This is a genomic window from Brucella pecoris (genome assembly GCF_006376675.1).
Lineage (GTDB): Bacteria > Pseudomonadota > Alphaproteobacteria > Rhizobiales > Rhizobiaceae > Brucella > Brucella pecoris.
Window position 1 is genome coordinate 397,421 of record NZ_VEWK01000002.1, and the last position, 113,561, is coordinate 510,981.

Below are 113,561 nucleotides of genomic sequence, written 5' to 3' on the forward strand. Positions count from 1 at the left end.
CATTCTCGATCCCGAGACAATCATTCTGGGCGGCATGGTGCCCGATGCGATCATCGACGACCTGATCTGGCATATGGGCGGCCTGCCGATTTCGGTTGCGAGCCGCCGCGCCCGCGCATTGCCGCGCGTCATTCGTGGGCAGACGGGGCAGTTCACCGCTGCTCTGGGTGCTGCCTCCCTGCCGATGTTCGAGGCCATGACGCCGAAACTCGATACAAATTCGGAAATCTGACCATGCTCACCGCCCACCAGCGCATCGAGCGCCAGAAGTCGTCCCCTGCCCTTGTCCGGCTGCACCAGGCACTGAGCAGGCTGCGTTCGACAGTCACGCTGATGCATACGGGTGCGCATCCTGACGACGAGCAAAGCGGCCTCCTGGCCTATATGCGCTTCGGACTTGGCATGCAGGTGGTGATTGCCTGTTCGACACGCGGCGAAGGCGGGCAAAATGCGCTTGGACCCGAACGTGGCGGCGCGCTTGGCGTGATCCGCAGCCGCGAGATGGAGGAAGCAGCCCGCATTCTCGATTGCGACGTGCATTGGCTGGGCCATGGTCCTGACGATTCCGTCCACGATTTCGGCTTCTCCAAGGATGGTGACGGTACTTTTGCCCATTGGGGCGAGGAGAAGACCGTCGAGCGGCTGGTCCGCGCCTATCGCACCGAGCGCCCGGATATCGTGCTGCCAACCTTTCTCGATGTTCCGGGCCAGCACGGCCACCATCGCGCCATGACGCAGGCGGCGGAAACGGCGATACGGCTGGCTGCCGACCCCACCGCCTTTCCAGAACATTTTTCCGAAGGGCTAATGCCGTGGCAGGTGGCGAAATTCTATCTCCCTGCCTGGTCGGGCGGCGGCGACACCTATGATGACGAGCTTCCGCCGCCCGATACGACATTGACGGTTCATGCGGCAGGACGCGATGCGGCAATCGGCGCCGACTACGATCGTATCGGTGAGTGGTCGCGCGCCTGCCATGCCACACAGGGCATGGGTCGCTGGCCGGAAGCGCCGAAGGTTGAGTGGCCATTGCATCTGAAACTGCCAGAAAGTCATTCGGAAACGACAATCCTTGACGGGCTTCCCGAAACTCTGGCCACACTTGCAGAAATCAACGGACTGACGCTTGAAAGCCGAAAGCAGCTTCTTGATGCCCATTTGTCTGTTGAGGGCGCAATCGCAGCTTTTCCCAACAGAGAAGCCATTATCAAAAATCTTGTCGAGGCCGCAAAACGCCTGAAAGCTGTGCTAGCCAGCGCACCGGAAGATTTCCTTTTGCAACACCGGCACAGGCTGGAACGCAAGCTGCGGGAAATCGACGCCGCGCTGATCGAAGCCGCCTCGCTGTTCGAGCGCGCTTATCTGGACGAACCTGTGTTGGCGGCGGGCAGCGAAACGCGCCTTGTCGTCGAATACGGCCCCGGAACGACGGCAATCGCAGTATCGGCGGAACCCGTATTGCCGGAAACCTGTTCGATTTTCTGTGAAGAAGAGGCGCCAGAGCGAGAAATCCTGACCATTTCCCTGGCGAAAGATACAGCACCTTCCCCGCTTTTCGAACCTGTATGGCGGTCGATTGCCGGCAATGGGCAAGCCTGTATCCGGCTGAAAGCGCAGTTTGAAGGGCATCTTGCAGAACGCAGCTTCGATCTTGAGGAACCGCTCGCCATTGTGCCGCCTGTCTCGCTGAAGATCGCCCCGCCAGCCGTCATCCTGTCGGGCGAACACGACCCATTGCCGATCCAGCTTATGGTCAACGGCCCGGCAAAACGGATCACCTTCGCATCGCAGAAAGGCTGGGAAGTCGGTGTAAACGGGCTGAGCACCGTCTTGTATCCGCCTTCCGATCCGACACCCGGACTGACCTGCCTGCAGGCATTGGTTGATGGAACTCCGGCCTGGCAAACACACGCCGCCAACTATCCGCATATCGGCAAAACCGTCTGGCGCGAGCCTGCCATGCTGCCTGTGCTAACCCTCGACGTGAAGCTGCCCGACGCACGCATCGGCTATATCGGTGGCGGTGCGGACAATGTTGGCCTGTGGCTGAAACGCATGGGGCTTGATGTCACCGACATCGAACCGCATCATCTTGCCGGTGATCTGTCAGGGTTCACGACCATCGTGGTCGGCATATTTGCCTTTGGCCTGCGCAATGACCTGGCAGCAGCGACGACCAAACTGCACCGCTTTGTCGAAGATGGCGGGCATCTGGTGACACTCTATCACCGACCGTCAGATGGCTGGCATCCAGACAGGACACCACCGCGAAAACTAACCATCGGCTCTCCGTCATTGCGCTGGCGCGTTACGAACCCGCATGCGGCAGTTACGGTTCTTGAGCCTGAGCATCCCCTCCTTGTCAGTCCCAATATGATCAGCGAGCGCGATTGGAACGACTGGCACAAGGAACGCGGGCTTTATTTCGCCTCCGCATGGGATGATGCCTATCAGCCGCTTCTTTCCATGCATGATGATGGAGAACAGCCACTTTATGGCTCTCTTGTTTCCGGCAGGATAGGCAAGGGTCGTCATACGCATACGAGCCTTGCCCTGCATCATCAGCTCGATAAGCTCGTTCCCGGTGCATTCCGCCTGATGGCCAATCTGGTGCAAGCAGCTTGAGAGAAGAGACCGGTTGAAGAAGTCGCTCTTTATGTAAGCTAAAGCTAATACAATAAGGAATCTCTATCTGCTATTTTTATTTTAAATTCAGTAATTTATTAATCATATGAAATACTCATTTTCCGTTTACCATGCAACTTAAGAGGGTACACATAATTGGCGGGTAGTTTGCTCCCAGGTCACAGCGACCACTAAACAAGCAAGAATGATCTCAGGAGCAACACATGACCAAGTTTTTCGCACGTTTCCGTAAGGATGAATCCGGCGCAACCGCTATCGAATACGCGCTGATCGCCGGCCTCGTCGCTGTCGTCATCATCACTGGGGCAACGACGCTGGGAACGAAGATCAGCGAAAAGTTTGACTCGATCGCGACCACGGTAGAAGAAGCTGGCAAGTAATCAGCATTCGCCTTCAGCAACAATACAACCGCCCTTCGGGGCGGTTTTGCTTTTGCGGGTCCTGTTGTCACCTTCATTGGCAACTTTTGAAACCCCAAGGCGTTTAGGGGATGTGTGAGGAGCGTATTCCATGGGCTGACGCAGAGGTTTGATCACAGCTAACCAAGCTAACGCTCTGCAATCTTTATTGATTATGGGCTTCATAAAGAAACGCGCATAATCCCTCTAAATAGTGGTTCGCCGCGTGGTTGTTGCGTATTCCAGCGCCGACCCCGGCCTTTCGGGAGTAGCGAACATGTCATTGAAATCCATTTTACTGGCGCTCGGCATCGGCGCTGCCGGTTTGACGCTCAGCGGTTGTGTTTCCGAGGGATATTATGGCTCGGGCTATTACGATCCATATTATGTTCGTGGCGGCTATGTCGGTACCGGCGTCGTCTATAATAGCGGCGGTTACTATCGGAACTATCCGCGCTACCCGCGTTATTACAGAGATTCGCGCTATTATCGTGACCGGGATCACTATCGTTATCGCGACCGGGATCGCCCGCGCCGTCCCGACACCAACAGGCCGGATCGCCCACGTCCGCCTCGGCCGGACCGCCCGCCATCAGGCAATGCAGGCCGTCCAAATCCGGGCAATCTGCCGGTTATCCAGCCGATCAAGCGCGGTCCGCATAACTAAAGCAAAACACCCGCCGAAATCCGGCGGGTGTTTTGCATAGAAGGAACTGATGTCAGAGCTTGATGACATATTCCTTGCGGGTGGTCTCGATGACGTCCCAGCTTCCCTTGAAGCCCGGACGGATGACGAAACTGTCACCGGCAACCACTTCGCGGGCTTCGCCGCCTTCTTCGCTGACGACGGACCGACCGGACAGGATGTGGCAGAATTCCCATTCGTCATATTCGATGCGCCATTTTCCGGGCGTGCTCTCCCAAATGCCTGCAAAAAGCGTGCCTTCGGGATTTTCTTCCAGATTCCACGTGCGGAATTTTGGAGCACCTGAAAGAAGGCGCTCCGGTGACGGTGCGCCTTCCTCCGGTTCGATGCCGGTCAGGTCGAAATCGAGAAACCGGCTCATAAATCAGACCTTTGCCAGCGCCTGCTCGATGTCGGCGATGATATCATCTGCATCCTCGATGCCGATAGACAGCCGCACGACATCCGGACCGGCACCCGCCGCCACCTTCTGCTCGTCGCTGAGCTGGCGATGCGTCGTCGATGCCGGATGGATCACCAGCGAACGGGTGTCGCCGATATTGGCCAGCAGCGAAAACAGTTCGAGGCTATCCACAAACTTGACGCCAGCTTCATAACCACTCTTGAGACCGAAGGTGAAAACAGAGCCCGCACCCTTTGGCGCATATTTTTGCTGGAGAGCGTGAAATTTATCATGCGGCAACCCCGCATAATTCACCCATGACACTTTTTCATGGCCGTGCAGCCAGGATGCGACCTTCAGCGCATTGTCGCTGTGGCGCTGCATGCGCAGCGGCAAGGTTTCCGCCCCGGTCAATATCTGGAAGGCATTGAACGGTGAAATGGCCGGGCCGAAGTCACGAAGCCCCAGCACACGGGCAGCGATGGCAAAGGAAATATTGCCAAAGGTCTTGTGCAGCTCCAGACCCGCATAATCGGGGCGCGGTTCGGTCAAAAGCGGATAATTTCCGGATTTTGCCCAGTCAAAAGTACCGCCATCGACCAGAATACCGCCCATGGAATTGCCGTGACCGCCGATAAACTTGGTCAGTGAATGCACGACGATATCTGCACCATGTTCGATCGGACGCACCAGATAAGGTGATGCCAGCGTATTGTCGACGATCAGCGGCAGGCCGTTTCTGTGCGCGATTTCGGCAATGGCTTCGATATCTACCACGATACCGCCCGGATTGGCGAAGCTTTCGATGAAGATGGCGCGCGTCTTGCTGTCGATCTGCTTTGCGAAATCGGTCGGGTTGGTGGCGTCGGCCCAGCGCACCTGCCAGCCGAAGGATTTGAAAGACTGACCAAACTGGTTGATCGATCCGCCATAAAGCTGGCGTGCGGCAACGAAATTATCGCCCGGTTGAAGCAGCGTATGGAAAACAAGAAGCTGCGCGGCATGGCCGGATGCAGTCGCGACCGCCGCCGTACCACCTTCGAGTGCGGCAATGCGCTCTTCCAGAACAGCGGTCGTCGGATTTGTGATGCGCGTATAGATATTGCCGAACGCCTGCAGGCCGAACAGGGATGCCGCGTGGTCGGCATCATCGAACACAAACGAAGTCGTCTGATAGATCGGTGTTGCACGCGCACCTGTCGTCGGATCGGGCTTTGCCCCAGCGTGAACAGCGAGCGTTTCAATCCCGGGAGAGCGTTTTGACATCATTTCCTCCTGTGTCCTAAACCCCAATCAGGTCCGGACGTTAGGCGTTGCCGTCAGGAAAGCAAAGGAGGATTTTCCGCCAAATGTAGGAATCGCAGAAATTAAATCCGAAAGCTCTTATTCAGAGACCAGACGTGGATATTCGATAGCCGGGCAGCGGTCCATGACGACGGTGACGCCTGCTTCTCCGGCCCTGTTTCCAGCCTCTTCGTGCACGACACCAAGCTGCGTCCACAAGACCTTCGGGCGATGCTTCATTGCGAGAACCTCGTCCACGATCCCCGGTAGCGAATAAGGTTCGCGAAAGACATCCACCATATCCACCGGTTCTTCGATATCTGCCAGATGCGCCACGACACGCTGACCGTGGATCTCCTTTCCCGCCTGCCCCGGATTGACAGGAATCACGCGATATCCCTTGGAAAGCAGGAACTCCATCACGCCATTGCTCGGGCGTTCCGGCTTTGGTGACGCACCGAGAAGCGCAATTGTTTTGACAGAAAGAAGAATCTCACGAATCTGCTCGTCGATAGGGTTTTTCATCTTTGTTCTCCTCAATCGCTTGAGCCAACGCTTGCATGAAAGCAGGCGCTCTAAGTTCTTTTAGGTGAAGCATAATCTTATCGATCCTCGTTTCACTCCGGTCGGATTATGCTTTATTGATGAATAAACTTGGGAGGAACGCATGAATATCAATACAGCACAGGACCGGAATGTCGATCCGATGACAAACCATTCGTCGAGCCCTGTCATGAATATCGAAGACCTGCGTGCCTTCATGAAGCACGAGTTTCCGCAACTCGGAAACGCTTTCGAGATCACGGCAATCGACGATGGTTCGGCATCCATGCGGCTTCACGCCGATGAACAACATCTGCGTCCTGGCGGCACCGTTTCCGGCCCCTCGCTTTTCGCGCTTGCCGATGTGACGGCCTATGCAGCCATATTGGCCCATATCGGTCCGGTGGCGCTGGCGGTGACAACGAATCTCAATATCAACTTTCTGCGCAAACCCTCTCCCGGTACAGTCGAGGCTGTTGCGCGCCTCCTGAAACTCGGCAAGCGCCTTGCCGTACTCGATATCAGTCTGACTGACGGTGCGAGCGGCGAACTGGTTGCCCATGCAACGGCAACCTATTCGATTCCACCGAGATAAAAGCGTTAAAATATACGGTACTATAATACCAATGCAATAACCTTTTGATTTTACTTGCCTTTTAAAACAAAGCTCTGAATATAGGACTTGACGGCCACGCCGCCATTGTGTATCGACCCGCCAGACGCGAGCAGAAGTGATCTTTTGCCCGCTCGTTCGGGTTGGACACGATCCAACACAAGCAACAAAAAAAGCCCTGATTTCAAGATCGGGGATTAAGTCAAGGAAGACTTCAATGGCAACTTTTTCTCAGAAGCCGGCTGAAGTGGTGAAGAAGTGGGTGCTGATCGACGCCGAAGGTCTCGTCGTCGGCCGTCTTGCATCGCTCGTCGCCAACCGCCTGCGTGGCAAGCACAAAGCAACCTTCACCCCGCACGTTGACGATGGCGACAATGTCATCATCATCAATGCCGACAAGGTTGTTCTGACCGGCAAGAAATACACCGACAAGGTTTATTACTGGCACACCGGCCATCCGGGCGGCATCAAGGAGCGCACTGCTCGCCAGATTCTCGAAGGCCGTTTCCCGGAACGCGTTCTCGAGAAGGCTATTGAGCGTATGATCCCGCGTGGCCCGCTCGGCCGTCGCCAGATGAAGAACCTGCGCGTTTATGCAGGCTCGAACCATCAGCATGAAGCTCAGCAGCCGGAAGTCCTCGACGTCGCAGCGCTGAACCGCAAGAACAAAGGGAATGCATAATCATGGCTGAGCAGCTCAACTCGCTCGAAGAACTCGGCACCGTTGCCAAGACCGAAGCTGCCGCTCCGGTTCACGTCCAGAAGCTGGACGCACAGGGCCGCGCTTATGCCACCGGCAAGCGTAAGGACGCCGTTGCACGCGTTTGGGTCAAGCCGGGTTCCGGCAAGATCATCGTCAACGACAAGGAATTCGCACAGTATTTCGCGCGTCCGGTTCTGCAGATGATCCTGCAGCAGCCGATCATCGCTTCGAATCGCGCCGGCCAGTTCGATATCGTTGCCACCGTTGCCGGTGGCGGTCTCTCCGGTCAGGCCGGTGCTGTTCGTCACGGCATCTCCAAGGCCCTCACCTACTACGAACCGGGCCTGCGCACGGTTCTCAAGAAGGGTGGCTTCCTGACCCGCGACAGCCGCGTCGTCGAACGTAAGAAGTACGGTAAGGCCAAGGCTCGCCGTTCGTTCCAGTTCTCCAAGCGCTAAAGCGCTTAGGGCCAGTTCTCCAAGCGCTAATATCTGTCGCTTCAGAGCTTACAGAAAAGCGGGCCTTCGGGTCCGCTTTTTTGTTATGTAAAAGGAGACTCAAGCCAGCACGGAACCAGTCGAATGTCGTCCAGTCGTTTTGCCGCCACACCGGAGCCTCCCTATCTGATCGTCACCTTCGCTTCGCAGCGTATTGCGGGCGAGGATGATGGCTACGGCGACATGGCGGTTCTAATGGGAGAACTCGCGGCCAAACAGCCGGGCTATCTCGGCATTGAAAGTGCCCGCGACGCGGAAGGCTTCGGCATCACCAATTCCTTTTGGGCCGATGAGGAAAGCATTCGTGCATGGAAGCGCGACGTGGATCATCTGGTTGCGCAGAAGCTTGGTCGCCAGAAATGGTACGAAGCCTATCGCGTGCGCATTGCCCGTGTGGAACGCGCTTACGGATTTGATGCCAAGAGCGCGTGAAAGCGCTATAGAAGCCAGATTATCATCGGGGAAGCGGCCATGCCCTCAAAGACCATCGACCACGCGATCACCGCCCGCAGCCTGACCGGTGCAGCAACCGATCCCACCCATGCGGGTGTGTTGTCATTCATGCGGCGCATGTACACGAAGTCGCTGAAGGGCGCGGAAGCTGTCGTCTGGGATATTCCCTTCGATGCCGCCGTATCCAACCGGCCCGGTGCGCGCTTCGGCCCGCAGGCGATCCGGCGGGCGTCGGCGATCTTCGACAATGATCCGCAATATCCCTTTCAGCGCGATCTTTTCGAGAACCTCGCCGTCATCGACTATGGCGACTGCCTGCTCGACTACGGCAATCACTATAAGACCCCAGCCACTATCGAGCGCGAAGCGGCGAAAATCCTGAAATCCGATGCATTCCTGCTGACGCTCGGCGGCGATCATTTCATCACGTGGCCACTGCTCAAGGCCCACGCTGCAAAATATGGGCCGCTGGCGCTGGTGCAGTTCGATGCACATCAGGATACGTGGTTCGACGACGGCAAGCGGATTGATCACGGCTCTTTCGTGGCCCGTGCAGTGCGCGACGGCATTATCGATCCCGCTCACTCGATCCAGATCGGCATCCGCACGCACGCGCCGGAAGATTGCGGCATCAGGATCATTTATGGCCATGAGGTCGAGGATATGTCAGCGGCGGCGATTGCCGATGAAATCCTGAAGCGCACCAATGGCCGGAAGACCTATCTGACCTTCGATATCGACTGTCTCGATCCGGCCTTTGCGCCGGGAACCGGCACGCCGGTCGCGGGAGGCCCGTCTTCGGCAAAGATGCTGTCTGTCCTGCGCAAGCTGACGGCTCTTGACTTTGTGGGCGCCGATGTGGTCGAGGTTGCACCGGCCTATGACCATGCCGATATAACAGCAATCGCGGGAGCGACGATCGCAATGTACTATTTGGGCCTTTTGGCCGAACGGAAAGAACGACGATGAAGCGCAGCGCTTGTTCATAGATTGATTCAAGCGCCTCGAGAACTGATTCCGAATATTGTCGTAACTTTCTGAATTCAAAGGCAAAACGCATGAAACCGAAAATCTTCATTGATGGCGAACACGGCACCACCGGCTTGCAGATCCGCACCCGTTTGGCCGAACGCGACGATCTTGAAGTGATCTCCATTCCGGAAGCCGAGCGGCGCAACAAGGATTTGCGCGCCGACTGTCTGCGCTCTGCCGATATTGCGATCCTGTGCCTGCCGGATGATGCGTCCAAAGAAGCGGTTTCCCTTCTCGAAGGCCATAACTCGACCCGCATCATCGATACCTCGACCGCCCATCGTGTGCACCCGGACTGGGCCTATGGTTTTGCGGAGCTGGCCAAGGGCCAGCGTGAACGCATTGCCGAAGCGCGCCTCGTTGCCAATCCGGGCTGCTATCCGACCGGCGCGATTGCGCTTGTCCGTCCGCTCCGCGATGCGGGCCTACTGCCTGCCGATTATCCGGTGAGCGTCAATGCCGTCTCCGGCTATACGGGGGGCGGCAAGCAGATGATTGCGCAGATGGAAGACAAGAACCATCCGGAGCACCTTGCTGCGAATAATTTCCTCTACGGCCTGCCGCTCAAGCATAAGCACGTGCCGGAACTGCAATTGCATGGCCGTCTGGATCGCCGCCCGATCTTTTCACCCAGTGTCGGACGCTTCCCGCAGGGCATGATCGTGCAGGTTCCCCTGTTCCTGAGCGAACTCAAGGGAACGCCATCACTTGCCGCGATTCATGCCGCACTGACAGAGCATTACGCTGGTCAGGACATCGTCGAGGTCGTACCGCTTGAAGAAAGCACCAAACTGGCGCGTGTCGATGCGGAAGAGCTTGCTGGCAAGGACGGCATGAAGCTTTTTGTCTTCGGCACCGAAGGCGACGGAGAGGTCAATCTGGTGGCGCTACTCGACAATCTTGGCAAGGGTGCATCGGGCGCGGCAGTCCAGAACATGAACCTCATGCTCGGCAAAGCCTGATGACGACGAAGCCGATGTTTCCCATAGAATGGAATATCGGTTCATCGGAGCCTCTGGCAGATACACATTCAAGCCTCGTCTGGAAGGTCGAACGCAGCGACCATCCGGGCGAGATTTTTGTCGTCAAGCAGTTGAAACCAGCCGGAATGGACGAACTGCGCGGCGCGCATTATCTGGACTGGCAGGATGGCCATGGTGCGGCACGATTATACGGCCTCAAGGGCACATCGATGCTGCTCGAATATGCGGGCGACTATCACCTCGATGCGCACCTGAAACGCGGCAAGGACGCCGAATGTCTACAGATATTCGGCGAGGTTCTGAACGCGCTGCATACGCCCTCTCCTGCCCCGATACCGGCTGACCTGCAACCTCTGGAGAAGCACTTTTCCGGTCTCTTCGCGGTGGCGCATGAAAGCCCTATCTATGCGGAAGGCGCGTCTGTTGCAAAGCGTCTGCTGGCGACGCCGCACAAGGCCATTCCGCTGCATGGTGACATTCACCATGAGAACATCATCAAGGGACCACGAGGCTGGCTCGCCATCGACCCGCACGGGCTGGTCGGCGACGCAGCCTTCGATGCAGCCAATATCTTCTACAATCCGCTCGACCGGGACGATCTATGTCTCGACCTTGAACGTGCCCGGCACATGGCCGAGCATTTCGCACCGGTCATCGGGTGCGAACCGGCCTATATTCTGGATTATGCCTTCGCCTATGGCTGCCTGTCAGCCGCATGGCATCGTGAAGATGGCAACGATACGGACGAAGCGCGGGAACTGAAGATCGCGTCCGCGCTCAGACACTTGCGCCAAATGGCTTATACCGCGTAAGCGCCCTTTGTTGCGCGCCAGTGCGCGACCGCGAAGGCCAGAACGATCAGCGCAAAGAACTGATGCGTCAGGCCCAGATGCAGCGGAACGCTCATCAAAAGCGTCGCAATGCCGATAACGGCCTGCACCAGAACAAGGCCAACCAGAACAACGGTGCGGCGCGCATGGGTGGTGCCGGGCGCCTGTTTCCACACCTGCAGCGAATGCAGGACCGCCAGAACCAGAACCGTATAGGCGAACATGCGGTGCACGAACTGCACAGTTTTCGGGTTTTCAAACAGGTTGCGCCACCATGGCGACTGGATGAACAGATCTGACGGGATGATAGCACCATCCATCAGCGGCCATGTATTATAGGTCAGACCGGCGTGAAGCCCGGCCACCAGACCGCCCAGATAAATCTGCACCAGAACTGCGAACACGACCCATCCGGCAAAGCGCTGGATCGGCCTTTCCGCCGGTCGTTCGCTATAGGTGACAAGCCCGCGCGCAATATAGAACACTGCCGTTATGATGATACAGGCTGTCGTCAGATGGATCGCCAGACGGTACTGGCTGACACTTGTCAGCTCACTCAGGCCGGAAGCGACCATCCACCAGCCGATGGCGCCCTGCAAGCCGCCGAGCGCGAGCAAGCCCAGCATACGGTACTTAAGACCGCCCCCGAGACGCCCGGTCACCCAGAAGAAGGCGAGCGGGACAGCAACCAGAAATCCGACAAAGCGCGCCAGCAGGCGATGCGCCCACTCCCACCAGAAAATATACTGGAATTCTTCAAGAGACATGCCCTTGTTGATCTGCTGGTATTGTGGAATCTGGCGATACTTGTCGAACTCTTCCACCCATTCGGCATGGTTGAGCGGCGGAATGACGCCGTGAATGGGCTTCCATTCGGTGATGGAGAGGCCCGATCCGGTCATACGGGTGGCCCCGCCAACCATGACGATAGCAATCAGCACGACGAACACCGCATAAAGCCAGTATCGCACAAGGCGACGGTCACGATCCTCTTTCGATGATCTGGAACCCTGCCCTACACGCTGCGCCGTTGCTGCCGTCATGCCATTCACCCTTCGATAATGAGCCGAAGGATACATGCAGCATCGACCTGTGAGTTACAAGTTCATGTCACGCGACATGCCGCCGCGTTTTTGCCCTTTCACTGTCCCTTCTCACGCGCTAGTGATGTGCCGGGAAAAGGAGAGATGCATTATGCCCGTTCGGCTGAAGAAACTGATCGGCACTTTTTTGCTGGTTTCACTGGTCATCATCTATGCGGTGTTCGCGACCATCATCGCCGTGGCGCATCTTGCTGAATCGAGTGCCTGGGTGCATCTCCTTTATTTCTTCGTGACCGGCATTCTCTGGGTTCTGCCAGCCATGGGCATCATCTGGTGGATGGCACAGCCACCACGCAAGAAACAACACTAATCTCATTTGAGGATGTTGCAGGTGATGGCGGGCGAAGTTACAGCGCGCATCCTGACGGATTTCAGCGAGATCGGTCAGCTATGGACCTATGACTCGGCCATACATGGTGCGCCGCAATCGCTCGCATGGATCGATAATTGGCGCGCAATTGTCAATGCTGACAGTTTCGTGGTTGGGCTGTTTGACGGCGATGATCCAATCTTGGCTGTGCCGCTGGAAGTCGTCAGCCAGAACGGCGCGAAAATTGCGCGCTATCCCGGCGGGAGCCACGCCAATTGCAATTTCCCGTGGCTGTTGAAAGACCGTGGTGCAGACATCGAACGAAGCGCGACCCGGCAGATGATCGATGCAATCCGAAGAACACGACCCGATATCGATGCGCTCTCGCTGACACGTCAGCTTTCCGAACTGCAAGGCGCAGTCAATCCGCTGCTTGCTCTCGCAAAAGCGCCTAATCCAAATCCGGTTCTCGCTGCTTCGCTCGATGGCGGCTTCGATGCCGTGCTTGGTCGCGGCAATCGCAAGCGCAAACTGAAAAAGCATCGCCAGCATAGTCGCCGATACGAAGAATGCGGTGGCTGGAGAATTGCTAGCCCTCAGAACCATGCGGAATCGGACACGGTTCTCGATCTGTATTTTGCGATGAAGGCACAGCGCTTCCAGCAGATGGGCATCCGTGACCCTTTCGCCGACGAGAATGTGCGCAATTTCTTCAAGGCATTCTTCGGCCAAGGCCTCGCGAAAAGTCAGGACGTGAGCGAACTCCGCTTTCTTGAAGTTGGCGGAACCATACGTTCGATCATCGGAAAGCTGCTCTGCGATTCAGGGCCGACCGTCGAATTTGGCGCAATCGCAGAAGACGAACTGATGACGGCAAGTCCGGGGGAGTTTCTCTTCTTCGAGGACATCAACCGCAGTTGTGACAACGGTCGTTCGATCTACAGTTTCGGTATTGGTGATGAGCCGTATAAGCGCGAATGGTGCGATATCGAGCGCACGATCTATGACACGCTGGTGCCGCTTTCCGCCAAGGGGAGGCTTTTCACGGCGCTTCAATCAACCCGCAATGCGGTTGCCGGAAGTCTCAAGCGCAATCCGCGTCTTTGGGACATGGCCAAGGCTCTGCGCAGCAAGCTTGCAAAACGCTAGAAGCCGTTAGCAATCTGATTCAGAAACGCAGACTAAGGCACTGTTCTTGAATCACAATTGACAATCAGGCCGTTTCGTCCATCAGAATAATGACGTCTTCATAACCACCTTGATCAAGGTCCAGAGCGGCCAGCGCAACGCCTTTGTCATCCGGATCAACGATACTCATCACGACGGAAGCAGGCCCATCGGCAATGCGTCGAATCTGCTCCGAAGATGACGGACCGCACTCCACCACAACGAAATCATAAACCGTTTCCAGTGCGTCGAGGATGAGCGGCAACCGGTCGGCGGAGCGCATGGCGACTTCAGGATCGGCCTCGCCCAGCGGTACGACATGAGCCTGCGAGAACCGGTCACTGTGGATGACCTCGTTGAAGCGGCGCTCGCTGGTCAAAAGCTCAGTAATGCCAGGCAGATGCGTGCCGTCCAGCATGGCAAGGCCAACAGTTCCCTGCGCGGTCATGTCCACGAGAATTGCGCGTTTGCCACGGTCGGCGAACTCTCGCAGCAGACGCACCGTTCCCGCCGATGCTTTATCGCCTTCGGGAGAGACGACCACGATGCGCTTCAACTTTCCACCGGCGAGCAGATCGGCAACAGCCTCCACACCATTGGGATTGCGCTGTCTCGTCTCGCGCTGCTTGATCATTGGAAACTCCTCCACGGATTTCCTTATCTCGGAAACCGACGGCTTCGCTGCAAACGGCATAGTCCATGAACGACGTGGTGCCGCAATCGTTTCCTCGGAAACAGCATCAATACGTTCGGACATGGATGGCGGTATGGCAGCGGCTTCAACGGCGGCAGCAATAACCGGCATTTCGATTTCTTCGACTGCCGCAACCCTTTGGCCATCCGCCGCCACAAATGCACGCCCGCTGAACAATTCACGCAGGAGAACGAAAATCGACAGCAACAGCAGGCCAGCCGCAAAGGTCGAACCGACAATCGGCAATATCATCGGATAATAAGGTACTGCGGGTGCTTCGGGGGATGAAAAAACCCGGGCATCGACCGGCACATAATTACGGTCGGTGCGCGATGCGGCTTCGCGATAGCGTGTCAGATAGGTTTCCAGAAGCTGGCGCTGCGCCGTCGCCTCCCGCTCCAGTGCACGCAACTCCACTTCCTGATCGCCCGCCTGCGCCGCCTGGGCCTTCACGCGGTTGAGCTCGCGATTGAGTTCGTCCTCGCGAAGCTTTGCCGCGGAGACTTCATTGTCCAGGCTTGCAACGAGCTTGCGGCCTTCCAACCTGATCTGCTGGTCGAGATCGGCAAGCTGCGAGCGTAACGCCTTTATGCGCGGATGACCGTCCAGAAGCGTCGTCGAAAGGTCCGCAATCTGGGCGTTGAGCTGGATGCGTCTTTCGGCAAGACGCTGCATCATGCCGGACGCAATGACATCCGGCAGCGTGTCGATGGAAGCACCCGAGGCGAGCGCTTTACGAATGCTTTCCGCTTTGGCTTCCGCCGAAGCACGGCTGGTGCGAACCCGCGTAAGTTCGGTGGAAACTTCCGAGAGCTGCTGTGTCGCAATCGTGCTATTGCTCTGTCCGGTCAGAAGCCCGCGCGAAGCACGGTAATCGGCAACCTTCTTTTCCGCATCGCGAACACGGTTGCGCAGGTCGTCAATTTCGGGAGCAAGCCAACCGGTGGCATCGTCGTTCGACTCCAGTTTCGCGGCCTGTTGAGACAGGATGTACTGACTGGCAAGCGCATTGGCGACGTTTTTAGCTGTCTCGGGATTTGCCGACGTGTACTGCACCACGATGACGCGCGAAGCGGTCACAGCGAAAACCTGCATGTTCTTGCGCAGCTTCTGCAAAACGCGCTCTTCCGGGGTCAGTCGGGCGGGATCGGTTCGCATGCCGAGCATGATGAGAAGGCGGGTCCACGGCTTCACTTCCGTCGTCGTGAAGGCTTCATTGCCGGTCAGCTTGAGTTCGTCGGAAACTTTCTTGAGAAGATCGCCGGAGGAGAACACCTCGACCTGGCTCTTCACGCCTTCGGCGTCGAAGACAGGTCGCTCGGCTGCTGTCTCGCCATTGGGACGGGTATAGATGGATTCGCGAGCCTCGATCATGATGCGGGCTTCGGCGCGATAATCCGGCGTCAGAAGAAGACAGATGGCCCATGCGAGTGCCGCCATGAGGAGCGCGCCGACGACAATGAACAGCCAATGACGGCGCAGGCTTGCAAACAGCGCACCGATATCAATATCTGCGTCCCTTGATAACGGATCGACTTCTGCCATTCCCCATTCTCCATGGACTTCGCGAGTGCGCTTGCGCGCGTGATCGCTCTCGCCCGCGTGGGGTAATGCACCCCCGAATCTGGCCGGAAGGTAAAGGAACAAGGTAACCAGAGGGTTAAGCAGGATAAGTTCCCAATTGTCAGCGAGGCATAAAGATTTTGCGCCGAACCCTGTCTTCTTTACCAGCCATTAACCCTAATCAATCGATAACGCTTGCAACCGATATTCGTAATCGCGCTGTCAGTACCGCGTCGATTGCGTTCGTAAGAAATATTGCTTTTCGGAAGAACCGAGGCGGATGATGACGGCGAAGACAATTCACAACAAGCGCAAAGGCCACGCTCTGCTCGTGGCACTCGGCCTTGCCGCCATGACGCTTTCCGCCTGTTCCAGCTATCGCCCTGCCCCGCCTGCTTTCCACGAGGCGCTGAACCAGCCTTACATGCTGGATGCTGGCGATCGCGTGCGCATTACCGTTTTCGAACAGCCGAGCCTCACCAACACCTATAGTGTCGATCAGGCCGGCTACATTGCCTTCCCGCTCGTCGGCAGTATTCCGGCGCGTGGCAAGACATCCAAGCAGCTCGAGGGCATCATCGCGTCCAAACTGCGCGGCGGTTATCTGCGCGATCCTGACGTCAGCGCGGAAATCGACCGCTACCGCCCGATCTTCGTAATGGGTGAAGTTGGCGCCGCTGGCCAGTATTCCTATGTTCCGGGCATGACCGCACAGAAAGCAATCGCCGCCGCTGGCGGCTTCAGCCCGCGCGCCAACCAGGAGAATGTCGATATCACGCGCCAGTTCAACGGCAAGGTTCTGACCGGCCGCGTGCTGATTTCGGATCCTATCCTGCCGGGCGACACGATCTATGTGCGCGAACGTCTGTTTTGATGGCGATTGATGGCCGATGACACCAATGTCCCCCCACTGCGCATCGTCCACTGTTTTCGCGAACCGACCGGTGGGCTCTTCCGCCATGTTCGCGATCTCGTGGGCCTGCAAGCAGAAAAAGGCCATGCAGTCGGCATCGTCTGCGATGCAACAACCGGCGGCCCGCGTGAAGACGCACTTCTGGAAGAATTACGGCCAAAGCTCGCGCTCGGCCTCCATCGCATTGCCATGCAGCGCCACATCGGACTGGGCGATGCAGCAGCCGCACTCAAAGCATACCGCATCATCAAGAAATTGCGGCCGGACATATTGCACGGACATGGCGCCAAAGGTGGTGTCTATGCGCGATTATTCGGCTCAGTCTTACGGGTATTTAGGTCTCGCGTAGCCCGTATCTATTCACCGCATGGCGGTAGCCTGCATTTCGACCGGAAGACGCGCCGTGGTGGCGCCGTCTTTCTGCTCGAGAGAATGCTGGCTCCGATGACCGACGCGGTGATGTTCGTTTCCAACTTCGAAAAGCGTATCTATGAAGAAAAGGTAGGGCGGCCCTATGGCCTCCATGCCGTCGTATATAACGGTCTGGCGGAAGAAGAATTTATATCGGTCGCAGACGCGCCCGGTGCCAGTGACTTTCTCTTTGTCGGCACGATGCGTGAGTTAAAAGGACCGGACCTCCTGATCCGCGCCCTTGCCCGCTTGCGCGAACAGCATCAGCGCAATTTCACCGCAGCCATGGTGGGAGACGGTGCGGAAAAGCCCGATTTCATTGCTCTCGCTGACGAACTTGGCGTTTCCGGGCAAGTCCGCTTTTTGCCCGGAATGGCGGCGCGAGAAGCTTTCGGTTTGGGACGGATAATGGTGGTTCCGTCGCGCGCCGAAGCATTTCCCTATATCGTGCTGGAAGCGCTCGCAGCCGGAAAGCCGGTCATCGCCAGCAATGTCGGCGGCATTCCTGAAGTGTTCGGACCTCGTTCCCCGGCATTGGTGGAACCCGAGGTCGAGGCACTGGCAAACAAGATGCTGGGCGCTGCGGATGATCTCCTAACATTTCACGCCGCAATGCCCGATGTAATCCGGCTGCATGAGCGTTTCAGCCTTCCATCCATGGCGCACTCGATCGAAACCATTTATTTCGAGGCGCATCCGGATCGGGCAGTACCGGAAGACTGACCGCTACCGCCCTTCCCATCAACCCGCCATTGCAGCAAAGGGTTCGGATGCGGATATAGCCCTGTCGAACTGTGACCGAAATCCGCCTCGCGCCGCAAAATAGATATAGTGGAACGCATCGGCACGCCCGCCGATGAGCGAAATATCCTCGCGCTGCCATTGCCAGGGCAGCATATCGAGCTTGTCTTCAAACGGGTCCGATATGGTGGCCGACCAGAAAGCAGCAATGCCATTCGGCTTGAGCGCCCTTTTCACAAGCCTCAGACCGCCATCTTCATAGATGGCTCCATTGGCCGCGCGGACGGTAAAATCCGGCCCGTTATCCGTATCCATCAATATGGTATCGTATCGGCCCGGCTCTGCGCGAAGAACATCCATAACGTCTGCAACCCGAACATCGACACGCGGATCATTCAACGGATGGTCGGCAAGATGACCGATATGGGTCCGGTTCCAGTCCACGATTTCCGGGACAAGCTCGCAAACCGTCACCCTGGCATCAGATCCGAGCAAATCGAGTGCTGCCCGAAGCGTGAAGCCCATGCCAAGCCCGCCGATAAGCATATGAGACACCTGCCGACCGTGAAGACGCAGCGATCTTTCGGCCAGTACCGTCTCGGACTGGAAATTGACGTTGGACATCAATTCCAGGCCGTTGTAGCGAATTTCGTAGATATGGTCGCGTTTTCGCAACAGAATTTCATCGCCGGCAAGATTGCCCGCTCTAGCCAGTTCGGCCCAAATAGTCATGATCAACCCTAAAGCACCCTCCAAAGCGGCTGAAACCAGTTCGGATAAAGTGCATTAAAACAAACAGTTAATGCGACCTTGCAGGGTCGCAGCTTGAATTGCTCTCATCAGGATTTTTTGGGTCGCTGTGCGGTCAGGCGCGCAGCAACCCCATGACATCGTCCGATCTGGTGCCGATCAGAAGTGGAAAGAGAGCCGGTCTGTTGGCGGCAATATGTGCCGAACAGTCCAACGGCGAAATGCCGCTTGCAGCTTTATCTTCCAACGGTTTCATATTGTCGTCCTAGGCAATATAGTCAGACAAGGCAAGCCTCGTGTCGGTTTGCCTTGCGACAACTGGCGCATATTGGTTCCCGCCGCCAATGCTGTAACAGTATGGGCAGGAACCATATTATTTTAGCTGTCACTAACAATAACGACTTTCAGCCGGGTGTTTACTAGTGGATTGAATTTGACGTTTGAATCCCGACCAACTGAAACGCTGTTTCAAACGCCAAATTCGAAAAATCCACTAGATTCATAAATCTTGCTAGTGGTCTTTTTGATTCCGACATTTGTCCGACGCCAGTAACCGAGGGATGCAAATGTCGGAATCAGACCACTAGGTATTCGCCAGATGTTTAATTGAGTGTTTACCTAAGTCAAAAGCTTGTCATGCTGCGTTTATATTCTGCTTAGGACTCTCGGTCTAATTACTACGCTGTCATTTTACGATCAGGGGCAATGTTGTGCGAGATAACAATGGGCTTTCTCCATTTGGCCGCAAAGCCATGGAAGCCAACGGCAAACAGGATTCCGGACAAGACTCCAAGCCACGAGGCCCGGTGAAACTCAGTCCGCTGGCCCGCCAGATGGCCGAGCAATATCAGCGCGACACGTTTTCGCCGCTGATGTTGAGCGGCGTCATGCGCATGGTAGAGTTCGGCCTCGTCTTCTTCTCCGGCATTCTGAGCTTCCTGCTTTACGTCGGCATTCGCACGCACCTTATCTTCTATTATCCGCTTATCATGGTCGTCGGCGGCGCGCTTTTCGTCCTGCTGATGGAAATCAATGACGGCTATCAAATCAACGTTTTGCGCAGTCCCGGGCGCTATCTGCGGCGGCTTTTCATCAGTTGGGCTGCTGTGCTCGGCACCCTTGCCATTGCCGGCTTCCTGATGAAGGCGTCTTCCGATTTCTCACGCGGCTGGTTCCTTTATTGGGCGCTCAGCGCCTGCGTGATGCTTTTGCTCTCACGCATTTTCATCGCCTGGAAAATCAAGCGCTGGGCACGCAACGGTACCATGGAACGTCGCGCCGTCATCGTCGGCGGCGGCCCCAATGCAGAAACGCTGATCCGTTCGCTGGAACAGCAGCCCGACAATGATATTCGCATCTGCGGAATCTTTGACGACCGCGACGACAAGCGTTCGCCGCCCATTGTCGCGGGTTACCCGAAACTCGGCAACATCAACGAATTGATTGAGTTCGCGCGCATCGCTCACATCGATATGCTGATCGTGTCTCTGCCGATCAGCGCCGAGGCGCGTGTGCTGGCTCTGCTGAAGAAGCTATGGGTTCTTCCGGTGGACATTCGCCTGTCAGCGCTCAACAATCACCTGCGCTTCCGCCCACGTTCCTACTCCTATGTCGGCGCGGTGCCGATGCTGGATATTTTCGACAAGCCGATCAACGACTGGGATTCCGTCGTCAAACGTGTCTTCGACGTCGTCTTCAGCGTTCTGGGCATCGTTCTTCTGTCGCCGATCATGCTGGGCACAGCGATCGCCATCAAGCTGGATAGCAAGGGCCCGGTGATCTTCAAGCAGAAGCGACATGGCTTCAACAATGAAGTCATCAATGTCTGGAAGTTCCGGTCGATGTATACTGAAATGTGCGATCCGACGGCCAAACAGGCTGTCACCAAGGACGATCCTCGCGTAACGCGTGTCGGGCGTTTCATTCGCAAAGCTTCCATCGATGAGCTGCCACAGTTCTTCAACGTCCTCGCAGGCTCCCTGTCGCTCGTCGGCCCGCGTCCGCATGCAGTCGCAGCCCATTCGCATAACGTACTCTACAATGAGGTGGTCGACGGCTATTTCGCACGTCACCGCGTAAAGCCCGGCGTCACCGGCTGGGCACAGATCAATGGCTGGCGCGGCGAAATAGACAATGAAAACAAAATCCGTATGCGCACGGAGTTCGATCTCTACTATATCGAAAACTGGTCGCTCTGGCTTGATCTCAAGATCCTGTTCCTGACACCGATACGGCTTCTCAACACGGAAAACGCCTATTGATCAGCGTGGCGGAAAGGTTTGACGGCAGTCCGCGTCCAGCCATGATGCCGCCGGTGGATGTGGCGCGCAAACGCGCGCTCAACCGTCTCATTGCCAATACCGCAATTGGCATCGGCGTATTTCTGCTCGGCTTTGTGATGAGCGAGCCTGCGCCCTATGAACTTTATATGGTCGGCCTGATCGCGCTGGCACTGCTGTTCGGACTGCGATTGACCCGCACGAGCCTTGTGCTGCTGGCCCTCTTCGCCGCATTCAATTTCGGCGGCATGATTTCGGTCATGCAGATGGCGGACGTCAAAAAGGCCCCGCTCTATATCGCCGTTTCACTCTTTCTGGCTTTCACATCGGTGTTCTTCGCCGCTGCCATAGAAGGTGATTACAGGCGTCTCAGAACCATCTTCAACGCCTATCTTCTTGTCGGCGTGCTTTCTTCCGTGCTCGGCATTGCAGGCTATCTCGGCCTCTTTCCCGGTGCCGAAATCTTCACACGCTATGGGCGGGCGCAAGGCGCATTTCAGGACCCCAATGTCTACGGACCCTTCCTGATACTACCCTTGACCTGGACGCTTTATCGCGTCATGCGCGGCGGTGTGCGCGATGCACTTGTCTATCTGCCTTTCTGCTGCCTGCTCATGCTTGGGGTTCTGGTGTCATTCTCGCGCGCTGCGTGGGCGATGGTTCCCCTCTCCTTCGCCATTCTGTTCGGCGTGCTCTTTCTGCAAAGCAACAACAATCGTTTTCGCCTTCGACTGATCGCAATCGGCCTGCTCGCCGTTGTAACGATTATTCTCGCGATCCTGATTATTCTGCAAATTCCCGGCGTCGGCGATTTCTTCCGGGAGCGCGCACGCCTCGAACAAAGTTATGACAGTGCAAGGCTTGGACGTTTCGCGCGGCATTGGCTTGGAATGATCCTCGCCACCCAGCATCCACTCGGCATCGGTCCACTCGAATTTGGGCCTATGTTCGGCGAGGATACGCACAATATCTGGCTCAAAGCCGTTCTCGACTATGGCTGGATCGGTTTCATAGCCTTCCTGACGCTGACATTTCTGACGCTCGGGATCGGTTTCAAGCTTCTGTTTCGCAATCGCCCGTGGCAGCCATATCTCCTGGTCGCTTACGCGACTTATCTCGGTCATGTCCTGATCGGCAACGTCATCGACACCGATCACTGGCGTCACTTTTATCTTCTTTTCGGGATCATCTGGGGTTGTGCAGGGCTGGAATACAGGTATCAGCTTTCACCCAAACTCAGAGACCAGCCAGGAGGGCAGCGTCTTGCAATTCGTGATATACGCCGCAGCAGCCCTCTTTGAAATTGCCGGATGCTTCGCCTTCTGGGCATGGTTGAAGCTCGACAAATCAGCGCTCTGGTTGGCACCGGGCATGGTGTGCCTTGCATTGTTCGCCTATCTGCTGACCCTCATTGAAAGCAATGTGGCCGGTCGTGCCTATGCTGCCTATGGCGGCATCTACATCATCGCGTCGATCCTGTGGATCTGGTTTGCCGAAGGCGCCCGCCCGGACCGTTGGGATGTGGTCGGCGCATGCATGGCTTTCGCCGGCACTTGCATCATCCTCTTCGCACCGCGATCCTGAGCTTTCAGCAATGCCGGAATGTCATGTGCAATTTGTCAGTTTCCGGAAATTAGGCCTTGCGTGCCAAGACGTTATATTCTACGGCTTTTCCCGGCTCGGAGCGTAGCGCAGCCCGGTAGCGCACTTGACTGGGGGTCAAGGGGTCGTGGGTTCGAATCCCGCCGCTCCGACCAATTTCTTCCCCAAACCTTTATTTTCATACGATCTTTCCTTTGCACCGTGCGTGCAAATCGGATTAGCTCCGACATGAACTGCATGGAGGAGAGGCATGAAGAACGTTCTGATCACCGGTGGTAGCCGCGGCATCGGTCGCGCTACAGTTTTGCGCAGTGCGGCGCAAAACTGGTCTGTGGCCCTGAACTATGCGGGGAACGAACAGGCTGCACAGCAGACGGTGGCCGAGGCTACGAAGCTCGGCGCGAAAGCGCTGGCGGTCCGGGGCGACATATCCAGCGAACAAGACGTCATCGCCATGTTCGACAGGGCAGAAGCCGAACTCGGCCCACTGAAAGGCGTCGTCCTGAATGCTGGGATCGTGGCGCAAACCATGCCTCTTGCGGACATGAGTGCTGAACGTCTGAAAAACATGTTCAATATAAATGTTTACGGCACCTATCTATGCGCGCGCGAGGCTGCACGCCGGTTGCAGCCGGATAGTGCAATCGTCATCGTTTCGTCCATGGCCTCGCGGCTTGGATCACCGTTTGAATATGTGGATTATGCCGGGGCGAAAGGTGCCCTCGATACGCTGACCACCGGTCTCTCGAAGGAGCTTGCGCCGAAAGGCATTCGCGTCAATGCGGTGCGTCCCGGCCTGATCGATACCGACATTCACGCCAGCGGCGGCAATCCGGATCGAGCGGCCAAACTGGGCGCTGGCACACCTGTTGGACGGGCCGGTAAGGCGGAGGAAGTCGCGGAAGCCATCTTCTGGCTGCTGAACGACGCCCCCGCTTATGTAACCGGAACATTCATCGACGTTGCCGGTGGGCGTTAAACAAACGGTAAGAGCGCCCAGACCTATTTCTCACGCAACTGATAGGTCTCGGCGATGTAACGATAACCCTCGCCTTCCCGCTTGAGATAGGCTAGTGCCGGAAACGGCATATGGTAGCCGATGAACGGAAGCCTTTCGGTCGCGATCATGTCGAACATGCGCTTGCGCGTCTGCACGGCGGCTTCCTTGTCGATATCGAAGGAAACGTGCCATTCGGGTCGTTGCAACGTAATCACGAAATGGTTTGCCGTATCTGAGATCAGCATGAGCGACTTCCCGCCCGTTTCAACGCGGAACGCCAGATGGCCCGGCGTGTGACCGTAGGCCGCCACAGAATGAATGCCGGAAACGACCTCGCTGTCCTCGCCCAGAAACGTCATCTTCTCAGCCAGTGGCTTGACGTTTTTGGCCACCATTTCGGCAACCGTCTTTGCCGGACTGTCGAGCCGGGCTGGATCAGTCCAGAAGTCGAATTCCTTCTGTCCGGCGGCGTAGCGCGCATTGGCGAAGGCCGGCTTGCCACCCTCCATCAACCCACCGATATGATCGGGGTGGAAATGGCTCAGCACCACCAGAGACACATCATCCGCCTTGTAGCCCGAAGCCTCAAGCGCACTGGTCAACTTGCCCAATCCCGCTTCGCGGGCTCCTGCTCCCATACCGGTGTCAAACAGGACAAGCCCCTTGCCCGTATTGATGAGCACCGGCGTGAAGCTGTTGACGAAACGGTCGGGGGGCAGAAGGTTTTCCTCGAGAAGTGCAGCGACCGCTTTCGGGTCCTGATCGACCGCATATGTCTTTTCGGGCGCTTCACCTGCCCTCCGTCCATCGGAAAGCGTGGTGATCTCGAACTCACCGAATTGAAAGCGATGAAAGCCCGGATTGTCTGTCTGTGACGGGATTTGCACTTTGGAACTGCCTGTTTCGGCTGCTGCCCTGGCGAGATCAAGAGGGGACAAGGCCAATCCGGCCCCGGCAGCAGATGCTGTAACAATGAAATTACGTCTTGAGATGGTCATCGATCGATCTCCCGGCATAATCTATGGGTAAGAACGACAGGATACTCGAAAACGCTCCCCGATACATGGGATGCGTGATCAAGTTTCTGTTGGGCCATAACAATGATGGCCCTCTTGCCTCGCCGTTCAAGAATCACTATTTACAGGGCCGCGCGGGACGACCCGTGCCTGTGTTCGCGTCGGGGACGGCCCCATAGGAGGGTGTCCTATGGCAGGGCCGATCGAACAATTCGCAATCAAGCCCATCGTCAAACTTGGCGAAATCGGCGGTCAGCCGGTTGCTTTCACCAATTCTGCACTCTTCATGGTGCTGACGGTGCTGGGTGCGGGTGCGTTCATGTTCCTCTCATCCCGTAGAGGCAGTGTTGTTCCGGGGCGCTGGCAATCCTCGACCGAAATCCTCTATGAATTCGTGTCGAAAACATTGCGCGAGAATGCCGGTGAAAAAGGCATTATCTTTTTTCCCCTCGTCTTCTCGCTGTTTCTGTTCATCCTGTTTGCCAATCTGATCGGCATGTTCCCCTACGCCTTCACTGTGACGAGCCACATCATCGTAACGTTTGCGCTGGCCATGCTCGTCTTCCTGACGGTCACGATCTACGGTCTCGTGCGGCATGGTTTCAAGTTCTTCCGGCTGTTCATGCCTGCGGGCGTGCCGGTCATGCTGGCGCCGATCATCGTGCCGATCGAAATCATGTCCTATATCTCGCGTCCGGTCAGCCATTCGGTTCGTCTGTTTGCCGTCATGCTTGCCGGGCACATTACGCTGAAGGTCTTTGCCGGTTTTGTCATCGGGCTGGGCAGTCTCGGAACACTCGGCGTGCTCACTGCCGTGCTGCCGCTGGCAATGACCGTGGCACTGACCGCACTCGAATTGCTGATGGCGATCATTCAGGCTTACGTATTTACTATGCTGATCTGCATGTATCTCAACGATGCACTGCATCCGTCGCACTAAACCAACGACTTTGCGGGAAGGACGACCTTCCCGCCTTCTCAACGAACGGGACGGCCCGTTCAGAACCCTTGTGAGGGAGCATTTAAATGGCATGGATTTATCTGGGACTGGCCGGAATTCTTGAAGTCGTCTGGGCCTATTTCATGAAGAAGTCGGAAGGGTTTTCACTTCTGACACCAAGCGCCATCACCATCGTGACGATGATCGGCAGTTTCATTCTGCTGTCCATCGCCATGCGCAGCCTGCCGCTTGGCACGGCCTATGCAATCTGGACCGGTATCGGTGCGGTGGGTGCATTTCTGGTGGGCATCTTCATTCTCGGCGAGGCTGCGACCTTCTTCCGCGTCGCAAGCGTGTCACTGATTCTTGCCGGCATCATCGGATTGAAGCTCTCATCCACCTGATCCAGCCCGCTTACAAAAGAAAAGGGAGGCTAGCGCCTCCCTTTTTTCGTTTACCCTAAGACAGGTCAACGCACCTGATCGAGAAGCCGCTTGCATTCGAGAAGATCGAACAATGCCTCTTGCAGGAGCGAGCGATTATCCTTCGAAGGCCGTTTTCCGTCGGCCCCGATGGGACCATCTTCCTCGCCCTTCAACAGACCGAAAAGCTTGCGAGCTGGTTGCGGTGCCTTGATACCGCTCGGCAGAGCCATTTCATTGTCTGCCGCCTCTTCAGCAGCACGCTTATCGGCAGCAGCCTGCTTCTGACGCGTGATCGCCTCAATTGCCTGAACGTCGCCATTGCCAAGCGCGATAATGAACTGGGCATTGTTTTCGCGAAGCAGACGCTGCACGCCCTTGATCGTGTAGCCCTGATCGTAGAGCAGATGGCGAATGCCCTTGAGCAATTCCACATCGAGCGGCCGGTAGTATCGGCGACCGCCGCCGCGCTTCATGGGCTTGATCTGGGTAAAACGCGTTTCCCAAAAACGCAGCACATGCTGCGGAAGATCAAGATCATCCGCTACTTCGCTGATCGTCCTGAATGCATCAGGGCTCTTGTCCATTCCACTTGCCCTTTCCAGTGGTTCGGGTTTCGCCATCACGGCGCAACCTTGCCGATCCAGATAGTTCAAACTCGTTGCCAACGCGAACGCGTCTGCTACACGAAAGGCGCTTGTCACCATCGGATTTTAAGAGACGGGAGTTAATAATCTCCAGCGTGCAAAAAGGCACTGCTTAAACGTCATTCAAAACCAGACGGCGTTCAACACAAGACCATTTCTGAGAAACGTATCGCCTCTCAGATTTCAATATCAGCGAAGCGATTCGCTCCGCCAATTCCATTATATAATATCAGAGCTTTATAAGCATCCCTTCACGCAGAGCGGAAGGCGACAAGGCCGTTTCCTGGTCACTCCGGAGCCTGTTCGGGGGCTATCCTCGACAAACCGCGATCATCACGCCCTCAAGAACCTGACGGCTGAAACAAAACAGCGCTCTCCGCGCGTGGCCATAGGCCAGGCACGGAAACGATATCAACTTTGCAATGATGATGCCAAAAAACAAAATGCCGCCCGACAGGCAGCATTTCAGTTATTATTTCTGGCTTTTGGTTTCGCGCTTCTGGTGTTCCTGCAGAATACGCTGCTTGAGAACATTGGAAGCTTTGAAAGTCATCACACGACGGGGAAGGATTGGAACCTCCTCGCCTGTCTTCGGATTACGGCCAATGCGCTCGTTCTTGTCGCGAACCTGAAACGTCGCGAAAGACGACAGTTTCACGGTTTCACCGTTGACGATAGCGTCACAGACTTCATCGAGGATCATCTCGACAAGAGCCGCCGACTCCGTTCTGGAAAGGCCTACCTTCCGGTAAACAGCCTCTGCCAGATCAGCTCGCGTGACCGTTTTACCTCCCATGACCGAACCTGCCTGGTTAGCGTTTGAACAGATAATATCCTTACGTGACAGGACGTTACACAAATAAAAGCGTAACGGTCAAGCCGGGAGTTCCATCAACGCAAATCAAATTTGCTACCTACCAGCGCAACAGAACCGCGCCCCACGTGAATCCGCCGCCCATAGCCTCCAGAAGAACGAGGTCGCCCTTCTTGATACGGCCATCCGCAACAGCGGTCGCCAGCGCCAGCGGAACCGATGCCGCAGAGGTGTTGCCATGGCGATCCACGGTGATAACCACCTTGCTTTCAGCGATATTCAGCTTCTTGGCGGAAGCGTCGATAATACGCTTGTTGGCCTGATGTGGAACGAACCAGTCGATATCCTCGGCAGTGAGCCCGGTTTCCTCGAAAGAAGCCTCAATAACGTCCGTAATCATGCCGACAGCATGCTTGAAGACTTCACGGCCTTCCATGCGCAGGTGGCCGACGGTCTGGGTTGTCGATGGGCCGCCATCGACATAAAGCTTTTCCCGGTGATTGCCGTCCGAGCGCAGATTGGCAGCGAGAACGCCACGATCCGAGGTCAGCCCGTTGCCTTCAGCAGCTTCCAGAACCAGCGCGCCGGCACCGTCGCCGAACAGAACGCAGGTCGTGCGGTCGCTCCAGTCGAGAATACGCGAGAAGGTTTCTGCCCCAATCACCAGAACCCGCTTCGCCATACCGCCGCGGATATAGAGGTCTGCGGTCGTGATGGCATAGATGAAGCCGCTGCAAACGGCTTGCATATCGAACGCAAAACCACTGGTGATTCCAAGCTCACGCTGGATTTCCACTGCACTTGCCGGAAAGGTGTGGTTGGGTGTCGAGGTGGCCAGAAGAACGAGATCAATGTCAGTCGGCTGCAAACCGGCATTCTCGATTGCTGCGCGCGCCGCCGCAGTGCCGAGCGAAACCGTGGTTTCGTCGTCGCCTGCGATATGGCGCTCACGGATACCCGTGCGCTGCACGATCCATTCGTCCGAGGTTTCGATAATACCTTCGAAATCGGTATTCTTCATGACCCGCTTCGGCAATGCCGAACCGATACCCCGCACGACAGATCTTATCATCCCTTATTTCCTGTCCTTAAGCGACCGGCGCGGCGAACATGCACGCGCGCAGTCGAGAATTCTGGCCCTACACATAATCGGTAAAAGTTACTTCACCGCTTCGGTACCGAAAAAATAATCGGCAACCCCAAATCTTTTCCAAATGCATCTTCCGGATGGCGTTACCGGAACTAGAGCGGTTTCAGTTAAAACGGAGTCGCTGGAACCGCTCTATATATTTGTTTCGTCGCATTATCCTACGCAAAACCGCTTCGCACTTTTGCTGGAAATGCTCTAAGCCTTCGCAGCCTCGCCACCATCGTTCGAAACATGCGGATGACTGTGGTGGAAATGTGCCAGATCAGCCTCGATCTTTTCCAGAAGGCGATTTCTCACCATGTCATAGCCGACTTCCACTGCCGAGCTGAAGCCTTCAGCATTTGCGCTGCCATGGCTTTTGATGACGATTCCGCTAAGCCCGAGAAAGACACCGCCATTGACCTTGTTCGGGTCCATCTTTTCGCGAACGCGATCGAATGCGCCCTTTGCAAAAATATACCCGATCTTCGCAAGCCATGTGCGAGTCATTGCCTGCCGAAGCAGTGTGGCCATCTGGCGGGCCGTACCTTCGGCAGTTTTCAGTGCGACATTACCCGTAAAGCCTTCCGTCACGACGACATCGACAGTGCCCTTGCCGATATCGTTGCCTTCAACAAAACCGGTATAGTGCAATCCCTCAAGCGGCATATCGCGCAGAATTTGTGCAGCTTCCTTGATCTCGTCGAGGCCCTTGACCTCTTCCGTACCGACATTGAGGAGACCAACAGTCGGCTTGCGTATCTCGAAGAGCGCGCGCGCCATTCCGGCGCCCATCACAGCATAATCCACGAGCTGACGCGCATCGGCGCCGATTGTGGCGCCCACGTCCAGGACAACACTTTCCCCACGCAAAGTCGGCCATATAGCGGCTATTGCCGGACGCTCAACATCAGACAGCATGCGCAGGCAGAATTTTGACATGGCCATCAGTGCGCCGGTATTTCCGGCTGAAACACAGACATCAGCATCGCCCGTCTTTACTGCTTCAATCGCTTGCCACATGGACGATTTGCCGCGACCGGAGCGAAGCGCCTGACTTGGTTTGTCATCCATTTTAACCGCAACCTGACTAGCGCGGAATTCGGATGCAGCTTGCAGTTTCGGGTAACGTGCCAATACAGGCTCGACCTGACCGGCCAGCCCGAAAAAAATGAACCGGATGTCAGGATGGCGTTCAAGTGCCTTCGCCGCGCCGGGGATGACCACTTCTGGGCCAAAATCACCGCCCATGGCGTCAATCGAAATTTTAATCACTCTAGATTATTCCTGTACGATCCCTGCCCCTGCGCTGCATTTGCAGCAGACAGGTTTTCGGCGAAAATAGTGTTTTTGCGTTTCCGCACAACCAAATTCTATCAAACTCACTGTGAACTACGGCTTCTTTTGCCATTCTGAAAGTTTCGCAAACGGCGAAACGGGCTCCTCGTCACCGTCGTCGTCGCCGAAAACTTTCGATTCGCTTTCGTCAGGCAGGCCCGGCTTGCGAGGATAAGGATCAATGGCGAGATCGAAGAATTCCTCCGCAATCGCACCAACGTCGATCTTGTCGCCGACAAAAACTTCCGGAATGTCCGCACCTTCCGCATCGAGCAGCATTTCACCGCTTTCATCAAGCTGAATCCGAGCGAGCCGCGAATTTTCCGGCACGAAGATCGTGTCGACTTCTTCGCCGACATGATTGGTCAGCGGCTCCAGCGTCACAATGCAGGACTGCACGATTTCCGCATCGATGCGACCGCGCACCCGAATACCGTCTTTTTTCCAGGGCGTGATCAGAAATTCCGCACTGAACGCGTTTACGGCCATTAGCCCATGCTCTGTCGCGAGCGCTGCGCGCTCTTTCTCATCCGTACCTATTTTCACCGTTACGCCCTTTTGCGGCAGGTGAAGAACCGGAACAGGATAGGTGAGCGCCGGTTTATCAGTCATTCTCATTGGCCTTTTCAGCAGTGTTTTGTGGCGCAAAGTCCATCTTTAACGCGCATCTTGTCCGAAAACCGCTTCACACTTTTCAGGATGCGCTCTTATCTGCATCCATATAGGAAATGTCGCCTGCCGCCAAAGCATCGTCTGCAATTTTTTGCAGGCGATCACGGCACCCCATAACATATTCGCTTAGATGGTGCGCATGCGGCCAGAATTCGAGATCCGGACGGATATTGCGCGTCAGCGCGGCCGCGAGCCTATCCGCATCATTTGCGTCCAGCGCCTCACCATAAGCCGCGACGCGCCCATAAAACATGCGCGCAAGCTTCTTCATGCGTTTAGGTACACCCTGGTCGCCGATGCCGAGTTCACGTAGCGAATGGTCGACATCCTTGAAAAACTCGTCGGCAATTTCCTGTGCCAGATTGGCCAGCGCCACGTTTTCTCCCCTCATGCGATGAAGAGCGAGAAAAATATGCACGGAAAGCATTTCATAGCGACCGAGCGGCGTATCGGGCACCTGAAATTGTGCATAAAATCGTTTTTGCCGCGCCGCCGCCACGATCACCTCGTAAACGCGAAGCATGATTGCCTCGTTTGCTTTCGATTTGCGGCGGAATAGTTGGAGAATCATGTCCGTACGACCGTTCCAGTTGCATAAATAAGCAAGGTGGTTTACCGAAGTTCTCCCGACGGCGAAAGTGCCGCGCTGATTTAGAATGTATGGAGAGGTCTTTGTTGCAGCGAATTTTTCCAAGTGCATCCTCTGGCGTACGCAAGCAGCGTGCCCTTCTTGCAGGCACGGCAGTTCTCGTCGCAGTGACTCTTGCAGGGTGCAACACTGCATCCACGCTCAATCCGTCCGAAACGCTGACAGAGGGTTACGTACTCGACCAGCAGGCACTCGATTCGGTGCCGGTAGGTTCCAGCCGCGAGCAGGTGCTTCTGGCGCTCGGTACGCCGTCTACCACCGCGACCTTCGATAATGAAGTCTTCTATTACATTTCGCAGAAGCGTTATCGCGCAGCGCAATTCATGAAGCCGAAGATCATCGAGCGGCAGATTCTCGCCATCTATTTCGACAAGGACGGCAAGGTCGAGCATATCGCCAATTACGGCCTGAAGGATGGCAAGCTGTTCGACTTCGTGTCGCGCACCACGCCGACAGGCGGCAAGGACCAGACCTTCCTCGGCCAGATCATTCAGGGCGTTTCCAAGGCTCCGACCTCGTTGCCGGGCGCTGCAGGCGGCGCCAACAACTGATCCGGTCGGATACCTGCAAACAGAAAACCCGCCTTCACGGCGGGTTTTCTTTTTGGAGCCATTGATTCCGTCAGGACATATGCGCCAGCACAGCCAACAGCAGAAGAGCCACGATATTGGTGATCTTGATGGCCGGATTGACCGCAGGACCGGCTGTATCCTTGTAGGGATCGCCAACCGTATCGCCGGTCACCGACGCTTTGTGCGCTTCCGATCCTTTCAGGTGTTTCACACCATCGGCATCGGTAAACCCGTCTTCGAAGCTCTTCTTGGCATTATCCCACGCACCGCCGCCTGACGTCATGGAAATCGCCACGAACAGGCCATTGATGATAACGCCGAGAAGCGATGCACCGAGCGCCGCAAAGGCCGCGGCCTTCGAGCCTGAGATGAGCAACACGCCGAAATAAACGACAATTGGCGCCAGCACAGGCAGGAGCGACGGGATGATCATTTCCCGGATCGCGGCCTTGGTCAGAAGATCGACAGCACGGGCATAATCGGGACGTTCCTTGCCCGTCATGATTCCCGGCTTTTCGCGGAACTGGCGGCGCACTTCCTGCACGACCGCGCTCCCGGCCCTACCCACGGCCGTCATTGCCATGCCGCTGAACAGATAAGGGATCAGACCACCGAAGATCAGGCCAGCAACCACGTAAGGGTTTGAGAGATCGAAAGAGACTGGCCCCATATCCGCGAAATACGGATAAGTCTGTCCGTTGGCAGCGAAATAGGCCAGATCGTTGGAATAAGCCGCGAACAGCACAAGCGCGCCGAGGCCCGCCGAACCGATGGCATAGCCCTTCGTGACGGCCTTGGTCGTATTGCCGACAGCATCGAGCGCATCGGTGGCTTTGCGGACCTCCGGGTCGAGACCAGCCATTTCCGCGATGCCACCTGCATTGTCCGTGACCGGACCGAAGGCATCGAGCGCCACGATCATCCCTGCAATACCGAGCATGGCAGTAACGGCGATTGCCGTACCGAACAGGCCCGCAAGCTGATAGGTCGAGATGATGCCACCAACAATCACGATTGCTGGAAGCGCGGTTGATTCAAGCGAAACCGCCAACCCCTGAATGACATTCGTGCCATGGCCTGTGACGGAAGCCTGCGCGATGGAATTCACCGGACGCTTGTTGGTGCCGGTATAATATTCCGTAATCACGACGATCAGACCGGTCACGATCAGGCCTATCAGCCCGCACATGAAGAGATTGGTGCCGGTAATGCTTTTGCCGGCCACAGTTCCGATTTCGCCCCAACCGATGGTCAGCGTATTGGCGACAGCAAGACCTACGATGGAGAGCAGTCCTGTCGCGATTAGTCCCTTGTAAAGGGCGCCCATGATGGAACCGTCGACGCTGAGCTTGACGAAGAAAGTGCCCATGATCGACGTGATGACACACGCACCGCAGATCATCAGCGGATAGAGCATAACATTCGACAGAACGTCCGATCCGTTGAAAAAGATCGCACCAAGAACCATCGTCGCAACCACGGTAACGGCATAGGTTTCGAACAGGTCGGCGGCCATGCCTGCGCAATCGCCGACGTTGTCGCCGACATTATCTGCAATGGTAGCGGGATTACGCGGATCATCCTCGGGAATACCGGCTTCCACCTTGCCGACAAGATCGCCGCCGACATCAGCACCCTTGGTAAAGATGCCGCCCCCCAGACGCGCGAAGATCGAGATCAGTGAGGCACCGAAGCCGAGCGACACAAGCGCATCGATAACCGTGCGGTCCGAAGGCGAGTAACCAAGCCAGACAGTGAGAATAAAATAGTAGACGGATACGCCGAGCAGCGCGAGTCCTGCCACCAGAAGGCCGGTAATAGCTCCTGACTTGAACGCCAGCTCAAGCCCTCCGGCGAGGCTGAGCGAAGCTGCCTGCGCAGTGCGCACATTGGCGCGAACCGAAACGTGCATTCCGATAAAGCCGGTGACACCCGACAAAACCGCCCCGATCAGGAAGCCGATTGCGGCACTGATCGACAGCAGATACCAGGCTGCCAGAAAAACCACGACGCCGACGATTGCAATCGTCGAATATTGTCTTGTGAGATAGGCTGAGGCACCCTCGCGGATGGCTTCAGCAATTTCCTGCATGCGCTGCGTCCCCTGATCGGCTGCAAGAACCGAGCGGATCGCCCATATGGCGAAGAGAACGGAAAGCACACCGCAGGCAATGACGAGAACTAAGACTGCCACTCCCATTTGCATAAAGGCCAACTCCCATTGAGTTTGCGCTGGCTACCGTCAGATCGCAGGCCGCGATTGTCGGCAGGCACATGCGCAGGATAGGCCCGAAAACCCCTCCCCGGACCCGATTGAGCGGCATGGAAGTGCCTGAAGCCAATACAAGATACCGGGCTTCATCGGTATATTCACGTCTGGAACTTACGCCTTGGAATCAATCAATTGGCGCGATTCCTTGCATTTCAGCATTCTCAATGCCGCATACCCAACATGCGAAACGGTTTAACAAACGTCAAGTCGTTCTTTACCAGCTTACAATGAAAGAAGGGCTGCGATTTCTCACAGCCCTTCTTTCATGATTATTGCCAGAGATACCGGATCAGCGCGGCTTCACACCACGGCTCTCGCCACGAATGACAAATGCCAGTCGGTCAAGCACGGCATTGACCAGTTTCGGTTCGTCTTCCGTGTAGAAAGCCTTGGCGATATCGACATATTCCGACACGATGACGGCCGTCGGCACGTCCTTACGTGTCTGCAATTCCCAGGCGCCAGCACGCAGGATGGCGCGCAGCGTCGAATCGAGACGCGACAGCGGCCAGTCTTCCGTCAGCGCCTGATGGATCATCGGATCGAGTTTCAACTGTTCATCGACGACACCGGCCACGATTGCACGGAACCATTGCGGATCGGCATCGAGATATTGCGTGCCGTCCACTTCCTTGCCGAGACGGAAAGCTTCGTACTCAGCCACCACTTCCAGAACGCCCGTCCCGGCAACATCCATCTGATAGAGCGCCTGGACTGCAGCAAGACGGGCAACGCCACGCTTGTTCGCCGTGCGCGGAAGATTTGGCGTTGGGCGGCCCTCGGTAGAAGAATTCATAATGATCAGACTCCGAACTTCTTGCGCAGATCGATCATGGTCAGCGCAGCACGGGCAGCAAAACCGCCCTTGTCCTTGTCTTCGCGGCGGGCGCGAACCCATGCCTGCTCTTCGTTCTCGACCGTCAGAATGCCGTTGCCGATTGCGATGCTTTCCTCGACCGAGAGATCGGTGAGAGCGCGGCAGGATTCATTGGATACTATATCGAAGTGATAGGTTTCACCACGGATAACCGTGCCGAGCGCGACAAATCCGTCATATTCTTTGCCGCCATTCTCTTCGCCATCGAGAGCAAACGAGATAACCGCCGGAACTTCCAGCGCACCGGGAACCGTCACGACATCATAGGTTGCCCCTGCCTCATCCAAGGCTGCCTTTGCGCCATCCAGAAGCGCGTCAGCGAGATCATCGTAGAAACGCGCTTCAACAATAAGCAAATGCGGCGCATGCGCCTCGTGCTTGGACATGAGAAACTCCATGACAAATTTTGCGGACCGCAACGATTGCGGTCAACGCTTAAAATCGGGATATGCTTTTACAGCCTGGGAATTTAGGCTGTAAGCCTATTTCTGATATTGCGCAAGCCTTGCTGCGTAACGTGCCAACTGGTCGATCTCGATATTCACCTTGTCACCTGCTTTCCGCTCGCCCCAAGTCGTGACTTCCAGCGAATGGCGGATCAAAAGCACATCGAACTCGCTTCCATTCACGCCATTGACCGTCAGCGAGGTTCCGTCGAGCGCAACCGAACCCTTCTGGGCGATGAATGGTGCCAGTTCTTCCGGCGCGCGCAGGGTGAACCGCACTGCATCGCCCTCATCCTTGCGCTCGATGATTTCAGCCTGTCCGTCGACATGGCCCAAAACAAGATGACCGCCCATTTCGTCGCCAAGCTTCAGCGAGCGTTCCAGATTGATATTCCGTCCGCTCTGCCAACTGGAGATCGTGGTCAGGCGTAGCGCCTCTTCCCATGCCTCGACTTCGAACCAGCGGGCATTCGTGCCCTTTTCCGGAAGCGCCACCACCGTGAGGCAGACACCGGAACAGGCGATTGATGCGCCAAGCTCGATCGTTTCGGGATCATAGGCGGTTTCGATACGCAGAAGAACGCCCTCATTCAGCGGCTTGATCCGGTCAACCTTGCCGATATCGGTTATAATGCCTGTAAACATCAAGTCTTCCTTACATATTCCGCATAGGCATCGTCGCCGTAGCGAGCCTGCCGCAGAATTTTGAACTTGTCTGCGATATGGGTTGCAAGCCCGTCGACGGCAACCCCATGCTCCGAGCCGATTTCAACCGGCGAGCTGATGATAGCAAGCCGGTCTACCAGCCCCTCTTCCAGAAAGCTTTTCGCAACACCTGCTCCGCCTTCAACGAGAACTGAGGAAATGCCCTGTGCGGCAAGATCGTCCATGAGTTCGGGCAAGGCGATGCGGCAGTCATGAGCTTCGGTTGCGAGAATGCGGCAACCGGCGGCCTGCAGCTCATAGCGCCGTTCCGGCGATGCTTCTTCGCCACAGGCAATCCACAAGGGCTGGGCATCAGCGGTCCGTACGAGCATCGAGGAAAGCGGCAGGCGCAATCCGCTGTCGAGCACCACACGAACAGGCGAACGCTGTTCCAAACCCGGCAAGCGACAGTTCAACACCGGATCGTCGGCCAGCGCTGTTTCAATACCAATCAGGATCACATCGCTTTGCGCTCGCAGAATATGCGACTGCGCACGTGCAATCGGCCCCGTTATCGCAACCTGCCCCTCACCCCGGCGACCGATCATGCCATCAGAGGAAAGCGCAAGTTTCAGAATCACTTCCGGGCGTTTCTTTGCAGAACGATTCAGATAACCGGCAAGATCGTCAGCAGCCTGTTCGGCGAGAATGCCGGGCACGACTTCGATCCCTGCCTCGCGCAAAATGGCGAAACCCTTTCCGCTGACACGCTCATCTGGATCGGTCGCAGCAACCACGACACGCGCTACCCCTGCCCGCACCAGCGCTTCAGCACAGGGCGGCGTGCGTCCGTGATGTGCGCATGGCTCCAGCGTCACATAAGCCGTCGCGCCGCGAGCGGCCTCTCCCGCATCAGCCAGTGCCTGCGGCTCGGCATGGGGTCTGCCGCCAATTGCGGTTACACCGCGTCCGACGATGATACCGTCCTTGACGAGAATCGTTCCGACTGACGGATTGGTGCCTGTCAGCCCTTTATGACGCCGCGCATGACGGATCGTCGCGTCCATGAAGCGAACATCATCCGGAGTTGCGTTCGAATGCGGAAACTTGCTGCCACTCATTCTTAAGCGTCCAGATCGTCCTCGGTTTCAGCAACGGTCAGTTCATCGATGACGTTATGGAAATCGACGGCCTTGCTGAAATTGCGATAGACCGATGCGAAGCGGATATAGGCAATATCGTCGATGCCTTTCAGCGCATCCATTGCCAACCGCCCGATTTCATCGGATGTCACCTCCGCCTCGCCCGAACTTTCAAGCTGACGGACAATGCCGGAAATGGCGCGTTCGACCCGGTCGCTATCGACTTCGCGTTTGCGCAGCGCCACCTCGATGGACCGCGTGAGCTTGTCACGATCGAAGGGGACCCGACGCCCGCTTTTTTTCACGACCATCAGGTCGCGCAACTGCACGCGCTCAAAGGTCGTGAAACGACCGCCGCACACCGAACAGACACGGCGTCTGCGAATGACAGCGCCGTCTTCCGCAGGGCGGGAATCCTTCACTTGCGTATCTTCAGACTGGCAATAGGGACAACGCATGGAACTCTTTCAATCTCAATATCGGCAGCTTCAATACTGGTAACTTTGCACTGGCGACGAACAGCTCATATGTGGGGTTATCCCCGCCAAAAACTCAAGAGCTGTACCACCGGCAACCGATTCCCGGCAATCATAGCCCATAAGCGGCAACCTACCTACCAGATGCGACAATGAAAAAGCCCCGCTCAACAGAGTTGAAACGGGGCTTCATCTTGATCATGGAAACGGGTTTAGCCCTGATAGTCGTACATTGGGAAACGGGCGGTCAAGTTCATGACCTTTTCCTTCACGGCTTGTTCGACGGCAGCATTGCCTTCGTCGGAATTGGCAACCTTGAGGCCGTCGAGAACTTCGGCGATCAGCGAACCGATTTCCTTGAATTCAGCAGCGCCGAAACCGCGGGTCGTGCCTGCAGGCGTGCCGAGGCGGACGCCGGAGGTGACGAACGGCTTTTCAGGGTCGAACGGAATACCATTCTTGTTGCAGGTGATGTTGGCGCGGCCGAGAGCGGCTTCCGCACGCTTGCCCGTTGCGTTCTTCGGACGCAGATCGACCAGCATCAGATGGTTGTCAGTGCCGCCGGAAACGATATCGAGGCCATTCGACTTCAGTTCTTCGGCAAGCGCGCGCGCATTGTCTACGACGTTCTTGGCATAGAGCTTGAATTCAGGCTTCAGCGCTTCACCGAAGGCAACCGCCTTGGCGGCGATGACGTGCATCAGCGGGCCGCCCTGAAGACCTGGGAAAACAGCCGAATTGAACTTCTTCGCCAGATCGGCATCATTGGTGAGGATCATGCCGCCGCGTGGACCGCGAAGCGACTTGTGTGTCGTGGTCGTGCAGACATGTGCATGCGGAACCGGCGAAGGATGAACGCCACCGGCAACCAGACCGGCGATATGCGCCATATCGACCATGAGATAGGCACCGACTTCATCGGCGATCTCGCGGAAGCGCTTCCAATCCCAGACGCGCGAATAGGCCGTGCCGCCTGCGAGGATGAGCTTCGGCTTGTTCTCACGTGCAAGGCGGGCAACTTCGTCCATGTCGAGCAGATGGTCGTCCTTGCGAACGCCATAGGACACGACATTGAACCACTTGCCAGACATGTTGACTGGCGACCCGTGTGTCAGGTGACCACCCGAATTGAGGTCGAGGCCCATAAACGTATCGCCCGGCTGAAGCAGAGCGAGGAACACGGCCTGGTTCATCTGGCTGCCGGAGTTCGGCTGAACATTTGCGAATTCGCAGCCGAAGAGCTTCTTGGCGCGTTCGATGGCCAGTTCTTCCACGACGTCCACATACTGGCAGCCGCCGTAATAGCGCTTACCCGGATAGCCTTCGGCATATTTGTTGGTGAGGATGGAACCCTGTGCTTCCAAAACAGCGCGCGAAACGATGTTTTCCGAGGCGATCAGCTCGATTTCATGGCGCTGACGACCGAGTTCGTTGCGGATTGCACCGAAAATCTCGGAATCGATGTCCTCGAGGCTTGCATTGAAGAAAACGTCGGAAGACGCATTCTTGGCGGCGGCGTTGGCTTGAGACATGTTTCACACCCTCCGGGTTAGCCGGTAAAAGCTATATGGATGAGGCGCATTATCACACTTGAACGCACAAGGCCAATGGTCGCAAAGCGAAAAGCTTATTCCAAAATGCGGCAAACCGATTTGATAATTTAACGGAGACGAAAAAGCCGCCCGAAAAGCTTTCGGACGGCTTGGAAAACTCAAACTCAGGATGAGAATCAGGTGTCGGTGCCGAGTGCGAGTTCGGTCGCACCGTCCATCTTGTAGATGTCATCGCGGAACTGCACCACGCCATCGCCAGTGGACCATGCGGAAATGTAGACAAAGTGCAACGGAACCGGATCAGCAAGCTGAATCGGGGTATTCGTGCCGGACTTGATCGTGCCTTCGATGTTCTGACGATCCCAGCCAGCGGTGTTCTTCAACAGCCATACATCAAGATCGCGTACGTTCTGGACGCGGACGCAGCCCGACGAGTCGAAGCGCATGAGCTTGTTGAAATAGCTCTTCTGCGGCGTATCGTGCATGTAGACTGCATACTGGTTGTGGAAGTTGATCTTGGTCGAGGACATGGCGTTGATCTTGCCTGGGTCCTGACGGAACATCAGCTTCACCGCATCGTCCGTGTTCCAGTCGATGGTTTCCGGTGCAACTTCTTGACCGGACTGGTCGTAGAGGCGGATCTTGTTCTTCGCCAGATATTGCGGGTCTTTCCGCATCAGCGGAATGATGTCCTTCTGGATGATCGACTTCGGCGCGGTCCAGTAAGGATTGAGAATGACTTCGTGAATCTTCGAATTAAGGATCGGCGTCTGGCGGTCGATCTTGCCGACAACCGCCGTATGGCGCTGCACGACGCTGCCGCCTTCAACGGCCTCGATGCGCGCGGCCGGGATGTTGACCATCACGAAACGCTGCTCCTGCATCCCCTGATTTGCTAGAGGCGAAAGGCGCTGCAAATTGGTCTGGAGCTGTCCGAGGCGGGTATTGGCGTCCACATTCATGGCCGCATAGGTAAACTGCCCCATGACGCCGTCGGCGGGCAGGCCATGACGGGACTGGAAGCGCTTCACAGCAGCATCGACATAGGTGTCGAAGGAGCTGGAAAGTCCCGCTTCCTGCGGCAGATCGCCGGAGATTATGAGACGCTTGCGCAGCGCCTGTACGGACGGATCGGTGACGCCGATCTGGAGCTTTGCATTACCCGGAACGCTCGGCCAGCCGCCCCGACCGGCGATATCGGTATATTGCGCGATAGCGGTCTGGAGATTGCCAACCGTCTGCGGGCTTAAGACCGGCTGGTTGGTTGCGACCCGCTGGCCACCTGTCGCACGGGCGTCGAACTGGTCAGCCCAGTTGCCGCGCCGCGACGATCCAATAACGTCGGTCAGAGCTTGCTGAGCATAAGCCGAGGAAACCACGGCTGAGGCTGCCACGGAAAGGCCGGCGGTTGCCGCGCCGCGCAGGAAGCGGCGGCGATCGGCCCTGAAAGCATCGGCTGGTCTGTCGGTCTTGGTCATTTTGCTTAGTCCCAAAAGGCTAGCCGCTCGCGCGGGATCTTCAAGAGAATATCAGCAATAGGTCAACAAGGCGATATCCGGACTGCAAGCAATGCAGATGCTCGCTCTCCGAAATTCGATTTCGAGCCCATTCCTGACTGAAGTTGGCACAATCTTGCCCGTGCCCATTCTAAAACGCTTATGTCGTTTTTTATGGCTTAATCATGTCGCAGGGCCTGAATTTCAAGCCATGCGCCTTACGATTGGGAGCTTCACAGCGCCTTATTCTTCTCAATGGCAGCCTGTTGTGACAGTTCTGCAACAAAGCTTTCAGTCAATTAACGGCGACCCTCGTGTTCGAAGCTGGTCACACTAAACCTCGATTTTCACGCATGTCTTTATCCCAAAACCGGTTCCCACTCTTGGGAGACATGCTTTAGAGCCGATAAGCGATGCTGTCGTTCCAGAAGCGGTCAAGACGCTGCAGCGACTTGTTCATTGCCGTGAATTCGTCAACCTGGATGCCACCGACCTGCTCGATTGAGGAGATATGACGCTCGTAGAGCGAGGCCACCTGATCGGCGATCTCATTGCCCTTGTCCGTCAGGCTGACGCGCACCGAACGACGGTCAACACGTGAGCGCTGATGGTGAATGAAGCCCATCTCGACAAGTTTCTTCAGATTGTACGAAACGTTGGAGCCGAGATAGTAGCCGCGCGAGCGCAGTTCACCGGCAGTCAGTTCCGAATTGCCGATATTGAACAGCAGAAGAGCCTGCGTCGCATTGATGTCGCTCTGGCCGTTACGGTCGAACTCGTCCTTGACGACGTCGAGCAGGCGGCGATGCAGGCGCTCGACGAGCTGGAGGGCTTCCAGATAAAGCGAGCGAAGTGCAGTTTCCGGTGTCGTGAGCGGAGCGGATACGTCCGTCTTGCGCTGTGCGTTGATCATTTCTTTTGCCTCTCTGCCGGAGCCGCATTTCATGAAACCATGATGCAGCTCTCTTCCTGTTTTATGCGGTGTATTGTTTCTCACCGTGTCTTGAGAGGAATTTAGGGGAGATGCATAAAATTCGACTTAAAAGTCAGCCTTAACAGTAACTTACCGGCGAGATTGGCTATTCAGGCTTAATGTTTGCTTACTCCGTGCCATTTTCAGGGCCTGATCAGGAAGCCCTATTCCAGCGCAAAAATGCCTGTTTTCCGGGTGTTCCCAAGCTCGCCACATTAAACTTTCGTCATTTGAGAAGTGCCTCGATAGCAGCTAGATATTGGCCACCAACAATCCATTGGAGGGACCATGGCGCTTCGTCTTGCACAGTATTTTGTGGTCGGCGGGCTGTTAAGCTTTACCGGCTTTACGAGTTTCGCTTACGCTGAACCGGTTACCGCAGCTCCGCAACTGACCATGTATAAGGATCCCTATTGCGGCTGCTGCGAAGGCTGGGCTGACCATATGAAGGCCGCTGGCTTCGATGTGACGGTAAAAGTCGAGGAAGCGATGGACACTGTAAAGGCAAAGCATGGCGTGGGTGCCAATCTTGCCTCATGCCACACGGCCGTCGTCGATGGTTATGTCATCGAGGGACATGTTCCAGCCGGTGCAGTCAAGCGATTGCTGGCAGAGCGGCCGCAGGCGACGGGGCTGACCGCACCCGGCATGCCGATGGGATCGCCAGGCATGGAAATGCCGGGCAGCAAAGCCGATACCTATGATGTCCTGCTCTTCAAAGGCCAGATGACGAAGCCCTTCGCCCGTTATGAAGGCACTCAGGCGCTTTAACTGTTTGTTTTGAAAAGCATCCCGAAAACCGTTTCACACTTTTCGGGATGCGTCCGAAAGCTAAACCGACAGGCTCGCGCGGGCCTGCCGTCTCTTCTCGAAAAAGAGCAGGATGCGAAAGACGATATAGATGCCAATACAAGCCGCGTTGAACCCGACCGTCAGCGGCTTGTATTCGAAATGCCGGGAAAAAACGGAATAGATGGCGATTTCGCCGAGTGCTGCCACGAACCAGAGCACCGGCCCCCAGGGGGCGCGCATCCACAGCCCGGTCGCAGCGACAGGCATCAGAACGGCCAGAGCAACAACGGCTGTCTGCCAGGGCCACGGCATCAGATCGAAACGCCACAGAAGTCCGGGGTGAATACCGATCAGCCTGATCCAGTAGAAAACACCGCTCGCCAGAGCCACAAGGGCCAGTAACCGAACGAACCATGTGAAGGCCCATTCGGTTCCGCTTGGCTGGGTATGCTGGCGCAGCTCGTTCATATGCATCAAAAGGTCAATTCCTTGTCGCCCAGATTTGCGAAATATGCATTGACCTGTTCGGGCTTCACTTCATCGAGCGTTGCCGGTTTCCACGCTGGTGCACCGTCCTTGTCTATAAGCAATGCGCGAACGCCTTCATAGAAATCGTGCCCTTCCAGCATGCGGTTGGCAATGCGGTATTCCATGCGCATGCAATCATCGAGATCGAGCGGTCGACCATCGGCAATCTGGCGGAAAGTCACCGCGACGCTGGTTGGCGAACGGGTGGCGATCACCTTCACAATATCCATTGCAGCCTTGCTGCCCGCTTCGGCTTCTTTTTCCAGTGCAGCCATGCAATCGGCAAGCGTTGCGCCGGAAAAGCATTCCGCAATGATCTGGCGGGTTTCGACTGAGGTTTCAAAATCTGGATACTGACTGCGCGTCAGCGCCGCATCGAGATCAGCGGTCGCAATGATGTCGTCCCGGAAATCGTGCAGATCGCCTGCAGCTACAGCATGTGTCGCGATCCCGCTCTGCAGACAGTCGCCCCAGCGGATGCGATTGCCGGTCAGGGCAAGGTAATAGCCGAAATTGTCGTGCAGATGCGGCAGGAACGCACTGCCGCCGACATCCGGGAAAAAGCCGATGCCGGTTTCCGGCATGGCGAACATGGTGTTTTCCGTCACGATGCGGTGCGAACCGTGAACGGAAATGCCCGCGCCGCCGCCCATGACAATTCCATTGATCAGGGAGATATACGGCTTCGGATAACGGCCAATGCGCGCATTGAGCCTGTATTCGTCACGGAAAAACTCATAGGCAGGCTCTCCGGCCTGACCGGCCTTGAAAGCGGCAACCACATCGCCGCCCGCGCAGAATGCGCGCCCTTCGCCTTCGAGAATCACGCAAGCCACCTCAGGATCGTCTTCCCAGGCCTGCAAAGCGCGATCCAGCGCCAGAATCATCTTATGCGTGAGCGCATTAAGGGCGTCAGTCCGCGTAAGCTTTACAAGCCCCGCTTTTCCCTTGCGTTCAAAGCTGATTTCGCTGCCACCGCCGAAGTCAATCTGCATGTCATGTCTCCCGTTCCATCAAATGGGTAGAAAGTGAGACGCCCCGCGTCAATCCTGCACAGGTCAATGTTCTTGGTTTAACCACTTTTCCCATGATAAACGGTGCGCATCCGATGCCAGCCTTGAGGCTTCTTGTCCCAAGGCGTCAATTCTCGGGATTAGTTTCATGACCGATCGTCAGTCCAAATACCTGCCCACCAATATCAGCCAGCACGTCGATGACGTGACAGGCAGCAGACGCCTGCGCCGCATGCGCAAGGCCGACTGGTCGCGCAGGCTGGTGCAGGAAACCCGGTTGACGGTCGATGACCTCATCCTGCCTTTCTTCCTGACCTATGGAACCGGCGTTGCGGAGCCTGTGGAAGCAATGCCCGGTGTCGAACGCTATTCGGTCGACATGGCTGTTCGCATGGCAGAAAAGGCCGCCAAGCTCGGTATTCCTGCCATTGCCCCCTTCCCGCGCGAAAAGCTCGAAGTGAAAACCGAGGACGGCGCCTTCGTCGCCAGCCCGGACAACCTGATCAATCGGGCCGTGCGCGCAATCAAGAAGGAAGTGCCGGAAATCGGGATCATTACCGATGCGGCGCTTGATCCCTTCACCACGCATGGCCATGACGGCATCTTGCGGAACGGCGAGATCGTCAACGACGAATCGGTTGCCATGGTGGTTCGCGGCGCACTTTCACAGGCTGAAGCTGGCGCCGATATCATTGCCCCATCCGATATGATGGATGGCCGCGTTGGCGCCGTGCGTCAGGCGCTGGACGAGCATGGGTTCTGCCACCTGCCCATCATGTCCTATGCCACCAAATTCGCTTCGGCCTTCTATGGCCCCTATCGCGACGCCATTGGCACCCAGGGGCTGCTGAAGGGCGACAAGAAAACCTATTATCTCGACCCGGCCAATCCGGAAGAAGCGGTACGTGAGGCCGAACAGGATATTGCCGAAGGTGCGGATATGCTGATGGTCAAGCCGGGCCTGCCCTATCTCGACATCATCCATCGCCTGAAGAGCGAGTTCCGCCTGCCCACCTATGCCTATCAGGTGTCGGGCGAATACGCGATGATCAAGGCCGCCGGGATCAATGGCTGGATCGACGAAGAAAAGGTAATGATGGAAAGTCTCCTGGCGTTCAAACGCGCCGGTTGCGACGGAATTCTTACTTACTTCGCAATCGAAGTGGCTGAAAAGCTTAAGCAACAGGGTTAAGCTGCCAGCCGGTCGGCGGGAAATCATCATATTTCCTTGAAACCGCCGGTTTTGGTTCCCATGTTGATGACTGTTCCGCTGAGGTAGCGGGACAGCGCCGGTTGTCACACTCCCCCGGACGCTTCCTTGGAAACGACTGGAAGGAAAAATGTCCGACCATATTCTGCACGGCGAAGTCATGGGTCCGCGTTATGAAAGCCGCGCATTCTTTGAAGGCGTGCGCACGCGCCGCATTATGGCTTTTCTTATCGATTATCTGATTGTCTTTCTGCTTTGCATCCCGGCAGCAATTGTCATTGCAATCCTCGGCATCATTACGCTGAGCCTCGGCTGGATGCTCTACGGCATCATGTTTCCCATGGTCGCGCTGTTTTACGTAGCGCGTACTCTAGGCGGACCGCAGCAGGCCACCAAGGGCATGCAGATGATGAACCTGAAACTTGTCCGGCTTGAAGGCGGTACGGTCGATTCGATGCTCGCAATCGTCCATACAGTCCTGTTCTGGGGCCTCAATGTGGTGCTGACGCCGCTGATCCTGCTTGCAACGCTGGTTCTCGACCGCAAGCGCACCGTGCATGACCTGTTGCTTGGCACGGCTGTCATCCGTTCGGATCGATAAACGCGTAGAGCGCCGTGCGTCCTTTTGGACGCACAAACGAGGCTTTAACGGATCGAAGCGGGAAAAGAAATCAGTCCAGTGGACTGGTTTCCCCGCGAAGGCGCTTCGCACTTTTGCTGGAAATGCCTATCTGTTTGTTTTTACGCATGTCTTTATCCCGAAACCGGTTTCCACTTTCGGGAGACATGCTCTAGATCAAAAAAATTCAGAGCCGGCTGCGCAAAATGCCTATTGACGTTTTGTGCCGTCGGCTCAATCCTTAGAGATAGTATCGTGATGGTTTCGGTATTACCATTTCGTGGATATTGAATGACCCATCAACCGCAACAGTCTCCGCAGTTCTTTCTGACAGCTCCGTCGCCCTGTCCTTATCTCGAAGGTCAGATGGAGCGAAAAGTCTTTACGCATCTGGTCGGCGACAAAGCGAACGAGATCAACGATCTTCTGACCCAAGGCGGTTTCCGCCGTTCCCAGAACATTGCCTACCGCCCGGCCTGTGAATTGTGCAGAGCCTGCATATCCGTTCGCATTCTCACCGGAGAGTTCAAGATGACGCGCAACATGCGCCGCGTCTGGACGCAGAACAGTGACCTGATCGGGCGCGTGCACAAGGCCCAGCCCAGCACCGAACAATATGCGCTTTTCCGCGATTATCTCGATGCGCGCCACCGTTCCGGCGGCATGTCGGACATGACTGTCCTCGACTATGCGATGATGATCGAGGATACGCATGTGAACACGCAGATCATCGAATATCGCAAGCGCGGCCCGGAAAGCTTTATCAGCGCCAAGGGCGACGGTGAGCTGATTGCCGTAGCACTCACTGACGTTATGGCCGACGGCCTGTCAATGGTCTATTCGTTCTTCTCACCGCATATGCATGACCGGTCGCTTGGGACCTACATGATCCTTGACCATATCCAGCGCGCCCATGCCGCCGGTCTGCCACACGTCTATCTCGGCTATTGGGTCGAGGGATCACGCAAGATGCAGTATAAAATCCGCTTTACGCCGCAGGAACATCTTGGGCCTCGCGGCTGGCAGCGGTTTGAAGGATAACGTCGCGTTTTCCTGATCTTGCTCGCTCCAAAACGAGAGGAGCCATTTTCCCTCATCCTGAGGAGCCGTTGAAAACGGCGCATCACCCTGAGCTTGTCGAAGGATCGAAGGGCTGAGGGAAAACGCACAAGGTCTACCCTTGTCCCCCAGCATCCTTCGAAATGGTTCCCTTCGCTCCCCTCAGGGCACCTCCTCAGGATGAGGGGTGCTGTACCTGTCAGAACTTACCCGAACGCGGAAAGCCTTTCGGTACGGTTCGCCCGGCGGAAGCCCGTGCACCGATCCACTCGATGAGCTCGTCCTTGTTGCGCGTAAAGGTTCGTTCTGCCGAATCCTGCCAGGACAGCCCTTCGGCAATTGCAAAGGTGCGGACGTCGGATACACCGCCGTCCTTATACTTTTGCAGGCGTACGCCCTTGCCGCGTGTCATTTCCGGAATATCGGAAAGCGGGAAGACCACCATCTTGCGATTCTCGCCGACGACAGCGATGTGATCGCCGGAAACGCGCTGGCACAGCTTTGCCTCGTCCGGCGCTTTGACGTTCATTACCTGCTTGCCCTTGCGGGTATTGGCGATCGCCTCGTTCTCGGGAACGATGAAACCGTTACCCTCGTGGCTGACGAGCAGCAGTTTCGCAGATGGATCGTGAACGAAGGCCGTCAGAATATCCTGATCGTTTTCCATATCGACAAGGATGCGGATCGGTTCGCCATGGCCGCGACCACCCGGAAGCGTGTTCGCGCCGATGGTGAAGAACTTGCCGCCCGTCGTGAAGAACAGAAGCTTGTCGGTCGTCTCGGCATGAAAAGCGAGCTTGAGCTTGTCGCCCTCCTTGAAGGCGAGCGTCGAGAAGTCGGCCAGATGCCCCTTCATGGCGCGCAGCCAGCCCTTTTCCGAAACCACGATGGTGACCGGCTCGCGCTCGATCATCGCCTGATGAATGTCCTCAAGATCATGCGTCGGCGCATCGGCAAAAGTGCTGCGGCGTTTGCCCAGCTTGGTCGTCGGGCCAAATTTCTCGCGGACAGATTTGATTTCAGCGCTGATCTTCTTCCACTGGCGTGTGCCGGAAGCGAGCAAGCCTTCCAGCTCAGACTTCTCGGCGCTCAAGCCGTCAAATTCTTTGCGAATTTCAAACTCTTCAAGCTTGCGTAAGGAACGCAGGCGCATGTTGAGAATGGCTTCGGCCTGATTATCTGTCAGCTCGAAGGTCCGCATCAGTTCCTGCTTCGGCTCATCCTCTTCACGAATGATGCGGATGACTTCATCGAGATTGAGATAGGCTTTCAGAAAACCACCAAGGATTTCCAGCCGCTTCTCGATTTCTGCCAGACGGTATTCGGAACGGCGAACAAGCACTTCCTTGCGATGGTCGAGCCACTCGCGCAGAACTGAACCCAGTGAAAGGACGTTCGGCACCTTGCCATGCGACAGCACGTTCATGTTGAGTGAAACGCGGTTTTCAAGCTCTGTCAGCTTGAACAGCGATTCCATCAGCAATTCGGGATCGACCGTCCGGTTTTTGGGCTCCAGAACGATACGGATGTCTTCCGCCGACTCGTCGCGAATGTCGTCGAGCAATGGCAGTTTCTTTGCCAGCAGCAGCTCGGCGATCTTTTCGATCAGGCGCGATTTCTGAACCTGATAGGGAATTTCGGTGATAACGATCACCCAGGTGCCGCGATTGCCCTCTTCCTTCTCCCAGCGGGCGCGAACACGAAATGCGCCGCGACCCGTGCGATAGGCATCGAGGATATTGCCGTGCTCTTCGACAAGGATGCCACCGGTTGGGAAATCCGGACCACGCACCTTGCACTTCAACAGAGCAGCCGGATCGGTCTCGGCTTCACGCTTCAGTTCTTCCCATTGTTCCGGCGAGGTAACAAGTTCCTCTACCGGCGCGTCGGGATGGTTGATCAGATAAAGCGCCGACGAGCAAAGCTCCGCCACATTATGCGGCGGAATATTGGTCGCCATGCCGACCGCGATACCTGCCGAACCGTTTGCAAGCAGGTTCGGGAAGGCGCCCGGCAGAACGATCGGCTCCTCATCCTCTTCATTATAGGTCGGACGGAAATCGATGGCGTTTTCGTTGATGCCTTCCAGCAGCAGCGTCGCCACTTCCGTCATGCGCGCTTCGGTATAACGCATGGCGGCAGCGTTATCGCCGTCGATATTGCCAAAATTGCCCTGCCCGTCGACGAGCGGATAACGCACAGCAAAATCCTGCGCCAGACGCACCAGCGCATCATAGATCGACGCATCGCCGTGCGGATGGAACTTACCCATCACGTCGCCGACGATACGGGCGCATTTCGCGTAGGCCTGATCGGGATTGAGGCGCAGCAGACGCATGGCGTGCATGATGCGGCGATGCACCGGCTTCAAGCCGTCGCGCACGTCCGGCAGCGCGCGATGCATGATCGTCGACAGCGCATAAGCGAGGTAACGTTCCTCGAGAGCCGATTTGAGATCGACCCGTTCGATGTGTTCTTCGCCGTCACCCGGCGGAATCAGACTTTTTCCCATATCTCTCAGTACCAACTGCGCGATTCGCCAGCAAGAGTTACGGAGAACCAATCCAGTACATTAGTGCGTCGTGCGTCCTTTTGGACGCACAAAGGTCGCCCTAACTTTTTGAATCTACGCATCGTGCTTCCCAAAAATCGATTCTGATTTTTGGGCCGATGCTGTAGTGTGTAATAGTCGCAATCCTGCCGCCATTTGTGTCCTATAGAGTTGCCAGAGGTAAATTTCCCCTGCTGCAATCACAGGCTGAGCAAATCATGTTGTTATTGCGCGTGATTTCCGCCTATGAATGCCGCGCTACATTAAAGACTAGGCAGGAGCTTCGAATGCAGGTTTTCGTCAATATCAAGCCAGCGGCACGTGTTTTGGCCGCCGGTACAGCGCTTTCGCTTATTTTCGGCAGCGCGGCCATGGCAGCCGACGCCAATGCAGTCGCCGAGCGTATCAAGGCACTTTACGCAAAACAGGGTGGCGAACTGAGCTTCGCCAATGTTCAGGCGAACGGCTCCGACATCGTGCTCCAGGGCACCAAGATCAAGCTGCCGACGATCGGCGAAAAAGAAACCGCCCTCGGTGACATTACGCTCCAGAACGTTCAGGATGCGCCGGACGGCGGCTACAGCATCGAACAGGTCATCGTGCCTGATCTCGCCTTTGCCGGACAGGAAGACAAGAACGACAAGGCCGAGATCAAGGGCCTTGCGATGCAGAACGTCCATATCCCGTCGGAAACTGCCAAGGGCCCGCTCGACAGCATGGTCATGTATGACAAGCTGAAGATCGACGAAATCCAGTTCGGCACGCCCGGCACGGATGGCGCCACGGTGAAGGGTTTCGACCTGTCGCTCGACACCTCCAACAAGGCCGAAAAGATCGGCTATGTCTGGACCATCGCCAATATCGACGCGACCTTTGAAAAGGACGGCAAGAACCCGCTTGCACCGCTCGACATGAACACCTTTAACGGCTCGCTGAACTCCAAGGGTAGCTGGTCGCCGGCTTCGGGTGACACATCGCTGGACCAGTTGGAGCTTCAGGCAGAGGAACTCGGCAAGATCAACATCACCGGCAGCCTCGGTGGGTATGATCTGGCTTTCCTCGAAGCCGTCCAGAAGACGCAGGAAAACATGAGCAAGGCCGATGCAGACAAGGACGCTGCCGGTCTTGCCATTCTGGGTCTGGCAGAACAGCTAAACCTGAAGAACCTGTCGATCCGCTTCGACAACGAAACCCTGACCCAGAAGCTTCTTGATTATTACGGCAAACAGCAGGGCGCCGATGGCACGCAGCTTGGCCAGCAGATGAAGATGATGGTTCCGCTGATGGCGACACAGTTGAAGAACCCGGAATTTGCCCAGCAGCTCAAGGCAGCATCTGACAAGTTCTTCGATGATCCGAAGTCGCTGACCATCAGCGCATCGCCGGACCAGCCAGTGACCTTCGCTTCCATCGTTGCTACGGCATCGCTGGACCCGACGAAGATCATCCAGCTTCTGAAAGTCAGCGTCGACGCCAACGATTAAAATAAAAGAGCCCGGGAGTTTCCTCACCGGGCTTTTCTCCGCCTAACAAAAACCCGGCTCGAGGCCGGGTTTTTTTACATTTCATAAAGGTCGCTTAGCTCTTCTGAACCGGAGCCAGACGGATATGCAGATCGCGCAGTTGCGCGGGTGTCACATCCGAAGGCGCGTTCATCAGAAGATCGAGCGCCTGCTGGTTCATCGGGAACAGCGAGATTTCGCGCAGGTTCTTCGCACCGACCAGAAGCATGATGACACGGTCGATACCGGCAGCCATGCCGCCATGCGGAGGCGCGCCATACTGGAATGCACGATAGAGACCGCCGAAACGCTCTTCCACGTCTTGCTGGCTCAAGCCGACCTTTTCAAAGGCCTTGACCATGACGTCCGGCAACTGGTTACGGATCGAACCGGAGGCAATTTCGAAACCGTTGCAGACGAGATCGTACTGGTAAGCCTTGAGCGACAGCGGATCCTGCGTTTCCAGTGCCTCCATGCCACCTTGCGGCATCGAGAACGGATTGTGCGCAAAGTCGAGCTTCTTGTTGTCTTCGTCCCATTCGTAGAACGGGAAGTCGATGATCCAGGCCAGTTCGAAACGATCGCGATCGACGAGGTTCAGTTCTTCACCGGCGCGCGTGCGGGCATCGCCTGCGAACTTGTAGAACTTGGACGGCAGACCGGCAACAAAGAAGCAGGCATCGCCGTCGCCAAGACCTAGCTGGTTGCGGATCGCTTCAGTGCGTTCTTCACCGATATTCTTGGCAATCGGGCCTGCGCCTTCAAGCTTGTCGCCTTCCTTGCGCCAGAAGATATAGCCGAGACCCGGCTGGCCTTCGCTCTGCGCCCAGGAGTTCATGCGGTCGCAGAATGCGCGGCTGCCGCCGGTCTTGGCCGGAATGGCCCAGACTTCGACCTTTGGATCGTTGGCGATCATGTTCGCGAAGACCTTGAAGCCCGAACCGGCGAAATGATCGGTCACAGCCTGCATTTCAATCGGGTTGCGCAGGTCCGGCTTGTCCGAACCATAGGTGCGGATCGCGTCGTCATAGGCGATACGGCGGAAGGTCTGCGTCACCGGCTTGCCTTCGGCAAACTCTTCAAAGATGCCGCGCATGACCGGTTCCATCGTTTCCCAGACTTCTTCCTGAGTCACGAAGCTCATTTCAAGGTCGAGCTGGTAGAACTCACCCGGCAGGCGATCTGCACGCGGGTCTTCATCGCGGAAGCAAGGTGCGATCTGGAAGTAGCGGTCGAAACCGGCAACCATCAGAAGCTGCTTGTACTGCTGCGGCGCCTGCGGCAGCGCGTAGAACTTGCCCTCGTGAATACGGCTTGGCACGAGGAAGTCGCGTGCGCCTTCCGGCGACGAAGCCGTCAGGATCGGCGTGCTGAACTCATTGAAACCGATCTCGGTCATGCGGCGACGCATCGCGGCAATGATCTTGGTGCGGCTCATGATGTTCTTATGCAGCGTTTCGCGGCGCAGGTCGAGGAAGCGATACTTCAGGCGGATATCTTCCGGATAGTCCGGCTCACCGAAGACCGGCAGCGGCAATTCCTTGGCGGCGGCCAGAACTTCGATTTCCGTTGCAAAGATTTCCACTTCGCCGGTCGGCAGATTCGTATTGACCGCATCGCCTGCGCGGGCCTTCACTTCACCATCGACACGGATAACCCATTCGCCGCGAACGGTTTCGGCAACCTTGAAGGCAGGCGAATCGGGGTCGGCCACGATCTGGGTAATGCCATAATGATCGCGAAGATCGATGAAGAGAATGCCGCCATGGTCACGGACGCGGTGAACCCATCCGGAAAGGCGAACGTTAGAACCAACGTCCGTCTTGCGAAGGGCTGCGCAGGTATGGCTGCGGTAACGGTGCATGATTTCTGCCTTTGGAATAATAAGTCAGGACTTACTGACGAAACGCTTTAAATTCTCGCAGAAAAGCGCATTTTGACCGGGTTTTGTCAAGTCTGCACTCCCTACGGGTTTTGGTGTTAAACCACCTTGACGTAAAGTGTCGACAAAAAACACTATGTGCACGTTCCGTGGAAGCTCTTTCCTGATTATTTCGCGACAAGCGACAAAGCTTTGTCTATTTGTTTTGTCGCATTATCCAACGCAAAACCGCTTCGCACTTTTGCTGGAAATACTCTAAAAGGTAGACATGCATCTGATTACGACCACACAGGCCCTTGAAGAGGCCGTATCCGCCCTCGCCAAATCCGATTTCGTAACAGTCGATACGGAGTTCATCCGTGAAACGACGTTCTGGCCGGAATTGTGCCTTATCCAGATGGCTTCGCCGGACCATACGGCGCTCGTGGACGCACTTGCGCCGGGGCTCGACCTCGCGCCGTTCTTCCGCCTGATGGCGGACGAAAAGGTGGTCAAGGTTTTCCACGCTGCACGGCAGGACATCGAAATTGTCTTCCACCTCGGCGACCTCATCCCGTCACCTGTCTTCGATAGTCAGGTGGCAGCAATGGTCTGCGGCTTCGGCGACGCCATTTCCTATGACCAGCTCGTGCAGAAAGTTACGGGCAAGCAAATCGACAAATCGTCCCGGTTTACCGACTGGCGCCGTCGACCGCTTTCAGACAAGCAGCTCGACTATGCCCTGGCCGACGTTACCTATCTGCGCGACATCTATCTCTATCTGAAGGAAGAACTTCGCAAAGAAGGCCGCAGCGAGTGGGTGAACGAGGAAATGGCAGTGCTGACCGCTCGCGAAACCTACGACATGCACCCGGATGATGCGTGGCGACGGGTGAAGGCCCGTGTTCGCAAGCCGATCGAGCTGGCTATCATGCAGTCCGTCGCCGCCTGGCGTGAACGCGAAGCGCGCGAACGCAATGTGCCGCGCGGCCGCATCATCAAGGACGACACCATAGCTGAAATCGCCCAGCAGCAGCCGCGTGACGCGGAAGCACTGGGCCGTTTGCGCTCGATCCCCAAGGGATGGGAGCGTTCGGCACAGGCTGCCGGGCTTGTTGCCGCGATCCAGTCCGCGCTTGAAATTCCCAAGGAAGATTTGCCGAAATTGCCGAAGCCGTCGCATTCGCCTGAAGGCAGCGCCGCCGCTGCAGATATCCTCAAGGTACTGCTCAAGCTTGTGACAGAAGAGCACGGCGTCGCTGCAAAGATCGTGGCCAGCTCGGACGATATCGACAAAATCGCCGCAGAAGGCGACAACGCCAATGTGCCTGCCCTGCATGGCTGGCGTCGCGAGGTTTTCGGCCAGAAGGCGCTCGATCTCATCGACGGCAAGATTGGCATCAAGTTCGAGAACCGGCGGATCAGGGCGGTTGAGTTAGGGGAGTAAGGGAGTAAGGGAGTAAGGGAAAAAAAGCTTATTCTCGGTCAAGGCAAATATTTTACTTGCCTTGTCCACTACCTGATCGCACCCTATTCCCCTATTCCCCTATTCCCCTAAATCATTCCCGCATCCCCTCAATCGCCGCGTTGCCAACCGCGAAATAGATATTCTTTCCGGTCAGCTTGGAAAGCTGCTGCAGGCGACCTTCGGGACGATCCGAAATCAGATCCGCAAGATCGCCCGGAACCACCAGCGCAATGCCGTTTTCTTCCTCACGCCAGACAAGGCGCGGGATGACGCCCGGCATCGACGCCGACAGAAGATAGACCACGCGCAGCAAGGCTCCGAGCAGCTTCGCCCGTTCGCGCAGGCGCGGTGTGGCAAGCTGCATGATCTCCGGCGCAATCTCGTCCTCGATCAGCCCTTCGTGGCGATAATAGTTGGCAAGCGCCATGAAGGAGCGCCCGGCATGGTCGATACCGCCGAACGAGCCGTGAGCAATGATGTTCAGCGCCTGTGATCCGCGATAATCGGGATGCGCGCGCCAGCTTATATCAGCCACGAGGCAGGCAGCCTGCCTGTAGCGCGCTTCGTCTTCTGTTTCATCGAAACCAAGAACCGGCAAGGACAATGTCGTCCAGGTTGCCAGTTCGCGGGCATGACGCGGAGACCGTGAGCGCAAAATGGACAATTCGTCTGCCGAGGCCAGCAGAGGATCGAGCCGCTGCTCGTTCTTGGGCAGAAGTGAATACAGATAGCCTTCACGCACACCGAGCGCCGAAAAGACGATCTTCGAAGGCTTCATCAGACGGATCGTCTCAAGCAGCACAGTGGCACCATAAGACAAAAGCTGGCGGCGGTTTTTCGAAACCGCTTCGATGCCGCGCATCGTGTCGAGATTGCCCTTGGCAACGCGCTTGAGGAAGCTCTGCGCTTCCACCGGGTTTATCTCATAGCCGTGCATGACATGCAGCGGATAGTTCTTCGCTGTCATATGCAGCTTGGCAAGGTTACGCCATGTTCCGCCCACCGCATAGAAAGCCTGGCCCTGATGCGCTTCCAGAAGCGTCGCCTTTGCCAGTTCCGTACGTGTGATCTTTGCTGCTTCGGGCAGCTTCTCGTTGGACATGTCCTGCAAACGCAGACCGCCGAGCGGTAAGGTGATACCCTCGCCCACTTCATGGTCATCCACTGCGATAAGCTCAAGACTGCCGCCGCCAAGATCACCCGTCACGCCCTTCGGCTTGTAGAAGCCGGAAATGATGCCGAGCGCCGAATAATGGGCTTCTTCCTTACCGGACAACACTTCGATGTGACGACCGAGAATGGCCTCTGCCTGCGCGATGAAATCCGGGCCGTTCTTCGCTTCGCGCGCAGCGGCTGTGGCCAGCGCGTGAATGGAAACCGCACCGGCCTGTTCTGCGAGTGCGCGAAAACGCTTCAGCGCACGAAGCGCCGCTTCAACGGATTTCTCGTTGAGCTTGCCGGTTTTCGCCAGGCCTTTTCCAAGGCCGCAGAGAATCTTTTCGTTGAAAAGCACCGTCGGAGAACGGACGATGCCTTCATAGATGACGACACGGATCGAGTTCGAGCCAATGTCGATGACCGCAACGGGCTTGAGTCCCTTCAGGCGGCCTTGTGCTAAAGCTGCGCTCATGCAGTCGTTTTTCTTTCCGCCTGCGCGCGCTTGCGATGCGCGATAAGGCGGGGGGCCGAAGACTTCAGCGACTTTCCGCGACCCGACAGGCTAGGATTGGTCATGAAATATTCCTGCGCGTTGAAAGCTTCTTCTCCAGCTTCCTTTTCTATCCGGCGAGAGGTGCCGTCCGCAAGTAGCTGATAGCTCTGTTGGTTATCAATTATGTTGGCAAACATGATTTGTGACAGGATTTGCTGGTGCACTGTGGCATTTGTGATCGGAACGAGGGTCTCCACGCGGCGGTCGAGATTACGCGGCATCATGTCGGCGGAACCAATATAGACGATAGCCTTGTCTGAAGGCAGGTCATTGCCGTTTCCGAAGCAGAAAATGCGGCTGTGTTCCAGAAAACGCCCGACAATCGACTTGGCGCGAATATTGTCCGACAGTCCAGGAACCCCCGGACGAAGACAGCAGATACCGCGCACGACCAGATCAATCTGCACGCCCGCCTGGCTCGCCATATAGAGAGCGTCAATTATCTGTGGATCGACAAGCGAATTCATCTTCATCCAGATCGCCGCCGGACGTCCGGCCTTCGCATACGCAATCTCGTCCTCGATGTGCTTGAGGATTCGCGCGCGCAAAGTGAAGGGAGAAATCGCGATCTTCATCTCTTCGGCGGGCTGGGCATAGCCAGTAATGAAATTGAAGATATGTGCCACGTCGCGGGCGATATCCGCGTCCGACGTGAAGAACGACAGATCGGTATAGATGCGCGCTGTAATCGGATGGTAGTTGCCCGTGCCCAGATGCACATAGGAACGCAGCCTCTGGTCTTCACGGCGCACCACGAGCGACATTTTCGCATGGGTTTTCAGTTCGATGAAGCCGAACACCACCTGAACGCCTGCGCGCTCCAGATCGCGCGCCCAACGAATGTTCGCTTCCTCATCGAAGCGGGCCTTCAGCTCGACCAGCGCCGTCACCGACTTGCCGGCTTCCGCCGCATCCACCAGCGCGCGCACGATCGGGCTGTCATTGGAGGTACGATACAGCGTCTGCTTGATTGCCAGCACATCCGGGTCGGCGGCTGCCTGCCGCAGAAATTGCACCACCACATCGAAGGATTCATACGGGTGATGAACCACAATGTCCTTTTCGCGAATCGCGGCGAAGCAATCGCCGCCATGTTCGCGAATACGCTCCGGGAAACGCGGATTATAGGACACGAATTTCAGGTCTTCACGCGGGATCGAGACGATCTCAGAAATCATGTTGAGCGCCAGAAGGCCTTCATGCACGCTGATGCGGCTTTCCGAAACGCTGAGTTCCGTTGCCACGAAAACACGCAGAGCCTCCGGCATTTCGCCGTCGAACTCGATGCGGATCACCTGTCCCCGGCGGCGGCGCTTCAATGCCGTCTCAAAGAGACGTACGAGATCTTCGGCTTCTTCCTCAACTTCAATATCGCTGTCGCGGATGATGCGGAATGTACCGGCGCCACGCACTTCATAACCGGGGAAAAGCCGCCCGATGAACAGGCTCACCGCGTCCTCGATCGTGATGAAGCGATAAACGTTCTGCTGGTCTGTCGGGAGTTGGATAAAGCGCTTCAGCGCGACCGGGATACGCAGGAGCGCGGTCATCGGATGATTGTCGGCACGCCGCGCAAGCTGCAGGGCGATGGAAAAGCCGAGATTCGGAATGAACGGGAACGGATGCGCCGGATCGATGGAGAGCGGCGTCAGGACCGGGAAGATCGTTTCGAGGAAGTGGTTTTCAAGCCATTCCTTTTCCGGCTTTGAAAGTGCGGATGGGCGGACGATCTCGATGTTTTCCTGTTCCAGTTCCTCGCGCAACGTCCGGAGACGTTGCTGCTGTTCTTCCTGCAGGCGCCCTACTTCATCCAGAACGAAGTCGAGCTGTTCCTGCGGCGTGCGTCCATCGGCGCTGCGCAGCGCCACACCGGCGCGCACCTGAGCGGCGAGACCGGCGATGCGAACCATGAAGAATTCATCGAGATTGGCGGCGGAAATCGATAGGAAGCGCAAACGTTCGAGCAGTGGCTGCCGCATGTTCGCGGCTTCTTCGAGAACACGCCGGTTGAACTGCAACCAGGAAAACTCGCGATTGACGAAGCGGTCGGCACTTTGCATCAGCTCGCCGTTCAAAGCTTTGTGAACACCGGGGCCTGCTTCCATGTCGGGAACGATGGCTGGGTTGGGGGCTAATCCGGCTGTCATCTCGTGTATCCCGCCTTCAGTCGCGTTGGGGGTTTCGCTCGCCATAACGCTGTTTTCGCTCATTTTTCCTGTCCCGACTTCCACCGGAATATTCCGGCTCTGCCTATTGGCTTTACGCGCATCTAATCCCGAAAACCGCTTCGCACTTTTCGGGATGCGCTATAAGCCTATGACTGTCATATGACAGTTTGATAGCAATTAGCCTGAAATGTCCTCAGAATTGATGAAAACGCTTCCGGAAACAAGACTTTCGCGGTACACGCATGCCAATGTCTATGCATGATCTTGTCCGGCACCCGGTTCGAGACCATGCTCATACCGCCCATCGACCAGAACCGGAGCATATCATGTCCGATCACATCATTCCTCACTTTCAAAACGACGCCGGCCATGCTGCCATCGAAATCGGCGTGAAGGAATTCATGTGCGTCGGTGCAAACCCGCCTTTCGATCATCCGCATGTGTTTCTCGACATGGGCGATGAAAGCGAAGTCGTTTGCCCGTATTGCTCGACGCTCTACAGCTACAACGCCAAGCTCCATGCCGACGAAACCGTTCCGGCTGGCTGCGTTTACGAAGCACCTGCGGATAAGGCTGCTTAATCCAAACAGCCTCATAAGAATGCCGGATGATCTCATCGACATGAGCAAAGGGCGCATATTGATTGCCGGGGCTGGAGTTGCCGGTCTATCGGCCGCACTGGAGCTGGCAGCGCGAGGCTGGAATGTCCGGCTTGTCGAAAAGGCTGAAACCCTTTCGGAAGTCGGCGCAGGCTTGCAGCTTGCGCCCAATGCAATGCGCCATCTGGAACGGCTCGGCATTGCCGACCGCCTTTCCAAGCAAGCCGTAATGCCGGAGGCGCTCTACCTCATGGATGGGCGTAAAGCGCGTCCGCTGATGGAAATGAAGCTCGGCGACAAGGCTTGTCAGCGCTGGCATCATCCTTACGTCGTTTGTCACCGCGCCGATCTGCAATCCGCCTTGCTCGATGCCTGCCGCGAAGAGCCGGGCATAGAGATCAGCCTCGGCGCTGAAATTACAAGCCATCAAGCTGAAAACGGCGCCGTGGCAGCCACCATCCGCCACGGCAATTCCGAAGAATTTCTCGATGCCGCCTATCTGATCGCTTGCGACGGCGTCTGGTCGGATGAGCGGTCAAAGGCCGGTTACAGCAAGGCACGCTTCAGCGGCCATATTGCCTGGCGCACGACCCTAGCTTCCGAAGCCCTGCCCACATCGTTTTCGTCCGCTATTGCGACAAGCAATGCCGTCTCCGCATGGCTGGGCAAACAGGCGCATTTCATCGCCTACCCGGTCAAGGACGGCAATTTCGTCAATTTCGTCGCGATAACGACGGGCGAAAACCCCGGCGAAGTGTGGTCGAGAACCGGCGACCCGGCGCGTCTGCGCTCCATCTACGCGGATTGGGGCGCTCCCGTTCGCGATGTACTGGCAGCAGCCGATGCATGGACCTACTGGCCGCTTTTTGAAATGGCCGACGCTCAATTCGTCGGGCCCGACCGGACGATTTTTCTCGGCGACGCATCGCACGCGGTCACACCATTTGCTGCGCAGGGCGCAGCTATGGCGATCGAGGATGCCGCAGCGCTTGCCGAAGCGCTGGACAGCAGCAACCGCGAAGCAGGACTGAAGCGGTTCGACATCGCCCGTAAGGAACGGATCACAGCAGTCGCCAAGCGCGGTCAGTTGAACAGGTTCGCCTATCACGCCACCGGCATTTTCGCGCTTGGCCGCAACACACTTTTTGCCATACGCAGCTCGGATAGTTTCCTGAAGGATCTGGACTGGCTCTATGGCTATAATGCTATTGCGGCCGTACGGAATTAAGCCGCGTCGCGTGCTGCTTCGAGCGTCGCAACGTCGAGCTTGACCATCTTCATAACGGCATCGGCCACCCGCTGGCGCTGTTCGGCAGTGCCATTCTGCAGGACATCCAGCAACATCTGCGGCACAACCTGCCACGAGAAGCCATATTTGTCCGTCAGCCAGCCGCACTCCATTGGCGCACCACCCTCCATCAGCTTCTCCCAGAACATATCCAGTTCCACCTGATCCTTGCATTGGACGAAAAGTGAGACTGCCGGGGAAAACTTGAAGGTCGGCCCGCCGTTGAGGCCCGATATCGGCTGCCCGTCGAGGGTAAAATTCGCAACCACCACATCGGTGCCTTCAGGCTTGTGTGCATGCTCAAACCGGATGAAACCATCGACGGAAGCCGGTCTTCCGCAGGCACGGAAAATCGAGACATAATGGTTCGCCGCTTCTTCTGCCTGCCTGTCGAACCAGAGACAGATTGTCAGACCTGACATTTTCTCCTCCCTGCCGCATCGGCCCGAAAATCGAAATCGATCTTCGGGGCGATGCGTAGTTTTAAAGGGTTAGAAGAGTGGAGCGTTCTTTGTGCACCCGTAAGGACGCAGGGCGCTCCAAGTGTTTGTTTTTTCTATTGTCTGGAATACTCTACCCCATGACCTTGCTGGCTTCTTCCATATCCATCCACATTATCTCCCAGATATGACCGTCAAGATCTTCGAAGCTGCGTCCATACATGAAGCCGTAATCCTGTTTCGGCCCCGGATCGGCCTTTCCGCCAGCATTCACCGCTTTCTCCACCGTCGTATCGACTTCAGCTTTGCTTTCCGCAGATAGACAGATCAGCACCTCGCTGACTGTGTTGGCATCGGCGATCTTCTTCGGTGTGAACTGGCTGAATTTTTCGTGGTCAAGGATCATCGCGTGAATGGTGTCCGAAAAGACCATGCAGGAAGCTGTTTCGTCCGAGAACATCGGGTTTTTCGTGGCACCTATAGCTTCGTAGAAGCTGGTGGAGTTCGCAACATTCTTCACTGGCAGGTTCACGAAAATCATTTTCGGCATGAGATTTCCTCCGTTGGCGGGCTATGCGGCCCGATCTTATTTTACGATTATCTATCGCCTGCCCGCCTCCCCCGGCGATAAGGTCGAGCCATGTGTCTCAGGCCCGGTATGCATTCGATTCTTGAGCGTTCCGAGCGTGAGGCAATTCACGCAGTTGGCATTGGAAGAACTCAAAGTTCGCTTGTGCATAATGGCAGATAAGTTATAATTAGCAACCATGAAGTTAGAAAAAGTAACTAAGCCCGAGAAACCAGCCGCCAAACGCAGTTATGACGACGCCTGCGCTGCGGCCCATGCCCTTGATTTAATTGGGGAGCGCTGGTCTCTTCTGGTAATGCGCGAATTGATGTTCGGCCCCAAACGTTTCAGCGATCTGAGGGCTGATCTGCCGGGCGTGAGTGCAAATGTCCTTACGCAGAGGCTGGAAGGGCTGGAAGAGGCTGGCATTCTGCGCAAAACGAAACTCCCCCCTCCGGCATCGGTGCAGGTCTACGAACTGACCGAGTGGGGCTATGAGAGCGAACCTATCCTTCAGACATTGGGCCGCTGGGCCGCACGTTCGCCAAAGCACGATCCCAACCTCCCGATTTCAACCGCTTCCTTCCTGCTTTCACTGCGAACCATGATGGATCATAACAGGTCCCTCGGTATGCGCGCCGTGATCGGTCTCCGTCTGGACGGAGAAGATTTCACCGCCCGGCTGGATGATGAAGGGATTCGGATAGAGCGCGGCATAGCGCAGAAATACGATCTGCATTTTGAAAGTTCGCCGCGGATGCTGGCTGCCGCGATCTATGGCGGACAACCTCTTTCCGCTCTGGAAACTGCCAATGTTCTCAAAGTCATAGGCGACCGCGCCTTGGCGGAAAAATTTGTGACATTGTTTCCGCTTCCCGATAAGGCTCCGGCGCCGGAATAAAATATGCAACTTTTTAGTTGCGTATTTTCTCGATCGCTTTATATTGGCAACCGTTGAGTTGCCAATTACGGAGGATGCATATCATGACTATTGCAAGCAATACAGACCGCATCGTGAAGTCCATCGACATTCATGCAGGGATTGACCGCGTATGGCGCGCCCTCACCGATCACGAAGAGTTCGGAAGCTGGTTTCAGGTCAAGCTCGACGGGCCGTTCATCGTCGGCACCCACTCGTCAGGACACATCACCTATCCCGGTTTCGAGCAGGAGCCTTGGGAATCCTTTATCAAAGAAATGAAAGCTCCAACCTATTTCGCCTTCACATGGCATCCCTACGCCATAGACCGGAGCATCGACTATTCCAAGGAACCGCCGACGCTGGTGGAATTCAAACTGGAGCCTGTCGAAGCCGGAACGCGGCTGACGGTCGTCGAAAGCGGTTTCGACGCCTTGCCTGCCGAACGCCGACCGCTGGCGTTGAGAATGAACGAAGGTGGTTGGGAGGAGCAGGTTGGCAATATCAAAAGACACGTCGAAAATGCATGACGGGGCAGAGATGACAGGTACGGACATCTCCATCGTTTTTGCAGCGCTAGCCGATCCGACCCGGCTGGCGCTCATAGAAACCCTGAGCGATGGCGAAAGCCGTTCGATTGTGGTGCTGTCGCAAAATGGCAGCATCACCCGGCAGGCAGTCACCAAGCACCTGTCAGTGCTGGAACAGGCAAGACTGGTCGAACGGGAAAGGGTGGGACGGGAAAGCAGGTTTCGTCTGCACCCCGCCCCGCTTGTCGATGCTCGCGCCTATCTCGCGACCGTTTCCAGCCAGTGGGATGACGCACTCCAGCGCCTACGCCGGTTTGTGGAAGATTGAACTCGCGCATTTCCAGCAAAGTGCGAAGCAGTTTTGCATAGGATAATGCTTGAAAACAAAGAGATCGAACGGTTCCGTTTTAACTGGAACCGTTCTAACGCTGGTTGAAAAGCAGCGAGGATGCGCCCTTTACGAAGCCGAGCTTTTCGTAGAAGGGCACAAGCCGTTCCGGGCAATACAGCTCGAAGCTTTTTACGCGCTTCAGTTTTTCATGGCTGAGAACGCGTTCGACAAGGGCTTGTCCCAGCCCTTGTCGCCTGTGCTGTTCCGAGACAATCACATCAAAAATCAGCGCCTTGAAAGTGAAGTCGCTGAGAACGCGGGCGAAGCCTGCGATCTCGCCTCCCGCGTCAAGGCAGAAAAGAAGCACATCACAATGCGCGAGCATATGTGTGACGTCTTCAAGCGTACGTTCTTTCGTCCACCATTCTCTACTATAAAACTCATGAAATTCGCGATATTGCTCAGGCGCGAGTTTCTCCACCCATTGAAAATCAGTCACGAATTGCCTCTCCCGTTCGTTGAACTATCAGTCGCAAAGGCGTTTCAGAATGGCAATCCAGTTTGAGCAGACCTGTCCTATCTTTCGTATGTTCGACATAGAAAAAGCCCGTGAGTTCTATCTCGGTTTTCTGGGGTTCACTCTGGATTGGGAGCATCGATTTGCCGAGGGAATGCCGCTTTATATGCAGGTTTCTCGCGGCGCATTGGTCCTGCATCTCAGCGAGCATCACGGCGACGGAAGCCCCGGCGCCAACATTTTTGTGCGTATGCAGGGCGTTGAGGAACTGCATAAGGAGATCAGTGCGCGCGGCTACCGCTTCATGCGACCGGGGATCGAACATGAACCCTGGGGCCGCGTGATGACGGTCATCGACCCCTTCGGTAATCGCATCCAGTTCTGCGAAGGTCCGCACGAGGAATAAATAAAAAACACCCGCCAGATTTTCTGACGGGTGTTTTAGAGCGCGTTTCGATCTGATTGGATCAGATCGGCGCTCTAACTTCTTCTATTTCAAGCATAATCTTATCGATCCTCGTTTCACTCCGGTCGGATTATGCTCTAAGTTCATGATTGGAATTCCGGGTCAGTGCAGGATCTGGCTCAGGAACAGCTTGGTGCGTTCGTGCTGCGGATTGTCGAAGAACTCGTTCGGCGAGTTCTGTTCGACGATCTGGCCCTGATCCATGAAGATCACGCGGTTGGCAACCTGACGGGCAAAGCCCATTTCATGCGTCACGCAGATCATGGTCATGCCTTCGGCGGCGAGGCTCACCATCGTATCCAGCACTTCCTTGACCATTTCGGGATCGAGAGCGGAGGTCGGCTCGTCGAACAGCATGACCTTGGGGTTCATGCACAATGCGCGGGCAATCGCCACGCGCTGCTGCTGGCCGCCGGAAAGCTGGCCCGGATATTTATTGGCCTGTTCCGGAATTTTCACGCGGGCCAGATAGTGCATAGCGACTTCTTCCGCCTGCTTCTTCGGCATCTTGCGCACCCAGATTGGTGCCAGCGTGCAGTTTTCCAGAATGGTCAGATGCGGGAAGAGGTTGAAGTGCTGGAACACCATGCCGACTTCGCGGCGTACTTCATCGATTTTCTTGAGATCGTTGGTCAATTCGATGCCGTCGACGACGATTTTGCCCTTCTGGTGTTCCTCCAGACGGTTGACGCAGCGGATCATGGTCGATTTGCCGGAGCCAGACGGCCCTGCCACGACGATGCGCTCCCCGCGCATGACCTTCAGATTGATGTCGCGCAGCACGTGAAACTCACCGTACCACTTATGCATGTTAGTGATTTCGATGGCGACATCGGTTTTGGAAACCTGCATCTTCGAACGATCGACTTCGAGTTCGGATTGCGACAGGGCACTTTGTGCACTCATTTCCATTATTCCCTTTATTCTTATCGTTTATGACCCGTGTCGAGCCGTCGTTCCATGAATATAGAGTATCGCGACATTGCGAAACAGAAAATCCAGAAAATGAAGCCCGCAAAGATCAGACCGGTGGCGGGCGTCTGTGGAGAAGCCCAGTTGGCATCCGAGAAATTCTGGCGAACGATACCAAGAAGATCGAACATGCCGATGATGTAGACGAGGCTCGTATCCTTGAAGAGACCGATAAAGGTGTTCACGATGCCCGGAATCACCAGTTTCAGCGCCTGTGGCAGGACGATCAGTCCCGTTTTCTGCCAGTAACTGAGACCCAGCGCATCTGCACCCTCATATTGCCCGCGGGGAATGGCCTGAAGGCCGCCGCGCACCACTTCCGCCATATAGGCCGAAGCGAAAAGCGCCACACCGATGAGCGCACGCAGCAACTTGTCGAAGGTAACGCCCGGCGGCAGGAACAGTGGCAGCATGACGCTGGCCATGAACAGCACCGTCACCAGCGGAACGCCACGCACCATTTCGATGAAGATGATCGAGAACGTCTTGATGACAGGCAGCTTTGAACGGCGTCCGAGTGCAAGCACGATGCCAAATGGCAGCGACACGGCAATGCCCACGAAGGACAGGACAAGCGTGACCAGAAGCCCGCCCCAGAGTGGCGTTTCCACGAAGGGAAGACCAAACCATCCGCCCACCAGCAGGAAGAAGGCGACAATCGGAAACACGAAGAAGAACAAGATCGCGTTGAGAGCCTTGTTCGGAACCTTCGGGATCATAAGCGGCACGAGCAGGACAACGAACATCAACGCGGTCAGATTGACACGCCAGCGTTCTGAAATCGGATAACGGCCATAGATGAACTGCTCGTATTTCGCATTCACGAATGCCCAGCAGGCTCCCGACCACCCTTCCGGCTGCGCGCCGCCCTGCGCGACAGTCAGGCAGGCGGTGCGATCCGTACCGGTCCACACGGCGTTGACGAACAGCCATTCGATGATCGGCGGAAGGAACCATGCCACGGCCAACAGGCCGAGAACGGTTAGCGCGGCATCCACCGGCGTTGCGAACAGGTTGACGCGGAACCAGTGAGAAATGCCCTGAACAGAGCGCGGAGGTGCTTCGCCATCCACAAGCTGTGTACGCACATATTGGAGATCTGCGTTTTCCATTGTCACCTCTCCACCAGTGCCATCTTGGCATTGAACCAGTTCATCAAGCCGGAAACGAACAGGCTGATGCCCAGGTAGATCACCATCCAGATCGCCACGACTTCGACCGCTTGGCCGGTCTGGTTGAGGATGGTTCCGCCAACCGCGACAAGATCAGGGTAGCCGATGGCGATAGCGAGCGACGAGTTCTTGATGAGGTTGAGATACTGGCTCGAGAGCGGCGGGATGATAATGCGCAGCGCCTGCGGAACGATGATGAGACGCATCGTCTGACCGGGGCGAAGCCCGACCGCATAGGCTGCTTCGGTCTGCCCCTTGTTGACACCAAGAACACCGGCGCGAACCGTTTCAGCGATGAAGGACGCCGTATAGAAGGAGAGAGCCAGAAACAGCGCCAGAAATTCCGGCTTGATCTGTGCCCCGCCCGTCAGATTGAAGGTTCCGAGCTTCGGCAAGTCGAATGAAACCGGAAAGCCCGTCGCAATCAGCGCCAATATTGGCAGGCCGATAATTAATGCAATTGATACACGTATCGTATGGAAAGGCTTTCCCGTTGCCATCTGGCGGCGTTTTGCCCAGCGTGCAACGATAACAGAAGCCACGATGCCGATGAGAAGCGCCACGGGCAGAAGCCATGCCCCCTCGCCCCAAACAGGCGCAGGCATGAAGAAGCCGCGATTGTTGAGGTAGGTGCCAAGCGGAAGTGCAAAACTGTCGCGGGCCTGCGGCAGGACGGACAAGACGCCGAAATACCAGAAGAAGATGACGAGCAGCGGCGGAATATTGCGGAAGACTTCTACGTAGACCGTGCAGATCTTGCGGATCAGCCAGTTGTGCGAAAGCCGACCGATGCCAACCAGAAATCCGAGGATCGATGCCGTGACGACACCGAGCGCAGCAACATAAAGCGTATTTACAAGGCCGACCAGAAAAGCCCGGCCATAGTTTGAATCGCTGTTGTACTGAATGAGCGTCTGGCTGATATCAAAACCAGCGCGACCATTGAGGAAACCGAAGCCGGAAGCAATGTTTGCGCGCTGCAGATTGGTGATCGTGTTGCCCACGATCCAGTAGATTGCGCCAATGACCGCACCAAAGACAAGGACCTGATAGAAGATGCCGCGAATTCGCGGATCGTACAGGAGCGAAGTTCCGCCGCTGTCCTGGCGACGTTCAGTTGCAGAATAGGAAGCCATATGTTTCCTGTGCCTCTCGGCCGGCCACATCGACCTCGAACAAGAACGGCTGGCCGCATTTGCGGAGCAGTTTCTGACGTCGAGGCGTTGAATGCCGAACCGTTCGGTCTTGCCGTCCCCTGCACAGGCTCATCTCGAGCTTGCGGGCCTGCAAGACGCGGTTGAATTCCGAAAAGCAGCTTGTCAGCATTCAAATGCCCGCCAGATGCGGAGGCATTAGCAAACGGACAAACCGCAGAGCCGACAAATCCGGCGGGTGCTACTGCACCCGCCTGATGATCAGTCTGGAGAATAACGCCCGTTAGCGCACGGGGATGCCATATTGCAGGCCACCCTTGTTCCACTGGGCATTGATGCCACGTGCAATCTTAAGCGGGCTGCTGGCGCCGATGTTGCGCTCGAAAATTTCACCGTAATTGCCGACGCCCTTGACGATCTTCACCACCCAGTCATTGTCGAGACCGAGATCGGTGCCAATCTTGGTATCCGCCTCTACACCGAGAAGACGCTTGATGTCCGGATTGTCGGATTTCTTCATCTCTTCGACATTGGCCTGCGTAATGCCGTATTCCTCGGCGTTGAGCAGCGCATTATGCGTCCAGCGAACGACATCCGCCCACTTGGCATCGCCCTGACGAACGGTCAGACCGAACGGCTCCTTGGAGATGATTTCTGGCAAGATGACGTGATCGTCCGGATTGGCGAGCGCCAGACGAACCCCATAAAGACTGGACTGGTCGGTCGTATAGGCATCGCAACGACCGGAGTCGTAGGCCGCGTTGGCTTCTTCGATCTTCTCGAAGACAACCGGATTATATTCCATCTTATTGGCGCGGAAATAATCGGCCATGTTCAGCTCGGTTGTCGTACCAGCCTGAACGCAGATGGACGCACCGGAAAGCTGCAATGCGGAATTGATGCCCGACAGCTTCTTCGAATTGATCATGAAGCCCTGGCCGTCAAAGTAGTTGATGCCAGCAAAATCGAGGCCGAGCGCAGTGTCGCGGCTGATGGTCCACGTCGTGTTACGGATCAGAACGTCCACTTCACCCGACTGCAGGGCCGTGAAACGTTCCTTGGCGTTCAGCGGCGTGAACTTCACCTTGGTTGCATCGCCGAAAATCGCAGCAGCCACAGCGCGGCAATAGTCCACATCGAAGCCAGACCACTCGCCCTTGTCGTTGGGCGAAGCAAATCCAAGCAGGCCCGTGTTAACGCCGCACTGCAGAAAACCTTTCGCCTTCACATCGGAAAGCGTGTCTGCGGATGCTCCCGAAGCGACACCAAACAGCGCCGCTGCACCCAATACACCCGTCATAAGAGTTTTTTTCATCTGGCCTGCAACCTTTTTTGTTCCCTGGAGAACGCCGAACCGTTGGCCCATAGCGTCTCTTGTTGCTTTGTTTTTTGCATAAACCCATTGGAAAAGCCGCGTGACCTCCCAAGCCCATGCCTACAGCAGATTGCCCTCGCCCGAGACCGCTATCCGGTCTTCGATTTTTGTTTTTGAGCGCAGTGACAAACCTGTCGCCTTCACAAGTCGTATCGAAGGCGAAATTTTGCCGTTGGTCAAGGCATTAACGTAGTCCGGTGTACAGACGTCTCAAAAAGATGAGGGAGAAATATTCAGAAATTTACACGGTTTCCCGATTTCTGGGTAGAGCCCTTCACAGGTGAAACCTTTACCGCACCCATGTGAGATACAGCAATTTAGTTCATTTAATACAAATACTTATTTATCACTACCATCCAAGATACACGACACTATTGACAACCCTTGGTAGAAATCAAACGCGCGGCATTGCGCTTTCATCATCCAAAGAAAAAATAATATTTCGCGTCGCCATATAGCGGGCAACCCACCAGGTCGCCACGAAGCCGATTGTCAGACCTGCGAGAACGTCAGTCGGATAATGCGCGCCCGCCGCAAGCCTGCTGATCCCGAAGAGAATACATACGGTGACAGTCAGGATGCGCCAGCGTGGCAGGAATATCCAAAGCGAAACCATCATGATGCCCGCCATCATGGAATGGCCGGATGGAAAGCTCTCATAAAGAAACTGCCCCTTGAAGGGCGAGAAATAGGCAGCCCCCACATCGTCAAGGAGAAACGGGCGCGCCCGGCCTATGGCGAGTTTGCCGATCTCAACGGGAATGCTCGCGACGACGATTGACGTCAACGTGAGCGTTGCCCAACTGTGGAGCTTCACGAACCAGGGCCTTGCACCGGCACGCAGTTTCGGCGAGAGCAGCATCGCCGTGACGAGCCACACGACCATACATATCGCGAGCCAGACTATGGTGCGAATCGCATCTGTGACCGCCCGCAGAAATTCCATGATGAGATTGGTGCTTTTCGCCGTGACCCGAATAATGTCCGCATCCCACAGATGCAGCACGAGTATGATGAAAGGCAGAAGCACGACGATTGCGGTCATTTCAAGCGTCCAGGAGGACGGCGTGCCCTTGTCGGCCGGGCGCAGAAGAGCCTGAAGGAGTTCAATCGCGGCGCGAAAGGGATAAAGAAAAATGCTTCCCGTGCTTGACGCCACCATATTGGAAATATCCTTTCACAAGCTTCTTACGCAACAAACAGCGCGCGAGGTTGCATCCAGAACGCGCGCATCCTATCCAAGTATTCAAAGTTTCCGCCGCAAACGGAATCGCAGATCTTTTTGCCGCAGCCGACCTTGATGCGACCCGGCAGAATGCTCTCTTTCGAGAAGTGACGGGCGAGAATCGGCGGCGAGAATCAGTGGGATAGCATGCAACATGGTGTGGAGGCATTTTCGTGACTAAGCAGCAGGGCAAGACAGAGAAGCTGGGTATAAACACACGGCTCGCTCACGACGGTTATCAGCCACGCGACTATCATGGCTTCGTCAATCCACCCATTGTCCGCGCCTCGACTGTGCTTTTTCCAGATGCGGAAACGATGGTGACCGGCGGCCAGAAATATACCTACGGGACGCGCGGCACGCCGACCAGCGATGCACTTTGCACAGCAATTGACGCGCTGGAAGGTTCGGCGGGCACTGTCTGCGTTCCATCCGGGCTCGCAGCGGTTACCATTCCGCTTCTCGCTTTCCTGTCGCCGGGCGATCATGCGCTGTTTGTCGATTCGATCTACAATCCGACCCGTCATTTTGCCGATACCATCCTGAAGCGCATGGGCGTGGACGTCGAATATTACGATCCGGAGATCGGTTCCGGCATCGCAAAGCTGATGCGACCGAACACCAAAGTGGTGTTTACGGAATCGCCTGCGTCGAACACGTTCGAAATGCAGGACATTCCGGCCATCGTTGAAGAAGCGCACAAGGGCGGCGCCATCGTCATGATGGACAACACCTGGGCAACCCCGCTTTATTTCAAGGCGCTCGATTTCGGCGTGGACATTACCATCCATGCCTCGACCAAATATCCATCCGGCCATTCCGATATTTTGTTCGGCACGGTTTCGGCCAATGAAAAATGCTGGCCGCAGCTTCTGGAAACCCACGGGACGCTTGGACTGTGCACGTCGGCTGACGATACCTACCAGATCCTGCGCGGCATGCGGACCATGGGCGTGCGGCTGGAACATCACCGCAAGAGTGCCATGGAAGTTGCGCGATGGCTTGAAAGCCATCCGGCAGTCGACCGTGTCCTGCATCCCGCACTGGAAAGCCACCCCGGCCATGAAATCTGGAAGCGTGACTTTTCCGGCTCCTCCGGCATTTTCTCCTTCGTGCTTGCCAGTGGCGACCAGAAAGAAGCGCATGCGTTCCTCGATGCACTGAAGATTTTCGGCCTTGGTTATTCCTGGGGCGGCTATGAAAGCCTCGCCGTTCATGTCCGTCTCAATGACCGGACAGTAGCAAAGGGCGACTATCCGGGGCCGGTGATCCGGCTACAGATCGGACTCGAAGACGTGCCGGACCTCATTGCAGATCTCGAAAAAGGTTTTGCAGCGATCTAAGCCGGTTTTGCAGCGGTCATCTTGCGTGACCGCGCTCGAACCGTCTTTTTTGCCGTCTTCAAGGGTTTAGGCTCTCTTTCGGAGAGCCCTTCCACAACAGCTTCTATCATGGTGCAGGCAACGAAATCCGCCTGTATTTCTTCCCGCAGTTCTTCACGGTCAGCGGAACGCGCTTCGTTCGGGTCATGCCACAGCACCACGCCTATACGCACAGACGGCCGCAGCCGTCGCAGACGGCGTACGGCAAACCGGGCGTGGCGCGCCGCCTGCCGATCCAGAAAGCAGATAATCAGCGTATCCCTTCCGGAAATGTCCAGCGCCCTGAGATTTGCCGGTTTCAGCGCATCATGCGCGACGGCTTCTGCTGAAGCGCCCTGTACGGCAAGCACCTGCGCCAGCATGATCGCAGCCGTATCGTCGAGCCCTTTCCTGCCCCCGAATGTCAGAAGCGACCGGCCTTCTCCAGAAGGAAGCTCAAGATCGGAAGCACTGTCATCACCGTCCGGATTCTCAATCGCTATCTCTTCGTCATCGCCTTCTTCCTCACTTGCAATCTGTTCCAGATTGGCCACCAGCGTCTTCGTGCTTTCGGCAACGATCTGAAGTTGCGGCTCGGTCAGAACGCCACGGAGACGGTCCCGTTCTGCCATCAACAGCGCCGGAATAGCGACCGAGCCGTAAAACTCGACCAGGTACTTGCGCTCCAGCATTTCCTCGGCATTGTCCGTAGCCTCATCCGGATCGCCAGCCAAAAGGCGTTGATACAGACGTTCTTTCGGATCAAGCACAGGTTCGTTGCCAAACAGAATTTCCAGAAATTCAAACTGCGGCACGTGACGTCCCAACACCACGAGGCAGACCGTCAAAGGCGTTGACAGTACAAGTCCGACAGGCCCCCACAGCCATGTCCAGAAGATGGCAGATACAATGATCGCAAGCGGTGAAAGGCCGGTGCGAGAGCCATAAAGCCACGGCTCAATCACATTGTTTATAAGAAGCTCGATGATGACGAAAAGCCCGATCGTCCAGAGCAACAAGCTCCAGCCCGGAGCAACGGCAAAGGCGAGGAACAGCGGCAGGATCGCCGCTATGACCGGACCGATATAGGGGACGAAACGCAAAACGATCGCCAGCATGCCCCACAGAGCCGCGTTCGGAATACCCAGTATCCAGAGCCCGAGAGCGAGAGGCACACCGTAGGTGATATTCACCACAAGCTGGGTCAGCAGATACTGACCAACCCGCTTTCCCGCATCCTGCAAGGCTTCGGTTGTGCGGTGAAGATCACCATAGCCGACCAGCCTTATGAAGCGATCCCGCAGTTCCTCCCGTTCGAGCAACATGAAAATCACAACAACAACGACAAGACCCGTTGTCGCCAGCGGGCCGATAAGTGGTTCGATGATGCTCCGAAGCGTTTCAACCGGATGGCGCGGTGCAAATATCTGGACGAGGAGCGGCTTTTCCTCCGGTTGGTCGGAAGGCAGAGCCTGTGTATTTTGTTCGGGTCTGTTGATTTCAGTGCCGATGCGCTCGGCAAAGCGGTTGAGCCTGTCAAAGAAACTGTTGTCGGAGCTTGCTTCCTTGAGGGTCCTGATCTTCTCGATGATGTTGTATTGATAGAGCGAGATATTCTGTCCGACTTCGGAGACCTGAAAGGCAACCACGGCGCTGAATACAGCCACGATCAGGAAACCACCCGCCACGCTGGTAATCACGGCAAACAGTCGCGGCAGACCTGCCCTGCGCAGAAAGGCGACAATCGGCGCCAGTGCAAATGTCAGCAGCACGGCTATGGCCAGGGGGAGAAAGACGTCTTTTGCAAAATAGAGAATAGCAACGGCAACGGCCATTGCCGCCAGCGTCGGCAGGCGTGGTGGTGCAGTCGTGACAGAACGCACCGCAGAATCCGGATTGTCGATACTCTCCATGACCCCCTCTTCAGCCGTCTTGGAATATTCGGCTTGTTAGCCGCAATAACTGAACAGGAGGCTTTCGGTTCCATGCCCCCGTGGAACAGACAACAGATTAAATTAGAATATACTAATAATAATAGTACCAGAAATATTCTGGTTCCAATGGAAGTAAATATTAATATAATTAAAATATCGGCCTTTTCTAAATTGCGGTAAGTACTGGAATTTATGGGGAACTGCTTTGTCGTTGATGCCAGTAAAGAAATTTATCAATCATAGCCTACACAGATCACTTCTCATTCTACTTTTAGTGGTGATTTCATCGGTTTCGTATGCCCAGCAAGCACCCAAACCGGTGCAGGTCGGCGTCTATGTCAGCGAGCCGTTCGTCAATAAGCAGGGCAATGCATATTCCGGTATGGCAATAGATATCTGGCAGGATATCGCCACGCGAATGAACCTTGCTTCGCAATATGTGGAATATCCGAACTATACTGAACTGGTAAAAGCCGTATCGGAAGGTAAGGTTGAAGCCGCCGTCACCAACCTGACCATCACAGAGCAGCGCGCCGAGATCGTCGACTTCACCCATCCGTGGTTTGACGCGGGCTTGCGGATCATGGTGCATACCGAAGCGGGCAACGGCTGGGACGATTTAATCAATCGACTTGATGATGCAGGGCATCTGGTGACCTATGGCTGGATTCTAGGTATCCTCATTGCCGCCACTGTATTGCTGACGATCTTCGACAGGCGTTTCGACGAAGGCTTTCCGAAGCGCTGGCGCGAGGGACTGGCGGAAAGCTTCCATCACGTCGTTTCCATTGCAACATCTGGCAAAACCTCGCGGAAAAACCTGTTCGGCTGGATGGGGCGCATCTGGCAAACGTTCTGGATGGTATTCGGCATAGCGATTATCGCCTACCTGACCTCATCGATTACAAGCGTGATGACCATCGCCCATATCGACAACAACATTTCGAGCCTTTCCGACCTGCAGGGAAAATCCGTTGGCGTACGTGCAGGCAGCGTCGCCGAGCAATTCCTGAAATCCCGCTCCATCGCGACAGTGCCTTTCAACCATATGCCGGAAGCCGTAAACGCACTCGTCAGCGATGAAATTGCGGCAATCGTGGGCGACGGACCTGTCCTGGAATATTACGCCCACCAGCACGCCGATCAGCCTGTCGATCTGGTCGGCAATATATTCAGTCCGGATAAATATGGCTTTGCCTTTCCGCGTCATAGTGAACTTGTCAAACCCGCGAGCGTAGCAATCATCAGCGCCCATGAGAATGAAGATGTTGCTAAGCTGAAAGCCAAGTATTTCGGACCGGAGAACTGATGGTGCAGACATGAAAAAGGCGGCCATTGGCCGCCTTTCTTCCAACACTGCGACTGATTTACCGGCCCGCGACAATGGATGAAATAATGCCGGTTGCGATGCTGATCATCATGTAATCGTTGTTGACCTTGACCCAGTGATAGCCGCGCGGCGGCTTGCGCAGCTTGTAGCCCGAATAGTTGTTCACGACGTGACCGCGATAGTTTGGCGGCAGACGGTTGCCCTTCTTCCAGCTCTGGTGACGGCGGTTGTCATACTTACGCGCGTCATATTTCGGACCGCCCTTGTGCATCTGGCTGTGAGACGGCTTGCCATGATGCGACGGATAGGATTGTGCCATCGCAGCAGGCGCTGCGAGGAAGGAAAAGGCAGTAAGAGCAATAACGATCGGCTTCATATCGGCTTCCTTTGTTATGTTCGATGAAGCGAAAATACGCCTGCTAATGTGAATGCCAAGTGAATGCTCCCATTAAATAAATTTAATGATTTCATATGATTAGTTTTCGTGAACCCGCACCCTGTCCGAAAACCGCTTCACACTTTTCGCGATACGCCCTCGTCCCAAGCCGTCAACATGCATTTCCCATCCGTCTAAAATGCGCTAGGAAGAGGCCAAATTCATGCGCACTCCCTTAATGGGGTTACGTGTCAGAGGACTACATCATGATGAACTGGGTTTTCATTTTGCAAGGCGTTATCGCGATAGGATTGGCCGGGCTGGCCATTGCAGTCATCCTGCGCCATCGTCGCCATTGACGCTGTTACGGTTTGCGATATTTTTCGTACGGACCCATTAGTCCCGACGCAACCGAACACGAAATCAATCGTTTAAGCTTTATCTGACATTTTCTCAGGAGGAGACAGGGATGCGGAAAGTGGCGCTTGGGCTGGTTGCTTTGCTCGCAATAACGGGCTGCACGACCACGGAAAAGGATATTTCGATCGGCACCGGCGCTGGTGCCATTATAGGCGGCATTGCCGGTGGCGGACGCGGCGCGCTTATCGGTGCCGGCGCGGGCGCGTTGGGCGGTCTGCTGGTGCGTGAACTGCGCAACGGCAATTGCCAGTATCGCGACCGTCACGGCCGCATGTATGTGGCTCGCTGCAGGCGATAGTCCCAGCAATCAGCAAGGATCATCGAAAGCGCCGGTTCTCCGGCGCTTTTTTGTTGTTCAACATCCACAACCTGTCCGCCCGGATTGGAACCTTCATTCGCCGGTATCGTTTTAGAAGCAATAGAGACAGTTCAGGGAGAACTCCGATGAAGCTTGCTCTCAAAGCCGCCCTTATTGCTGTGGGTGTATTTGCTGCGGGCGCAGCGCAGGCGGCGAACGCTATATCCACCACCAATCTCAATATTCGCACCGGCCCCGGCACGCGCTATGCAACGCTGGGCTCCATCCCCGGCGGAGCGCCAGTGACCGTGCAGGGCTGCACGTCCGGCTATGGCTGGTGCCAGGTCAGCTACGGCCCGACCTATGGCTGGGCGTCTTCGCGCTATCTGGCATTTCGAGAGGGATCGTCCGGCGGTTATTCCGATGATTTCGGCAGAACAGCAGCGCTCATCGGCATTCCGCTTATCGCTGGCGTCGCCATAGGTTCTGCACTCAATGATCGTGACGACTATTGGTATCGCGATCGCCGGTACTATCGGGACAGACATTGGGATCGTCGTGGATGGCGTGACCGTCCCAACTGGCACGGACGTCCCGGCAATCATGGGCCGCGGGTTTACATGAGACAGCGTGGATCGGACGGCCCGCATGGGCAATAACTGACACGGCAACAAAAACGGAAACGCCGCGAAGTGCTTTGCGGCGTTCTCTCGTTCTATCTTTGCTGGATGGCCGCGCGGTGTCTTATGGTGCCATCGGGTAACTTCGTGCCATAGGGTGACAAGGCCAGCTTCGTTGAACTTCAAGAGCAGCATCGCTTCGAATTGGTCGATGGTTCCATCAAGGCGAATGAGGGTTGTCGCCATTGCCAGCACAGCCGAACTCTCTTCAGCAACCCCCTCTTGCACATCATAGTCAACCCTACGGATCGTGCTGCGGAAGCCATTGAGAAAATTTCGCGACACCGTGCCAGCCTTCACCTCGAATTCAAGGTGTCGCACCGCAAAAAAGGCTAAGGCATTTCAGAACGTTAAAGGGGTGAAAAATCGAAGTGGCGATCCCGACAGGATTCGAACCTGTGACATTCAGCTTAGAAGGCTGACGCTCTATCCAACTGAGCTACGGGACCTCGCCTTTCGAAAAAGGTCGAAATACTTCGATGAATGCAAGGCTTTTCCAGCAAAGCCTTGCTGAACTATCGCAATGCCCGACCTGAAGCAATCGTCAGGTCATACAGGCAATCAATGCGTCCAGGGTATCGTCCGGTCGAAACGGAAATTGTCCGAATAAGAAACCTTGCGGCGCTTCGGCTCATTCGGCTCGATAATGCGGTATGCGATGCCGTTGCGCTTTGCATAATCAACAGCTTCTTCCTGAGTGGCGAAGAACAGTCGAATCTGGCTCTTCATATCGCCGGAAGAGGTATAGCCCATCAATGGCTCGACCATACGCGGGCTTTCCGGCTCAAACTCCAGAAGCCACTGGTCTGTTTTAGCCTGACCGGACTGCATTGCAGTCTTAGCTGGACGGTAAATACGTGCAACCATTTGAAGAACCCTGAACTACTCTCTTGCTCCACACAGGAGCTGAAAATCCACCAAGCCAATAGTTTACACGCGAATGCATGTCAACGCGATAAAGACGCACGCCACAGCCTGAGCCAAGGCATTTATATATCGATCAATTCAAATCTTGGGGAAGATGGTCGGAGCGGCAGGATTCGAACCTGCGACCCCCTGATCCCAAATCAGGTGCGCTACCAGACTGCGCTACGCTCCGTCGCTTTTAAGCGGGTGCGGCTTCACTAGATAATCAAACGAGATAAAGCAAGAGGCAAATTTATCAGATTGCGCTTTTTCCTTTCAATCCGAACAGGATGGCCGGAAGAGCCGCCTTTTCCCATTCCTCATTCTCAATATGCCGATGCTTTTCCCACCGGAATGCAACTTGGGGCAGCAGAGACCGCGCCACCTGCAAGCAACCGGGGCGCTTTCCCGTCCGAAAGTAGCAGAATCAGCGAATTGACAGCGCTGGTAAAGTAATCTTACCAATTATCTGCCTACATAAATTAGCACTTCGTAATTCAACTGCCATTCGGGAGAGGATGGCCGTTCATCGCATAACCGTCGAAAAAATTACGACGGCACATTCGATATCAAGGAGAGAAACTGCATCACATCCAGGAAGGGAGGACCTATGCCCTGGAATCAAGTTTATGACCCTTTGGGGAGCATGTTCTGGTCGACATTGCTTGCCGCCTTGCCAATCGTCGTCCTGCTGGGCGGTATCGGCTTTTTCCACATCAAAGCGCACACCGCAGCCATACTTGGTCTTCTGACGGCGCTTGTCATTGCGGTCGTAGGATTCGGAATGCCGGCCGATATGGCCGGTGCCACTGCCGTTTATGGCGCCGCCTACGGTCTTCTGCCCATTGGCTGGATCATTCTCAACGTCATCTTTCTCTATCGGCTGACCGATCAGACCGGCCAATTCAATATTCTGCGTGATTCCATTGCCGGTATCACGCCGGATCGTCGTCTCCAGCTTCTCTTTATCGCCTTTTCGTTCGGTGCCTTCTTCGAAGGTGCCGCCGGTTTCGGCACACCTGTCGCCGTGACGGCTGCGATGCTGATGGGCCTGGGTTTCGCTCCCCTGCCCGCGGCTGGCCTTTCACTGATCGCCAACACGGCGCCAGTCGCCTTTGGCGCGCTTGGAACACCGGTCATCGCGCTTTCGGCTGTAACGGGAATCGACCTGTTGCAGCTCTCCGGAATGATCGGACGCCAGTTGCCGCTCTTCTCCGTCATTGTGCCTTTCTGGCTGATCTGGGCATTTGCCGGACGCAGAGGCATGCTGGAAGTCTGGCCAGCGCTGCTGGTCGCGGGCGTGGCCTTCGCCATTCCACAATATCTCGTATCCAACTTCCACGGGCCCTGGCTGGTGGATGTGGTCGCTGCGATCTGCTCGATGGCAGCTCTCGCAGGCTTCCTGCGCATCTGGCAGCCGAAGCGGATCTGGACATCGACCGGCAAGGAGGGCGAAGAGGATTCGGTACCCCTGGCGGCACCGCCCAAACATTCCACCGGAACCGTTTTCCGGGCATGGACTCCCTGGCTTATCCTGTCGGTGTTCGTGTTCCTCTGGGGCACGCCGCAAATCCGGACATGGCTCGATTCGCTCTGGATCTGGAAAATGCCGATCCCCTATCTGCACAACCTGGTGTTCAAGGTTCCACCCGTCGTTGCCGAAGCGCATTCGGAAGCTGCGATTTATACGCTCAATCTGCTTTCAGCCACCGGCACGGGTATCCTGCTCTCGGCTGTGGTCGGCGGACTGGTGCTCGGCTTCAACCCGCTGAAGCTTCTGAAGGAGTATGGCAAGACCGCCTATGTGGTTCGCTTCTCGCTGATCACGATCTCGGCCATGCTGGCGCTTGGCTATGTCACGCGCTATTCAGGCACCGATGCGACCCTCGGCCTCGCTTTCGCCCAGACTGGCTGGGTCTACCCGTTCTTTGGAGCGATGCTTGGCTGGCTCGGCGTTGCGCTGACGGGTTCCGACACGGCGTCGAACGTCCTGTTCGGCGGCTTGCAGAAGATCACAGCGGAACAGCTCGGACTGTCGCCTGTCCTGATGGCGGCGGCGAACTCCTCCGGTGGCGTGATGGGCAAGATGATCGACGCTCAGTCCATCGTCGTCGCCTCGACCGCGACGCAGTGGTACGGACATGAATCGAAGATCCTGCGCTATGTGTTCTTCCATTCCATTGCGCTTGCCGCGCTCGTCGGCCTTCTGGTGATGGCTCAGGCCTATCTGCCGCCATTCACCTCCATGGTTCCGACCGAAACACTACCGGCCATCACGCATTGACGTGACGTGACCACAAGGCGAACCCACGCGAGCACCCCTCGCGTGGGTTTCTGTTTTTCAGCGAAGCCTTTCGTGAAAGCCTCTTCGGGGGAACCAAATCGCGCGTGCATGCGTTCTCACTTCATTATCAACCGACTGGAGACTGAATGTGAATAGAAACGGACTTTATCTGATTATTGGCGCGCTGATTGTCGTGGCTGCGGGTCTTGCGGTTTATGTCTATCGTGAAGAGACCAAACCCGCCGGAATTGAGATGAAAATCGGAGAAGGTGGTGTTTCCATTCAGGAAAATTGAGATCGAAACAAAGTTATAAACATATAAACCGATTAAGATTTCAAACGCTTACGCTTTGTGATGCAACGTTTCCGCTTCCGCTATGTTATTTGGGTCACCAGATAAAACGGAGGACCGAAATGGGTATCCAGACTGTTTCCGACGAGCTTTATCGTCGTCATGAACGCGAATGGGCAGAGCTGCGCAACGCGGTTGAAGCAAGCGAAGCCAACCAACGGCAGCAGGAGAAGGCTTCCGGCCAGACCTCTTGCGATGACAAGACGTCTGGGCACCAGTAAGTCTTCACCAATCCACCTTGAAACGCCGCGAAAGCGGCGTTTTTTGTTTCCGCTTCATCGTTCAGGCTGCACCCACCAGATGCTGCGGTAACCAAATGCGAAGGAACAATTGGTAGCGTCTCCCCATCGCGATTCGAACAGGAGACAGACGATGGCTGCACGAAAACGCACCACCCGCTCGCCCAAGCGCTCCACAAAGCGCTCGGCCAAGTCGTCGGGCAAGTCTTCCGGCGCGTCCACCCCCGTTCTCGCGCTTGCCGCAATCCTGGGTCTTGGTGCCTTCAGCCTGTGGGCAACCTCCCAGCACAAGAGCCCGCAAGCCGCGATAACAGCCCTGTTCCAGCGCCCCGCCTCCAAGCCGAGCACACAGCCGGTAGCACGAACCGAGCCAAAGGCGGCCGTCACCAACAAAGCCCCCGAAAGCAAGGCTCCGTCGAAGGATTATGGCGCTGCTGTCGGCCCTGTGCCGCGTCCATCGGCGCCCATTGTGGCACCCGCACCGCAAAAGCCGGTGCAGCAGGCTGCAATCCAGCCCGCCACCCCGCCGCGCCCCACAAATCAGGTTGTCGTATCCCCGCCCGCCGCTGCGCTGCGCTCAATGCCGCCGCGTGGCGTCAACACTCCGGCAAGCTCCCCATCGGTGATTTATGCCAAGTCACGCCTCACCATTCATAAGAATGCCTGGAACAAGTCACCGTCTATCGGTGTCGTGGAAAAAGGTCGTGAGATGCGCTCCTATGGAAAGACCGGACGCTGGCATCGCGTGATCGTCCCCAAGACGAACATGATCGGCTGGGTCCATGAAGATCAGCTCGTCGGCGGACGCAACAAGCCGGACAGCGCAAGCCTGATAACCGGCTCGATTGCCAGGAAGACACAAACTGCAACGGCAGCCGCACCAAAACAGGCTCCAAATCCAGCGCATTCACGCATGGAACCGCCCAAAGCTGTCGGCCAGAAAAATTAATCCAGACCACGCGCCATTGCTTCGAGCTGCCGGTCGCCCGGCAGATAATTGAATCCTGCTTCAATCAGTGACGAACTGTCTGCGACCAGATCGCCATAAAGCTGGTCGTAAAGACCGCTTTTGCCCGCTGCAGAAAGCACGATTCGCATGAAGATCGGCGGAACAGGGACAAGGCGCACTGGTTTTCCCAAGGCAGCACGCAGCTTCGTTACGAGCTCTTTTGTGGAACGCGGTTGCGGTTCGGCAAGATGAAACACCTGCCCAGCAACCTTTTCCGCAGGCGCAACGCTTAAGAATGTCAGCGCGCGGGCGACATTCTCAAGTGACACGAAGCTGCGCCTGTTGTTTGCCAGACCGAACGGCAGCGGCAGTCCGCTATCGCAAAGCTTTATCAAGGCCATCAGGTTCGCCCGCGCTCCGGGACCGTAAACGAGAACCGGGCGCGCGATGACGACCTCAATCCCGTTGATTTCGCGCAGATCGGCTTCCGCCTTTGCCTTGGCGCGCCCATAATCATCGCGCGGTTTCAGCGGCATGTCGGGCGTCAGCGGCGACGGGTTTCCGGCAATCGTATAGATCGTGGATACAAACACGAAGCGCTTTACGTCGGCAGCTTTTGCCTTGGTGGCGAGTTCCACGGCCAGTCGATGATTGACCGCATCGAATGTATCTGCATCCGGTCGTTCTGCGCCGGTGCGGTGAGCAAGAGCTGCACAATGAACGACCGTTTCCACACCTGAAAAATCCGGATCAGACAGTTCATTCCGGGACAGAGGCAGGACATCATGCCCTTCCCTGCCCAGCATTTGAGTGAGTGCGCTACCGATAAAACCACCCGCCCCGGTAACCGCTATCTTCATCCTCAGCGATCCGGCTGTTCGCTGCCCGCCAGAACCTGTGCGGCAAGCGTGCGCGTGATGCGGCTTTTCTGCTCAAGCGCCGCCCGGTCGAGCTTGTCAACGATCAGGATCGCCGACAAAAGCGAGCGCTCGATCCGGCTCACCAGATAGGCGACGACATGCGGCTCGACACTCACCTGCCGGTCCGCAAAAAGCTTGTGAATGACCCCGGAAAGCAACAGATCGTCCGGTTCTGCAATTTCCACCACGGTTGCAGCCTTGAGACGCGAGGCAAGATCGGGGAGTTTGACGTTCCAGTTGGCTGGCCACAGGCGGGAGGTCATGAGCAGAGAAGGCCCAAGCCCCTGAGCCGCATTCTGCCGAACACTGTTGATGAGATGGAAAAGCCCGGTTTCATCGAAAGGCGCCGCACCGATATCATCAATCAACACCGGATATTCGGCAGCGCCGTTCACGGCTTCCTCGGTGATATTCGAAGGATCGACCAGAAGCGCACCCGTTCCGGCGCGCCAGATTTCGGCCAGATGCGTCTTGCCCGATCCTGTGGGGCCGGCAAGAATCGTGACAGGCGACAGCCAGTTCGGCCAGCGATCGATCAGATCGACGGCGGCACGGTTGGAGCCGGTGACGATCATGTCTTCCCGATGATAACCGGGCTGATGCTCAAGATTCAACGGAATCTGGCGCGGTGCCTCACGCATCGCAGCCTCCTGCAAATCCTGTTCCAAGTCCTGCCCGGTTACGACCCAGTCTCATTTCTCTTTGCCCGCATTCTCGCCTGCCTCGATCAGCGGCCCGGCATCGGGGTTCGGCTGATGATAGGCAGGATCATACATCGGTGAGTGGAGATAGCTATTCAAAGCGAACCGCACAAGCACCCCGACTGCAGCCGCTGCGGGCACAGCCACCAGCATTCCGGTGAAACCGAACAGCGAGCCGAAGGCGAACAGAGCGAACATGAGCCAGACCGGATGCAGCCCGACGGATGACCCGACGAGCTTCGGCTGGAGGATGTTGCCTTCCACGAACTGACCAAGGAAAAAAACACCTGCGACGGCACAGATCATGATCCAGTCTGGCCAGAACTGGACCAGCGCCACACCGATGGCGAGCGCCAGGCCGACAAAGGAGCCGATATAGGGAATAAAACTGATGAGACCGGCGAAAAAACCGATCAACAGGCCGAAATTGAGCCCGGTCAGGGTAAGACCGATTGCGTAATAGGTTCCCAAAATGAGGCAGAGCGTTCCCTGCCCGCGAATGAAACCGGCGACGGCAGCGTTCATCTCACGTGCGATGCGGCGCACGGTGTGAAGCTGGCGGCGCGGCACCCATGAATCGATGCGGCTGACCATGCGGTCCCAGTCCAGAAGCATGTAGAACGCGACCACCGGAGTCACGACAAAAAGGCCCGCAATATCGATCAGCGATTTCCCCGAATTCCACAGGGACTGGAGCAAGGTCGACATGAAACTGGCGCCCTGCTGGAGCAAGGAACTCAGATTCTGCTGAATGACGGAACTGTCAATGCCGATATATTTCTTCAGCCATTGCGAATCCTCATTCGCCAGCAGCGACTGTAGCTGACTGATGTATTCGGGGATTTTTGAAATAAAGTCAGCAAGCTGCGTGGCCAGAATCGGTACGACAATCATCAGACCGAGGACCAGAGCCATCAGAAAGATGAGCAGGATCACGATCGTGGCAGCAAGCCGTGAAAGGCCAAAACGTTCCAGCCTGTCTGCGACAGGGTCGAGAAAGTAGGCCAGCGCCATTCCAGCAACAAAGGGCAGCAGGACCGAACTGAATACGACGAGGAACAGGACAAAGACTGCGACAGCTCCAACCCAGAATATCGCCTGACGGCGTACCGAAGAGCCAGTCAGCGCGCCGACTTCCACATTGACGTGAATGTCGCCATCGCGAACTGTCGCTTCCGACTGACGGATCGTTCGGCTGGCGCTCGAGCGCGTGGGTGTCGGTTTCTTGACCATAGGCGTTTTATTTTCCAGGAAACGTATTGGATAAAGCCGTCCTGATAGCAGAATGGCGTTACGGATATGTTAGTGCGACCGGGAACAAGTTAGAACGGTCCGTGAGGATTGCAATGTCTGTGCGAAAAGCCTGACGAAACACAACCTTCTATCGCAAGAAGAATGATCCATCGTGTTTCCAGGCAGAATCCTGCGCTATTTCGCTCTTTTCCGGCTTTGTGGCCTTGCGGGCAGCGCCGTCTCGTGCCATTGCGCGCACATTCTCTGTTTATCGCATTTTTTCCTGAGCAAAACCGTTACACGCTTTTGCCGAAAATGCATTAAACAACGCGTGGATAAGCACCCAGTTTCAGGAGCAGGCCATGACCATGGAAAAAAAGTCCGCCGATAAGCCAGTTGGCAAGAACGGCCTGACCTATGCGCAGGCTGGTGTCGACATCGATGCCGGTAACCTGATGGTCGAGAAGATCAAGCCGCTCGTGCGTTCCACGCGCCGCCCCGGTGCGGACGGAGAGATTGGCGGCTTTGGCGGCCTGTTCGACCTCAAGGCTGCTGGCTTCAAGGACCCCGTACTCGTTGCCGCCAATGACGGCGTTGGTACCAAGCTGAAGATCGCCATCGATGCCGACAAGCACGACACGGTCGGCATCGATCTTGTTGCCATGTGCGTCAACGATCTCGTCGTGCAGGGTGCAGAACCGCTCTTCTTCCTCGACTATTTTGCGACGGGCAAGCTTTCGCCGGATCAGGGTGTCGATATTGTTGCGGGCATCGCCGAAGGATGTCGGCAGGCCGGTTGCGCGCTGATCGGCGGCGAAACCGCTGAAATGCCCGGCATGTATCGCGACGGCGATTACGATCTTGCCGGTTTCGCGGTTGGTGCGGCTGAACGCGATCGTCTACTGCCACGCGGTGACATTGCCGAAGGTGACGTCATACTCGGCCTCGCTTCCTCGGGTGTGCATTCCAACGGATTTTCTCTGGTGCGTCGCATCGTCGAACTCTCCGGCCTCGGCTGGAAGTCCGATGCACCGTTCCAGCCGGGCGCGACGCTCGGTGAAGCGCTGCTCACCCCGACACGTATTTATGTGAAGCCGCTCCTCGCTGCGATCCGCGCTTCGGATGGTATCAAGGCGCTGGCGCACATTACTGGCGGCGGCTTTCCGGACAATATTCCGCGCGTCCTGCCGGAAGGTCTTGCTACCGAAATCGATCTTGCGTCCATTTCCGTTCCGCCGGTTTTCTCCTGGCTTGCCAAGACGGGCGGCGTCGAGCCGAACGAAATGCTGCGCACGTTCAATTGCGGCATCGGCATGATTGCCGTCGTGAAGCCTGAGAAGGTCGAGGAAGTCGTGGCTACCCTTGCCGCTGAAGGCGAAAAGGTCGTCACGCTGGGCCGGATGGTGAAGCGTGAAAAGGACGGTGTCATCTACAAGGGCACGCTTTCGCTATGAGCCGCAAGCGGGTCGTCATCTTCATTTCGGGCGGCGGCTCCAATATGGAGGCGCTGATCCGCGCCGCTGAAGCGGCCGATTTCCCAGCAGAAGTCGTGGCGGTTTTCTCCGACAAGGCAGAAGCTGGCGGCCTTGCCAAGGCGCAGGCTGCCGGTATTGCCACGCAGGTTTTCAAGCGCAAGGAGTACGCCTCGAAGGATGCGCATGAAGATGCCATTCTGGAAGCGCTTGCCGCGTTGCAGCCGGATATCATTTGCCTTGCTGGCTACATGCGTCTTCTGTCAGGCCGCTTCATTGCTCCTTATGAAGGTCGCATTCTCAACATTCACCCTTCCCTGCTGCCGCTTTTCCCCGGACTGCATACCCATCAGCGCGCGCTGGATGCGGGCATGAAAGTCGCAGGCTGTACCGTTCATCTGGTGACGGAAGGAATGGATGAAGGTCCAATTCTGGCACAGGCGGCGGTACCAGTACTCGCTGGCGATAATGCCGAAGCGCTTGCAGCCCGCGTTCTGAAAGCAGAGCATCAGCTCTATGCGCTGGCCCTACACAAATTTGCCGGTGAGCGAGGCAACCAGCCGGATTTCACCGGTGCGATGGTTCTCAGTGCGTGATAGCGCGCGACAAATTAATCACAGCCCAATTTTTTTGTTAATAAAACTTTAATTTCCCGCAAAAAGCTCTAATTCCCTCTCGTAACGGAACTTGCTTCGGCAAATCTCGTTAAGAGTCGTGTAAGCGTCTCTTTCAATATGTGTTTTAGAAGAGGACAAGGACATGTCTCTCCGTTTTTCGACTTCCTTCCTTTCGGCAATGGCCGTTATTTCCGGCATTGCTGTTACGGCTCCAGCCATTGCTGCCGACTACGTAGCTCCTCCCGCTTCGGGTCGCACCCAGCCGCGCTCGGAAGTCGGCACGCTGTCCTGCGATATTTCTCCTGCCATCGGCGTCATCATCGGCAGCCAGCAGGATGTGGACTGCGTATTCAGACCCGCTCGTGGACGTGGGCCGCTTGAGCATTACACCGGGACGATTACCAAGCTCGGCATCGATGTCGGCTTCATCAATGGCGGCCGTGTCGCCTGGGCCGTATGGGCTCCGACCGTTCGTCCGGAAGGCGCTCTTCAGGGCCGTTATGTCGGCGCATCCGCCAATGCAGCGATTGGCGTCGGCTTCGGCACCAACATCCTGACCGGCGGTTCGTGGAAGACGATTTCGCTGCAGCCGATCTCGCTTCAGGGCCAGCGTGGCCTGAATGCTGCTGTGGGCGTTTCCAAGCTGAGACTGCGTTACGCCGGCTAACGAGCAGCGCGAATAAACAACAACGCCGGGGCGCATATATAAACTATATATGCGCCCCGGCGTTGTTGGATAAATATTTATGAGTTTATTTTTCGAATCCAGATCTTGGTGTCATGCACTGCCAGCCCGCCATAGGGTGCGGCAGGTTCAGCACCGATCAATATATTGATCCCCTCGCCGCGCTCGAATGTCGAGTTCGGGAAAATGCCCTCCGACACGACGACCCCGCGTTTTTGTCCGGCACGCAGCACGGCATGCAGCACCAGCTCGCCGCGATGATTGCCGATCTCGATCCGCTCGCCATTCTCGATGCCAAGCTCTGCTGCATCATCAGGATGAATGAGCAACTCAGGCCGGATTTCCTTGGCGAGCGATGTTGGCGTTTCGGCAAAGGTCGAGTTCAGGAAATTATGCGCCGGTGAGGTCGTCATACGGAACGGATGCTCGGCATCCGCCGTTTCGATCACTTCCCAATAATCCGGAAACTCGGGGATCGACTGGAACGCTCCCTGCAAGCCCATGACTTCCGGTGGCTTGTTCGGCGAAGGGCTTCCGGTCCAGTCCGGACGAAAGCGGAATTTGCCGTCCGGCCATTTAAAGCCATTGATATAGTGTGCTTCCTCAAACGGCGGCTGCAGATCGACAAACCGCTTTTCCTTCAACTCGTCGAATTGTGGAAGGTCGCTATTGGCATTCATGTTGTCGATCAGCGTGCGCTCGTCCAGATCAAAGCCCGGCAGATGCGCAACGCCAAGACGCTTTGCCAGCTCGTTGATAACGAAGATGTTCGGACGCGCATCGGCGAGAGGCTCGATCAGCTTCGGTCCCAGAACCACATGCTGCTGCCCACCGCCGCGATAGATATCGTCATGCTCGAGGAACGTCGTGGCGGGCAGGACGACATCGGCCATCTTCGCCGTGTCGGTCATGAACTGCTCGTGCACAGCGACAAAAAGATCCTCGCGCGCAAATCCCTTGCGAACCAGACGCTGCTCCGGCGTCACATTCATCGGGTTTGTGTTCTGGATCAGCATGGCCATGACGGGCGGACCGCCATAGAGCGCTTCCGCGTCGCCAGTCAGGATACGACCGATCTTCGACTGATCGAGAAACCGAAGACCGACATCCTGCATGGCGCGACCTTCGATCTCGCGCTTGTCCATCTTGAAGATGCCGGAGTTCGAATGAAACGCCCCGCCGCCTTCATGGAGGAAAGCGCCGGTGACGCAGGCAATCGAGGCGGCAGCATGCATATTGACCGCACCGTTGCGCTGGCGGGTAAAACCATAGCCGAGGCGGAAATAGGTGCGCTTGGTCTTGCCGACGAGATGGGCAAACGCCTCGATCTCTTCCACGGTCAGGCCGGTAATTGCGGCGGCCCATTCCGGTGTCCGGGTCTGAAGATGCGCCTCCAGCCCTTTCGGGTCGTCGGTGTAGCGCTCCAGATAATCCCAGTCTGCAAGGCCGTCACGAAACAGCACGTGCATGACGGCGCAGGCAAAGGCGCCATCCGTGCCCGGTTTCAGCACGATGCCCATATCCGCCTGCCGGACAGTCGCATTGGCATAGACGTCGATGACGACGATCTTCGCGCCGCGATCCTTGCGCGCGCGGACCGCGTGGGTCATGACATTGACCTGCGTGGCAGCGGCGTTGGTGCCCCAGATCACGACCACATCGGCTTTCGCCATTTCACGCGGATCGGGACCGGTCAGGCTTCCTGTTCCGGCAAAATAGCCGGTCCAGGCCATGTTGGTGCAGAAACTGTCGAACTGATTGGAATAGCGCTTGGCAAAGCGCAGGCGATTGATCGAGTCGCGCTGCACCAGCCCCATCGTGCCCGCATAGTAATATGGCCAGACACTTTCACTGCCATAGTCCTGCTCGGCTTTCAGGAAGCGCTCGGCGATAAGATCAAGGGCCGCTTCCCATGATGCTTGCTTCCACTGTCCCTCGCCTTTCGCACCGGCGCGAACCAGCGGATGCTTGAGGCGATCGGGATGATGAACACGCTCGGCATAGCGCGCCACCTTGGCGCAGATGACACCAGCCGTATAGCTGTTGTCCTTCGCGCCGCGCACCCGCCCGATGGTGCGCTCATCGAGAATTTCGACATCGAGTGCGCAAGTTGACGGGCAGTCGTGCGGACAAGCCGAATGACCTGTTTTGATGTTCGAGATGGGAGCGTGCTGGTTCATAACGCCCTTTTATCCCAAGCGACTTCTCGCAGAAACGAAATTCTGCCGGAAGATTGTCACTGTGACGAAATAAATTTTCAAGACAGGCGCAATGCAATCGCACCGAGAACAATAAAGCCGGCAGCCACGAAACGTGGTAGCCCGACTTTTTCTTTCAACACCAGAGCCGAAATGAGCACACCGAAGAGGATAGCCGTTTCGCGGAGCGCCGCCACGACGGCAATCGGTGCCATGGTCATGGCCCACAGCGCCAGACCGTAGGAACCGAGCGTACCAACACCACCGATCATGGCCGGACGCCAATGATTGCGCAGATACTGGATGAAACGGTCCGGTTCGCGATAAAGGGCCCAGCCTGTCAGCGGCATGGCATTTATCAAGAACAACCACAACGTATAGGATAATGGTTCGCCCGAAACACGAACACCGAGGCCGTCAATAATCGTATAGCTCGCAATGAAACCGGCATTCGCCAGTGCAAGCAAGGCCGTGCGGCTTGATGTGCCGTGATTTCTGCGTCGGGCATCAAGCGCCATTGCAAGCACACCGGAACAGATCAACGCTATGCCGAGCCAGCTTTGCCATCCCATGATCTCACCGACAAGCGGGCCACTCACCAGCGCCACTATCAAAGGCGGCGTGCCGCGCATGATCGGATAGGCTTCGCTCATATCGCCGGATTTATAAGCCGCAGCCACCAGCGACATGTAGAATATCTGCGTGACGGTTGAGGCCAGTATGTAGCCCCAGCTCGCCGGGTTCGGCAGCGGCAGAAAGGGCACAATGAAAAGAGCAATCAACCCGGCGGCGCCGGTAACACTGGCAGCGCCGAAGAACTTGTCTCCGCTTCCCTTTACAATTGCGTTCCAACTCGCGTGAAGGAACGCGCCAAAGAGGACGATCAGAAGGACGCCACCAGACATTTCGGGACTCGACTCAAGGAATAAGGAGCGGATGATGAAGGTTGTATGTCACATTTGTGACAGTAGAGATATTGCAGGAACGACGCAGACCGGGGTCTTTTTGAGTATCTCCGCCCCTTGCCGAAAACAGGCCGACATGAAACAAGCGCAACCATGAATTATCGTCACGCCTATCACGCCGGAAATTTTGCGGATGTCGTCAAGCACGTCATCCTGACGCGTCTCGTCGAATATCTGAAACGCAAGGATCAGGCCTTTCGTGTCATCGACACGCACGCAGGCATCGGTCGCTACGATCTGAAAGGTATCGAAGCAGGCAAGACCGGCGAGTGGACCGGCGGCATAGAACGCATCGTGGACGCGGTGAAAAAAGGGCAGATCGAGCAGCCCGTGCTGGAGTTGCTGGAACCCTATCTCGCTGCCGTTCGTGCGGTCAATGAAGGTGAAAAGCTTCGCCATTATCCGGGCTCGCCGCTTGTCGTCCGACATTTGTTGCGCAAACAGGACCGCTTGTCCGCGCTGGAATTGCATCCGCAGGATTCCACCAAGCTGGCGAAACTCTTCGACGGTGATTATCAGGTTCGCGTAACCGAGCTTGACGGCTGGCTTGCGCTTGGCGCTCACCTTCCGCCGAAGGAAAAACGCGGCATGGTGCTGGTCGATCCACCGTTTGAAAAGGAAGGCGAATTTGATCGCCTTGTCGACGGTCTGGTCAAGGCGCATAAGCGCTTCGGCGGCGGCATCTATGCACTCTGGTATCCGGTAAAGGACCGCAAGGAAACGGAGCGGTTCACCAGACAGCTCCGTGAAACCGGCATCCCGAAGATCATGCAGATCGAGCTCGCGATTCGCGCACCGTCCGCCGAACCGCGTCTTGACGGCACGGGCATGATTGTCGTCAACCCGCCCTATACACTTGAAAGTGAGATGCAAACCCTGCTTCCCTGCCTTACCAAGCTTCTGGCTGAGGAAAAAGGGAGCAATTTCAGCATCAGGTGGGTGCGCAGCGAGGCTGATCGCACTTGACCCGCGTGAATTGCTGACGGAAACTGCGCCTCAACGCTTCGGCTATCATAGACTCGAGCGGGTGCGAGCCCGCAATTTGGGACAGGACAGAGATATGCAACGAACCCTGGAACGTATCGGACAGTATTCACGCGCAGCCCTGTTTGCGGCGTCTGTCCTCCCCCTGACGCTTGTGTCTCTGCCGGCCAGCGCCGCAGATTATCTTGCTTCAGCGCCTGTGGGTATTGCCGATGCTGGCGCATGCAGTCAGCAAAGTGTTTTGCGCTCGGTGGTTTCAGATTTTGGCTATCAGGTGCGTCATGTCCCGAACCTGCCGCAGGTCGGCATTTCGGCAATGAGCGATGTTCAGCTAACGCGCTTTGAGCCGAAGACCAATCCGGCCCAGATCGAGCGCACCTATTGCAAGGCAACCGCCGTTCTGACCGACGGTCAGTACCGTTCGGTCTGGTATATGGTCGAAGAAGGTCAGGGCTTTGCCTCGATGGGACGGAACGTTGAATTCTGCGTCGACGGTTTCGACCGCTGGTATGTTTACGACGCGAGCTGCCGCGTTCTTCGCTAAAATTAAGCGGCTTGATACGGTCGGCCGTTGAATGAGTGGAGGGCATATGCTGCGGAGGTTTGGCGCGGCTGCGATTATGTTGTTCGCAGCGACAATTGCGAGTGTTTTGGCAGTTGCGCCAGGTCGAGCCGATGACGTTCCAGGCGAGTTCGACTTCTACGTCCTCGCCCTCTCCTGGTCACCCAGCTATTGCGCATCGGAAGGCCCCCGCGCCAACAAGCAGCAATGTGGAACCGATCGTCCCTTCGGTTTCGTGGTGCATGGTCTCTGGCCGCAGAACGAATGGGGTTACCCGGCGAACTGTCAGCTCGATAACGTCCGCAGTCGGGGCGGCTATGTGCCTCGCCAGATTATCTCCAGCCTGTCAGACATCATGCCCGCTGCCGGTCTTGTCGCTTATCAATGGCGCAAGCATGGCAGTTGCTCCGGCCTGTCGCAGGACAAATATTTTTCCACGCTGCGCAATGCCTTTGATCAGGTCAGCGTTCCGCCCAGCTTGCGCAATCTGGCGAGTCGGCGCCGTGTGGACCCTCTACTCGTCGAAAAAGCCTTTATCGCCGCCAATCCCGGCATGAAGCCGGACGGAATTTCGGTGAGCTGCAAGCGGAACTATCTTCAGGAGGTTCGCATCTGCATGACAAAGGACCTGCAATACCGCGCATGCGGTCAGGTCGATGCCAATGCCTGCCGAAGCCGCTCCGTCATGATGCCCGCAACACAATGATCTATCAGGAATAAACGATGACACAGATTCTCTATTCGCCCGCTTCGCCCTATAGCGCGAAGGTCCGTATGGCCGCTCACTATGCCGGCATTCCGTTTGAAAGCATTGTCGTCAATACGTCGGCGGAACCGGAGAATCTTATCCATGCCAATCCGCTTGGAAAAATCCCGACTCTGGTGACGGATGACGGCAAATCGGTTTTCGACAGCCGTGCGATCACCCAGTATCTGAACCGGGTTTCGGGCAACAAGCTTTTCCCGCGCAATGCCGAAAAGCGCACCGATGCAGAGCGCTATGAAGCCATCGCCGACGGTCTTTGCGATGTGCTTCTGGCGCATGTCTATGAGCGGCGTCTTCGCCCCGAAGAGAAAATTCATCAGCCCTGGCTCGACTTGCAATGGCGCAAGGCCGAACGGGCGCTCGACCTTCTGAACGAGGCACCGCCACGTCTGGCGGGCAAGCTGCATGGCGGTCATATCGCCGTCGCCGCTACGCTCGGCTATCTGGCGCTGCGCTTTGAAGGCAAATGGGAACGCAATCGCCCCAAGCTCAAGCGCTGGATGAAGCGTTTTCAGGAACTGCACCCGGAACTGACGGAACTGCTGCCGCGCGGCTGAGTTATCTGGAAGTGAAGGAGAAACCCCGGATTTTCCGGGGTTTCTTTTTATTGTTTATTGGTTCTTGTCGAGCGCCTGCAATATCCGATAGGCGGCCTTTATACGTTCATCGTTCGGATAATTCCGGTTTGCAAGCAGAACGATTCCGGTCTTCTTCGCTGGAATAAAAGCCGCATAGGCGCCAAACCCGTTGGTCGACCCTGTCTTGTTAATCAAGACATCCACTGACGGCTGCCGGGGCGTATCAAATTTCTCGATCTTGTGCGATTTCAACGCCATATCCGACGAATTACCCGCCAGAAGCGTCTTGAGCGAGGTTGGATAGGTATAGAACTCCCAGCCAAGTCCCTGATTGTTCGCGCCGACGCGATAATAACCCGTGTGCGTTGCCGCGACTGCTTTCTGGAAGTCAGGTTCCAGGGATGAGCTGTCGATATTCAGTTCGACAAAGCGGATAAGATCAGGCGCGGTTGTCTTGATGCCATATGCTTGTGCGTCCAGCGTGCCGCCCGATACCCGGATTGGCTTGTCGGCTTTCGAGTAGCCGTAAGCGTAGTTCTTCATCTGGCTTTCCGGCACGTTGACGAAAGTATGCTTCAGGCCGAAAGCAGGCAGAAGCTTTTGTTCCATCAGGTCATCGAATGGCTTGTCCATGCTTCGTGCCGCCAGATAGCCGAACAGACCGATGCTGGGATTCGAATAACGGCGCTGTGTGCCTGCCGGATAGTCCGGCTTCCATTTCTTGAAATATGCCAGCATCGAACTGTCATCGGTGACAGCATCGGGAAATTGCAGAGGCAATCCTCCCGGTGTGTAGGTTCCCAGATCAAGCATGGTGATCTTGTCGAAACTGCTGCCTGCCAGTTCGGGAGCCCATTTGGTCGCAGGATCGGACAAGGCGAATGCGCCGGTCGCCAGCCCGTAACCGCCAAGCATGGCGGTGAACGTCTTGCTGACTGAACCAATCTCGAAAATCGTGTCTTCGTCGACTTTCTGTCCGCTTTCCTTCGATGCCACGCCATAGCCGAAGAAGTGGCTTTTGCCGTCGATAGTTAAGGCAACCGCCATGCCGGGGATCTTCTGCTCGGCCATGAGTGGGCGTACGGTTTCATCGACGATACGGCGCAAGTCATCATCATTCACCTTGTTCGCAGCCAGCGCGCCGCTATTCGGGATAATAGCGGCGGTAGCGAGGAAACCGATCAACAGTGTTGTATATTTTCTCATGACAGATAAATAAACCTCATGATTATGCGCTCCGCTACGTCTCTCTGAAGACATAGTCGTTATTGCACTATCTATTATACTGAAGCCCGTTTGCAGCAATTTCCAGTGCTTCTGCGGGATATAAGCCTTTCAGGCACTGCTGATATACGATGGTTGCGTGAAGACGACAAACGACGTTATCTAGCATTTGGCATTAGAAAAATTTGGGGCAACATGGTTCGACCGCATCTCCCGCTCAATTCCCTGCGCGCCTTCGAGGCTTCGGCGCGTCACTTGAGTTTTACGAAGGCCGCGATTGAACTTTACGTTACGCAGGCGGCCGTCAGCCATCAGGTCAAAAGTCTGGAGACCCGTCTGAACGTGACCTTGTTCGAGCGCCTGCCCCGTGGGCTCATGCTGACGAGCGAGGGGGAAACGCTGCTTCCCACATTGAAGGACGCATTTGACAGGATTGCCGGAACACTTGAGCGTTTCGAGGCGGGGCATTATCGGGAAATATTGCGGGTCGGTGCTGTCGGCACGCTGGCCGTCGGCTGGCTTCTGCCGCGCCTGCGCGATTTTCAGAATCGCTACCCGTTCATCGACCTGCGGCTGTCGACCAACAATAACCGGGTGGACATAGCGGCAGAGGGCCTGGACTACGCCATCCGTTTCGGCAGTGGCGCCTGGCACGGCATCGATGCAACCGAGCTGCTGGAAGCACCTCTATCGCCGCTTTGTATTCCGGAACTCGCGCATGAACTGCAGACGCCGGCCGATCTCGCGCGGCATACGTTGCTACGCTCCTACCGTGCCGATGAATGGACACGATGGTTTCTGGCTGCGGGCGTCACGGGCGACATGCCCCTGCCCCGAAGCATCATGTTCGATTCGTCGCTTGCGATGATGGAAGCAGCCATGCAGGGAGCGGGTATCGCACTGGCCCCACCGCTGATGTTCGCCCGGCAACTGCTGTCGGAAACCATCATCCAGCCATTTGAGACGACGGTGACGATGGGCAGCTACTGGCTGACAAGGCTGCAATCACGGACGGAAACGCAAGCAATGGCCGCTTTTCGCGAATGGCTGACAGATGCCGCGAACAACTGAACTGGAAAAAAACGCAACAAAAAACCGGGCAGTTGCCTGCCCGGTTTTCCGTGTTCAATTATCAGATAATTAGAACTTGTAGCCAACGCCGACGCGAATGTCGTGGGTGTCGAGCTTGTTACGAACCGTTTCGGTGCCAAGATCATAGTTCTTGTTACCGAACTGGGTGTAACGGTATTCGACGCGGCCCAGGATGTTGTCCGTGAGCTTGGCTTCCAGACCGGCGCCAGCAGTCCAACCAACGCGGAACTTGCTTTCGTCGTCAAAGCCGTTGTCGAGCTTAACCTGCGAACCGGCAACACCAGCCGTGATGTACGGCATAACCGGGTTCAGGTCGTAGCCGAGACGTGCACGCAGCGAGCCTTCGAAGCCCTGCTTGACTTCCAGACCGTCCTTGGACTTCTTGGCCCAGGAGTAACCGGCGTCGCCTTCAACACCATATACGAACTGATCCTGCTGGAAGTTCCAACCAGCATAAGCGCCAGCCTTCATGTCGTCCGGCTTAACGGTGCCTACGGTGTCGGTCTTGGCTTTGTTCCAGCCATAGCCGAGGTACAGACCGGTGTAGCCACCAGCCCAGCTATACTGCGGAGCCATTTCAACCGGAGCCGGAACAGGAGGCTGTTCCTGAATGGCATCAGCAGCGAAAGCAGTCGCAGAGAACGGCAGCAGCGCAGCCGAGGCGATTACAAGAGACTTAAGAGTGCGCATAGCATTCTCCTTACACAAATTACGTTTGGCGCGGTCCCTTATCGGGTGGGCGACGTCGGGAGTAAATCGTCCGTGCCGCGCTGACAGGACCGACATATCGGCGGTAATTGCGGCACGAAATGCCCGCTTCTGTGGAGAGAACCTGACGAGAACATGGCAAAAATGCGATGTTGCATTATCGCAACGCCGGATTCAGCCACCTATATAGTGGGAGGGTTTCGATTCCAGCGACCGCAACGTCCGGCGGAGTGAAACGAAGTTGCTGAAATCCCTACCAATTTGTCAGTTGTGAATGTTGCAGATGCGGTTTTTAGCTGCAATCTTCCGACCGAAATGGCATGAAATCGATTGAAGAATCTCGATAAGAAAGTGTTTACCGTGTTGAACGATCACGAGCCTCGCCTGCTTGCTAAATGTCCGGTTCTGGTCACCGGCGGCGCACGGCGCATTGGCAAGGCAATTGTCGAAGACCTTGCCGCCCACGGCTTCCCGGTCGCCATACACTATAATCACTCCATCGATGAAGGTGCGGCCCTTGCAGCCGCCATAAACGAACAAGGCGGGAAAGCCTGCGTCGTGCGCGCGGACCTTTCGTCCGAATCCGATGTTCGCAATCTTGTGGAGGATGCGTCGCGCCAGATCGGGCCGATCCGGCTTCTGGTGAACAATGCATCGCTCTTTGAAGACGATCACATCGGCAATCTTGATATGGCGCTGTGGGACAAGCATTTTGCCATCCACCTGAAGGCGCCGGTCCTGCTGGCGGAAGAAATGGCGAAAGCTCTGCCCGACGATGAAGAAGCGCTTGTCGTGAATGTCATCGACCAGCGCGTCTGGAAGCTCAATCCGAACTTTTTTTCCTACACGCTTTCGAAGACGGCGCTCTGGAATGCAACCCGAACCATGGCGCAGGCGCTTGCACCGCAAATCCGGGTCAACGCAATCGCTCCCGGTCCGACATTGCCGAGTGAACGGCAGAAGCCGGGCGATTTCGAACAGCAGGTCGAAAAACTTCTTTTGCAGCGTGCGCCGGAATTGTCGGAATTCGGGCGTACTGTTCGCTATTTCTGGGAAAGCCGCTCCGTCACCGGCCAGATGATCGCCCTTGATGGCGGACAACATCTGGCATGGGAAACCCCGGATATTGCAGGAATTACCGAATGACTGGAAACCGCAAGAACAATGAGGATACCGCTGCAAAGCTGCCGTCCGATGACGAGCAGGATGTGGCCGGTATTATCATTGGTGACGCGGAAACCGAAGAGGATGACGAAAGCGACGATATAATCGACGTTCCGGCATCGCCGTCCGCTGCCGATTCCATTCAATGGGATTCCTCGGATGGTTTGCCGGATATTGAAGGCCTGAGCGGTCAGGACATTATCAATGCTTTCGTGAAGCGCCTGCCCAACAATCCGGGCGTCTATCGCATGTTCAACAGCGATGGCGATGTGCTCTATGTCGGCAAGGCACGCAATCTCAAGAAACGCGTCTCCAACTACGCACGCGGCATCGGCCATTCAAATCGCATCACGCGGATGATCCGCGAAACGGTGACAATGGAATTCGTCGTCACCCGGACGGAAACCGAAGCCTTGTTGCTGGAAGCCAACCTCATCAAGAGGCTTCGTCCGCGCTTCAACGTGCTGATGCGAGACGACAAGTCGTTTCCTTATATCCTTCTCACTGGCGACCATCGGGCACCCGGCATCTTCAAGCACCGGGGCGCGCGGTCCCGCAAGGGGGATTATTTCGGCCCCTTCGCCTCTGCCGGGGCCGTCGGTCGCACGATCAACGCTCTCCAGCGCGCCTTTCTTTTGCGAACCTGTACGGATTCGGTTTTTGAAACGCGCACGCGTCCCTGCCTTCTCTTTCAGATCAAGCGTTGTTCCGGCCCTTGCACATATGAGATCAGCGACGAGGACTATGCTGAGCTTGTCAGCGAGGCAAAGGCGTTTCTGTCCGGAAAAAGCCAGTCGGTAAAAGACCATCTTGCAACAGCCATGCAAGCCGCATCGGCAGACCTCGATTTCGAACATGCCGCAGTTTACCGGGATCGTCTGGCTGCGCTTTCTCACGTGCAGTCCCATCAGGGCATCAACCCGCAGACGGTCGAGGAGGCCGACGTTTTCGCCATCCATCAGGAAGGCGGCATGACCTGCATTCAGGTCTTCTTCTTCCGTACCGGCCAGAACTGGGGTAATCGCGCCTATTTCCCCAAAGCCGACAGCTCGCTCGGCCCGGCAGAGGTTCTCGGGGCATTTCTGTCCCAATTCTACGACGATAAGCCATGTCCGCGTCTCGTTCTATTGTCCGAGACTGTTGAGGAACAATCGCTGATCGCCGAAGCGCTCTCGACGCGCGCGGGGCATAAGGTGCAGGTCAACGTTCCCCAGCGCGGCGAGAAGAAAGATCTAGTTGATCATGCGCTCACCAATGCGCGCGAAGCGCTTGGACGACGGCTTGCCGAAACATCGTCGCAAGCGCGCCTGTTGCAAGGCATGGCCGAAACCTTCGGCTTGTCCCAGCCTCCACGCCGGATCGAGGTCTACGATAATTCGCATATCATGGGTACGAATGCTGTCGGCGGCATGATCGTTGCCGGACCGGAAGGCTTCGTCAAAAACCAGTACCGCAAATTCAACATCCGCTCGACCGACATTACGCCGGGTGATGATTTTGGCATGATGCGCGAGGTGATCGAACGACGCTTCTCGCGGCTGGTCAAGGAGCATGGCACGCCGGAAAAACCCACTGACGCAGAAATAGCCGATACGTTTCCCGCATGGCCCGATGTCATTCTGATCGACGGCGGGCAAGGTCAGGTTGGTGCGGTCAGGCAAATTCTCGGTGAACTGGGGATCAGCCATCTCGTCAACGCAATCGGCATCGCCAAGGGCGTAGACCGCGAAGCGGGACGCGAGCGCTTCTTCGTGGAAGGCAAGCAGGCGTTTACGCTGCCGCCGCGCGATCCGGTGCTTTATTTCATTCAACGTCTGCGCGACGAAGCACACCGGTTTGCTATCGGCACGCACCGCGCCCGGCGCAAGAAGGAAATGATCAGGAATCCGCTCGATGAAATTGCGGGAATCGGTCCATCGCGCAAGCGTGCTCTTCTGCACCACTTCGGAACCGCGAAAGCAGTCTCCAGAGCTGCGGTCGCCGATCTGATGCAGATAGAGGGCATCTCGGAGGCCATGGCCAAGACGATTCACGACCATTTTCGTGACAGATGACGTAATTTTGTCCAGGATTGAAGCGCAAGCGTCATTAGGTCCCGGTAGAATATATTCGCAGGTGTTGATTTTACCTCTCATCCCTGTTGATGTGCACTGAAGCATTTTCGAGCCAAAATTGTGAAATAGTTTTGCGTTCGGAAATGCGTAAAAACAAATAGTTAGAGCGGTTCTAGCGATTCTGTTAAAACAGTAACCGTTCTAACAGCGACGCGGCGGAACAATGCAGAACAAACATACCCTCTCCTTGCCCAATATCCTCACTTATGGCCGGATCATCGCGGTTCCCCTTGTGGTGTTGTGCTTCTTTGTCGAGGGACGGCTGGAATCAAGCGATTTCGCCCGATGGACCGCGCTTGGATTGTTTGCCATCGCCAGCATCACGGATTTTTTCGACGGCTACCTCGCCCGCATATGGAAGCAGACATCAACTATCGGTCGCATGCTCGACCCGATAGCCGACAAGCTTCTGGTATCAGCCATTTTGCTGCTTCTCGCGGCTGACGGCACGATTGCCGGCTGGACGCTGTGGGCCGCGATCATCATCCTGTGCCGCGAAATCCTGGTTTCGGGCCTGCGTGAATATCTTGCGGAGCTTAAGGTCAGCGTTCCCGTCTCCCGCCTCGCCAAGTGGAAGACGACAGCGCAAATGGTTGCGCTCGCTTTCCTGCTCGCCGGCCCTGCCGGTGACAAAATCATGCCCTATGTAACGGAAATCGGTATTGCCCTGCTTTGGGTTTCTGCCCTGCTGACGCTCTATACGGGCTGGGATTACTTCAAGGCGGGCCTTAAACACGTAATGGATTGATCCAGTGACGGTAAAACTCGTCTATTTCGCATGGGTGCGTGAGAAAATCGGCAAGGGTGAAGAGGTCATTGAACTCCCCTCACCCAAAACGACCGTGGGCGATCTGATCAGCCACCTGAAATCGCTTGGGCATGAATATGAAGCTGCCTTCGAGCATGAACATGTCATTCGCGCCGCGATCAATCAGGAACATGCCGAACATATTGAACGCGTGCATGACGGCGATGAAGTTGCACTCTTCCCACCGATGACGGGGGGATGAGATGAGCGGGCAAACCACGTGCCCACTTTTCGTCGGCATCAGAAGCGAAGATTTCGACACGGCAGCAGAACTGGGCAAACTTGGGCATGGGCGCACGGATATCGGCGCCATCGTGACCTTTACCGGCCTTTGTCGCGATGAAAGCGGCACGCTATCCGCTCTGGAGCTGGAACATTATCCGGGAATGGCCGAAGCGGAAATCAGCCGTATCGCCCGGCAGGCCATCAAACGCTGGCCGATAACAGCCCTCACGATTATTCACCGTTACGGGCTTATCAAGCCGGGCGAAAACATCGTCCTGGTTGCCGCAGCGTCATCGCATCGACACGCAGCTTTCGAAGCCGCCTCATTCCTGATGGATTACATGAAAACTGACGCCCCGTTCTGGAAGCGGGAGCACCTCGTGGACGGTTCGGTCGGAGGCTGGGTGGCGTCCAAAGACGAAGACGAAAAGATCCGTGAACGCTGGCAACAGTCATAATCTCACGATTACTTGTCATTCTATTGATCTCTATTTCTCGTTTTAATCGTGAATTAACTATTTAACCCCCTAGAATAATGACTAATTTAGGCGGCGTGTTCTTGCGCTGCCACAATTTTCACATGAAGATTTCGCTAATGTCGGCTTTATGAATCAGGCGCTGACAAGCGATGATGACAGACAGATTGGAATCCGCATCAGCGCCATCTGTCTTGCAACAAACAACGCGTGCGGGAACAGAAGTTTCGGGCTTTAACGATGCGAAATGGACTTGCGAAAACCCTCTCGATTGCAGCGGCACTTATGGTTGGCATTGGCGCGCTTGGTGGCGCTGCCTTGTTTCTGACCACATCGATGCCGACAAGCAGCCTTGCGGCGGAGAAAACGGTCAGCGGCAAGGTCATGTATCGCGAGCGTATCGCGCTGCCGCCGGAAGCCAACCTCACCGTTCAGCTTTCCGACGTCTCGCTGGCCGATGCCCCATCCAAAGTCATTGGAGAAACACGGATTGAATCCGTTCAGGGTTCACCGATCCCGTTTGCCATCAATTTTGATACGGACCAGATCCAGCCCGGCCATACCTATGCCCTGCAGGCCCGCATTTCCGCAGGCGACACGCTCTGGTTCGTTAACGACGAACGCTATGCCATCGATCCGGAGAACCCCGGCGAACCGGCAGAAATCAAGGTTGTGATGGTCCGCAAGAGCGGTGATGAAGGCGTGTCCATCGGCATTGAGGGCAAGGATTGGCTCGCGGAGGACATTCAGGGCGGCGGCGTGATTGAGAATGCGCAGACGACATTGACGGTCTCGACCGATGGCACCGTCAGCGGTTCGGGTGGCTGCAACCGTTATTTCAGCAAGGCAATCGTCACCGGGGAAAATATTTCCTTCGCCGATATCGGATCGACCTATGTCCAGTGCCCGCCTGCCCTCATGACCCAGGAGCGCAAGTTCATGGACGTGCTCGGCAGGACGAAGTCCTACAAAATCGATATGGGTAAGCTTGTTCTCTTCGACGATGAAGGGAAAGAAATGGCGACGCTGGCGCAAAGCCTCTGAGAAAAAAAAGCCCGGTCAGACCGGGCTTTTTCTTTGAATTCTTGAAAGGGCTTAAAGCGTTTTGCGCTTTAAGCCCTTGTTTTCGCGCACGTCTTTATCCCAAACCGGTTCCCGCTTTTGGGAGACATGCTTTAGCCGACGATTTCAGTGCCCGAGAACCAGTACGCGATTTCTTCTGCAGCGGTTTCCGGAGCGTCCGAACCGTGGACAGAGTTCTCGCCGATCGACAGGGCGAATTCCTTGCGGATGGTGCCTTCGTCAGCGTTTGCCGGGTTGGTTGCACCCATGACTTCGCGGTTCTTGGCGATGGCGTTTTCGCCTTCCAGAACCTGAACGATCGTCGGGCCGGAAGACATGAATTCGGTCAGTTCGCCGAAGAACGGGCGATCCTTGTGAACAGCATAGAAGCCTTCTGCTTCACGCAGGCTCATCCAGACGCGCTTCGAAGCGACGACGCGAAGGCCAGCCTCTTCAAGCTTGGCGGTGATGGCGCCGGTCAGGTTGCGGCGGGTCGCATCGGGCTTGATCATGGAGAAGGTACGTTCGATTGCCATTATGACACCTTGTTTGACGGGAAATGGAGAAAAGTGAGGCTCTATACCGTCGATAGGCCGAATTGCCAAGAGGCGAACCGATTAGCACCTTGAGACAGCATAGAATTGATTGCATAGATACACCGTGCCGATTCAACTTCGCGGGAAGCGGCATGGACAGGTGTTCAGGGGGCTCTCATGGAACAGTACTTTCAGATGTTCGCCTATTATAACCGATGGGCAAATGAACTGGTCTATGCTGCGGCTGCCGAGCTGAGCGACGAGCAATACAGGCTCGATCTCGGCCTATTCTTCGGTTCCATTCACCGCACCTTCAATCATTTGCTGGTTGCCGACCGCATCTGGATGAAACGCTTCACCACCGAAGGCGATCATCCCAAGACGCTCGATGCCATTATTTCCGACAATTTCATCATGCTGCGTGACCTGCGGCAGGCGGAAGACGCGCGCATTTGCCGCTATGCCGACAACCTCGATACACAGAAGCTTGCCGGACGCTATACTTACACCCCTACTCGTGAAATGCGCACGATAAGCCAGCGGCTCGCGCCCTCGCTTGCTCATATGTTCAACCACCAGACCCACCATCGCGGACAGATTCACGCTGCGTTCACACGGCTGGGTACGGAAGCTCCTTCACTCGATCTTGCACATTTCCTGCGGACGGAAGAGGGACGGCGTTTCGCTTGATACTTGCGGAAACGCTTCAAGCCGTGCAAAAGCGCATTCATCATGCTTATCCTTGACGACATCTCCGTACGAATTGCCGGACGCCTCCTGATCGACCACGCCAGCGTAACGCTGCCAGCGGGATCGAAGACTGGTTTTGTCGGCCGCAACGGCACCGGAAAATCCACGCTGTTTCGTGTGATTACGGGCGATCTTGCGCCTGAAACAGGCAGCATTTCGCTTCCGAAGAATACCCGTATCGGTCAGGTGGCCCAGGAAGCCCCCGGCACCGAAGAAGCGCTGATCGAAATCGTCATGAAGGCGGACAAGGAACGCACGGCGCTTCTGGAAGAAGCGGAAACGGCGACGGATCCCCATCGCATTGCGGAGATCCATACCCGGCTTGCTGATATCGAAGCCCATTCGGCGGAAGCCCGCGCGGGCGCCATTCTGTCGGGTCTCGGTTTCAATGCCGAAGCACAACGCCGGCCGGCCTCCGCCTTTTCGGGTGGCTGGCGTATGCGTGTTGCGCTCGCTGCGGTTCTCTTCGCCGAACCGGATCTGCTGTTGCTCGACGAACCGACCAACTATCTCGATCTTGAAGGCGTGCTGTGGCTGGTCGATTATGTGAAGCGCTATCCGCACACGGTCATCATCATCAGCCACGACCGTGACCTTCTGAACTCGGCGACCAGCTCGATCATGCATCTCGACCAGAAGAAGATCAGTTTCTGGCGCGGCAATTACGATCAGTTCGAGCGCCAGCGTCACGAAATGCTGGAATTGCAGCAAAAGGCCCACGCCAAGCAGGAAGCGCACCGCAAGCACATGGAATCCTTCGTGGAACGGTTCCGCGCCAAGGCAACCAAGGCCCGTCAGGCGCAATCGCGCATGAAGGCTTTGGAAAAGCTCAAGCCAATCGAGCTTTATGTTGAAAGCAATGTGCAGCCGTTTCGTTTTCCGGATGCCGACAAAAAGACTGCATCGCCTGTCATCGCCCTTGATAATGCTGACGTCGGTTATGTTCCGGGTAAGCCTGTGCTGCGCAATGTGACCCTGCGTATCGACAATGACGACCGCATTGCGCTGCTTGGCTCGAACGGTAATGGCAAGTCGACGCTGGCAAAGCTGATTGCCGGACGGTTGCAACCGGAAAAAGGCACGCTTACGCTTTCACCGAGCCTGAAAGTCGCGTTCTTCGCACAGCACCAGATGGATGACCTGATACCGGAAGACAATGCCATCGAGCATGTGCGCAAACTGATGCCGACGGAGCCGGAGGCAAAAGTGCGCGCCCGCGTTGCGCAGATGGGTCTGTCGACCGAGAAAATGCTGACACCGGCCAGAGATCTTTCCGGCGGCGAGAAAGCGCGTCTCCTGATGGGGCTTGCGACCTTTCATGGTCCGAACCTGCTGATCCTTGACGAACCGACCAACCATCTCGACATCGATAGCCGCGAAGAGCTTGTGCATGCGCTCAACGCTTTCAACGGTGCGGTTATCCTGATTGCCCACGATCGCCATCTGATCGAAGCTACAATGGAACGGCTCTGGCTGGTCCGCGAAGGTGGCGTAAAGGCGTTTGAAGGCGATCTCGACGAGTACCGGCAGATCGTTCTTACCGATGCCAAGGGAGAAGCGGCTGCCGACCGCGACGACACCTCCAAGGTCAACAAGGCAGAACAGCGGAAACTTGCTGCCCAGAAACGCGAAACCCTGGCACCGCTGCAGAAAAAGATCAAGGAAACCGAAGCCTTGATTCAAAAGCTGCAGAAACAGATTCAAGGCTTCTCGTCACAATTGGAAGACCCGGCTCTGTACGAGAAGGAACCCCAAAAGGCGATCCGGATCAACAAGGACATGAGCGATGCACGCTCTACCCTTGCGGATGCAGAGGACAAGTGGCTGGAGCTTTCCACCGAATATGAAGAAGCGATGGCCGACTGAAAATCGGCCGTTTGTCTGCGGATAGTGCCTTACGCGAACATCAACAAGATCACTATTCCCAGCACGACCCAGCCGACGATGCGCATCGCGACCGGCAGAGGACGGGGCATGAACCGCACCGCAAGAAGTGCGAATACGACGGTCAGAACAGGAAACCCGAAATAAAGCGCGGCGTAACCGCTTTGCCCTTCGAAGGAAGAGCCGAACACGCCCAGCCATTCGAGCGGCATGAGTGCGATCAACGCAGCGAGAGCCGAAAGCAGCAATAGCAGCAATCTGTCGGAAATTGTGCGGATCATCGTCATCGATTCAGCTCTGGGGACGCAGGCGCGTACGCATCAGGGCATAAAGACCGAATGCACCGAGGATCAGACCGATGGTCGTATAGACCTCGTCAGGCGTTTCGGCTCCACGGCGCAGTACGAGATCGGCTTTTGAAAGCTGAAGCCCATCCGTGTTTCCCTGCACCAGACGAAACGCGTAAAGCCCCGGAATGACCGGATCAATATCGCCCGCACTTTGACGCAGAACGCTGCCATCCTGCGGTCGGTCCGTATTGATGGAACCGCTCGTCGAGGCGAAACCAAGTCCCTGGGAGAGAACCGGCTGGCCATCGCGGCTGACCGCAAGTGTTACCGCCGAGCGCCTTTCCGCAGGCACATAACCCGGCAAGGGCGTTGCATCGATGAACACACGCACAGGCCCATCAGCCGCTGACAGCCTGACTTCCTGTATCTTGAAGCCGCTTTGGCGGTTTTCAAGCATGGTCCAGCGGCCGATTTCGCTGCCGGTGAAATGGCGCATATACCACGGATAGCCGATGCCAAGGCCAAAACCGGCGACAATCATCAAAATGAATAGCGCTCGCATCACGCTTTGCGCTCCCAGCGGCGATCTGGCGTTTGCTGCCAGTAGGTCAAATCGTGGTTTCCTGTCTTGAAACTCTTCCATTGCGCTCGGGCAATATCGAGCTGCTCCTGATCGTGCCCGTCGAACATGACGACAAGGCGCTCGTAGGCGTCCGCCTGTTCCAGCCCCGCGCCTTCGACGAGAAAGCGCACCGTTGCTCCATTCGGATTGGCTTCACTGGTGGTCAGCAATACCGGCTGGTGCTCGGGATGGGGCTCTTTATCGATGCCATGCGCCACGAAAGACGTGTCGGAAAAGGTCCAGAGCAGACCATCCAGCGCATCGCGTCTTTCCTCGCTGACGGTCTGGATCGTGACACGCCAGCCGCGCCCGAGCGAACGCTCGACCAGACCGGGCAAGGCCTCGTCGAGTGTCGATTCCGTCAGATGGTAGAAGAGAATTTCCGCCATGCACTATCCGTTTCGGAACGGGTGGAGAAACTGATTCCGCTTTTCCACCCATCCTGTTGTTTGGCAACGATTTTAGCTTTCAAAATGATCCCGGACAAGGCGGTCCAGCAGGCGGACGCCATAGCCGGAGGCCCATGTCTGGCTATACTCGTTCGCAGGCGATCCCATGGCCGTTCCGGCAACGTCGAGATGCGCCCAAGGGGTCTCGCCGACAAAGCGCTTCAGGAACTGCGCCGCCGTGATCGATCCGCCGTAACGGCCAGCGCTGTTCTTCATATCGGCAAACTTCGAATCGATCATCTTGTCATATTCGGTACCGAGCGGCAGGCGCCACAGCTTTTCGCCAGTCGACTGACCTGCATCGTAAAGCTGATCCGCAAGCTCATCGTCATTGGAGAAGAGACCGGCATGGTACTGGCCAAGGGCGACCATGACAGCACCCGTGAGGGTGGCCAGATTGATGATGAAACGCGGCTTGAAACGGTCATTTGTGTAGTGCAGTGCATCGGCGAGGACGAGGCGACCTTCGGCATCGGTGTTGATGACTTCAATCGTCTGCCCCGACATGGATGTCACGATGTCGCCCGGACGTTGGGCATTGCCGTCAGGCATGTTCTCGACAAGGCCGATAATGCCGATGGCGTTGATCTTTGCCTTGCGCCCCGCCAGAGCGCGCATCAGTCCTGTGACGGCTGCAGCGCCACCCATGTCACCCTTCATGTCTTCCATGCCGGAAGCCGGCTTGATGGAAATGCCACCTGTGTCGAACACTACGCCCTTGCCGACGAAAGCAACCGGCTTTTCCTTGCTCTTCGCGCCCTGCCATTCCATGATGACCAGCCGCGGCGGACGAACGGAGCCCTGCGCCACGCCCAGAAGCGCGCCCATGCCGAGCTTCTTCATTTCCTTCTCGCCAAGGATTTCGACCTTCACGCCAAGCTTTTCGAGCTTTTCCGCTTCCTGTGCGAATTCTACCGGTCCAAGAATATTCGCTGGCTCGTTAACGAGATTGCGCGCCTGGATGACGCCCTCCGCCACCGCTTCGGCAACTTCGAAAGCCCGCTTTGCCGTATGCGGGTCCGCAACGCAGATGCCGATCTTCGCTGCGTGTTTCGGATCGCCATTTTCCTCATTGTTCTTGCGCGTCTTGTAGCGTTCGAACTTGTATGAGCGCAGAATCATGCCAAGCGCCAGATCTGCTGCCTCGTCACCAGCGATGGTGGTTTCAGGCAGTGCAAGCGTCACGGTTGCGCGCTCCGTCTTGCCGATTCGTGAAAACGCTGCGCCACCGATCTTCAGCCAATCGTCATTGCCAAGCTTACCGGGCTCGCCAACGCCAACCAGAACGATCTTTTCGACACCGCTGGAAGTTGTTTCGATCGCTTCCGCCGTCTTGCCCAAAGCACCGGTAAATCCGGAAATTTCGGCGATACGCTTGATCTTTTCCGCACCACCAGCGGCCTGAGCCGCCTCGTCAGCAAAGCCGCCACCTTTGGCGACCAGGACGATAGACACGCCTTTTTCCGGTACTGCAAAATCGCTGAAAGAGATCGAAGGACGTTTAGACATGACAACTCCAAACTTGATGTCGATTTGAGAATGACACGATTGTGTCGCGACTTTTCCCCACTCATGTGAGACGAATATGGCGAAACAGCAAGAGTGGATGCCAGAATGTGCCAGTTTTAGCCCGAGGAAAACCGTGCAGGACGCAATTGCAAACCCGTCTTCCCCGTTCCGGGCAAAAACTGGTTGCCTTGAGCCAACGCATCGCTCATTAACAAGGTCCATCAGTGGGAACAGCAGAGCTGGCGTCTTCGAGTTGCATTTAGTAATCTGTTAACCGCGTTTATTGGGCCAATCTTAGCCAAGCGTCATTAAGTTTAGTGATTATCACGAGTGCTGCAGCCTTTTTCGGATGCGTGCTCCCTCAACGGAACCGGGATGTAGACTCTACCTATGCGATTGATTGAGTTGTACATCTTGCGCCGGGTGGCGATCATGTTCCTTGCAGTGCTTGGTGCGGCAGTGGGCATTACCTGGACAGTACAGGTGCTCCAGCGCATCGACTTTCTGACCACAAGCGGACAGACATTCCAGACAATCGTTCAGTTCAGCTCGCTTTTGATTCCGTCAGCCATCCCTCTCGTGATGCCGTTTGCGCTGATTATTGCGATCACACAGACGCTTTCGACGATGAATCAGGATTCCGAACTGGTCGTCATCAATGCTTCGGGCGCACCGCGCAGTGCGGTCATGCGTCCTATTCTGATTCTTGCGGCCGTTATTTCCGTCGTGTCATTTCTCGTCGCCAATTATGTCGATCCCTATGCGCGCATGAACATGCGCGCGATGATCGCCAATGCCAGCGCCGACCTGATGAATGTCATCGTTCAGGAAGGCAATTTCCGTAAGCTGGCGGATAATCTTTACATTCAGGTCGCTGAACGACGTGCCGACGGCAGCATCGGCGGGCTTTTCATTGCCGATTCCCGCGATCCATCACTCGACCTCATCTATTATGCTGCGGATGGCGCGATTGCTTCGACGCCGACCGGCGACATGCTGCTGATGCAGAACGGCGAGGTGCAACGGCGCGACGTGTCGGATGGAACCGTTTCGATCATCAAGTTCAATTCCTACGCGTTCGACCTCAGCCAGTTCGCCTCGGCTGGTGACGATTTCGTCATCTATGCAAAGGACCGTCCGCTTTCCTATCTGTTGAACCCGGACCCGAACGACCCGGTCCTTCAAACCCGACCGCTACGCTATAAGGCCGAATTGCACCGGCGTCTGACGCAATGGCTCTACCCGGTTGTCTTTGCAATGATCGCACTGGCGTTCGCGGGCGATTCCCGTTCGCATCGCGAAGCGCGTGTCTCGGCATCCTTCTCGGCAATCAGCACCGCCCTTCTCGTCTATTGGGCAGGCTACTTCGCATCGGATCGGGCAGACAAGGATGCAGGCTATATCGTCGTCATGTATCTCGTGCCTGCTGCCGTCATTCTCGTGACAGGCTTTGCGCTCGCCACCGGACGGCAGATCGGCCTGCCTGACAAATGGAACGACCGCATTCTGGATAGTTTCGACAGCTTGAGAAAGCGCGTTTCGGAACTCTATGCCCGTTTCACCGGACGTCCACGCAACAATGCCGGAGGCCAGGCATGATCGGCTGGACACTCGGACGCTATTTCTTCATCCGCTATGTGCAGATCACGTTCTATTTTCTGCTCGGCATTTTCGCATTGTCATTGCTTCTCGATTTTACCGAGAATGCGAGCAAGCTTGCCAATCTGCCTGACTATACGGTTTGGGCAGCGCTTGGCCTTTCCGCCATGCGCGTGCCCTTCATCATGCAGCAGATGATTCCATTCGTTGCCCTGTTCTCCGCAATGGCGACGCTCATCTCGCTGAATAGAAAATACGAACTCGTAGTTGCGCGTTCGGTGGGCGTTTCCGCCTGGCAGTTCCTCTTGCCTGCCTGCTTCGGCGCCTTCCTGTTTGGCCTCGCCACGATCTTCATTCTCAATCCGTTCGCGGCTTACGGTTTTGCCAAGGCCGATGAAATTGCCTCGACGTGGAAGACCGGCAAGGTTACCGACGTATCCGCGTTGCGTGACCCCTGGCTGCGCCAGAAGACCGATGAGGGTGAAACCATCATCGGCGCAAAAGGCATTCTGGATCAGGGGGCTACGCTTGCTGATGCGACATTCATTCAGTTCGATGAAAAGAAGAATATCAAGGTACGCTACGACGCACGGACCGCACAGCTGATGGACGGTCATTGGGAGCTAACCGACGTGACGCGATTCGCGCGCGGCGAAGAACCCCAGAAAATGGCGAGCCTCCAGATCGAGACGCAGCTTCGTCCGGAATATGTGGAAGAGAAGCTCGCGACACCGGACACAATTCCCTTCACGCAGTTGCGTCACAAGATCGAAGTCGCACGTTCCTTTGGTTATTCGGCAAACGCTTTTGACATGCAATACCAGTCACTTCTGGCCTTGCCGGCCTTGCTGATGGCGATGACTCTCATTGCTGCAACAGTGTCGCTGAAATTTGTGCGGTTTGGTCAGTCAGGAGCTATGATTCTGGGTGGTGTTATCGCAGGCTTCATGCTTTATGTCGTTTCGGTGCTCGTGAAGGCATTCGGGAATGCGGGATTCGTTCCGCCATTCGTGGCTGCCTGGGTTCCAGTTATTATCGCGACATTCTTAGGTGTCTCCTTTCTGTTGCATAAGGAGGATGGTTAGTGGGTTCGAGTAACGCCCGCATGGTATTGCCCCATTCGTTCTCGCGCCTGACGCGCGGGACGGCCTTGGCGTGCGTCCTTGCTTTGCCTTTCATTTCTGTCGCGGCCCTGCCCTCACCCGCATCGGCACAGGACACTCTTGCTGCCAATTACAAGAGCGATCCGAACGCACGCATGCTTCTGCAGGCTGACGAGCTTGTCTATGATCGCGACGTCAACACCGTCACGGCTCAGGGCAAGGTACGCATCGAGTATGACGGTAATCATCTCGTCGCCGACAAGGTAACTTATAACCAGCAGACGCGGCGCATGACTGCGACGGGTAATGTTGAGATCGTCGAACGCGACGGCAACAAGATCTATTCCGACCATATGGATGTCACCGACAGTTTCCGCGACGGCTTCGTAAACGGCCTTCGCGTCGAGACGACGGATAACACCCGCTTTGCAGCCGAAAGCGCTGAACGCAGCAACGGCGAGATCACGACATTCAACAACGGCGTCTATACGGCCTGCGAACCCTGCGCCAAGAATCCGGACAAGCCTGTTCTCTGGCAAATCAAGGCACGCAAGATCATCTGGAACAGCACGACAAAGACGGTCCGTTTCGAACATGGCCGCTTTGAGTTTCTCGGCATGCCGCTTGCCTGGTTCCCGGCATTCGAGATGGCCGACCCGACGGTGAAGCGCAAAAGCGGCTTCCTGTTTCCGGGCTTTTCCTACAAGGACGATCTCGGCTTCGGCATCAAGAATTCGTATTTCTGGGCACTCGCTCCGAATTACGATCTGACGCTTTCCACGACAGCCTATACCAAGCAGGGCTTCCTGACCGAGGCCGAATGGCGTCATCGTCTTGAAAATGGCACCTATAACCTTCGTATCGCTGGCATCCACCAGAACAAGCCCGAAGAATTCGATTTGAACACCGTTGACCGCGAAGAAGACAATCGCGGCATGGTCTCCTCAAAAGGCGATTTCGAGCTCAATTCGCGTTGGCGTTTTGGCTGGGATGTGATGGCACAGACCGACCGGAATTTCAGCCGAACGTATGATATTGAAGGGTATAATGCCGGAACTCAGGTTTCTAAAATATATCTCACGGGTATCAACAACCGTAACTATTTCGACCTGAATTTCTACCGCTTCAATGTGCAGGAATCCCTTCTCGCGGATAATCCGAGCGAAATGCATTCGAAGCAGCCTTGGGTTTTCCCAAGCCTCGACTATTCTTATACGATGCCAGAGCCGGTTTATGGCGGTGAACTGAATTTCACCACCAATCTGCAGGCGCTGTACCGCCAGAATGCAAACCATACGGTGAATCCAAAAAATGGTTTGCCTTACTATGCTCGTATTCCGGGCTTTAGCGGCACGAATGTTCGTCTGACCACTGAAGCAGAATGGAAGCGCACCTTCATCACGCCGGCCGGTCTCGTCATCACCCCATTGCTGGCACTGCGCGGTGATGCAATCGGCACCAATACAAATTTCGATCCAGCCGCCGCTGGCTATACGGACGCACTTGTGCGCTCGGAAGCCTTACGCGCCATGGCAACCGCCGGGCTTGAACTGCGCTGGCCGATCCTGTTCTCGACCACGAGCTCGACCCATATCATCGAGCCGATCGCACAGCTTTATGTTCGCAACAACGAACGCTATGCGGGCGAATTGCCAAATGAAGACGCCCAGAGCTTTGTCTTCGATGCGACGAACCTGTTCTCGCGCGACAAGTTCTCCGGTTATGACCGTGTCGAAGGCGGCACTCGCGCCAATCTTGGTCTGCGCTATTCAGGCAATTTCAACAACAGCGACTGGGCTCTTTATGCCCTCGGCGGTCAGTCGTTCCAGTTGGGTGGGGTAAATTCTTACGGTACCAGCGATTTCGTGAATGTCGGCGCAGATTCCGGCCTGCAGGATGCGCGCTCCGACTATGTGGCCATGATCGGTACGTCCAATTCGACAGGTCTTGCCCTGGCTGCTCGCGGACGCTTCGACAAGGAGAGTTTCTCGGTCCAACGTGGCGAACTTGAAGCCCAGCAGAGCTGGCAGAAGCTGACAGTTTCCGCGCAGTACGCCTATATCGCGCCACAACCTGCTTACGGATATAACGACCTCCGCCAGGAAGTTACAGGTTCGGCAACGGCTCGTATCAATACAAACTGGCGCGTTTTCGGTTCAGGTACCTATGATCTTGTCTCCGAAACATTGGTACGCGCATCGTCTGGCCTCGCCTATGACGATGAGTGTTTCACTTACTCTATGGCATATACCCAGACCCGCAATCCGGGTGAGGATAAAACCTCATATGGCATAGGCTTCAACATTTCGCTGCGCACGTTGGGTGACATAGGCAGCGGCACTCAGACTTTCTAAACTTGACGGACCGGAAGCACCAGAAATGCTTCCGGTCTTTTCATTTCATTCGACAAAGAAATTTGCACATCAAAGCCTGATTTGGCTTTCTTTCTGTAGTATTCACACGATACAACCTTCGCAAAATAGCTTTTGGGTCATTGTTTCGCCGCACTGGGTCATCTATACAGGCAGCTTATGATCAGCAGCTGATATGATTGATTGTTGGCTGACCGACGATAATGACCATAAAGGGATATGTCCGGTAAGGATTGTCGTTCATCGACCGGAAGGAATCGGGAAAGAAAGATGATGATTGCAAGACCTCTCTTCGCCTCCATGCTAAGCGCCGCTGTCTGCATGACGACGCTTGGAACGGTTGCGGTTCCAGCATTTGCTGCAGGTGCAGGTTCCGAGGTCAAAGTCATCGTTTCCGGCAACGCCATCACGAACAGCGACATTCAGCACCGCGTGGCCTTTTTGAAGCTGCAGCGCAAAGGCGGCAATCTCAGCCAGATTGCCAAGCAAGAACTGACTGATGAAATGCTGAAGCGCGTCGAGATGAAATCGCGCGGCATCAATATTTCCGAACAGCAGGTCGATGAGGCTTATGCCGGTTTTGCCAGCCGTAACAAGATGAGCCTGGCACAGCTCAATCAGTTGATGAACCAGTCTGGTGTTACGCCGGATCATTTCAAGAAATACATCATGGTCCAGATGGGCTGGGGCCGTCTCGTCAGTGCCCGCTTCCGTGCGACCGGCATGGTCAGCGAACAGGAAGCCGTTCAGCGCATGTTGAAGGATGGCGGCAAGAAGCCTGTGGCGACCGAATATCGCCTCCAGCAGGTGATTTTCGTGGTACCCGCCTCCAAGCGTTCTCCTGCCCTGCTCTCCAAGCGCAAGCAGGAAGCCAATGCACTTCGCTCGCGCTTCCAGAACTGCGATGCAACCCGTCAGCAAGCCAAGGGCATTCTTGACGTAACCGTTCGCGATCTTGGCCGTATCATCGAGCAGCAATTGCCGAACGAATGGTCGAAAGCGGTCAAGGCAACGTCAGTCGGCGGCACCACCCCGCCGCAGGAA

The 113,561-nt window shown here is 56.1% G+C and carries 114 protein-coding genes and 3 tRNA genes (2 of these 117 running past the window's edge); 63 read left to right on the forward strand and 54 right to left on the reverse strand.

The genetic code is table 11. The features are described 5' to 3' along the window. The 4 genes from FIB18_RS05245 to FIB18_RS05260 form a co-directional block, all read left to right on the forward strand. Positions 1-232: the final stretch of an ROK family protein gene (locus FIB18_RS05245; protein WP_140019744.1), read on the forward strand. Its footprint begins 1,022 nt before the window's first position; 232 of the gene's 1,254 nt are visible here — the last part of the coding sequence; its start codon lies beyond the left edge, outside the window; the stop codon is at positions 230-232. Between the two features lie 2 nt (positions 233-234). Beyond that, positions 235-2,625, forward strand: a complete 2,391-nt coding sequence (locus tag FIB18_RS05250; RefSeq protein ID WP_140019745.1) for a PIG-L family deacetylase — start codon at positions 235-237, stop codon at positions 2,623-2,625. 224 nt (positions 2,626-2,849) lie between these two features. Next, positions 2,850-3,026, forward strand: coding sequence for a Flp family type IVb pilin (locus FIB18_RS05255; protein WP_140019746.1), 177 nt, complete (start codon positions 2,850-2,852; stop codon positions 3,024-3,026). A gap of 295 nt (positions 3,027-3,321) precedes the next feature. Then, positions 3,322-3,711, forward strand: coding sequence for a hypothetical protein (locus FIB18_RS05260; RefSeq protein WP_140019747.1), 390 nt, complete (start codon positions 3,322-3,324; stop codon positions 3,709-3,711). A 52-nt stretch (positions 3,712-3,763) separates the two neighbouring features. On the opposite strand, the gene FIB18_RS05265 is transcribed toward FIB18_RS05260, so the two are convergent. The 3 genes from FIB18_RS05265 to FIB18_RS05275 all read right to left on the reverse strand — a co-directional run bounded on the left by FIB18_RS05265 (position 3,764) and on the right by FIB18_RS05275 (position 5,941). Further along, positions 3,764-4,111 carry a cupin domain-containing protein gene (locus tag FIB18_RS05265; RefSeq protein WP_140019748.1) on the reverse strand — a complete coding sequence of 116 codons (348 nt, stop codon included), beginning with the start codon at positions 4,109-4,111 and terminating at the stop codon, positions 3,764-3,766. 3 nt (positions 4,112-4,114) lie between these two features. Beyond that, positions 4,115-5,398 carry an O-acetylhomoserine aminocarboxypropyltransferase gene (locus FIB18_RS05270; RefSeq protein ID WP_105541523.1) on the reverse strand — a complete coding sequence of 428 codons (1,284 nt, stop codon included), beginning with the start codon at positions 5,396-5,398 and terminating at the stop codon, positions 4,115-4,117. Positions 5,399-5,515: 117 nt separating this feature from the next. Continuing rightward, entirely contained in the window at positions 5,516-5,941 is a 426-nt protein-coding gene (locus FIB18_RS05275) for a CoA-binding protein (protein ID WP_140019749.1), read from the reverse strand. Positions 5,942-6,083: 142 nt separating this feature from the next. Here FIB18_RS05275 and FIB18_RS05280 point away from each other — a divergent pair, with 142 nt between their 5' ends. The 7 genes from FIB18_RS05280 to FIB18_RS05315 all read left to right on the forward strand — a co-directional run bounded on the left by FIB18_RS05280 (position 6,084) and on the right by FIB18_RS05315 (position 11,052). Continuing rightward, entirely contained in the window at positions 6,084-6,554 is a 471-nt protein-coding gene (locus tag FIB18_RS05280; RefSeq protein WP_140019750.1) for a PaaI family thioesterase, read from the forward strand. A 235-nt stretch (positions 6,555-6,789) separates the two neighbouring features. Next, complete coding sequence (gene rplM / locus FIB18_RS05290; RefSeq protein WP_105541520.1) at positions 6,790-7,254, forward strand: 50S ribosomal protein L13; 465 nt, start codon at positions 6,790-6,792, stop codon at positions 7,252-7,254. 2 nt (positions 7,255-7,256) lie between these two features. After that, on the forward strand, positions 7,257-7,733 hold the full coding sequence (gene rpsI, locus FIB18_RS05295; protein WP_140019751.1) for a 30S ribosomal protein S9: 477 nt from the start codon (positions 7,257-7,259) through the stop codon (positions 7,731-7,733). Positions 7,734-7,856: 123 nt separating this feature from the next. Beyond that, positions 7,857-8,204: an antibiotic biosynthesis monooxygenase family protein gene (locus FIB18_RS05300; protein ID WP_140019752.1), complete on the forward strand. Its 348-nt coding sequence runs from the start codon at positions 7,857-7,859 to the stop codon at positions 8,202-8,204. 39 nt (positions 8,205-8,243) lie between these two features. Beyond that, complete coding sequence (gene speB / locus FIB18_RS05305) at positions 8,244-9,194, forward strand: agmatinase (protein ID WP_140019753.1); 951 nt, start codon at positions 8,244-8,246, stop codon at positions 9,192-9,194. 89 nt (positions 9,195-9,283) lie between these two features. Beyond that, positions 9,284-10,219 (forward strand): N-acetyl-gamma-glutamyl-phosphate reductase, encoded by a 936-nt coding sequence (gene argC / locus FIB18_RS05310; RefSeq protein ID WP_140019754.1) that lies wholly within the window; start codon positions 9,284-9,286, stop codon positions 10,217-10,219. After that, entirely contained in the window at positions 10,219-11,052 is an 834-nt protein-coding gene (locus tag FIB18_RS05315) for an aminoglycoside phosphotransferase family protein (protein WP_140019755.1), read from the forward strand. The genes argC and FIB18_RS05315 overlap by 1 nt, the downstream gene beginning before the upstream one ends. On the opposite strand, the gene FIB18_RS05320 is transcribed toward FIB18_RS05315, so the two are convergent. Further along, positions 11,040-12,113 (reverse strand): COX15/CtaA family protein, encoded by a 1,074-nt coding sequence (locus tag FIB18_RS05320; protein ID WP_140019756.1) that lies wholly within the window; start codon positions 12,111-12,113, stop codon positions 11,040-11,042. The genes FIB18_RS05315 and FIB18_RS05320 overlap by 13 nt on opposite strands. Positions 12,114-12,264: 151 nt before the next feature. On the opposite strand from FIB18_RS05320, the gene FIB18_RS05325 reads away from it, so the two are divergent. Further along, positions 12,265-12,483: a DUF2842 domain-containing protein gene (locus FIB18_RS05325; protein WP_010661115.1), complete on the forward strand. Its 219-nt coding sequence runs from the start codon at positions 12,265-12,267 to the stop codon at positions 12,481-12,483. A 24-nt stretch (positions 12,484-12,507) separates the two neighbouring features. Then, the gene (locus FIB18_RS05330) at positions 12,508-13,632 is read left to right on the forward strand and encodes a GNAT family N-acetyltransferase (protein ID WP_140019757.1); all 1,125 of its coding nucleotides are present in this window, start codon (positions 12,508-12,510) and stop codon (positions 13,630-13,632) included. Between the two features lie 64 nt (positions 13,633-13,696). Here the strand turns inward: FIB18_RS05330 and FIB18_RS05335 are convergent, their stop codons facing one another. Next, positions 13,697-15,889, reverse strand: coding sequence for a GumC family protein (locus tag FIB18_RS05335; RefSeq protein WP_140019758.1), 2,193 nt, complete (start codon positions 15,887-15,889; stop codon positions 13,697-13,699). Positions 15,890-16,190: 301 nt separating this feature from the next. On the opposite strand from FIB18_RS05335, the gene FIB18_RS05340 reads away from it, so the two are divergent. Then, the gene (locus FIB18_RS05340; protein ID WP_012092328.1) at positions 16,191-16,781 is read left to right on the forward strand and encodes a polysaccharide biosynthesis/export family protein; all 591 of its coding nucleotides are present in this window, start codon (positions 16,191-16,193) and stop codon (positions 16,779-16,781) included. Positions 16,782-16,790: 9 nt separating this feature from the next. Further along, the gene (locus FIB18_RS05345; RefSeq protein ID WP_140019759.1) at positions 16,791-17,954 is read left to right on the forward strand and encodes a glycosyltransferase family 4 protein; all 1,164 of its coding nucleotides are present in this window, start codon (positions 16,791-16,793) and stop codon (positions 17,952-17,954) included. Between the two features lie 18 nt (positions 17,955-17,972). On the opposite strand, the gene FIB18_RS05350 is transcribed toward FIB18_RS05345, so the two are convergent. Together FIB18_RS05350 and FIB18_RS24795 are read right to left on the reverse strand one after the other, a co-directional pair. Further along, on the reverse strand, positions 17,973-18,704 hold the full coding sequence (locus FIB18_RS05350; RefSeq protein WP_140019760.1) for a spermidine synthase: 732 nt from the start codon (positions 18,702-18,704) through the stop codon (positions 17,973-17,975). Positions 18,705-18,837: 133 nt separating this feature from the next. After that, positions 18,838-18,978 carry a hypothetical protein gene (locus FIB18_RS24795; protein WP_158295698.1) on the reverse strand — a complete coding sequence of 47 codons (141 nt, stop codon included), beginning with the start codon at positions 18,976-18,978 and terminating at the stop codon, positions 18,838-18,840. Positions 18,979-19,474: 496 nt separating this feature from the next. On the opposite strand from FIB18_RS24795, the gene FIB18_RS05355 reads away from it, so the two are divergent. The 5 genes from FIB18_RS05355 to FIB18_RS05375 all read left to right on the forward strand — a co-directional run bounded on the left by FIB18_RS05355 (position 19,475) and on the right by FIB18_RS05375 (position 23,582). Beyond that, positions 19,475-20,983 carry an undecaprenyl-phosphate glucose phosphotransferase gene (locus FIB18_RS05355; protein WP_210296039.1) on the forward strand — a complete coding sequence of 503 codons (1,509 nt, stop codon included), beginning with the start codon at positions 19,475-19,477 and terminating at the stop codon, positions 20,981-20,983. 44 nt (positions 20,984-21,027) lie between these two features. Then, the gene (locus FIB18_RS05360; protein ID WP_407921846.1) at positions 21,028-22,302 is read left to right on the forward strand and encodes an O-antigen ligase family protein; all 1,275 of its coding nucleotides are present in this window, start codon (positions 21,028-21,030) and stop codon (positions 22,300-22,302) included. Next, positions 22,265-22,585 (forward strand): YnfA family protein, encoded by a 321-nt coding sequence (locus FIB18_RS05365; protein WP_140019763.1) that lies wholly within the window; start codon positions 22,265-22,267, stop codon positions 22,583-22,585. Before FIB18_RS05360 ends, FIB18_RS05365 begins: the two co-directional genes overlap by 38 nt. A 96-nt stretch (positions 22,586-22,681) precedes the next feature. Further along, a tRNA-Pro gene (locus FIB18_RS05370) sits at positions 22,682-22,758 on the forward strand. 95 nt (positions 22,759-22,853) lie between these two features. Beyond that, a complete protein-coding gene (locus tag FIB18_RS05375; RefSeq protein WP_140019764.1) occupies positions 22,854-23,582 on the forward strand; it encodes an SDR family oxidoreductase in 729 nt (242 codons plus the stop codon). Between the two features lie 23 nt (positions 23,583-23,605). Here the strand turns inward: FIB18_RS05375 and FIB18_RS05380 are convergent, their stop codons facing one another. Next, on the reverse strand, positions 23,606-24,601 hold the full coding sequence (locus FIB18_RS05380; RefSeq protein WP_140019765.1) for an MBL fold metallo-hydrolase: 996 nt from the start codon (positions 24,599-24,601) through the stop codon (positions 23,606-23,608). 208 nt (positions 24,602-24,809) lie between these two features. On the opposite strand from FIB18_RS05380, the gene FIB18_RS05385 reads away from it, so the two are divergent. Together FIB18_RS05385 and sugE are read left to right on the forward strand one after the other, a co-directional pair. After that, positions 24,810-25,559 carry a F0F1 ATP synthase subunit A gene (locus FIB18_RS05385; RefSeq protein WP_140019766.1) on the forward strand — a complete coding sequence of 250 codons (750 nt, stop codon included), beginning with the start codon at positions 24,810-24,812 and terminating at the stop codon, positions 25,557-25,559. An 86-nt stretch (positions 25,560-25,645) separates the two neighbouring features. After that, the gene (gene sugE, locus FIB18_RS05390) at positions 25,646-25,963 is read left to right on the forward strand and encodes a quaternary ammonium compound efflux SMR transporter SugE (RefSeq protein ID WP_105541503.1); all 318 of its coding nucleotides are present in this window, start codon (positions 25,646-25,648) and stop codon (positions 25,961-25,963) included. A gap of 65 nt (positions 25,964-26,028) precedes the next feature. On the opposite strand, the gene FIB18_RS05395 is transcribed toward sugE, so the two are convergent. The 6 genes from FIB18_RS05395 to FIB18_RS05420 form a co-directional block, all read right to left on the reverse strand. Continuing rightward, entirely contained in the window at positions 26,029-26,568 is a 540-nt protein-coding gene (locus FIB18_RS05395; protein ID WP_010661103.1) for a MerR family transcriptional regulator, read from the reverse strand. A gap of 532 nt (positions 26,569-27,100) precedes the next feature. Beyond that, entirely contained in the window at positions 27,101-27,424 is a 324-nt protein-coding gene (locus tag FIB18_RS05400; protein WP_010661102.1) for an integration host factor subunit alpha, read from the reverse strand. Between the two features lie 118 nt (positions 27,425-27,542). After that, entirely contained in the window at positions 27,543-28,514 is a 972-nt protein-coding gene (locus FIB18_RS05405) for a beta-ketoacyl-ACP synthase III (protein ID WP_140019767.1), read from the reverse strand. Positions 28,515-28,787: 273 nt separating this feature from the next. Continuing rightward, entirely contained in the window at positions 28,788-29,846 is a 1,059-nt protein-coding gene (gene plsX, locus FIB18_RS05410) for a phosphate acyltransferase PlsX (RefSeq protein WP_105541501.1), read from the reverse strand. A 117-nt stretch (positions 29,847-29,963) separates the two neighbouring features. Then, entirely contained in the window at positions 29,964-30,521 is a 558-nt protein-coding gene (locus tag FIB18_RS05415) for a YceD family protein (protein WP_140019768.1), read from the reverse strand. Positions 30,522-30,603: 82 nt separating this feature from the next. Then, on the reverse strand, positions 30,604-31,152 hold the full coding sequence (locus FIB18_RS05420; protein ID WP_140019769.1) for a ubiquinol-cytochrome C chaperone family protein: 549 nt from the start codon (positions 31,150-31,152) through the stop codon (positions 30,604-30,606). Between the two features lie 101 nt (positions 31,153-31,253). Here FIB18_RS05420 and FIB18_RS05425 point away from each other — a divergent pair, with 101 nt between their 5' ends. Then, positions 31,254-31,781 carry an outer membrane protein assembly factor BamE gene (locus tag FIB18_RS05425; protein WP_140019770.1) on the forward strand — a complete coding sequence of 176 codons (528 nt, stop codon included), beginning with the start codon at positions 31,254-31,256 and terminating at the stop codon, positions 31,779-31,781. Positions 31,782-31,851: 70 nt separating this feature from the next. On the opposite strand, the gene FIB18_RS05430 is transcribed toward FIB18_RS05425, so the two are convergent. The 9 genes from FIB18_RS05430 to ldtR form a co-directional block, all read right to left on the reverse strand. After that, the gene (locus tag FIB18_RS05430; protein WP_140019771.1) at positions 31,852-34,008 is read right to left on the reverse strand and encodes a sodium-translocating pyrophosphatase; all 2,157 of its coding nucleotides are present in this window, start codon (positions 34,006-34,008) and stop codon (positions 31,852-31,854) included. Between the two features lie 355 nt (positions 34,009-34,363). Beyond that, positions 34,364-34,870 carry a transcription antitermination factor NusB gene (gene nusB / locus FIB18_RS05435; protein WP_010661094.1) on the reverse strand — a complete coding sequence of 169 codons (507 nt, stop codon included), beginning with the start codon at positions 34,868-34,870 and terminating at the stop codon, positions 34,364-34,366. A 5-nt stretch (positions 34,871-34,875) separates the two neighbouring features. After that, entirely contained in the window at positions 34,876-35,337 is a 462-nt protein-coding gene (locus FIB18_RS05440; protein WP_105541496.1) for a 6,7-dimethyl-8-ribityllumazine synthase, read from the reverse strand. Between the two features lie 96 nt (positions 35,338-35,433). After that, entirely contained in the window at positions 35,434-36,042 is a 609-nt protein-coding gene (locus tag FIB18_RS05445) for a riboflavin synthase (RefSeq protein ID WP_140019772.1), read from the reverse strand. Next, positions 36,042-37,163, reverse strand: coding sequence for a bifunctional diaminohydroxyphosphoribosylaminopyrimidine deaminase/5-amino-6-(5-phosphoribosylamino)uracil reductase RibD (gene ribD / locus FIB18_RS05450; protein WP_140019773.1), 1,122 nt, complete (start codon positions 37,161-37,163; stop codon positions 36,042-36,044). The genes FIB18_RS05445 and ribD overlap by 1 nt, the downstream gene beginning before the upstream one ends. 2 nt (positions 37,164-37,165) lie before the next feature. Next, complete coding sequence (nrdR, locus tag FIB18_RS05455; RefSeq protein WP_140019774.1) at positions 37,166-37,642, reverse strand: transcriptional regulator NrdR; 477 nt, start codon at positions 37,640-37,642, stop codon at positions 37,166-37,168. A 230-nt stretch (positions 37,643-37,872) separates the two neighbouring features. Next, positions 37,873-39,192, reverse strand: a complete 1,320-nt coding sequence (gene glyA, locus FIB18_RS05460) for a serine hydroxymethyltransferase (protein WP_140019775.1) — start codon at positions 39,190-39,192, stop codon at positions 37,873-37,875. Between the two features lie 197 nt (positions 39,193-39,389). Then, positions 39,390-40,691 carry a L,D-transpeptidase family protein gene (locus tag FIB18_RS05465; RefSeq protein WP_140019776.1) on the reverse strand — a complete coding sequence of 434 codons (1,302 nt, stop codon included), beginning with the start codon at positions 40,689-40,691 and terminating at the stop codon, positions 39,390-39,392. Between the two features lie 415 nt (positions 40,692-41,106). After that, on the reverse strand, positions 41,107-41,622 hold the full coding sequence (gene ldtR / locus FIB18_RS05470; RefSeq protein ID WP_140019777.1) for a transcriptional regulator LdtR: 516 nt from the start codon (positions 41,620-41,622) through the stop codon (positions 41,107-41,109). Positions 41,623-41,970: 348 nt separating this feature from the next. Here ldtR and FIB18_RS05475 point away from each other — a divergent pair, with 348 nt between their 5' ends. After that, positions 41,971-42,453, forward strand: coding sequence for a DUF411 domain-containing protein (locus FIB18_RS05475; RefSeq protein ID WP_140019778.1), 483 nt, complete (start codon positions 41,971-41,973; stop codon positions 42,451-42,453). Positions 42,454-42,513: 60 nt separating this feature from the next. Here the strand turns inward: FIB18_RS05475 and FIB18_RS05480 are convergent, their stop codons facing one another. Continuing rightward, positions 42,514-42,948 carry a DUF6163 family protein gene (locus FIB18_RS05480; protein ID WP_140019779.1) on the reverse strand — a complete coding sequence of 145 codons (435 nt, stop codon included), beginning with the start codon at positions 42,946-42,948 and terminating at the stop codon, positions 42,514-42,516. After that, entirely contained in the window at positions 42,948-43,997 is a 1,050-nt protein-coding gene (locus FIB18_RS05485; protein WP_140019780.1) for an enoyl-CoA hydratase/isomerase family protein, read from the reverse strand. Before FIB18_RS05485 ends, FIB18_RS05480 begins: the two co-directional genes overlap by 1 nt. 166 nt (positions 43,998-44,163) lie before the next feature. Here FIB18_RS05485 and hemB point away from each other — a divergent pair, with 166 nt between their 5' ends. The 3 genes from hemB (at position 44,164) to FIB18_RS05505 (ending at position 46,885) form a co-directional block, all read left to right on the forward strand. Further along, positions 44,164-45,207 carry a porphobilinogen synthase gene (hemB, locus tag FIB18_RS05490; RefSeq protein WP_140019781.1) on the forward strand — a complete coding sequence of 348 codons (1,044 nt, stop codon included), beginning with the start codon at positions 44,164-44,166 and terminating at the stop codon, positions 45,205-45,207. 148 nt (positions 45,208-45,355) lie between these two features. Further along, positions 45,356-45,826 carry an RDD family protein gene (locus FIB18_RS05495; RefSeq protein WP_140019782.1) on the forward strand — a complete coding sequence of 157 codons (471 nt, stop codon included), beginning with the start codon at positions 45,356-45,358 and terminating at the stop codon, positions 45,824-45,826. Positions 45,827-46,135: 309 nt separating this feature from the next. Next, positions 46,136-46,885 (forward strand): arginyltransferase, encoded by a 750-nt coding sequence (locus FIB18_RS05505; protein WP_140019784.1) that lies wholly within the window; start codon positions 46,136-46,138, stop codon positions 46,883-46,885. Between the two features lie 217 nt (positions 46,886-47,102). Here the strand turns inward: FIB18_RS05505 and FIB18_RS05510 are convergent, their stop codons facing one another. Beyond that, positions 47,103-49,415 carry a DNA topoisomerase IV subunit A gene (locus FIB18_RS05510; RefSeq protein ID WP_140019785.1) on the reverse strand — a complete coding sequence of 771 codons (2,313 nt, stop codon included), beginning with the start codon at positions 49,413-49,415 and terminating at the stop codon, positions 47,103-47,105. A 326-nt stretch (positions 49,416-49,741) separates the two neighbouring features. Here FIB18_RS05510 and FIB18_RS05515 point away from each other — a divergent pair, with 326 nt between their 5' ends. Continuing rightward, entirely contained in the window at positions 49,742-50,938 is a 1,197-nt protein-coding gene (locus tag FIB18_RS05515; RefSeq protein WP_140019786.1) for a hypothetical protein, read from the forward strand. A 94-nt stretch (positions 50,939-51,032) separates the two neighbouring features. On the opposite strand, the gene aspS is transcribed toward FIB18_RS05515, so the two are convergent. Further along, on the reverse strand, positions 51,033-52,820 hold the full coding sequence (aspS, locus tag FIB18_RS05520; protein WP_140019787.1) for an aspartate--tRNA ligase: 1,788 nt from the start codon (positions 52,818-52,820) through the stop codon (positions 51,033-51,035). Positions 52,821-53,106: 286 nt separating this feature from the next. Between aspS and rnd the strand changes: the two genes are divergently transcribed. After that, complete coding sequence (gene rnd / locus FIB18_RS05525; protein WP_140019788.1) at positions 53,107-54,264, forward strand: ribonuclease D; 1,158 nt, start codon at positions 53,107-53,109, stop codon at positions 54,262-54,264. 112 nt (positions 54,265-54,376) lie between these two features. On the opposite strand, the gene ppx is transcribed toward rnd, so the two are convergent. Together ppx and FIB18_RS05535 are read right to left on the reverse strand one after the other, a co-directional pair. Continuing rightward, on the reverse strand, positions 54,377-55,915 hold the full coding sequence (gene ppx, locus FIB18_RS05530; RefSeq protein WP_140019789.1) for an exopolyphosphatase: 1,539 nt from the start codon (positions 55,913-55,915) through the stop codon (positions 54,377-54,379). Then, on the reverse strand, positions 55,912-58,101 hold the full coding sequence (locus tag FIB18_RS05535; protein WP_407921847.1) for an RNA degradosome polyphosphate kinase: 2,190 nt from the start codon (positions 58,099-58,101) through the stop codon (positions 55,912-55,914). Before FIB18_RS05535 ends, ppx begins: the two co-directional genes overlap by 4 nt. Before the next feature lie 389 nt (positions 58,102-58,490). On the opposite strand from FIB18_RS05535, the gene FIB18_RS05540 reads away from it, so the two are divergent. After that, positions 58,491-58,745, forward strand: a complete 255-nt coding sequence (locus FIB18_RS05540) for a zinc-finger domain-containing protein (protein ID WP_140019791.1) — start codon at positions 58,491-58,493, stop codon at positions 58,743-58,745. A gap of 40 nt (positions 58,746-58,785) precedes the next feature. Further along, positions 58,786-59,991 (forward strand): FAD-binding protein, encoded by a 1,206-nt coding sequence (locus tag FIB18_RS05545; RefSeq protein ID WP_140019792.1) that lies wholly within the window; start codon positions 58,786-58,788, stop codon positions 59,989-59,991. Here the strand turns inward: FIB18_RS05545 and FIB18_RS05550 are convergent. Then, positions 59,988-60,473, reverse strand: coding sequence for a VOC family protein (locus tag FIB18_RS05550; protein ID WP_140019793.1), 486 nt, complete (start codon positions 60,471-60,473; stop codon positions 59,988-59,990). The genes FIB18_RS05545 and FIB18_RS05550 overlap by 4 nt on opposite strands. 151 nt (positions 60,474-60,624) lie before the next feature. Next, positions 60,625-61,041 carry a VOC family protein gene (locus FIB18_RS05555; RefSeq protein WP_140019794.1) on the reverse strand — a complete coding sequence of 139 codons (417 nt, stop codon included), beginning with the start codon at positions 61,039-61,041 and terminating at the stop codon, positions 60,625-60,627. A gap of 217 nt (positions 61,042-61,258) precedes the next feature. On the opposite strand from FIB18_RS05555, the gene FIB18_RS05560 reads away from it, so the two are divergent. From FIB18_RS05560 to FIB18_RS05570, 3 genes are all read left to right on the forward strand, one after another. Next, positions 61,259-61,960 carry a winged helix-turn-helix transcriptional regulator gene (locus tag FIB18_RS05560; protein WP_140019795.1) on the forward strand — a complete coding sequence of 234 codons (702 nt, stop codon included), beginning with the start codon at positions 61,259-61,261 and terminating at the stop codon, positions 61,958-61,960. Positions 61,961-62,043: 83 nt separating this feature from the next. Further along, positions 62,044-62,508: an SRPBCC family protein gene (locus FIB18_RS05565; protein WP_140019796.1), complete on the forward strand. Its 465-nt coding sequence runs from the start codon at positions 62,044-62,046 to the stop codon at positions 62,506-62,508. A gap of 10 nt (positions 62,509-62,518) precedes the next feature. Beyond that, positions 62,519-62,836, forward strand: a complete 318-nt coding sequence (locus FIB18_RS05570; protein ID WP_140019797.1) for an ArsR/SmtB family transcription factor — start codon at positions 62,519-62,521, stop codon at positions 62,834-62,836. Positions 62,837-62,930: 94 nt separating this feature from the next. Here the strand turns inward: FIB18_RS05570 and FIB18_RS05575 are convergent, their stop codons facing one another. Continuing rightward, positions 62,931-63,338, reverse strand: coding sequence for a GNAT family N-acetyltransferase (locus tag FIB18_RS05575; RefSeq protein WP_140019798.1), 408 nt, complete (start codon positions 63,336-63,338; stop codon positions 62,931-62,933). Between the two features lie 49 nt (positions 63,339-63,387). On the opposite strand from FIB18_RS05575, the gene FIB18_RS05580 reads away from it, so the two are divergent. Beyond that, complete coding sequence (locus FIB18_RS05580; RefSeq protein ID WP_140019799.1) at positions 63,388-63,762, forward strand: glyoxalase superfamily protein; 375 nt, start codon at positions 63,388-63,390, stop codon at positions 63,760-63,762. Between the two features lie 162 nt (positions 63,763-63,924). Here the strand turns inward: FIB18_RS05580 and FIB18_RS05585 are convergent, their stop codons facing one another. The 5 genes from FIB18_RS05585 to lpxE all read right to left on the reverse strand — a co-directional run bounded on the left by FIB18_RS05585 (position 63,925) and on the right by lpxE (position 69,657). Continuing rightward, entirely contained in the window at positions 63,925-64,734 is an 810-nt protein-coding gene (locus FIB18_RS05585) for an amino acid ABC transporter ATP-binding protein (protein WP_174977389.1), read from the reverse strand. A 14-nt stretch (positions 64,735-64,748) separates the two neighbouring features. Continuing rightward, the gene (locus FIB18_RS05590; RefSeq protein ID WP_140019801.1) at positions 64,749-65,906 is read right to left on the reverse strand and encodes an amino acid ABC transporter permease; all 1,158 of its coding nucleotides are present in this window, start codon (positions 65,904-65,906) and stop codon (positions 64,749-64,751) included. 2 nt (positions 65,907-65,908) lie between these two features. Beyond that, positions 65,909-67,102 (reverse strand): amino acid ABC transporter permease, encoded by a 1,194-nt coding sequence (locus tag FIB18_RS05595; RefSeq protein ID WP_140019802.1) that lies wholly within the window; start codon positions 67,100-67,102, stop codon positions 65,909-65,911. A 301-nt stretch (positions 67,103-67,403) separates the two neighbouring features. Continuing rightward, positions 67,404-68,435, reverse strand: a complete 1,032-nt coding sequence (locus tag FIB18_RS05600) for an amino acid ABC transporter substrate-binding protein (RefSeq protein ID WP_140019803.1) — start codon at positions 68,433-68,435, stop codon at positions 67,404-67,406. Between the two features lie 454 nt (positions 68,436-68,889). Beyond that, a complete protein-coding gene (gene lpxE / locus FIB18_RS05610; RefSeq protein WP_140019804.1) occupies positions 68,890-69,657 on the reverse strand; it encodes a lipid A 1-phosphatase LpxE in 768 nt (255 codons plus the stop codon). A 236-nt stretch (positions 69,658-69,893) separates the two neighbouring features. Here lpxE and FIB18_RS05615 point away from each other — a divergent pair, with 236 nt between their 5' ends. Further along, a complete protein-coding gene (locus FIB18_RS05615) occupies positions 69,894-71,063 on the forward strand; it encodes a cystathionine beta-lyase (RefSeq protein ID WP_140019805.1) in 1,170 nt (389 codons plus the stop codon). Here the strand turns inward: FIB18_RS05615 and FIB18_RS05620 are convergent. Continuing rightward, the gene (locus FIB18_RS05620) at positions 71,060-72,994 is read right to left on the reverse strand and encodes an AI-2E family transporter (protein WP_140019806.1); all 1,935 of its coding nucleotides are present in this window, start codon (positions 72,992-72,994) and stop codon (positions 71,060-71,062) included. The two genes, FIB18_RS05615 and FIB18_RS05620, sit on opposite strands and share 4 nt — an antisense overlap. Positions 72,995-73,229: 235 nt before the next feature. On the opposite strand from FIB18_RS05620, the gene FIB18_RS05625 reads away from it, so the two are divergent. After that, entirely contained in the window at positions 73,230-74,324 is a 1,095-nt protein-coding gene (locus FIB18_RS05625; protein WP_235894836.1) for a transporter substrate-binding domain-containing protein, read from the forward strand. 58 nt (positions 74,325-74,382) lie between these two features. On the opposite strand, the gene FIB18_RS05630 is transcribed toward FIB18_RS05625, so the two are convergent. After that, a complete protein-coding gene (locus FIB18_RS05630) occupies positions 74,383-74,721 on the reverse strand; it encodes an RcnB family protein (protein WP_140019808.1) in 339 nt (112 codons plus the stop codon). Between the two features lie 469 nt (positions 74,722-75,190). Between FIB18_RS05630 and FIB18_RS05635 the strand changes: the two genes are divergently transcribed. Both FIB18_RS05635 and FIB18_RS05640 read left to right on the forward strand, forming a co-directional pair. Continuing rightward, positions 75,191-75,439 carry a YMGG-like glycine zipper-containing protein gene (locus FIB18_RS05635; protein WP_012092366.1) on the forward strand — a complete coding sequence of 83 codons (249 nt, stop codon included), beginning with the start codon at positions 75,191-75,193 and terminating at the stop codon, positions 75,437-75,439. 146 nt (positions 75,440-75,585) lie between these two features. Beyond that, positions 75,586-76,098 carry an SH3 domain-containing protein gene (locus FIB18_RS05640; protein ID WP_140019809.1) on the forward strand — a complete coding sequence of 171 codons (513 nt, stop codon included), beginning with the start codon at positions 75,586-75,588 and terminating at the stop codon, positions 76,096-76,098. Positions 76,099-76,491: 393 nt separating this feature from the next. Here the strand turns inward: FIB18_RS05640 and FIB18_RS05650 are convergent. From FIB18_RS05650 to FIB18_RS05660, 3 genes are all read right to left on the reverse strand, one after another. Then, positions 76,492-76,568: transfer RNA gene (locus FIB18_RS05650), tRNA-Arg, on the reverse strand. Between the two features lie 112 nt (positions 76,569-76,680). Continuing rightward, the gene (locus FIB18_RS05655; protein ID WP_140019810.1) at positions 76,681-76,986 is read right to left on the reverse strand and encodes an ETC complex I subunit; all 306 of its coding nucleotides are present in this window, start codon (positions 76,984-76,986) and stop codon (positions 76,681-76,683) included. A 155-nt stretch (positions 76,987-77,141) separates the two neighbouring features. Beyond that, positions 77,142-77,218: transfer RNA gene (locus FIB18_RS05660), tRNA-Pro, on the reverse strand. A 417-nt stretch (positions 77,219-77,635) separates the two neighbouring features. Between FIB18_RS05660 and FIB18_RS05665 the strand changes: the two genes are divergently transcribed. From FIB18_RS05665 to FIB18_RS05675, 4 genes are all read left to right on the forward strand, one after another. After that, positions 77,636-79,309, forward strand: coding sequence for an L-lactate permease (locus FIB18_RS05665; RefSeq protein WP_140019811.1), 1,674 nt, complete (start codon positions 77,636-77,638; stop codon positions 79,307-79,309). A gap of 148 nt (positions 79,310-79,457) precedes the next feature. After that, the gene (locus FIB18_RS05670) at positions 79,458-79,604 is read left to right on the forward strand and encodes a hypothetical protein (protein ID WP_010661698.1); all 147 of its coding nucleotides are present in this window, start codon (positions 79,458-79,460) and stop codon (positions 79,602-79,604) included. Positions 79,605-79,723: 119 nt separating this feature from the next. Further along, complete coding sequence (locus FIB18_RS24955) at positions 79,724-79,882, forward strand: hypothetical protein (protein WP_010661697.1); 159 nt, start codon at positions 79,724-79,726, stop codon at positions 79,880-79,882. A gap of 151 nt (positions 79,883-80,033) precedes the next feature. Next, on the forward strand, positions 80,034-80,849 hold the full coding sequence (locus tag FIB18_RS05675) for a hypothetical protein (RefSeq protein ID WP_140019812.1): 816 nt from the start codon (positions 80,034-80,036) through the stop codon (positions 80,847-80,849). Here FIB18_RS05675 and FIB18_RS05680 read toward each other — a convergent pair. Genes FIB18_RS05680 through FIB18_RS05690 form a run of 3 tightly spaced genes read right to left on the reverse strand, consistent with a single transcriptional unit; the run spans position 80,846 to position 83,703 of the window. After that, positions 80,846-81,709, reverse strand: a complete 864-nt coding sequence (locus tag FIB18_RS05680; RefSeq protein WP_140019813.1) for an NAD-dependent epimerase/dehydratase family protein — start codon at positions 81,707-81,709, stop codon at positions 80,846-80,848. The two genes, FIB18_RS05675 and FIB18_RS05680, sit on opposite strands and share 4 nt — an antisense overlap. A gap of 2 nt (positions 81,710-81,711) precedes the next feature. Next, entirely contained in the window at positions 81,712-82,410 is a 699-nt protein-coding gene (gene hdaA, locus FIB18_RS05685) for a DnaA regulatory inactivator HdaA (RefSeq protein ID WP_140019814.1), read from the reverse strand. Positions 82,411-82,461: 51 nt separating this feature from the next. Further along, on the reverse strand, positions 82,462-83,703 hold the full coding sequence (locus tag FIB18_RS05690; protein WP_174977390.1) for an AI-2E family transporter: 1,242 nt from the start codon (positions 83,701-83,703) through the stop codon (positions 82,462-82,464). Positions 83,704-84,065: 362 nt separating this feature from the next. Between FIB18_RS05690 and purM the strand changes: the two genes are divergently transcribed. The 3 genes from purM (at position 84,066) to FIB18_RS05705 (ending at position 86,459) form a co-directional block, all read left to right on the forward strand. Next, positions 84,066-85,157, forward strand: coding sequence for a phosphoribosylformylglycinamidine cyclo-ligase (purM, locus tag FIB18_RS05695; protein WP_140019815.1), 1,092 nt, complete (start codon positions 84,066-84,068; stop codon positions 85,155-85,157). After that, entirely contained in the window at positions 85,154-85,771 is a 618-nt protein-coding gene (gene purN / locus FIB18_RS05700) for a phosphoribosylglycinamide formyltransferase (protein WP_140019816.1), read from the forward strand. The genes purM and purN overlap by 4 nt, the downstream gene beginning before the upstream one ends. Positions 85,772-85,934: 163 nt before the next feature. Then, complete coding sequence (locus FIB18_RS05705; RefSeq protein ID WP_140019817.1) at positions 85,935-86,459, forward strand: DUF992 domain-containing protein; 525 nt, start codon at positions 85,935-85,937, stop codon at positions 86,457-86,459. A gap of 77 nt (positions 86,460-86,536) precedes the next feature. Here FIB18_RS05705 and FIB18_RS05710 read toward each other — a convergent pair whose 3' ends face one another. Both FIB18_RS05710 and FIB18_RS05715 read right to left on the reverse strand, forming a co-directional pair. Further along, complete coding sequence (locus FIB18_RS05710) at positions 86,537-88,657, reverse strand: molybdopterin oxidoreductase family protein (protein WP_140019818.1); 2,121 nt, start codon at positions 88,655-88,657, stop codon at positions 86,537-86,539. Between the two features lie 77 nt (positions 88,658-88,734). After that, a complete protein-coding gene (locus FIB18_RS05715) occupies positions 88,735-89,580 on the reverse strand; it encodes a DMT family transporter (protein WP_140019819.1) in 846 nt (281 codons plus the stop codon). Between the two features lie 153 nt (positions 89,581-89,733). Between FIB18_RS05715 and FIB18_RS05720 the strand changes: the two genes are divergently transcribed. The 4 genes from FIB18_RS05720 (at position 89,734) to FIB18_RS05735 (ending at position 92,509) form a co-directional block, all read left to right on the forward strand. Next, positions 89,734-90,606 carry a 23S rRNA (adenine(2030)-N(6))-methyltransferase RlmJ gene (locus tag FIB18_RS05720; protein WP_140019820.1) on the forward strand — a complete coding sequence of 291 codons (873 nt, stop codon included), beginning with the start codon at positions 89,734-89,736 and terminating at the stop codon, positions 90,604-90,606. Between the two features lie 94 nt (positions 90,607-90,700). Further along, positions 90,701-91,168 (forward strand): phage portal protein, encoded by a 468-nt coding sequence (locus tag FIB18_RS05725; protein WP_140019821.1) that lies wholly within the window; start codon positions 90,701-90,703, stop codon positions 91,166-91,168. 46 nt (positions 91,169-91,214) lie between these two features. After that, positions 91,215-91,892 carry a ribonuclease T2 family protein gene (locus FIB18_RS05730; RefSeq protein ID WP_140019822.1) on the forward strand — a complete coding sequence of 226 codons (678 nt, stop codon included), beginning with the start codon at positions 91,215-91,217 and terminating at the stop codon, positions 91,890-91,892. Between the two features lie 17 nt (positions 91,893-91,909). Next, a complete protein-coding gene (locus FIB18_RS05735) occupies positions 91,910-92,509 on the forward strand; it encodes a glutathione S-transferase (protein ID WP_140019823.1) in 600 nt (199 codons plus the stop codon). Between the two features lie 54 nt (positions 92,510-92,563). Here the strand turns inward: FIB18_RS05735 and blaOCH are convergent, their stop codons facing one another. Continuing rightward, positions 92,564-93,736 (reverse strand): OCH family extended-spectrum class C beta-lactamase, encoded by a 1,173-nt coding sequence (gene blaOCH, locus FIB18_RS05740; RefSeq protein ID WP_140019824.1) that lies wholly within the window; start codon positions 93,734-93,736, stop codon positions 92,564-92,566. Positions 93,737-93,949: 213 nt separating this feature from the next. Between blaOCH and gcvA the strand changes: the two genes are divergently transcribed. Further along, positions 93,950-94,825, forward strand: coding sequence for a transcriptional regulator GcvA (gcvA, locus tag FIB18_RS05745; protein WP_140019825.1), 876 nt, complete (start codon positions 93,950-93,952; stop codon positions 94,823-94,825). A 69-nt stretch (positions 94,826-94,894) separates the two neighbouring features. Here the strand turns inward: gcvA and omp25 are convergent, their stop codons facing one another. Continuing rightward, positions 94,895-95,536 (reverse strand): outer membrane protein Omp25, encoded by a 642-nt coding sequence (omp25, locus tag FIB18_RS05750; protein ID WP_140019826.1) that lies wholly within the window; start codon positions 95,534-95,536, stop codon positions 94,895-94,897. 348 nt (positions 95,537-95,884) lie between these two features. Between omp25 and FIB18_RS05755 the strand changes: the two genes are divergently transcribed. The 6 genes from FIB18_RS05755 (at position 95,885) to FIB18_RS05780 (ending at position 101,385) form a co-directional block, all read left to right on the forward strand. Continuing rightward, a complete protein-coding gene (locus FIB18_RS05755) occupies positions 95,885-96,700 on the forward strand; it encodes an SDR family oxidoreductase (protein WP_140019827.1) in 816 nt (271 codons plus the stop codon). Beyond that, a complete protein-coding gene (uvrC, locus tag FIB18_RS05760) occupies positions 96,697-98,772 on the forward strand; it encodes an excinuclease ABC subunit UvrC (protein ID WP_140019828.1) in 2,076 nt (691 codons plus the stop codon). The genes FIB18_RS05755 and uvrC overlap by 4 nt, the downstream gene beginning before the upstream one ends. A gap of 223 nt (positions 98,773-98,995) precedes the next feature. Beyond that, positions 98,996-99,580, forward strand: coding sequence for a CDP-diacylglycerol--glycerol-3-phosphate 3-phosphatidyltransferase (gene pgsA / locus FIB18_RS05765; protein WP_140019829.1), 585 nt, complete (start codon positions 98,996-98,998; stop codon positions 99,578-99,580). A gap of 4 nt (positions 99,581-99,584) precedes the next feature. Continuing rightward, positions 99,585-99,842: a molybdopterin converting factor subunit 1 gene (gene moaD, locus FIB18_RS05770; protein ID WP_140019830.1), complete on the forward strand. Its 258-nt coding sequence runs from the start codon at positions 99,585-99,587 to the stop codon at positions 99,840-99,842. Position 99,843: 1 nt separating this feature from the next. Then, positions 99,844-100,323, forward strand: a complete 480-nt coding sequence (locus tag FIB18_RS05775) for a molybdenum cofactor biosynthesis protein MoaE (protein WP_140019831.1) — start codon at positions 99,844-99,846, stop codon at positions 100,321-100,323. Positions 100,324-100,581: 258 nt separating this feature from the next. After that, positions 100,582-101,385 (forward strand): YbaY family lipoprotein, encoded by an 804-nt coding sequence (locus tag FIB18_RS05780; protein WP_140019832.1) that lies wholly within the window; start codon positions 100,582-100,584, stop codon positions 101,383-101,385. Between the two features lie 131 nt (positions 101,386-101,516). On the opposite strand, the gene ndk is transcribed toward FIB18_RS05780, so the two are convergent. Then, positions 101,517-101,939, reverse strand: coding sequence for a nucleoside-diphosphate kinase (gene ndk / locus FIB18_RS05785; RefSeq protein WP_140019833.1), 423 nt, complete (start codon positions 101,937-101,939; stop codon positions 101,517-101,519). A 177-nt stretch (positions 101,940-102,116) separates the two neighbouring features. Here ndk and FIB18_RS05790 point away from each other — a divergent pair, with 177 nt between their 5' ends. Beyond that, complete coding sequence (locus tag FIB18_RS05790) at positions 102,117-102,629, forward strand: DinB family protein (protein ID WP_140019834.1); 513 nt, start codon at positions 102,117-102,119, stop codon at positions 102,627-102,629. Positions 102,630-102,671: 42 nt separating this feature from the next. Continuing rightward, the gene (locus FIB18_RS05795; protein ID WP_140019835.1) at positions 102,672-104,555 is read left to right on the forward strand and encodes an ABC-F family ATP-binding cassette domain-containing protein; all 1,884 of its coding nucleotides are present in this window, start codon (positions 102,672-102,674) and stop codon (positions 104,553-104,555) included. Positions 104,556-104,584: 29 nt separating this feature from the next. Here FIB18_RS05795 and FIB18_RS05800 read toward each other — a convergent pair whose 3' ends face one another. From FIB18_RS05800 to FIB18_RS05815, 4 genes are all read right to left on the reverse strand, one after another. Next, positions 104,585-104,860: a hypothetical protein gene (locus tag FIB18_RS05800; RefSeq protein WP_140019836.1), complete on the reverse strand. Its 276-nt coding sequence runs from the start codon at positions 104,858-104,860 to the stop codon at positions 104,585-104,587. Positions 104,861-104,864: 4 nt separating this feature from the next. Then, a complete protein-coding gene (bspB, locus tag FIB18_RS05805; RefSeq protein WP_140019837.1) occupies positions 104,865-105,425 on the reverse strand; it encodes a type IV secretion system effector BspB in 561 nt (186 codons plus the stop codon). Beyond that, positions 105,425-105,874, reverse strand: a complete 450-nt coding sequence (locus FIB18_RS05810) for a DNA polymerase III subunit chi (protein WP_140019838.1) — start codon at positions 105,872-105,874, stop codon at positions 105,425-105,427. Before FIB18_RS05810 ends, bspB begins: the two co-directional genes overlap by 1 nt. Positions 105,875-105,946: 72 nt before the next feature. Continuing rightward, positions 105,947-107,443 carry a leucyl aminopeptidase gene (locus tag FIB18_RS05815; RefSeq protein WP_140019839.1) on the reverse strand — a complete coding sequence of 499 codons (1,497 nt, stop codon included), beginning with the start codon at positions 107,441-107,443 and terminating at the stop codon, positions 105,947-105,949. A gap of 390 nt (positions 107,444-107,833) precedes the next feature. Here FIB18_RS05815 and lptF point away from each other — a divergent pair, with 390 nt between their 5' ends. The 4 genes from lptF to FIB18_RS05835 all read left to right on the forward strand — a co-directional run. Further along, positions 107,834-109,042 (forward strand): LPS export ABC transporter permease LptF, encoded by a 1,209-nt coding sequence (lptF, locus tag FIB18_RS05820; protein WP_140019840.1) that lies wholly within the window; start codon positions 107,834-107,836, stop codon positions 109,040-109,042. Then, positions 109,039-110,127 carry an LPS export ABC transporter permease LptG gene (gene lptG, locus FIB18_RS05825; protein ID WP_140019841.1) on the forward strand — a complete coding sequence of 363 codons (1,089 nt, stop codon included), beginning with the start codon at positions 109,039-109,041 and terminating at the stop codon, positions 110,125-110,127. Before lptF ends, lptG begins: the two co-directional genes overlap by 4 nt. Positions 110,128-110,147: 20 nt before the next feature. Continuing rightward, positions 110,148-112,499, forward strand: coding sequence for an LPS-assembly protein LptD (locus FIB18_RS05830; RefSeq protein ID WP_140019949.1), 2,352 nt, complete (start codon positions 110,148-110,150; stop codon positions 112,497-112,499). Between the two features lie 288 nt (positions 112,500-112,787). Continuing rightward, positions 112,788-113,561 carry the 5' portion of a peptidylprolyl isomerase gene (locus tag FIB18_RS05835; RefSeq protein ID WP_109987988.1) on the forward strand. 186 nt of this gene lie beyond the right edge of the window, so only the first 774 of its 960 coding nucleotides appear in the window; its start codon is at positions 112,788-112,790; its stop codon lies off the right edge, out of view.

Coding starts and splice junctions, on each gene's coding strand:
- FIB18_RS05250 (WP_140019745.1), top strand. CDS start 235: ATGCTCACCGCCCACCAGCGCATCGAGCGCCAGAAGTCGTCCCCTGCC.
- FIB18_RS05255 (WP_140019746.1), top strand. CDS start 2,850: ATGACCAAGTTTTTCGCACGTTTCCGTAAGGATGAATCCGGCGCAACC.
- FIB18_RS05260 (WP_140019747.1), top strand. CDS start 3,322: ATGTCATTGAAATCCATTTTACTGGCGCTCGGCATCGGCGCTGCCGGT.
- FIB18_RS05265 (WP_140019748.1), bottom strand. CDS start 4,111: ATGAGCCGGTTTCTCGATTTCGACCTGACCGGCATCGAACCGGAGGAA.
- FIB18_RS05270 (WP_105541523.1), bottom strand. CDS start 5,398: ATGTCAAAACGCTCTCCCGGGATTGAAACGCTCGCTGTTCACGCTGGG.
- FIB18_RS05275 (WP_140019749.1), bottom strand. CDS start 5,941: ATGAAAAACCCTATCGACGAGCAGATTCGTGAGATTCTTCTTTCTGTC.
- FIB18_RS05280 (WP_140019750.1), top strand. CDS start 6,084: ATGAATATCAATACAGCACAGGACCGGAATGTCGATCCGATGACAAAC.
- rplM (WP_105541520.1), top strand. CDS start 6,790: ATGGCAACTTTTTCTCAGAAGCCGGCTGAAGTGGTGAAGAAGTGGGTG.
- rpsI (WP_140019751.1), top strand. CDS start 7,257: ATGGCTGAGCAGCTCAACTCGCTCGAAGAACTCGGCACCGTTGCCAAG.
- FIB18_RS05300 (WP_140019752.1), top strand. CDS start 7,857: ATGTCGTCCAGTCGTTTTGCCGCCACACCGGAGCCTCCCTATCTGATC.
- speB (WP_140019753.1), top strand. CDS start 8,244: ATGCCCTCAAAGACCATCGACCACGCGATCACCGCCCGCAGCCTGACC.
- argC (WP_140019754.1), top strand. CDS start 9,284: ATGAAACCGAAAATCTTCATTGATGGCGAACACGGCACCACCGGCTTG.
- FIB18_RS05315 (WP_140019755.1), top strand. CDS start 10,219: ATGACGACGAAGCCGATGTTTCCCATAGAATGGAATATCGGTTCATCG.
- FIB18_RS05320 (WP_140019756.1), bottom strand. CDS start 12,113: ATGACGGCAGCAACGGCGCAGCGTGTAGGGCAGGGTTCCAGATCATCG.
- FIB18_RS05325 (WP_010661115.1), top strand. CDS start 12,265: ATGCCCGTTCGGCTGAAGAAACTGATCGGCACTTTTTTGCTGGTTTCA.
- FIB18_RS05330 (WP_140019757.1), top strand. CDS start 12,508: ATGGCGGGCGAAGTTACAGCGCGCATCCTGACGGATTTCAGCGAGATC.
- FIB18_RS05335 (WP_140019758.1), bottom strand. CDS start 15,889: ATGGCAGAAGTCGATCCGTTATCAAGGGACGCAGATATTGATATCGGT.
- FIB18_RS05340 (WP_012092328.1), top strand. CDS start 16,191: ATGACGGCGAAGACAATTCACAACAAGCGCAAAGGCCACGCTCTGCTC.
- FIB18_RS05345 (WP_140019759.1), top strand. CDS start 16,791: ATGGCCGATGACACCAATGTCCCCCCACTGCGCATCGTCCACTGTTTT.
- FIB18_RS05350 (WP_140019760.1), bottom strand. CDS start 18,704: ATGACTATTTGGGCCGAACTGGCTAGAGCGGGCAATCTTGCCGGCGAT.
- FIB18_RS24795 (WP_158295698.1), bottom strand. CDS start 18,978: ATGAAACCGTTGGAAGATAAAGCTGCAAGCGGCATTTCGCCGTTGGAC.
- FIB18_RS05355 (WP_210296039.1), top strand. CDS start 19,475: ATGGAAGCCAACGGCAAACAGGATTCCGGACAAGACTCCAAGCCACGA.
- FIB18_RS05360 (WP_407921846.1), top strand. CDS start 21,028: ATGCCGCCGGTGGATGTGGCGCGCAAACGCGCGCTCAACCGTCTCATT.
- FIB18_RS05375 (WP_140019764.1), top strand. CDS start 22,854: ATGAAGAACGTTCTGATCACCGGTGGTAGCCGCGGCATCGGTCGCGCT.
- FIB18_RS05380 (WP_140019765.1), bottom strand. CDS start 24,601: ATGACCATCTCAAGACGTAATTTCATTGTTACAGCATCTGCTGCCGGG.
- FIB18_RS05385 (WP_140019766.1), top strand. CDS start 24,810: ATGGCAGGGCCGATCGAACAATTCGCAATCAAGCCCATCGTCAAACTT.
- sugE (WP_105541503.1), top strand. CDS start 25,646: ATGGCATGGATTTATCTGGGACTGGCCGGAATTCTTGAAGTCGTCTGG.
- FIB18_RS05395 (WP_010661103.1), bottom strand. CDS start 26,568: ATGGACAAGAGCCCTGATGCATTCAGGACGATCAGCGAAGTAGCGGAT.
- FIB18_RS05400 (WP_010661102.1), bottom strand. CDS start 27,424: ATGGGAGGTAAAACGGTCACGCGAGCTGATCTGGCAGAGGCTGTTTAC.
- FIB18_RS05405 (WP_140019767.1), bottom strand. CDS start 28,514: ATGATAAGATCTGTCGTGCGGGGTATCGGTTCGGCATTGCCGAAGCGG.
- FIB18_RS05415 (WP_140019768.1), bottom strand. CDS start 30,521: ATGACTGATAAACCGGCGCTCACCTATCCTGTTCCGGTTCTTCACCTG.
- FIB18_RS05420 (WP_140019769.1), bottom strand. CDS start 31,152: ATGATTCTCCAACTATTCCGCCGCAAATCGAAAGCAAACGAGGCAATC.
- FIB18_RS05430 (WP_140019771.1), bottom strand. CDS start 34,008: ATGCAAATGGGAGTGGCAGTCTTAGTTCTCGTCATTGCCTGCGGTGTG.
- nusB (WP_010661094.1), bottom strand. CDS start 34,870: ATGAATTCTTCTACCGAGGGCCGCCCAACGCCAAATCTTCCGCGCACG.
- FIB18_RS05440 (WP_105541496.1), bottom strand. CDS start 35,337: ATGTCCAAGCACGAGGCGCATGCGCCGCATTTGCTTATTGTTGAAGCG.
- FIB18_RS05445 (WP_140019772.1), bottom strand. CDS start 36,042: ATGTTTACAGGCATTATAACCGATATCGGCAAGGTTGACCGGATCAAG.
- ribD (WP_140019773.1), bottom strand. CDS start 37,163: ATGAGTGGCAGCAAGTTTCCGCATTCGAACGCAACTCCGGATGATGTT.
- nrdR (WP_140019774.1), bottom strand. CDS start 37,642: ATGCGTTGTCCCTATTGCCAGTCTGAAGATACGCAAGTGAAGGATTCC.
- glyA (WP_140019775.1), bottom strand. CDS start 39,192: ATGTCTCAAGCCAACGCCGCCGCCAAGAATGCGTCTTCCGACGTTTTC.
- FIB18_RS05465 (WP_140019776.1), bottom strand. CDS start 40,691: ATGACCAAGACCGACAGACCAGCCGATGCTTTCAGGGCCGATCGCCGC.
- ldtR (WP_140019777.1), bottom strand. CDS start 41,622: ATGATCAACGCACAGCGCAAGACGGACGTATCCGCTCCGCTCACGACA.
- FIB18_RS05475 (WP_140019778.1), top strand. CDS start 41,971: ATGGCGCTTCGTCTTGCACAGTATTTTGTGGTCGGCGGGCTGTTAAGC.
- FIB18_RS05480 (WP_140019779.1), bottom strand. CDS start 42,948: ATGCATATGAACGAGCTGCGCCAGCATACCCAGCCAAGCGGAACCGAA.
- FIB18_RS05485 (WP_140019780.1), bottom strand. CDS start 43,997: ATGCAGATTGACTTCGGCGGTGGCAGCGAAATCAGCTTTGAACGCAAG.
- hemB (WP_140019781.1), top strand. CDS start 44,164: ATGACCGATCGTCAGTCCAAATACCTGCCCACCAATATCAGCCAGCAC.
- FIB18_RS05495 (WP_140019782.1), top strand. CDS start 45,356: ATGTCCGACCATATTCTGCACGGCGAAGTCATGGGTCCGCGTTATGAA.
- FIB18_RS05505 (WP_140019784.1), top strand. CDS start 46,136: ATGACCCATCAACCGCAACAGTCTCCGCAGTTCTTTCTGACAGCTCCG.
- FIB18_RS05510 (WP_140019785.1), bottom strand. CDS start 49,415: ATGGGAAAAAGTCTGATTCCGCCGGGTGACGGCGAAGAACACATCGAA.
- FIB18_RS05515 (WP_140019786.1), top strand. CDS start 49,742: ATGCAGGTTTTCGTCAATATCAAGCCAGCGGCACGTGTTTTGGCCGCC.
- aspS (WP_140019787.1), bottom strand. CDS start 52,820: ATGCACCGTTACCGCAGCCATACCTGCGCAGCCCTTCGCAAGACGGAC.
- rnd (WP_140019788.1), top strand. CDS start 53,107: ATGCATCTGATTACGACCACACAGGCCCTTGAAGAGGCCGTATCCGCC.
- ppx (WP_140019789.1), bottom strand. CDS start 55,915: ATGAGCGCAGCTTTAGCACAAGGCCGCCTGAAGGGACTCAAGCCCGTT.
- FIB18_RS05535 (WP_407921847.1), bottom strand. CDS start 58,101: ATGGAAGCAGGCCCCGGTGTTCACAAAGCTTTGAACGGCGAGCTGATG.
- FIB18_RS05540 (WP_140019791.1), top strand. CDS start 58,491: ATGTCCGATCACATCATTCCTCACTTTCAAAACGACGCCGGCCATGCT.
- FIB18_RS05545 (WP_140019792.1), top strand. CDS start 58,786: ATGAGCAAAGGGCGCATATTGATTGCCGGGGCTGGAGTTGCCGGTCTA.
- FIB18_RS05550 (WP_140019793.1), bottom strand. CDS start 60,473: ATGTCAGGTCTGACAATCTGTCTCTGGTTCGACAGGCAGGCAGAAGAA.
- FIB18_RS05555 (WP_140019794.1), bottom strand. CDS start 61,041: ATGCCGAAAATGATTTTCGTGAACCTGCCAGTGAAGAATGTTGCGAAC.
- FIB18_RS05560 (WP_140019795.1), top strand. CDS start 61,259: ATGAAGTTAGAAAAAGTAACTAAGCCCGAGAAACCAGCCGCCAAACGC.
- FIB18_RS05565 (WP_140019796.1), top strand. CDS start 62,044: ATGACTATTGCAAGCAATACAGACCGCATCGTGAAGTCCATCGACATT.
- FIB18_RS05570 (WP_140019797.1), top strand. CDS start 62,519: ATGACAGGTACGGACATCTCCATCGTTTTTGCAGCGCTAGCCGATCCG.
- FIB18_RS05580 (WP_140019799.1), top strand. CDS start 63,388: ATGGCAATCCAGTTTGAGCAGACCTGTCCTATCTTTCGTATGTTCGAC.
- FIB18_RS05585 (WP_174977389.1), bottom strand. CDS start 64,734: ATGGAAATGAGTGCACAAAGTGCCCTGTCGCAATCCGAACTCGAAGTC.
- FIB18_RS05590 (WP_140019801.1), bottom strand. CDS start 65,906: ATGGAAAACGCAGATCTCCAATATGTGCGTACACAGCTTGTGGATGGC.
- FIB18_RS05595 (WP_140019802.1), bottom strand. CDS start 67,102: ATGGCTTCCTATTCTGCAACTGAACGTCGCCAGGACAGCGGCGGAACT.
- FIB18_RS05600 (WP_140019803.1), bottom strand. CDS start 68,435: ATGAAAAAAACTCTTATGACGGGTGTATTGGGTGCAGCGGCGCTGTTT.
- lpxE (WP_140019804.1), bottom strand. CDS start 69,657: ATGGTGGCGTCAAGCACGGGAAGCATTTTTCTTTATCCCTTTCGCGCC.
- FIB18_RS05620 (WP_140019806.1), bottom strand. CDS start 72,994: ATGGAGAGTATCGACAATCCGGATTCTGCGGTGCGTTCTGTCACGACT.
- FIB18_RS05625 (WP_235894836.1), top strand. CDS start 73,230: ATGCCAGTAAAGAAATTTATCAATCATAGCCTACACAGATCACTTCTC.
- FIB18_RS05630 (WP_140019808.1), bottom strand. CDS start 74,721: ATGAAGCCGATCGTTATTGCTCTTACTGCCTTTTCCTTCCTCGCAGCG.
- FIB18_RS05635 (WP_012092366.1), top strand. CDS start 75,191: ATGCGGAAAGTGGCGCTTGGGCTGGTTGCTTTGCTCGCAATAACGGGC.
- FIB18_RS05640 (WP_140019809.1), top strand. CDS start 75,586: ATGAAGCTTGCTCTCAAAGCCGCCCTTATTGCTGTGGGTGTATTTGCT.
- FIB18_RS05655 (WP_140019810.1), bottom strand. CDS start 76,986: ATGGTTGCACGTATTTACCGTCCAGCTAAGACTGCAATGCAGTCCGGT.
- FIB18_RS05665 (WP_140019811.1), top strand. CDS start 77,636: ATGCCCTGGAATCAAGTTTATGACCCTTTGGGGAGCATGTTCTGGTCG.
- FIB18_RS24955 (WP_010661697.1), top strand. CDS start 79,724: ATGGGTATCCAGACTGTTTCCGACGAGCTTTATCGTCGTCATGAACGC.
- FIB18_RS05675 (WP_140019812.1), top strand. CDS start 80,034: ATGGCTGCACGAAAACGCACCACCCGCTCGCCCAAGCGCTCCACAAAG.
- FIB18_RS05680 (WP_140019813.1), bottom strand. CDS start 81,709: ATGAAGATAGCGGTTACCGGGGCGGGTGGTTTTATCGGTAGCGCACTC.
- hdaA (WP_140019814.1), bottom strand. CDS start 82,410: ATGCGTGAGGCACCGCGCCAGATTCCGTTGAATCTTGAGCATCAGCCC.
- FIB18_RS05690 (WP_174977390.1), bottom strand. CDS start 83,703: ATGGTCAAGAAACCGACACCCACGCGCTCGAGCGCCAGCCGAACGATC.
- purM (WP_140019815.1), top strand. CDS start 84,066: ATGACCATGGAAAAAAAGTCCGCCGATAAGCCAGTTGGCAAGAACGGC.
- purN (WP_140019816.1), top strand. CDS start 85,154: ATGAGCCGCAAGCGGGTCGTCATCTTCATTTCGGGCGGCGGCTCCAAT.
- FIB18_RS05705 (WP_140019817.1), top strand. CDS start 85,935: ATGTCTCTCCGTTTTTCGACTTCCTTCCTTTCGGCAATGGCCGTTATT.
- FIB18_RS05710 (WP_140019818.1), bottom strand. CDS start 88,657: ATGAACCAGCACGCTCCCATCTCGAACATCAAAACAGGTCATTCGGCT.
- FIB18_RS05715 (WP_140019819.1), bottom strand. CDS start 89,580: ATGTCTGGTGGCGTCCTTCTGATCGTCCTCTTTGGCGCGTTCCTTCAC.
- FIB18_RS05720 (WP_140019820.1), top strand. CDS start 89,734: ATGAATTATCGTCACGCCTATCACGCCGGAAATTTTGCGGATGTCGTC.
- FIB18_RS05725 (WP_140019821.1), top strand. CDS start 90,701: ATGCAACGAACCCTGGAACGTATCGGACAGTATTCACGCGCAGCCCTG.
- FIB18_RS05730 (WP_140019822.1), top strand. CDS start 91,215: ATGCTGCGGAGGTTTGGCGCGGCTGCGATTATGTTGTTCGCAGCGACA.
- FIB18_RS05735 (WP_140019823.1), top strand. CDS start 91,910: ATGACACAGATTCTCTATTCGCCCGCTTCGCCCTATAGCGCGAAGGTC.
- blaOCH (WP_140019824.1), bottom strand. CDS start 93,736: ATGAGAAAATATACAACACTGTTGATCGGTTTCCTCGCTACCGCCGCT.
- gcvA (WP_140019825.1), top strand. CDS start 93,950: ATGGTTCGACCGCATCTCCCGCTCAATTCCCTGCGCGCCTTCGAGGCT.
- omp25 (WP_140019826.1), bottom strand. CDS start 95,536: ATGCGCACTCTTAAGTCTCTTGTAATCGCCTCGGCTGCGCTGCTGCCG.
- uvrC (WP_140019828.1), top strand. CDS start 96,697: ATGACTGGAAACCGCAAGAACAATGAGGATACCGCTGCAAAGCTGCCG.
- pgsA (WP_140019829.1), top strand. CDS start 98,996: ATGCAGAACAAACATACCCTCTCCTTGCCCAATATCCTCACTTATGGC.
- FIB18_RS05775 (WP_140019831.1), top strand. CDS start 99,844: ATGAGCGGGCAAACCACGTGCCCACTTTTCGTCGGCATCAGAAGCGAA.
- FIB18_RS05780 (WP_140019832.1), top strand. CDS start 100,582: ATGCGAAATGGACTTGCGAAAACCCTCTCGATTGCAGCGGCACTTATG.
- ndk (WP_140019833.1), bottom strand. CDS start 101,939: ATGGCAATCGAACGTACCTTCTCCATGATCAAGCCCGATGCGACCCGC.
- FIB18_RS05790 (WP_140019834.1), top strand. CDS start 102,117: ATGGAACAGTACTTTCAGATGTTCGCCTATTATAACCGATGGGCAAAT.
- FIB18_RS05795 (WP_140019835.1), top strand. CDS start 102,672: ATGCTTATCCTTGACGACATCTCCGTACGAATTGCCGGACGCCTCCTG.
- FIB18_RS05800 (WP_140019836.1), bottom strand. CDS start 104,860: ATGACGATGATCCGCACAATTTCCGACAGATTGCTGCTATTGCTGCTT.
- bspB (WP_140019837.1), bottom strand. CDS start 105,425: ATGCGAGCGCTATTCATTTTGATGATTGTCGCCGGTTTTGGCCTTGGC.
- FIB18_RS05810 (WP_140019838.1), bottom strand. CDS start 105,874: ATGGCGGAAATTCTCTTCTACCATCTGACGGAATCGACACTCGACGAG.
- FIB18_RS05815 (WP_140019839.1), bottom strand. CDS start 107,443: ATGTCTAAACGTCCTTCGATCTCTTTCAGCGATTTTGCAGTACCGGAA.
- lptF (WP_140019840.1), top strand. CDS start 107,834: ATGCGATTGATTGAGTTGTACATCTTGCGCCGGGTGGCGATCATGTTC.
- lptG (WP_140019841.1), top strand. CDS start 109,039: ATGATCGGCTGGACACTCGGACGCTATTTCTTCATCCGCTATGTGCAG.
- FIB18_RS05830 (WP_140019949.1), top strand. CDS start 110,148: ATGGTATTGCCCCATTCGTTCTCGCGCCTGACGCGCGGGACGGCCTTG.